Source organism: Bacillus sp. SH7-1, assembly GCF_008042405.1.
Lineage (GTDB): Bacteria > Bacillota > Bacilli > Bacillales > Bacillaceae_G > Bacillus_A > Bacillus_A thuringiensis_N.
On sequence record NZ_QNUD01000021.1, the window covers coordinates 1 to 96,853 of the forward strand.

The following is a 96,853-nucleotide window of genomic DNA, read 5'->3' on the forward strand; positions in this document are numbered from 1 at the left end:
GTTCAGTTTTCAAAGAACTAAAAGCGGGTGAAGAGAATCGAACTCTCGACCAGAGCTTGGAAGGCTCTTGTTTTACCACTAAACTACACCCGCGTGGTCGGGAAGACAGGATTCGAACCTGCGACCCCCTGGTCCCAAACCAGGTGCTCTACCAAGCTGAGCCACTTCCCGTAATTGGCGCGCCCGAGAGGAGTCGAACCCCTAACCTCTTGATCCGTAGTCAAACGCTCTATCCAATTGAGCTACGGGCGCTTATTCATGATGTTTTTTCGTCGTTGTATTTTGGCGACTCAATTATCTTACCATACTACATTTTCAAATGCAAGTACTTTTTTAAGATTTTTTTAATGCGGCCGAGAGGACTTGAACCTCCACGGGGTTTCCCCCACTAGGCCCTCAACCTAGCGCGTCTGCCATTCCGCCACGACCGCGCGGAAAAAACAAAAGTGAGCCATGAAGGATTCGAACCTTCGACCCTCTGATTAAAAGTCAGATGCTCTACCAGCTGAGCTAATGGCTCGTAAATGGCTGGGCTAGCTGGATTCGAACCAGCGCATGACGGAGTCAAAGTCCGTTGCCTTACCGCTTGGCTATAGCCCATCGAAATATTTATCTTCTTTTCAAAGACAAATGTTATTGTACCATAATGTCCAATAAAAAACAACTGCCGAATAGCAGAAGTTAAAATGGCGGTCCCGACCGGGGTCGAACCGGCGATCTCCTGCGTGACAGGCAGGCATGTTAACCACTACACCACGGGACCATTTGGTTGCGGGGACAGGATTTGAACCTGCGACCTTCGGGTTATGAGCCCGACGAGCTACCGTGCTGCTCCACCCCGCGATGATATTATTTATATAATTTATATGGTGGAGGATGACGGGATCGAACCGCCGACCCCCTGCTTGTAAGGCAGGTGCTCTCCCAGCTGAGCTAATCCTCCGAAGTGGTGACCCGTACGGGATTCGAACCCGTGTTACCGCCGTGAAAGGGCGGTGTCTTAACCACTTGACCAACGGGCCAATATATATGGCAGAGAAGAAGGGATTCGAACCCTCGCACCGCGTTCGCGATCTACTCCCTTAGCAGGGGAGCCCCTTGAGCCACTTGGGTACTTCTCTGTATGGCTCCGCAGGTAGGACTCGAACCTACGACCGATCGGTTAACAGCCGATAGCTCTACCACTGAGCTACTGCGGAATAATAAAGACAATTTGTATCTTATAAAATTTCTCATCGTAAGTCAAGAGGTTTTTTCACAACATCTTGTACAAACTTGACATGTTTATAATATACTGGATTGCGTTTTCACTGTCAAGATATTTTCTTTATCAGAATTAGTTTCCCTTTACACTTTCCGCAGACATATCTTTTTGTATTAATTTGACGTCTTCTTACATATTGAAGCAAACACTCCATACATTCATACATATAAACCTTTTTTTCTTTCTCTTCATTCATCATTCGTTTACAAAAACGGGGTGCACCAACTTCTTTTAACAGTTCACGAAAATCCCTATCTCGGTGCTTATACCCTCTTCCTGTAATATGTAAGTGATAATGACAAAGTTCATGTTTAACAATCCCGACTAATTCTTCTTCCCCATACATTTCATAATATCGATAATTCAGTTCAATATTGTGCGTATTCAATAGATAACGTCCACCAGTTGTACGCAACCTACTATTAAACATTGCCTTATGTAAAAACGGCATTCCGAAGTATTGTAGCGATACTTCTTCCACTAGCCGCTGTATTTCTTGCTCATCCATTTTCATTCCTCCTAAACAAAAAAATATTTTTACACTTTTCTTCTCTCTTATACATATATTAAATAGTACATATACCCATCCTCATTCAAGAAGCGTGGTTTCTAAAAACATAGCAGAAATAGAAATCCACTCACCAACCTCTCATTAATAGTACCTTACATTTATGAGAGTAGGATTAAACAAGGAGGGATTCCTATGCCTACGTGGCTAAAAAAACAAATGCAACGCGCATATTTTGAAAAAAACCGGTATCAAATTAAATTACTAAATGAATGCTGGTTTTATTATAGCAAAATACATCAAAGCTCATAATCCATTACACTTTCTACTCCATAAAAAAAGAGCAGTTTTATCTGCTCTCTTCTCTTATTATTCAATCGGCAACATGGATAATGCGACACGCCCTTTTTTCGTATCAATATCATCTACCCATACCTTTACAATTTGTCCGACAGATACAATATCTAACGGATGCTTCACATACTGTGTGCTTAGTTTAGAAATATGCACTAAACCATCTTGCTTTACACCAACATCAACAAAAGCACCAAAATCAACAACGTTACGAACCGTTCCTTCCAGCTCCATACCACGTTTTAAATCTTCTAATTTCAAAATCCCCTTTTTCAGAAGTGGTTTAGGCAACTCATCCCTCATGTCTCGCTCTGGACTAATAAGTGCATCTATAATATCGACTAATGTCGGTTCCCCAATCCCCGTTTCTTGGGACAACTTAGAAATCTCTACTTCTTCTAAGCTCTTTTGTAACTGTGGTTGCCCTACGTCATCCTTTGATAGTCCTAGACTCTTCAATAACAATTCAACATTTTTATATTGTTCTGGATGAATCCCCGTTCGGTCTAACGAATTTGCCCCTTCTAATATACGTAAGAAACCTACACATTGTTCATATGTCTTCGCACCTAGACGAGGTATTTTCTTTAAGTCTGTTCGTTTTGTAAATTTCCCCTCTTCTTCACGCTTTGCCACAATATTTTTCGCAACAGTTTTCGATAAACCCGAAACATATTGCAATAACGCAACTGAAGCTGTATTTACATTCACACCGACTTGGTTAACTGCCGTCTCTACTACAAATGTTAATGATTCATTCAACCTCTTTTGAGATACATCATGTTGGTATTGTCCAACCCCAACTGATTTAGGATCAATTTTCACAAGTTCAGCAAGTGGATCTTGTAGACGTCTTCCAATAGAAACAGCACTTCTTTCTTCAACCTGTAAATTCGGAAATTCCTCACGAGCTAAATCCGAAGCTGAGTATACACTCGCACCAGCCTCGTTCACAATAATATAGAAGACTTCTCGTTTCACATTTTGTAATACATCAACTATAAATTCTTCCGTTTCTCTAGAAGCTGTACCATTCCCAATTGCAATCATTTCAACTTGATATTTATCTATAATAGAAAGAACTTTCGTTTTTGCATCTTCATATTTACGAACTGGTGGATGCGGATAAATAACATCAATATATAGAACTTTCCCCGTATCATCCACTGCAGCTAACTTACAACCTGTTCTATATGCAGGGTCTACAGCTAGCACTACTTTCCCTTTCATAGGAGGTTGTAATAATAAGTTACGCAAATTCTCAGAGAAAATATGTATCGCTTGTTCCTCAGCTGTTTCTGTTAATTCTTTTCGGATTTCTCTTTCAATAGAGGATTGAATTAATCGCTTATAGCCATCTTCAATCGCTAACTGTACATGATGTGCACTTTTAGAATCGTTATCACGAATGACCTTCTTATATAAGAACGTTACTATCTCATCTACTGGCGGAACAACAGAAACTCTTAATATATCTTCTTTCTCACCACGATTCATCGCTAATACACGATGTGGCACTACTTTCTGTAAAGGCTCTTCATAGCTGTAATACATTTCATATATATTCTTTTCATCTTTCTCTTTATCTTTTACAGATGAAGACATAATTCCTTTTCGGAAAGTTGTATTGCGAATCCAACTACGATATGCCGCTTCATCCGAAACAATTTCTGCAATAATGTCTTGGGCACCTTGTAATGCTTCTTCTGCAGATTGCACTTCTTTCTCTGCATTAATAAACTCCATTGCCTTCTGATTTGGATCTTCTTTCTTATATAACAATAACCATTCAGCTAATGGCTCTAATCCCTTTTCTTTTGCAATCGTTGCTTTCGTTCTTCTTTTCTCTTTATATGGACGATATAAATCTTCTACTTCTTGCAACTTTGTAGCTTTCACAATTTGCTGACGTAATTCTCCTGTCAGTTTCCCCTTCTCATTAATAAGACGCAGAACCTCTTCTTTCCTATCTTCAAGCTGCATCATATATTGCCATCTCTCTAAAATTGTACGAATTTGCACTTCATCTAAAGAGCCTGTCCATTCTTTTCGGTAACGAGCAATAAATGGAACTGTGTTACCTTCTTCTGTTAATTGAATAACATGACGAACTTGCTTTTCGGTAAAGCCTAATTCCTTCACTAACATTTTCATTAACGCTTGTCGATTATCTACCATTTCCATATACAACCGTAACCTCCTCTATAATAAAAAAAGTTGCCCTTCAAAGAGAGCAACTTAAACTGCCGATTTAAAAATCTATTAGTCCTAAACTAATTTGTAGCGCTTCATCTACACGAATCATCATCACTTCATCTAAGTGAGTGATTTTGTCCGTTAAGCGCTGCTTATCGATTGTTCGAATCTGCTCAAGTAAAATAACAGAATCTCTCTCAAAACCGTACTTTTTCGCATCAATTTCCACATGAGTGGGTAATTTCGCTTTTTGAATCTGTGCAGTAATAGCCGCTACAATCACCGTTGGACTAAAACGATTTCCGATGTCATTTTGAATGACAAGAACCGGACGAACGCCTCCTTGCTCAGAACCAACAACTGGGGAAAGGTCTGCAAAATACACGTCGCCGCGTTTTACAATCAAAATATTACCCCCCGCTAACTAAGCGTTCTACTGTATGAGCTGCTTCATACTCTGCTAAGAAAGCTTCAGATGCAATACCAAGATTAATTTTTCCCATTTCAATGTACCCACGTCGCATTGATTCATGTTGGTAGCGTTTCTTCGTCTTATGTTGACGCAATAACAGTTGTGTTGCCTGGCAAATTAGTTCATGGCGATTCTTATTCTCTTGTTTTCCAATTCCGTCCAATTCCGTTACCATTTGCTTTGGCAACCGAACCACGATTTCAGTAGTTACACTTGATTCGGACACAAAAATACACCTCCACCGTCAACTACACACCCAAATATATATATGACACCTATTGTAATAATACCATTGTATGGAGCCTGTTGCAAAGACTTCCTTATTCCTTGCTTATGTTTTCCAATTCACAAACAAAACATTCATATTCTTTTATTTTTTATCTCATTACAAACAAGAAACGGAAGAGTTTCTTAGCAAAATTCACGTTAAATTATGTTAAAAGTAATGATAAGTAAAAAGCTTCTCGTCAAAAAATGAACTTATTCTTAACCAATGAACAGTCCTCTCAAATGACAAGAAGCAAATCATACTACCGTCTATATATTGTTCAAATAATTGATTACTTCTACAACCTTACCGTGCCGTATAAATATTCTCGGCACCCGGAAGCTTATCGTTGCAATAATTTCATAATTAATAGTCCCGGAATATTCAGCAACCTCAGTAGCACTAATATACTCATCACCTTGTCTTCCAATGAGTGTAACTTTCGTACCAAGCGGCACTTCACAAGGAAGGTGTATCATGAATTGATCCATTGTTACTCGACCTACAATCGGTACCCTTTTACCATTTACAAGCACTTCAAATCCTTGTAATCTTCTAAGCCATCCATCTGCATATCCAATTGCAACGGTTGCAATCCATTCTTCGGTTTTCGTTCGGTACGTGACGTTATAACTAATCCCATCCCCTTTAATCACCTGTTTAATATGAGCAACCTTCGTATGCAGTGATAACGCTGGTTCTAATTTAAACGGTAAAAATGGGCGTATTTCTACAGACGGAGATAACCCATACATCGCAATGCCAATTCGTACTGCATTAAATGTAATTCCTTGAAAACGTAGCGTTGCAGCACTATTAGCTGTATGGACAAACTTAGGATCTACTCCGAATTCTTTCAACCAACTTAACTGCTGCAAAAACGTGTTATATTGCTTATCAAAGTAAGAAGTCTCCACCTCATCTGCTGTTGCAAAATGCGTATAAACTCCTTCTAATTCTAAGAATGGTGCACCTTCTAAGCTCTTTAAAAATCCTTTTAATTCTTTGCGTTCGCGTATTCCAATTCTCCCCATACCACTATCGAAATTAATATGGTATTTCATCGTAGACGAACCATCCCAAAGCTTGATCGCTTCATCCACCCATTCTTTTTGATAAACAGTTAATGCTACATCATTTTCAGCAGCTACATTGACATCACGAGGCGGGGAAGGACCTAACACTAAAATTGGCACAGTAATACCAGCCCTTCGAAGCACTAAAGCTTCATCTAAAAAGGCAACCGCTAACCTTGTCGCCCCTGCTTCTAATGCCGTTTTTGCTACCGGTACATAATCGTGTCCATATGCATTAGCTTTAACTACAGCAAAAATCTCTACATCACTTGGAATGAAATTTTTAATGTGTGTAATATTGTTATAGATCGCATCTAAATCCACTTCCACCCAAGTGTCACGGTAAAATGGTGCTTCTTCCATAAATACACTTCCTTATACACGATATGCGAAGCTTATTCTTTTATATGCTTCTTTTATGAAATCCACCCTTCAAACTAAGAAAAGACGTGGTGCACATATATCACCACGTCTAAGAAGTTTACTTCACCTGCTTCTCTGTAACTGAACGAGCAACCATTAATAGCTCCTTCGGCTCTAAACCTTTAGACACGAGCATATATTCTACTCCGTTATGCGACCACGTTAAAGAGTCTTTCGTCAACGCTCCAATAGTGAATCCAAGATCAACCAATTCTCCGCTTACACTTATCGCTGACGAAGCCTCTGCAACTTTTGCCTTTTCTTGTATTAAAGTAAAGGATTTCTTACTTCCAGTGTATGTGAGTATCGCACGCTTGCCACTGTCTGTCTTCAACTCTTTTTCGTCTTTCAAAGTCATACCTTGCGGCGTATCACGTGGATACAAAATAGCAAATGGTCTGTCTTCTTTTGCCGTTGTTTGAACATCTACTTGCGCTCTAGACATATTTTGTTTCGTATCAAATGCACCTTTATCAAATTTCGCATCGAATTTAACTTTAGAGAAATCTACCTTCACAAGAACATTTTGATCATTATCCATTAACTTCACTGAAACTGGTGTTAAATCACTTTTCTTCAATGTAATCTCTTGTCTCGGCAACATGTTTTGATGCTGATAGTTTGTTTTTGTTTTAAAAATATAATACTTATCTGTTTTTTCAAAAGTAAGGTTTTTCTTATCCTGCAAAATATCTCTCACAAGGGATTCATATAAATAAGCCTGGCTACTATTTTGTGGCCAATCACTTTGGAAACGGAAACTCTTATTAAGCGCTGGCGTTAATACAAATACACCTTCTTCATTTCTTAAAATAATTTGGCTCTGATCCTTTTTCGCATTCTGCAAATTCACACGATAAAATGAAGGTTCCTTATGCCATATTTCTACCTTATACTCCTGAGGCTCATTCCCTGTTTTAATAGATAATTTTGCTTCAGCTTGATAACCTTTCATCCCTTTTACTTTCGCCTCTAAATCTCTCACAACATCATCTTGTTTCTTTTCCATACAACCGGCCAACACAAAAACGGTTAATAAACCGACAAGAACTAAAAACAGACGCCTTTTCATCACTTCAGCCCCTTTGCCCCTATAAATGAATGGAAGATGTGCCTTCCTTATCGCTACCTCAAATATATGAGACAAAGATATAAAATATGCAGACTAGCGTGACGAGCTTTCTAAAACAACTTGAGCAACAGCAAATTCCTTACTATGACTAATTGATAAATGAACAATATGCTCTGTACTTGTAATAAGAATCGGTTTACCTCTATCATCATTTTTTACCTCGATATCTAAAAAACTCACTTCTTTCCCAATGCCCGTTCCTACCGCCTTTGAATACGCCTCTTTCGCTGCAAATCTTCCAGCTACAAACTCTGTAAGGCGACTTCCCTTCAGCTCCTTAGCGACATTCCGCTCACTTTCAGTTAAAATACGTTCCATAAATTTCAGCTTTCCATCTAGCATTTTTTCAATTCGATTTAATTCAATAATATCGATTCCAATCCCTACAATCATTTCAAAATCCCCTTCTTCTATTTAGCTTTCTTTTTTCATATTGTAAGAATAACAGAGAATCTTTCTGATGCAAAAGGAGTGATACTCACCCATGCTAATACCATCCGCCCGCATTTTCTTACAACCAATTGTCATCGCTTTACTTCTTATACAATTAATCATGATTATGTTAGCCGATTTTTCCCTCTTTCCTATGGCAGCCTATAATGAATATATCGCTAAAGGAGAATGGTGGCGTCTCATAACTTCTCTGCTTGTACATGTAGACTTACAACATTTTCTTGCTAATAGTATTTGTTTATTCGTGCTTGGCTCTTCTATTGAAAAACAACTTGGGCACTTTTCTTTCATCATTATTTTTTTCCTTTCCGGTATTCTCGGAAATATTTCTACTTATCTTATTATGCCTCTTGAATATATTCATGCAGGGGCATCTGGTGGTATCTTCGGATTGCTAGGTGCACAATTATTTCTATTGTATAGTCGTTATCGTTCTTCCAATCCGAGAGACATTGCTATTTTTTCAATCATGATATGTATATTACTACTATTCACTTTCTTCAATCCCTCCGCTAATCCTATCAGCCATTTAACAGGATTGATCATTGGTGGTATTTGCACCCCTTTATTAACAAAAAAACTCGATGGTGCAGAGCTTATTTAATATAGAAGCTCGCACCATCGACAATTTCCACATCTGTTTGTTTACTTAAATCTCTCATGAGTTGAAATAAAGACTCATCCTTCTTCTTCGCCTCAATCATACAATCAATTTGCGGAACACTTCCCTTTATCTTTTTTAAAAAAGATAAAAAAGTATCTACATCAATAAAGTCTGCATGTGCTCTCGGGTCTTTTCCCTCTCTAGGACTAGAAATGTGCATTTTCACTGGTAACAAAGACGATTCCCATGTATGTACAACACGCGCCCAATCTTCATGCCAATCTTCTTGATTATTATTCATCATATGGTGATGCAAATCAAACACGACTGGAATATCTAACTTCTCACCTAAATACAATGTTTCTTCTAAAGAAAAGGTCGTGTCATCATTTTCTAATATGACCATCTCTTGAATACCCCTCGGAACACTCGACCAATTTTCTATAAAGCGTTCTAATGCAAGTTCCTTATCTTTATAACCTCCACCCACATGTAATACACACCTCTGTTTATGTTCAATCCCCATACCTTTTAATAATTTTTTATGCATCTGCAATGTCTTTACGGATTGTTTAAAAATACTCTCTTCAGGTGAATTCAGTACAACAAAATGATCTGGATGAAAATCAATTCGCATGTTCATACGGATTGCGTATTCACCTAGCACTTTTAAATTTTCTTTCAACGGACGAATGTAGTTCCACTCTACCAACTCCTCATGATTCGCTAAGGGGATAAGTTTGGAGCTTAGCCGAAAGAAAGATATATCATGCCCTTTATTATGCTTTAACAACCTTAAGCAATTTTCCAAATTCGAATTAGCAGTTCTTTCAAGCTTACGAATCGCAGCCTCTCGATCATCAATTTTTTGAAATTGCGCAAATGTCATCGTTTGAGATGGAGATGCATTCTTTAAATGTACACTCATCGCGACATAGCCAAGTCTTACAAGCATGTAACACCTCTTTTCTACACAAGTTATTATGTAGTATGTACAATTAGAGAAATAAAAAAAAGAGAATGCCGATAAAGGGCATTCTCTTTTTTATTAAGCTTGTGGACGGCTATGATGTTTTCTTTCGCCGCGTCCATTTGAAGATCCAGGGCGACCTTGACCTTCACCTTTACGACCACGGCTACCGCCATCACGATTACGATCACGGTTACCATCACGATTGCGATCACGGTTACGGCCATCGCCACCGCCGCGTCCATCGCGATTACGATCACGGTTACGGCCATCGCCACCACCGCGTCCATCACGACTACGATTACGGTTACCATCACGGTATCCGCCTCCGTTGCCGCCGCGTTTTTTAGAACCGCCACCTCTTGAAACAACTGGTGGTTCTGATGTTAAAGCGATTGGAGTTGTATCTGGTTCTTTTGTCATCATTTTTAAAGCAGCAGCTACTACTGTTACAGAATCATTCTCTTCTAGCATTTCTTCTGCAATACGTTTGTAGTATGCTAAGTTTTCATTTTGGATTGTGCTTTGAAGTTTTTCAGCGATTAAACGTTGTTGACCTTCTAATGCCTCGTCAAGTGTCGGTGCTTCCATACGGTCAACTTTACGTTTTGTTGTACGCTCGATATTTTTTAATTGTCCTGATTCACGTGGTGTTACAAATAACATTGCAATACCTTTTTTACCTGCACGGCCAGTACGACCGATACGGTGAACGTATGATTCTGGATCTTGTGGGATATCGAAGTTATATACGTGTGTTACGCCTGAAATATCAAGACCACGTGCAGCAACGTCTGTTGCAACAAGAACTTCAATAGCACCTTCTTTAAATTTACGTAATACAGACATACGTTTCGCCTGTGTTAAGTCACCATGAATACCTTCTGCTGCATAACCACGTAAATTTAATGCTTCTGATAATTCATCAACACGACGCTTTGTACGACCGAATACGATTGCAAGCTCTGGAGATTGAATATCTAGTAAGCGTGTCAACACGTCAAACTTTTTCTTTTCTTGCACTTCTAAATAGAACTGCTGAATGTTTGGCATTGTTACTTCTTTTGCTTTTACTTTAATGTGTTGAGGCTCAGTCATGAAACGCTCAGCAATACGACGGATTGGATCTGGCATTGTCGCTGAGAATAATAATGTTTGATGTGTTTCTGGCACATCTGTTAAAATCGCTTCAATATCTTCAATGAAGCCCATGTTTAACATTTCATCTGCTTCATCAAGAACAACAGTCTCAACGTTTTGTAAACGAAGTGTTTTACGGTTAATATGATCTAAAATACGACCCGGCGTACCAACAATAATGTGTGGGTGTTTTTTTAGAGCACGAATTTGGCGGTTAATATCTTGACCACCATAAATTGGTAGAATACGAACACGTTTATGTTTACCAATTTTGTATAGCTCTTCTCCAACTTGAATTGCTAATTCACGCGTTGGCGCGATAACAATACCTTGAACTGCTTCTTTATTTGTATCCACTTTATCTAATAGTGGTAATCCGAATGCTGCTGTTTTCCCTGTACCTGTTTGTGCTTGCCCAATAATATCTTTACCTTGCAATGCATGTGGAATTGTTTCAGCTTGAATCGGCGTAGCCTCTTCAAAGCCCATACTTTCAACAGATTGCAGTAAAGACTCACTTAATCCTAATTCTCGAAATGTTGTCAATGTTACTTCTCCTTTTCTATCCTATACTTATCATTTAAAAAAAGGCGTTTTCCGAATTTGCGGAAAAGCCCTTTTCCTGAATGCTCACGTATATAAACGGGCGTATATTCTTCGCGAAAATACTTCTAAACGTTATTACACTTTATCAATTATAAGTTTTGTATGTGTAAAAAGCAAACCCAACTGTTACCTTATTTTCATATTCAGAGTTTTTTTCTTCACTTTTATTTTTTTATATTTACTGTAAGCGCTTATTATAAGTTTCTTCTATTTTCGTAGCTATCATCCCTGTTTATATACACCAATTATTTCAACATCGTAATTACTTCTTCTAATTTCATACCACGAGATGCTTTTACTAATACAACATCTTTCGCATCGACTACGGCTTGCAACTCTTTTACTAACTCTTCTTTATTATCATACGCCTTTACACGTTCATTAGGGAAATTAATTTTCGCTCCTTCAGCAATTTGAGCCCCTAATTTACCATATGTGAATACGTGTGAAATCTTTGCTGGATCGATTAATTTACCTACTTCATAATGAAACTGTACTTCTTGATCTCCAAGCTCTAACATATCACCTAGCACGACAATTTTTTTAGCAAATCCATCTAAACCATTCATTAGGTGGAATGCTGCTTCCATGGCTGTCGGGCTTGCATTGTAAGCATCATTGATAATTGTTAATCCACTATCTGTTTTTACAATTTCCATACGCATGCCTGTCATTTGAAGTGTGACTAAGCCTTGTTTCATTTCTTCCCACGTTACACCAAAATGTTTCGCAATTGCCATTGAAGCAAGTGTGTTATACACATTATGTTTTCCTAACACCGGTAAGTAGAATGAAGTATTTTCGTCTCTATTCATCTTAAAATGGGTTCCCGTCGCCTGTAATGTTACAGTTGTTGGATAATAATCATTTGCTCTAGCATCACCAAACGTAACTGTTTCAGCTATTAAATTCATTTCAGGAACACGATTTGTCAATAATGGCTCATCTCCGTTATATACGAACACTCCACCTTCTTGTAATCCTGTCACAATTTCTAATTTTGCTTCAGCAATCGCCTCACGAGAGCCTAAGTCCATTAAGTGTGCCTCACCAATGTTTGTAATGATAGCTGCATTTGGACGAGCTAACTTAGATAAGAATTCAATTTCACCTCGGCTTGACATACCCATTTCTAATACAGCTACTTCTGTATTTTCTTCTAAGTTTAAAATAGTAAGAGGTAACCCGATATGGTTATTGAAGTTTCCTTCTGTTTTTTGAACTTTGAATTTAGTTGCAAGAAGACTTGTTACAATATCTTTTGTAGATGTTTTACCGTTACTACCTGTCACCCCAACAACTTTAACATCCAATTGATCGCGATAGCTTTTCGCTAACAATTGTAATGCCGATAGCGTGTCTTCTACAAGAATAACTGGAAGATTCTCAGGTGGATTGGCTACATCTTTCATCCACAATGTAGCAACAGCTCCATTTTCAACAGCTTTATCTACAAAAGCATGTCCATCGAAACGTTCACCTTGAATCGGAACATATAGGTTTCCTTTTTCAATTTTTCTCGTATCAATAGACACTCCTTGTATAGTAATTCCCTCATATTGCTCTGCTAATCCCGTACCATTTACCATCTGTTCTACTTGTTTTAACGTTCGATTTATCATAAAAACACTCCTTACATAGAGGAAGCACTATTCCTGCGAATAGTGCCTCCTCCTTTTTTGTTAGATTGTATATTTAATTTTTTGTTTTTCTTCGTGACGCTCAATTGCTAAACCGATTAGCTCTTCAATTAATTCCGGATACGGTAATCCAGTATGTTGCCATAGTAGAGGGAACATACTAAACGGCGTAAATCCTGGCATTGTATTTACTTCGTTAATATATACTTCTCCATCTTTCGTTAAGAAGAAATCAGCTCGTGTTAATCCAGCACCATCTAACGATTGGAACGCAATAATCGCATCTCGCTTAATAACATTAGACTCTTCTTCTGTCATTTCAGCTGGAATAATTAACGCTGTATCGCCATCGATATATTTCGACTTATAATCATAGAAGTCTTTTTTCGGTACGATTTCACCTACAACTGAACATTTCGGTTCATCATTACCTAGTACACCAACTTCTACTTCACGTCCAACAATATTCTCTTCTACAATAATTTTACGGTCAAATTGGAATGCCTCTTCAAATGCATTCTCAAGCTCTTCACGATTCTTACACTTATTAATACCAACACTTGAACCAAGGTTTGCTGGTTTTACGAAGCAAGGATATCCTAATACTTCTTCTACTTTTTTATATGCTGTTTCACGATTTTTTTCCCATGCGCTACGAATGAATGATGCATATTTTGCTTGTTTCAATCCAGCCTCTGCAAAGATGTTTTTCATAACAACTTTATCCATACCTGCTGCAGATGCTAGAACACCATTTCCTACATAAGGAATGTTCATTAATTCTAATAATCCTTGAACCGTTCCATCTTCACCATTCGGTCCATGTAGTAATGGGAATATAACGTCGATAGCATTTTCCTCAGAAGCTGCAGATGAAATAATTTCTGTACTTAATGATAACGGAGAAATCGCATTTTCTGCACCACTCATTTTTAGAACTTCAACATCTGTTACTTCACCTTCAATACGCTCACCGCGTACCCATTGACCTTGTTCTGTAATATAAATTGGATGAATCTCGAATTTATCTTGATTTAATGCTTTAATAGCAGCAAGAGCCGTTTGTAGCGAAACTTGATGCTCAGCTGATTTTCCACCGTATAATAAACCTAATTTAATTTTTGTCACTGAAATCACCCTAACCAATTGTTTTCATTTTTCTATTTTAGCACTTTTTATAAAAATAGGTAGTTCCTATTTGAAATAAAATGTAACTTCCACAAATAATTAAATGACACCACTTATTGGTTTTCTATACTTTTTCTACTTATCTTTTTTCATAAATATATAAAATTACAACCCAATTTAGTTATGTACCTAAAATATGTAGAAATCCCCTTTTCGTGTATATCATCTACTCATTAAGAAGATTTTTTGGTCAGTGTGCCTTTTTGCCTTTGTTCAATGAGTCGATCTAAAGAAACATATACAACACCTGCAATTACACATCCTACAGCTAAAATTGTAAATAGAACGTGGCCAAGTAATCGATCTAGTAAAAAACCTCCAAGAAGTGGACCGAATGCACTTCCTGTAATCCACTGCAAACTTGCAGCTCCCATATAAGTCCCTCTCAAATTCTCAGGGGCCAAATTCGCTACAAACGTCATCTGTACAGGAGACATAATCATCTCACCAAACGTATATATGGCATACACAAACAGTAACGTTATTAAAATAATTGTAGCATTTGTATCTAATCCTCCAAACCACTTCGGTAACCATCCTATAAAGAACAAACCAATCCCGAACAAACACGCACCATATAACATCGTCTTCCCGACTGGTTTATCTGCGGCCCATTTTGAAATTGGAAATTGGAATAGCACAACCAACAGTCCATTTAGTGCCATTAAATAGGGATACGGATTGTTAATTCCAAAAATACCCCTCATTTCATTATCGAAATGCAACGGTAACATACCTTCCATTTGCGAAAATCCCATCGAAATAATGATACCCGCTAATAAATAAGTCATTAATGCCTTATCCTGCATTACAATTTTCCAAATTGCCCCGGATTCCTTCTCTTTATTCTCTTCTTTATTCATACCCTTTGGTATTGTCTCTTGAATAAGAACGAATACAAGTAATGCATAAAATAACATCGTAGACGAGGCAATAATAAACACAAGGTTCTTCGACAACACAACTACCGAAGCGCCCATTATCGGGCCAATTGCAGCACCTATATTGTGCCCCATTCGTAATAAACCATATGCTTCAGTTCTTTTTTCTGGCGTTGTTACATCCGCAACCATTGCTGATGCAGCTGGATGAAATAAAGAATTACTTAATCCTAAAAAAATAGATAAAATCGCATATGGAATAAATCCTTCTATAAATAGAAAACCGAGCATTAATAACGCATTACTCGCCATCGAAAATATCATAATTGGCTTTCTTCCATATATATCAGCAATTCTTCCTCCTATAATCGCTCCAAAGCTTGCAGCAATTGGAGAAAGCGCCATAATCACTCCGACCTGTAATAACGAATCTACCTTATCTTTTAAATATAATGCAAAAAAAGGCATCAACATCATCATCGCAATTCCATTTAACGTCTCTCCAATAAATCGAATCCATACGTTACGGTCCATCTCCCTTAACTCACGCCACGTATTCCTCATCATTTCACCCCTTTCGTTCACCAACAATTATCTTATAACTAATTCAGAAAAATGTAAATTTTCAAACAAAAAAATCCATTCTAACAGAATTAGAACGGATTTCCCTACTTATAGATTTGCTGCATCTTCTTCGTCTTTACTATTATTTAAAGCACTATGTTTACGGCTATATAAAAAGTAAACCGCAATACCAATAACCATCCATATCCCAAAACTAATCCAAGCCGTTCCGGATAATTGAAGCATTAAGTATAAACAAAAAATTACTGTTAACGCGGGTAAAAATGGTACAAGCGGCGCCTTAAATGCCCTCGGTAAGTCCGGATGAGTTCTTCTCATTACAATTACAGCAACAGCTACGAGTGCAAATGCTGACAATGTCCCCATATTTACAAGATGTGCTAATACATTTAAATCTATTAATCCTGAAATCAGTGCCGCAATAATTCCCGTTGTCCACGTATTTAAAAACGGTGTTTTAAATTTCGGGTGAACTTTAGCAAGACGTTTCGGTAATAATCCATCTCTACTCATTGCATACGAAACACGTACTTGCCCATACATCATAACTAGCATTACAGTTGTAATTCCTGTGATTGCTCCTACTGAAATTACTCCCGCTAAACCATCTTGTCCAATAAATTGAAGTGCAAAAGCAACTGGATCTGATATATTTAGCTGTCCGTATGGAACAATTCCTGTCAAAATAAGCGAAACAACGATATAAAGAACTGTACAAATTAATAACGATGCAATAATACCAATTGGTAAATCACGTTGTGGACGCTTCACTTCTTCTGCCGCTGTTGAAACTGCATCAAACCCTATGAATGCAAAGAACACTGTAGCAGCTCCAGCCATTACACCATCTAAACCAAACGGCATAAAAGGCGTCCAGTTTTCAGGTTTCACATAATTAAAACCAGCGAAGATAAAAATAAGAACAACCGCTATTTTAATAAATACCATAATATTATTTACACGTGCACTTTCACGAACACCTCTAGATAAAAGAACAGTCATCACTAAAATAATTAGAACCGCAGGTAAATCAATTATTCCACCCTTTCCTGTACCAGGGGCCGAGGAGAGAATTGTAGGAATATGGATTCCAAATCCCTTTAATAACGATTGGAAATAAGCGGACCAACCGTTTGCCACAGCTGAGGTAGCAAGTAAATACTCAAGCATTAAGTCCCATCCAATTAAAAATGCGAATACTTCTCCCATCGTCGCATATGTGTACGTATACACACTGCCTGAGACAGGAACTGAAGAAGCGAATTCAGCATAACAAAATGCAGCAAAGGCACAGGCTAACGCGGCTATCGCAAATGATAAGATAATAGCTGGTCCAGAATGTTTCGCCGCTACCACGCCCGTTAGAACAAAAATACCCGTCCCAACAATTGCCCCGATTCCAAGCATCGTTAAATCTAGCGCGCCCAATGTTCTTGCTAACGTCTTTTGTTTACTCTCTTGCATTAACTTTGCAATAGGCTTCTTTTGAAAAATTTGCTTCATAACATGCTCCTCCAAGTTTTAAATTTTCTGAAAATTTTTAATTCGCTTTTTCATTTTACTCATAGTACTTTTCACAGTCAATACTTTTGTCGAAATAAGTAGAAATTCTTATGAATACGCGCTATATTTATCATTCTTTCTATATATCTTTCTATAGTTCTTTTTGGTATTATTATACATGTCGATTCCATAAAAGAGGCATGCTCCGTTATTGAGCATGCCTCTTTTTCCTATTTCACAGTATATGAACCCTCTTCAATCCAGCTATACATATATTTTTCATCTTCTGTTTCATGTGCTTGTTTTACAATACGAAGTGGACGGAATGTATCTATCATAACAGCTAATTCAAGCGTTTCTTTTTTCCCTATACTTGCCTCTGTTTTCCCAGGGTGTGGCCCATGAGGAATGCCGCTCGGATGAAGCGTAATAGAACCTTCTTCCACACCTTTCCGGCTCATAAAGTTTCCTTCTACGTAGTACAGTACTTCATCACTATTCACGTTACTATGATAATATGGTGCCGGAATAGATTCTGGATGATAGTCGTATAAACGTGGTACGAAAGAGCAAATAACGAAATTGTGCCCCTCGAACGTTTGATGTACTGGAGGTGGCTGATGAATACGACCTGTGATTGGTTCGAAGTCCTCCACATTAAAGACCCACGGATATAAATAGCCATCCCAACCAACAACATCTAACGGATGGTGTCCTAAGACATGTTTATGCATATACCCTCGCGACTTTGTCATTACGACAAACTCACCTTTTTCATCATACGTCTCTAATTTTTCAGGGCCACGAATATCTCTCTCACAAAACGGGCTATGCTCTAACAATTGCCCATATTCATTACGATAGCGACGCGGTGTTGTAATTTGACTATTTGCTTCTACAACAAGAAACTTAGTCTCTCCTTCATCTGGAATAACACGATAAATCGTTCCAATTGGAATCGTTACATAATCACCTTTTCGATAGTGAATCGTTCCAAACATTGTTTCAATCTTCCCTGTTCCGTAATGAACAAATAACATTTCATCGCCATCACCATTACGGTAGAAATAGTCCATTTTTTCTGTTGGAGTCACTACTCCAATTAATAAATCCTCATTCCCAAGCATAAAGTTTCTTCCGCTTACTGCATCGCCAGTTTTTTTATTTTCTTTCGTGCGAAAATGACGATGAGCAAGAGCTACATCTTCTTCATACTGCAACTGACAAGAATGAGATAATGCCACATGACCTACTTCCGTTGGCATATAATGATGGTACAAAATAGATTGCGTACCCGAAAAACCTTTCGTTCCCATTACTTGTTCGCGATAGAGCGATCCATCCTTTTTACGGAATTGTACATGTCGTTTATGAGGTAGCTCCCCCATGTGACGATAAAACATGCCCATCACCTGCTTCCATTTCTTTTTTGACCGTATTACGTAATGTACCTAAACCAGTAATCGTAAGTTCTACAACATCTCCATCTTGCAGCCACTCTTCCGTGCCCAGTTCTAAAATACAACCTGTTCCTACTGTCCCAGAACCAATCACATCGCCTGGGTATAGCGTAACGTCTTCAGAAGCACGTTCAATCATTTCAGCAAATGTATAGTAAATATCTTGAAAGTTTCCTTTTGATAATAGCTTTCCATTTACATGAGCAGTCATCTCTAATTCATAACGGTCACCGTTACGATAAACATCTAATTCCTCTTTCGTAACAAGGTGTGCTCCTAATGAAGTTGCAAAATCTTTTCCTTTTGCTGGACCGAGTCCTACCTTCATTTCTGCTGCTTGCAAGTCCCTTGCACTCCAGTCATTCATAATACAATAACCAAAAATGTATTCCTCTGCTTGCTCACGAGAAATATTTCTTCCTTCTTTCCCAATTACGCAAGCAATCTCTAACTCATAATCAAGTTTGTTAGATTTCTTCGGACCAATTACAAAATCATCCGGACCAATTACAGCACGATGGTTCGTAAAATAAAAAACCGGGAAATCGTACCATTCAGGTACAACATCTAACCCTCTTCGGCCACGAGCCGTTTTTACATGCTGTTCAAACGCGTAAAAATCCCGAATACTACTCGGATTAGGAATTGCCGCCGCTAATTGTACTTCCTCTAAGGAATATAGCCCCTTTTCCGGATTCTTAATATTACGTAATACTTCTACATACTCATCCGCTTTCTCTAAAAAGGCGAACATAGAAGAAGGTAATTTCCCATCACTAGCAAGATTCATATCAATTACTTTGTCACCTTCAAGCCATCCAGCTCGCATTTCTTTCGAAGGAAGACGAAATGTAACAAACTTCATCATGATTCCTCCCTATGAAAATGAAATTTCCACCAGCAAAGGGACTTTTGCTGGTGGATACAAATCTTATAAGTTTCCGCGACGTTCCTGTTCTCTTTCAATTGATTCAAATAATGCTTTAAAGTTCCCTTCTCCAAATCCACGAGAACCTTTACGTTGAATGATTTCAATAAATAAAGTTGGACGATCTACAATTGGTTTCGTAAAGATTTGTAGTAAGTAGCCTTCATCATCGCGATCTACTAAAATCTTTAATTCTTTTAACCTATCAATTTCCTCATCAATTTTTCCAACTCGTGCACTTAACTCATCATAATAAGTATCTGGTGTATCTAAAAATTCCACACCATTTGCACGAAGCGCTTCTACTGTTTTAACAATGTCATTCGTTAATAAGGCAAGATGTTGTACACCCGCTCCATTGTAGAACTCTAAATATTCTTGAATTTGTGACTTTCTCTTTCCATCTGCTGGCTCGTTAATAGGGAACTTAATACGACTTCCATTTGTCATAACCTTCGACATTAATGCTGAATACTCTGTACTAATGTCATCATCATCAAAATGGATCATTTGTTTAAAGCCCATAACATTCTCGTAATAACTAACCCACTCTTCCATCTTTTCAACATTACCAACTACATGATCTACAGCAATTAAACCTGACTCTTCAAAAGGAATATTAAACTCGACCTTTTGGAATCCTGGCATAAATGTTCCTTTATAATTTTTACGCTCTACAAGCGTGTGAATTGTATCACCATACGTACCAATAACTGCTTTTTTCAATGTACCGTTCTCGTCTGTTAACTCTACAGGCGGAGCAATTGCGACGGCACCACGTTTCACTGCTTCCGAGTACGCTTTATCAACATCGTCAACAAGTAATGCCACATCTTTCACGCCATCACCATGAGTCTTTACAAACTCTGCAATACGATTTTCGCTACTTAAAGCTCCGGACACAACAAAACGCATATTTTTTTGCACAAGAACATAAGATACCTTCTCACGGTTACCAGTTTCTAATCCAGAGTAGGCTACAATTTTGAATCCGAATGCTCTCGCAAGGTAATAACTTGATTGCTTTGCATTTCCTACGTAAAATTCCAAATGGTCTACATCACGTACTGGAAAAAAGTCCTCCATTTGTGCAGCTAGCGTATCCATAGATTTTTGTTTCATAAAATCCTCATCCCCCTGTAAATAGATTAAATGGTCCATACTTAAAACCAACCGAAAACGCTTCCAACGTAAGTTATTAGAAATTAGTTAGCAAGCTAACAAATTCTGACCTTTAAAATTTTCTATCTTTTCTGTCAAATTCCTCTTTTTTTCTTACATATAAAATTCGACTTTTTTCTCTTTGAAATAAAGGGAGACTTTAATCAACGAAGGGTTCATCCCCGCTAATTATTAACCTTCACCAATTGAGCGTTTACGCGATAAAGGGAAACTATTAATGTTTTGGAGAGATATATAGGAGAAAACAAAAAAGACCCCAACATATTAACTACTTACTAATATGCTAGAGTCTTTATTTTTTTTGAATGATTGTATTTATTTGTCTCATACTAATACATTTGCAAGGAATAGAATAAATGATGTTAATACTACCGCTCCACCTAACGATCCTAATAAATCTGTTTTTGTTACTTGTAACACTTGTTCACTGTTCATATTCCTCATTCTCCTTTCATTTTGTAGGATTTAAAACTTCTATTACACTAATACACTTGATAGAAATACGATTAACGCTGTTAATACTACTGCTCCACTTGCTGATCCTACGAAGTCACCTTTTGTTACTTGTAATACTTGCTCTTTCATATTTTTCATTCTCCCTTCATTTGTTTTTTGTTACAAAACTTCTATTATACTAATACGCTTGATAGAAATACGATTAACGCTGTTAATACTACTGCTCCACTTGCTGATCCTACGAAGTCACCTTTTGTTACTTGTAATACTTGCTCTTTCATATTTTTCATTCTCCCTTCATTTGTTTTTTATTACAAAACTCCTATTATACTAATACGCTTGATAGAAATACGATTAACGCTGTTAATACTACTGCTCCACTTGCTGATCCTACGAAGTCACCTTTTGTTACTTGTAATACTTGCTCTTTCATATTTTTCATTCTCCCTTCATTTGTTTTTTATTACAAAACTTCTATTATACTAATACGCTTGATAGAAATACGATTAACGCTGTTAATACTACTGCTCCACTTGCTGATCCTACGAAGTCACCTTTTGTTACTTGTAATACTTGCTCTTTCATATTTTTCATCCTCCTTTTTAATAAGTTATCTATATGTAATTTCTAAGAAATGTTTATTTCATAGTTTTTATGTTAGCGTTACATTAAATTTAATAACGTAACGTTTGTAACACTAATGTAACATAACTATTATTACGTTGCAATATAATTACATAAAATTTATTACACTTTTTTTACGTTTTTTTATAAACATCCTCAAAAACCTTGTTTTAATGCACTTTCTACTAAGTTCACGTTTGTAACATTCATGTAATATTACAGTCATATAACGAAACATACCCATACCTACCTCTACTTTTGTTACAAATTAAGATAAATCTTTCATTAAGAAGGTGGAATCTATCAAATTCTTACTGATAGTCCATACGAGATAAAATACAATCTTTCCAAGATAAGTTTATATGTTTCCTCTATATAACTATGTATAATAAAAACAAAGAGGTGGTCATTTTGAAATTAATCGCATTAGATATGGATGGTACACTACTATCATCTAATCTTGAAATCTCCAAAGAAAACCTACAAGCAATCCAAACTGCACAAAAAGCTGGTCATATTGTAATGATTTGTTCTGGTCGTGCGAAAGAGGATGCTTTAAAGCTATTGGAAGAATATAAATTATCTCTTCCAGTCGGAGCAAGCAATGGGGCTATTGTTTATGTGGATGGAAAAGTAATTAACTCGCGTTGTATACAAAACGACAAAGTGTACAAACTTGCAAAATTACTAGAATCTGAAGGTTTCCCATATAAGCTATATACAAATAGAGGAGTTTATTCTCCATATACATGGCAAGATCAAGTGATGCAAGCGTTCGAAGAAAATAAGCATGCGCTCGATGTTACATTAGAGGAACTTGAACGAATTACCGAAAAGCAAAAGAAATCGAACCTAATTACTGATTTCAAAAAAATAGAAGATGTTGTGAATAACCAAGAACTAGAAATATCTAAATTCTTCATTTTAACGTTTAATGCAGAGCATCGGGCACAGCTATTAAGTATGTTACAAGAAGACACTGATATTATGGTTACAGCATCTGCCCCTACTAATTTAGAAATTATGGATAAGAACGGGCATAAAGGGAATGGACTGAAACAAATGGCAGCCCACTTTAATATACCAATTGAAGATACAGTTGCTATCGGTGACAATTTTAACGATGTACCCATGTTAGAAGTAGCTGGTTTATCAGTTGCAATGGGCAATGCTGAAGAAGATGTAAAAAAACTATGTGATGTTGTAACATTAACAAACAATGAACATGGTGTTGCTCATGCAATCGAGCAATTTGTATTGAAACAAACTTCATCTAGTAAATGAAAAAAGGACTCTTTCAACCTCTGAAAGAGTCCTTCTCTTTTATACATGGTGACAAGCAACAAAGTGATCTCCACCAACATTACGAAATTCTGGTACTGTTTTTTTACAAACATCTGTTGCAAACGGGCATCGCGTATGAAAGCGACAACCCGAAGGTGGATTTGCTGGACTTGGAATATCCCCTTCCAATATAATTCGCTCTCGCTTTACTGTTGGATCTGGTATTGGCACAGCCGATAACAATGCTTTTGTATACGGATGAAGTGGATTCGTAAATAACTCATCACGCGGTGCTGTCTCCACAATCGTACCTAAATACATAATTCCGATTTTCGTACATAAATGTTCTACTACACTTAAATCATGTGAAATGAATAAATAAGATAATCCCTTTTTCTCCTGTAACTCACTAAATAAATTAATGATCTGTGCTTGAATAGATACATCTAGTGCTGCCACAGGTTCGTCAGCTACAATAAATTCTGGGTTTAATACCATAGCTCTTGCGATAACAATACGCTGACGTTGTCCACCAGAAAACTCATGAGGGTACCGGTCAATATGGTATGGAGCTAAGCCACATAACTCTAATACTTCTGTCACCTTTTCACGCACATTTTCTTTCGTCGCTAATCCGTGGGCTAACATTGGCTCCCCAAGCGCTTCTCCAATTCTCATTCTCGGATTTAATGAGCTAAATGGATCTTGAAATACGAGTTGCATATTAGGACGATGTTTTCTCAATTCTTCCTTGGATAAAGAGTGAACATCTTGCCCTTTAAACCTCACTTCTCCTTCCGTTTTTTGGACGAGACGTAAAATTGTTTTTCCTATCGTCGTTTTTCCGCTTCCTGATTCACCAACGAGGCCAAACACTTCACCTTTATTAATAGTAAAACTTACTCCATCAACTGCTTTTACATGTCCAACTGTTCTACTAAATATGCCGCCTTTAATTGGAAAATATGTTTTTAAGTTTTTTACTTCTAATAATGGTTCATTCATTGTTCCGCACGCTCCTCATATAACCAGCAAGCTACTTTATGATTCTCATCATGTACATTCAGATTTGGCGCTTCTTCTTTACATATTTCCATACAATGCTCACAACGACCGCTAAAGTAGCAAAACTCATCCAAACCAACTAAATTAGGAACTTGCCCTGGAATAGAATATAGTTTATCTATTCGTTTTCCCATCACTGGTTTTGATTTCAACAATCCTTTCGTGTACGGGTGTTTCGGATTTTGGAATATCTCTAGTACTGGTGCTTCTTCAATAACTTTCCCACCATACATAACGACAACGTAATCAGCCATTTCTGCTACAACGCCTAAATCATGTGTAATTAATAAAATTGATGTTTTAAATTCCTCTTTTATCTGCCTTAATAAGTCTAATATTTGGGCTTGAATCGTAACATCAAGAGCCGTTGTCGGCTCATCAGCAATTAATAACTTAGGATTACAACTAAGTGCAACAGCAATCATAATACGCTGTAACATGCCACCGCTCAGTTCGTGCGGATAAGAATGGACGATTTCATCCGCACGGGCTATGCCGACTTTACGAATTAACTCAATTGCTTTCTTATACGCTTCATTTTTACTAAGTAATTCATGCTCTCTTAACGTTTCTACAATTTGTTCACCTACAGTAAAGACCGGATTTAGCGATGTCATCGGTTCTTGGAAAATCATCGCAATATCATTTCCTCGTAAACTACGAAGCTCTTTCTCTTTCATTCCTAAAAGACTTTTTCCTTCATATAAAATGTCTCCGCCTACTACACTGCCCGACTCAGCAATAAGTCCCATAATAGATAAGGCTGTTACACTTTTCCCGCAACCCGATTCACCTACAACACAAACAGTTTCACCCTCCCGAACTGCAAAGCTAACGTGATTCACAGCCTTTACTGTCCCTTCTTCTGTCTGAAAGTGTGTTTGTAAGTCTTTCAGCTCTACTACCGCTTTACTCATATTCTCTCACCTACCGTCTCATCTTTGGATCTAACGCATCACGAAGTGCATCACCAAGTAAGTTAATTGATACAACTGTTATAAAGATTGCAAAACCAGGCGGAATCCATAACCACGGACGCTTTTGGAAATCAATTAATGAGTTAGCTGCGCTAATCATGTTCCCCCATGATGGTGTAGGTGGTACGACGCCGAGACCTAAGTAACTTAGTGCAGACTCGCTTAAAATAGATCCAGCCACACCCAAAGTCGCTACAACAATAAGCAACGGAAAGACGTTAGGAATTAGATGATGAATAATTTTTCGAGAATCCTTTAATCCTAATACATCTGCTGCTTGCATAAAGGCTTGCTCCCGCAATGTTAAAATTTGTCCTCTCACAAGACGGGCAAGTCCTGGCCATCCTACTAAACTTAAAATAATCATTACAATATATAAACGGTATTCCGATGGTAATTTCCATTCTGATAAAATCGCTCCCATTATAATAAGGAGCGGTAATCCCGGAATGGACATTAACACATCCGCAACACGCATAATTAGATGATCCACAATTCCTCGATAAAAACCAGCAATTGCTCCTAATAGAGCACCTAGTATAACCGATAGTAGCATCGACGCTAAACCAATTGTTAATGAAATACGTCCTGCTTGCATAAGTCTAGTCAAAATATCCCGTCCCAACTGGTCTGTTCCGAGCCAATGTGACAGGCTGGGTGGTTTATTAATTTGTGTTACTTGCACCTTCCCATCAGCATACGGTGAAAAGATTGGACCAATAAAACTAAATAAAAACATAAATATTAAAACGTATAAGCCACACAATGCCATCTTATTTTTCTTAATTTTTTTATACGCTTGGCGCCATGGTGATGATTCGTTTCTCTTTTTTCGTTCTTTCTCTATTAGTGGTGTAATAGTCTCCATATCTTTCCCCCCTTACTTCAATCGAATTCTTGGATCAACAAACGCATATACAATATCTGCTAAGAAATTAGCCATAATTGTTAAACACGAAAGAAACATTGTAAAAGCCATTAATACCGTATAATCACGGAAGTTTAATGCTTCTAATTGAATGCTCCCAATCCCTGGCCAGTTAAAAATCTGTTCAATAATAATAGCTCCTGAAAATAAACCTGGTAATTCAAAAGCAAGTAATGTAATTGCTGGCAAAATTGCATTTTTCAATGCATGCTTATAAATAACGGTTCTTTCTTTTAAGCCTTTTGCACGAGCGGTACGAATATAATCTTGCCTAATAACATCCAACATACCGGTTCTAAAATACCGTGTTAATGATCCTACACCAAGAAGCGTTAAAATAAATACAGGTAGAATCATATGACGTAATACTTCTAATATGTATGCTATCCCTGTTGAGTTACTCCCAATATCAATCATGCCACCAATAGGTAATAATTTTAAATCAACTGCTAATAATTTAATTAAAAATAATCCGATAAAGAATGATGGAAATGACATTGCTGCAAAGACACCAATCGTTACCAATCTATCAAACCAAGAATGCTGCTTTGTTGCAGAAATAACCCCAATAATAAGAGCAATAATCCAAGTGAAAAATAAAGCTGCAACAGCAACGATAAATGTATTCCAAATAAATTTATTAAGTAATGAAGTTACCGGTTCTTGATACTGTAAAGAAAATCCAAAATCACCATGCAAAGCATTCACTAACCAGTGAAAATACCTTTCAATAATTGGCTTGTTTAAGCCATATAATTCCCTTAACTCTTGAGCTCTCTCTGGTGTTAACTTTGGATTTGAATCAATGTAATCCCCCGGCAAAAGTGCAAATAAGAAAAAAATAATAATAGATGTACCAAACAATGTAGGGATCATTTGAAGGAACCTACGAATGATATATGTTTTCACCTTTTGTCTCCCCAATCCTATTTACTTAAAAATAGAAGAACATTTTTTCAAAACAGCTACTATTCCTTTGCTGTATGAAAAAACGTCTTCTATTATTTAGGTCAACCCTTATTGTTCAATGGATAACACTGGCAAGTTAGAGCTAATGCTATCGTACTTTTCCGGATCAATTCCTTTTATACGTGCATTATGAGCATAAAGTAGTTTACGATAGTTTAATAAAATAACTGGTGGATCATCACTTAACTCTTTATACAGTTCTTTATAAATTGCTTTACGTTTTTCAATATCTGTCGTCCCTATACCTTTTACAATCAAATCATCTACTTTCGGATTATTATAACCCGTATCACTTTTTGGATTAGTTGATAAGTACTCACTTACAACTTCACTTGGATCACTAATTCCTGGTGTTGAAACTGCCGCTAAATCGTAGTCACCTTTTCCTACTTTTGAAAGCATCGTATTAAAGTCCATCAACTCTGGATTTAATTCAACACCGATTTCTTTATAACTTTCTTTTGCGATTGGAATAAAGATATCATTTGTTTTACCTGTATTTGATGCGTAGTATGTTAATTTTAACTTTTGACCATCTTTTTCACGAACCCCGTCAGAACCTACTTTCCAACCAGCCTCATCCAATAATTTTTTAGCCTTTTCTACGTCGTGTGGATATTTATTAATACCTTCTTCCGTATATGCCCATGAAACTGGAGCAATTGGTACGTTAGCAACAGAGCCATATCCTTGTAAAGCTGTATCCACATACTTCTTACGGTCTAATCCATAAGTAAGTGCTTGGCGTACCTTTTTATCTTTCAAATACGACTTCTTATTATTTACATAGATATAAGCAATATCACTTGATGATTCAAGATTAATATTTGCAAACTCTAATCCTTTTAATTGGTCTATATTCTCAGGATTCGCTCTAAATCCACTATAGTCCAGTTCACCGGTTTGGAATAATTGGAATCCAGTATCACCTGATGTGATTTTGTAAATAAAGTTTTTGATTTTTGGTTTACCTGCATAATAATTTTCGTTAGCAACAAAGCGTACTTCTTGACCTGGAACATATTTTTCAAATTTATATGGACCCGCTGCAATTGGTTGCCCATATAATGCTTTTAAATAGTCTAAACTTGTATTTTGTTTATAATCTTTTCCATAATAAGCTTTTGATAGCACTGGTCCACCTAAATTAGTTAGCGCCTGTGAATTAACTTTTTCAGTTGTAATTTTAATTGTCTGTGGATCAACAACTTGGATTCCTTCAATAGAAGTTGCTTTTCCTTCTTTATATTCTTTCCCGCCTTTAACAGCATACTGAGCAATATCCAATCCACCTTCATACGCTTTATCATGAAGTAGTGTTAGTGTAAATGCTACGTCATCCGCGGTTAAAGGCGACCCATCACTAAATTTTAAATTTTTACGTAAGTGGAATGTATATGTTAACTGGTCAGCAGAAATATCCCATTTTTCTGCAAGGTCCGGAACAGGTTTACTTTGTTTGTCTGTTGTTACTAGTGATGCAAAGATAACAGACGTTACGTTTCCATCCCAACCATTATCTTGGAAATACGGAAGGAAAACTCCCCCTGGCTTAGAAATGGCTGTAATAAAAGTATCTTTTCGCTGATTTGCTTTCTCTGGACTTTTCTTTTTATCTGTAGCTGGAATTGATTCAATCTTAGAGTCTTTTAAATCCTGTTTTTTTACTGGTTCTGTAGAAGCCGTATCCTCCTGTCCCCCACAAGCAGATAACACAAGCGAACTACTCAGTAATACCGAAAATACACCAGCCCATTTTTTTGTTTTTTTCTTCATTGTCCCCACCCTAACTTATTAGTAATGATACCCTTTGAACTTATTAGCTTATGTATGCCTCCCACAGCACATTTATAGCCAATCGGAAAAGTCGGTTTTAATCGTAAAAAAATAGATGTTTTTGAGGGGTAACAATCCTATTCCGACCTTTCCGGTAGACTTTATGGTTATTAGCTTATATCTTCCGTTATATTTTGTCAATTCTTTCTAAATAAATATTTTGGGAATTTTTTTAAAATTATTGTTCTATCTTTAATTTAGGTAAACTTAACAAAATACCGTTATAGTTATCTTCTTGTAATCCTTGAATGCGTGCATGATGTGCAGACACAACTTTACTATTATTTAAGAAGATTACAGGCGGATTTTCACTCAACTCCTGGTACAACTTTTTATAAATTTCTTTTCGTTTTTCAATATCTAATGTTTCTAATGCCTGCTTCGCTAATTCATCTACTTTCGGATTATGGTATCCATCATAGTTTCGTTTACTTGTCGAAACAAACTCCTCAATTGTTCCACTCGGATCATCAATCATTGGCGTAGATACCATTGCTAAATCATAATCACCTTTTATCACTTTGGAAATCATCGTATTAAAGTCCATATATTCTGGGTTAAACTCTACACCAAGCTTTTTATAATCCTCTTTCATCACCGGGATCATTACATCATTTATTTTACTTGCAGAAGAAGCAAAATAACTTACCTTCAATTTTTGGCCATCTTTTTCGCGGATTCCATCTGAACCTGGTTTCCATCCAGCCTCATCCAATAATTTCTTTGCTTTCTCTAAGTTATACTCATATTTATTAATACCTTCTTCTGTATACGCCCAAGAAACTGGCGTAATCGGTACATTAACGAGTGAAGCATAACCTTGGAAATACGTATCAATAACCTTTTGACGCTCTAATCCGTAAATAAATGCTTGGCGGACACGCTTATCTTTAAAGTATGGTTTCTTATAATTCATTTTAATGTAGCCGTAAGAACTTCCTGTATACACATTAATATTAGCAAAACCTAAATCTTTTAATTGTTCAACCGTCCCCACGTTTGTTGTAAAACCATCATAATCTACTTCTCCTGCTTGAAATTGTTGTAGCTTCGTATCACCTTTTGTAATTTTATAAATAAAGTGCTCAATCTTTGGTTTTCCTTCAAAATAATTTTCATTTGCTACAAATCGAACCTCTTGACCCGGAATATATTTATCCAATTTATAAGCTCCTGCCCCTACCGGCTTGCCATACAACTCTTTTAAATACTCCAAGTGTCCTTGTTTATACTCTTTCCCGTAATAAGCTTTAGATATAACTTCTCCGCCGATTAATGATAGTGTTTGAGCATTTACCTTTTCAGTCGTAATCGTAATTGTTTTCGGATCAATGACTTGAATTCCCTCAATAGAGGTTGCCTTTCCTTCTCTATAAGCTTGCCCACCTTTTATTGCTGTTTGGCTTATATCAGTCGCACCACTATAAGTTGGATCATGTAATAACGTTAATGTAAATGCTACATCATCTGCAGTTAACGACGAACCATCACTAAACTTTAAATCATCTTTCAAATGGAATGTATATGTAAGCTGATCCTCCGAAATATCCCACTTCTTCGCTAATATTGGAATTGGCTTTCCTTCCTTATCCAGTCCGACAAGAGGAGCGAAGATAGCTTGCGTTATATTACCATCCCATCCATTCTCCATAAAATGCGGAAGAAATATCCCCCCAGGACTTGGCATGCCAACTACAAAAGTATCTTTTCTTTCTTTTGCTTTTATAGGGCTTTTTGCTTTGTCACTTGCCTTAATAAATTCATCTTTTATTTTTGGTACGTTCCCAGCTTCATTTGTACTTGCTTCCTCTTGACCACATCCAGCTAGTAATACTGACATACTAAGAAATGTAGCAATTGCTCCTTTAAAAGCATTTTTCATTTCACTCTCACCTTTACCTTCCTAATTTTTAACGATGTAGGAACATAGACCTCCTCCCTGTAACTATATTTATTTTTCCTATAAAAATAGTATGAATTAATTTCAAGATTATTCCTTTCCTCCAAACATGTCAATCTTTCTCCTTTATTTCATATTAAAAACTTAAAAAATTCACTTCTATTCGCTCAGCATGAAACATAGAATGTTAATAACACATTACCAAAAAGGGGGCGAAAACATGGACAACCTATTCCAATACGTCCTGCACTACGTATTATTAACAATTATGATAGTCGGGGCGCTATTACTATTCCCATTCTTCCCAAAGTTCGTCCTCTTTTTAGCTTTTTTTATTATGCTCGGGATCGCTATTATCATTTCAACAAGGGAAGATGCTACACAAAAAGAAAGCAGAGTTCAGCGTGTAAAGCTGTAACTCTGCTTTTTTTCAATCGTAACGTATTCTTGTTAAACCAATCACGAAAAATACTCCTGCAAATAAAATGAGTATACCAATATAGCTTCCTATATCTGCTAATGTACCCCCTCTTACAATTAACTCCGTAAAGCCGTGCATCGCCCACGTTTGCGGAACAAAGTTTGCTACCGTTTGCATCCATGCTGGTTCAATTTCAATCGGCCAATAAAGGCCACCAATCATGCATGTTGAAATCACAACGATATTACCTAATGCAGACTGTTGTTCTGTTGTTTTTACGATGCTTGCTAATAGTAAGGCTAAACCAATGACAGCTAATAATAATGCCGAAGTAAGTGCAATAACTCCTAATAGATTTCCCCACTGCACATCAAATAATGAATGCGTTAATATCATTAAAACACCGAATTGAATCCACCCTATTAAAAAGAAGGACAGGATATAACCTGCTAGTATTTGAACTTTTGAAACTGGCGCTTCTAATAAACGAGACCAAACACCAAGTTGTCTAGCTTTCAAAATAGTTCCCGTCGCACTTAACATAACAATCATAACGAATAGAATTGAAAATCCTGCCGCTCGTCCTGTAACGTTATTTAACTTTTGGTCATCATGTGAAATTGAATCTGTTTGAATTGAAACAGGTTCTACTTTGGTATAGATTTCTTTATACATTGTTTCCCACGAAGTGTTACTTTTCTTCTCAAAATCTCTTGCTGCACTTATTTCTATCTCCATCTTTTTTAATGCGCTTACCAATACTTGCTCTACAGAAGTTCCACCAGTAAAATCTGTACTAGCTTGAAACTGAATATTTTCTATCTTTCTATCTAGCATACCCTTTTGAAAGTCTTTCGGAATGATAACTATACCCGATGATTTCTTATTTTCAACCTTCCGCTTTCCTTCCTTATACGTTACCTTCTCTATAGCAATTAAGTCACTTTTCTTTATATCCTCGTAATACTTGCTAGATAATACAGAACCATCTTCATCTACTAAGCTAACATTTACTTTCGCATTCCCACTTCCACCTAAAAGTCCGCCGAAAATGAGTGTAAAAATAATAGGCATTCCAAACATGAGTATATAACTTTGTGGTTTTATTAAAATTTGTTTTAACTCTAGCCAACAAAGTGCCCAAACCTTCTTCATCATTTTCCCCTCCTATCTCGTACGTAAACGTAATGTTCCTATCATAACGGAGACAATTCCTGCACTACATAAACTAAAAATAACAGGGAGTAGTACATCCCAAGATGTTCCTGACATAATATTTAAGAAGCTTGTAAGTGCCCATTTATTCGGAGCGACATTCGCAATGGTTTGAAGTGTATCAGGGAATACGTAAATCGGTAGCATCGACCCTCCTAATATAGCCAGTATTTGAATACCGATTCCTCCCATTACATCTGCCGTTTTTTCCTCACGAATAAAAGCGGCAATTAACATAGATAAACCAGAAACACAAATTGCATAAGAAATTCCCACCGCTACTATTTGAGAAAAGTCTCCGCCCCATTCCACATGAAACATAAAGTGTGTAGCAACTATAAATATTCCAAATTGTATACAAGCAAATAATAATGTACCTAAAAACTTCCCGAATAAAATTGAAAATGAGCTCGTTGGTGTACTAAACAAACGCGCCAAAGTTTCAGTTCGTTGCTCTGTGACAACTGACTTTGCACCTACCGTTATGTTATATAGTAAGAACATGACTAACATCGCTGCTGCATAATATTGCATCGCTGCAACTGTTTTTTTACCTATCGTTCCTCTTTCAAGGTTATCCGCATTTGTAGTTGCTTTCGCCTGTAAACTTCCACTCACCTCTTTTGCAACTTGTGCTACATCACCCTGCTGAGATTTTACTAATTCTGTTACAACACTTTTTGTAGATACTGCAACTGTTTGAACACGTTCTGAAAAGGATCGGATCATTGATTCAGCGATTTTCGCTTGTATATCTTTTGATGGGTCTATAAACACCTTGGGTTCTTTTAATTTTCCATCTTGTACTTGTTCGCTCCATTTATTTGGGATGACGATTCCCGCATCAATTTTCTTTTGCTTTAACATATCTTCAAGCTCTTCCTGAGAACTAACTATCTTTACTTTCACATCATCTTTTAATTCTTTAGATTGCAATACGTCTTTTTGAAAGACATCTGCAAACTCATCAGTTCCCACTTGATAATAGCCAATCACTGTTTTCGGTAGTCCACCATTCTCAAATACATTACTTAACGCTGAACCTAAAATCGCTGTTAATAAAAGCGGCATAATTAACATCATCATAAATCCGCGTCGATCAATTAAACGTATTTTTAAATCTTTCCATGCAATAATAAAACTTTTCATCTCGCACTACCCCCCTTAATCACGAAGTGAACGTCCTGTTAATTGTAAAAAGAGTGCCTCTAAATTTGGCTCTTGCACTTCAAGCTTTAAAATTTGAGCGTTATTCTCCACAACTACTGACACAACTGTGCCAATAGCCTCACCACCATTTAGTCCAATATCAATCGTGCTATTATCTTCATCAAAAATAATTCGTTCAACGACAGGTAGTGCTTTCAACTTTTGTAACAGTTCCGTACTATAACGATTTAATTGCAATCTCACTATAAAACCATCTGCCAGACGATTACATAGCTCCCGTTTCGTTCCTAATGCAATTACCTTTCCGTGATCAACAATTGCAATTCGTTCACATAAGTACTCTACTTCTTCCATGTAATGACTCGTATAAATAACTGTCATCCCTTTTTCATTTAATTTCTTAACAGTCTCTAAAATATGATTTCTCGATTGCGGATCAATCCCAACCGTCGGTTCATCCATAATTAATAACTCTGGTTCGTGCATAAGTGCTGCACCAATATTAATACGCCTTTTCATTCCACCTGAAAATGTTTCAATTTTGTCTTTTCCACGGTCCTGCAAACCGACGTAAGCTAATACTTTCTCCGCTCGCTCTTTTGCAACTTTTCCATTTAAACCGTACATCTTTCCCCAAAAAACCAAATTGTCCTTCGCTGAAAGTGTCGGATAGAGCGCAATGTCTTGCGGAACAATACCAATTTTCTTTTTCGCCTCTAATGGATATTCTTTTACAGATTTCCCACTAACTTTTATATCACCACTGTCGTATGAAATTAACCCGCAAATCATTGATATCGTCGTTGATTTTCCCGCTCCATTTGGACCAAGCAATCCAAATGTTTCACCCTTTTTCACTTCAAAAGAAACATTCTTTATGATTTCCTTCTTACCAAATGATTTCGTAATATGATCTATGACTAACATACTGATTCAGCCCCTTTGCATTCATTTACAATTTCATTGTAGAAAAATTTCTTCTTCTCTCCATCACCCTTGAGATAGAAATACAAAATAAAAAAGCAGCAAATTCTGCTGCTTTTTCACAATTATATATGCCAAAAGTCATGTGTACATCGTGATGCCATACCTTACTGCGTATATGGCAGCTTGCGTTCTATCTCTCAGCTCTAACTTACTAATTAAATTAGAAACATGATTCTTAACAGTCCCTTCTGTAATAAATAGCTTTTCCGCAATCTCTTTATTATTTAAACCAAGTCCAATTTCTCTTAAAACATCTACTTCTCGCTCAGTTAATTGCGCTAATTGTTCTGGTGTGTTGCACTCTACCGCTACTTTTGTCTTTTTTAATTCTTTTATGATTTGCTCTGTTATATCCTGAGGAAGCACAGCCCCTCCACTATGCACTGTTAAAATTGCTTGAGCGATTGCATCTGCCTCCATATCTTTCAATAAATAACCACTCGCGCCTTGCTCCAATGCTTCAAAAATAAGCTCACTATCACTAAAAGTCGTCAGCATAAGTACCTTTATATGAGGGAACTGCTCTCTAACTAAACGTGTTCCTTCAACACCATTCATACGAGGCATCCTAATATCCATCAAAATAATTTCAGGATGTAGCTCTTTCACCTTTTGTATTACTTCGTCTCCATCCGTAGCCGTTCCCACCACATCAAGTTCCGGACGTAAATTTAATAACATCGCTAAACCATCACGAATGAGTGATTGATCATCAACAATCATAATCCGAATCATACAGTTCCCCCTATTATCCACGTTTTCTCCTGCAGTGGAAATTCAATCTGTAACCGAAAGCCTTTTTCTATCTCACTCTCAAATTGAATAGTTCCACCATGTTCCTCTACTCGTTCTCTCATATTAAGTAAACCAAAACCCGGACTTACCTCGTTAACTCCCACGCCATTATCCAAAATACATAGTTTAACTTGTTTCGCCGAACAAGTTAAACTCACTTCACATAAACTCGCTTTCCCATGCCGCTTTGCATTTGTTAAAGATTCTTGCATAACCCGGAGCAGTGTAGGTTGTAGTGATAACGGAATCACAACCGGATCTCCTTGTAATTGAAAAGATACTTGTACTTTCGTCGCTTTAGAATATCCATGTAACATTTCACGCATATTCTCTATTATGTTCCCTAGTTTTCCTTCTTCTTTTAAGGCATGTACAGAAGCTCTCACCTCTTGAAGTGATTTTCTGGCTAGCCCATGACATGTATGTAAAACCTCTTCCGTAGCGTCCGATTTTTGTTTCCACAAAGCCTCTGCCAGTTGTAATTGAACAAGTAAGGCTGTCATATTATGACCGACAGTATCATGAATTTCTCGGGCAATATCATTTCGCTCCCGAACGGCTGTCAATCCTTCTACCTCTTTGGCATATAGACGTAATTGTTCATGCGCTTCTTTTAAAGCTGTATGAGATAATGCTAATTCTCCATATTGCTCATCTACCACTTTTCGAGCAGCTGTAAGTTTTTTTATTAAACTTCCAGCTAAGGCACTAAAAACGATGAACATAAAATTAATGGCATTATTCTCTAATTCTAAACTACCTGTATGTTGATACGCATGTAGTATATTTATAAACCAACAAAGAAAGAAAAAAGAAATAAAAAAGTACGTCATACTTCTACGAAATTCATGAATAAATAGTCCTACTGCATCAATTCCAAATATAATTAAATATAAACATGTCTCGGGAAATAAAAAACCTAATAAAGCTGTAATTATCCCATTTGCTAATAGTGTATAAAAAACAAGTTTTTTACCTCCGCTTACTTTTACTAGCAAAATATGATTCACAATATAAATAAAAAGTGCTATACTCACAAAAAATTGTAAATGTGCTGTTTCACGTGAAACATGGTTTGCATAAACAAAACAAATCATGACGATTGTAGCAATCCGCGCGTATCCTAACATAACATTCTCCTCACGTTTTAATAACCTAAAGTTATTCTCTTGATTTTAACAACAAGAAAATTATACCAATTTTTATCTTTCCGTACACAAAAAGAGCAAGCCCTCCTCAAAATATGAGAAAACAACTTGCTCTTTCATTCTAATTTCTTTACTCCACGATATTCTCTAACTCATTATATAGTTCCGCTTGTAACAACTCTTTCTTCGTTTTTTCTTCATACAATTGTTCAAGCATTTCAACATCAACTACATGTTCCATCTTACACTCAAGCGTATATATATCTTCTTCTACACGCATTAACTCTGTTTCAATCTCCTCAACATTCCTAGCTTCTTTCTTTTTTGCAGGGGCTGTTTCAATACTTTTTCTTCCTTGGCGTTGCTGCTTTATTACTTGCGTCTCGAGCTTTTCCTCCCACTTTTGACGCGCCCATGCATAGTTCCCTGCAAACTCAAATAATTTACACTCATCAATCCAATACGTCTTTTCAAATAACTTATTTAAAAAATAACGGTCATGTGAAACAGCTAAAATCGTCCCATTATATTGTTCAAGAGCTTCCTCTAAAACTTCCCTTGATTCAATGTCGAGATGGTTTGTCGGCTCATCTAAAATTAAAAAATTGATATCTTGATACATAAGTTGCGCAAGTCTTAACCTCATTTTTTCTCCACCGCTCAGTTGCGTTACTTTCTTAAACACCGCTGGACCATAAAATAAAAACTTAGCTAATATATGTCTCGCTTCTCCCTCTGTTACAGCTACATATTCCCTGAAAGCCTCTAATACATTACTCTTCATATTTCCGTACGCATGCTGTGATAAATAACCGATTTTCACACTACTACCAACCCGAATTTCTCCAGCATCTGGTTCCATTTCTTCTAATAATAACTTTAGTAGCGTTGTCTTTCCTGTACCATTACGACCGACGATAGCCGCACGCTCTTGAAAACGAACATGTAAATTCGCTTCGTTAAATAAAGGATGGCCAGCAAATCCTTTACTCACTTCTTTCATTACAACAACATCTTTCCCACTTCTCTCTTGCCCTTCAAACTGAAGTCCCATTTGTTTTCGTTCTAAAATAGGTTTCTTTAATTTCTCCATACGTTCCAATGCACGTTCCATACTTCTCGCCCTCTTATGCAATCCTTCATTCGGAGGATTCGCCTGATTTGCCCATTCACGCAGTCGCTTAATTGCTTCTTTCATTTTCTTTATTTTCTTTTGCTGTTCTTGATAAGCCTGGAACTCCTGAAGCAAACGTTCTTCCTTTTCCTCAACAAACCGAGAATAGTTTGTATGATACACGTGAATCTCTCCATCTTCTAAATCAAAAATCTTCGTTACAACTTCATCAAGGAAATAGCGATCATGTGAAATGACCATAACTGTTCCATTGTATTCTTTTAAAAATTGCTCTAGCCATTCTACGGCGAATAAATCTAAATGATTGGTTGGTTCATCTAATAGAAGTAAATCAGGTTTCTGCAATAGCATGTATGCAAGGCTTACTTTTGTTTGCTCTCCACCACTTAACTCTAGAAATGATCGAAGGAATAGTTCTGTCACCTGTAGACCATTTGCTACCTTCATAATATTCGCTTCTATTTCATAACCACCAAGAAACGCAAACTTTTCTTGAATTGCTCCGTACCTCTCCATTAACCTTTGTAAAGCAGACGGTTCCAGTTCTTCTTCCATATTTTTTTCTAAAGTACGCATTTCTCTTTCTAATTCCTTTTCTGTTTTAAAAGCGGAATTCAATACATCATATACAGTCATAGCCTCATCAAATTTCGGAATTTGTGCCACATGACCAATACGTGTACCTTTCTTCATATGAATGGCTCCTGCATCTAAACTTTCCATTCCAGTTAGAAGCTGAAAGATTGTTGTCTTCCCACTACCGTTACGACCAACTAATCCAACACGTTCACCATTCTTTATTTCAAGCGATATATTTTCAAATATGATGTTTCCACCAAAAGATTTCGTTATATTATTTACACTACAAATTGTCATTTTCCGTACTCCTTTCAATATAAAAAACCATGGGAAAGAAACATTCCCCATGGTTTTCGGCATAGAAAAAGGAAGCTAAATAGCTCCCTTTTCACACGTTTATTAAAAATGGGTGAAGAGATTTCTATCGTTCGATAGCTACTATGCAATTGTTAAAAAAGGACAGACGTATCCCGTTAACAATTACATCATGAAAAATCGCACGACAAAAATAGATATAATCTAAAAATTTGGCACGTGCAGCTAACGAACGTTTCATCTCATTCACCTCTTTCGTACGGAATTTAATACTTACTTCTTTATTATACTTTCCCATTTCATGTTTGAATAGTCATTTTTCTGAAAATAATGAAGATAGACTAAACATTTCAATAAGTGACATCAAATCTTACAAAACTGTTATGTTCACGTAATGGAAAGCGATAGTACGAAAAGATGCCTCCCTATACAATAAAGATGTAAACAAGAGAGAAAACAAAAGGAGGAAACAATCATGATGAAAGAAATCGTAAAAGCAATCTTTGAGGTATTAGTGAACGGACAAGCAGTTGTAAAAGAACTAAACGAACTATAAAAAGGAGTGAAGGAACATGATGAATATGGTAAAAATGATTTTACACGCTTTAGTTGATGCAAAAGCAGTTAGCCAAGAATTAAACCAACAATAAAAAGGGGTAAAGGAATATGAAGAAAGCCATTATTATAATCGCAAGTACAGCAATTGCCTTATACAAAATAAAAAATAGAAAAAAGAAGCATAATAAAAACGATCTATATTATCCATACACATTATTAAAGAAAAAATAAAAGACAAGGTACCCTATTGTAATGAGGAGATCTTGTCTTTTATTTTTCCTATTCCCTTTAAAGGATTTCCCTCCCCCTTTCCCGAATGTATTAAGCGGGATTTTTACACATATTTTAAAGGGGCATACATACAAATGGATACACAACAACTATACTTTTTAAACGATATTGGCAAACAAAAACCAGAAAGCATTCGGAATAGAAGCGCCACATGTCCTTTTTGTGACAGAGAAAATTTAACGGATATTTTAGCAACTGAGGACTCAATTATTTGGCTAAAAAACAAATTTCCTACATTAAAAGATACATTTCAAACGGTGCTAATCGAAACAGATAATTGTGAAGAACATATTGCGACATATACAGAAGAACATATGAAATCGCTAATTCGTTTCTCCATTAAACATTGGTTAGACTTACAGAAGAATGAAGAATTCACATCTGTGATTTTATACAAAAATCATGGTCCATTCTCAGGCGGGAGTTTGCATCATGCACACATGCAGATTATCGGAATGAAATATGTAGACTATCTCGATAACGTAGAAACGGAGAACTTCCAAGGAGTCATTGTACAAAAAAACGAACACATTGAACTCAATATTTCAGATCGTCCTATTATCGGTTTCACTGAATTTAATATCATTATTGAAGATGTTAAATTCATAGATGAATTGGCAAATTATATTCAACAAACTGTACGTTACATACTGACAGATTTCCATAAAGGATGTAGTAGTTATAACTTATTTTTCTATCAATTAAACGGAAAAATCATTTGCAAAGTTGTTCCTAGGTTTGTCGTTTCACCCTTATATGTAGGATATAAAATACCACAAGTTTCTACAAAGCTAGAAGAGGTGAAAATACAACTCGCGCAGTACTTCACGAGAGAAGAAGATAAAATTATTCATAAAAAAACAGAGTAGGTATAGAAAACCTACTCTTTAATCACACCTTTATTTCGATAGTACACATTCTCTAATCCGACGTTGTACTTCATGTTATTATCCGTCCACTCTGGACCCAAATTACCCGGCCATCCAGATGTATTTGCTATATATTTTAGTAATGCAAAATCAGTCAAGCCTTTTTGCACCCCGCGCTTATATCCTTTCATTAAATGCGGCATTGCAATTTGCGCATTTATACGTGGATCTTTCAGCTCATCATCAGTTAAATGATCTGGTGCAAGCCCACCACCACGGTGCAATTGAAACAATCCGAATGAAGTTCCGTTATCTCCAACACTTCTTGGATTTAACCGACTTTCATGTTCGGCAATTGTAAGAGGTATCCATTCTGGAAGATTGACTTTCTTTGCTTCCTCTATAATAATTTGTTTCATCTGTTTTGCTTCTTCTGAGTCAACATAGCTTGTCTCATTTACTAATTTGCCCATTCCTTCAGACTTTCCTTGGAAATATAAGTACACCCCAAGAACAACTAAAAATCCTACAAAGAATTTCTTCACTACCTCTACCTCTTTCTCCGCTGAAATTTGTCCCCTTTCAGCCTTCTTCCCTTTACAATTACCCACATTCTATCATTCTCTTACCCTTTCATCATAGCAAATAACTATACATATTATCATCATGCTTTAGACCGATTTTGTGAAAAAACAGCTGGTAAATACGTGCAAAAATGTAACTTTCATAGACTGAAACGCTTTTTTTGTATATAATTGTAAATTGAATTCTAAATATAAACTAGGAGAATAATAATATGAAAAAATGGTTGCTACTCTTATTTAGTTTACTACTATTAATTCCTATCCCTATTTCCGCACAAAAAAACGAAAATCCAAAAGTCCTTATTTTATACAGTTCAATCGATGATCAAATTACAAATGATACCCAAATACTTAATACACAAGTAGGACATTTTACTAATAACATAACAATAAAAAATATAAAACAGTTAGCTGAAATAACTGATAAATCTTTATATACACATGTTATTTACTTAGGTGAAAAACAAGAAGAACTTTCTACTGAAGCAAAAGAATTTCTAGAAAGTTTCTCAGGTCCACTACTAGTTTTAGGTCAAAATATAGAACAATTATCCAATCGTTTTTCATTTATCACACTTAAAAATGAAGATATAAACTCTGATACAATTGAATATCCAACACGTAAACTAAAGAATACATTAGAGGACGAACGATCCATTAAAAATCTTGATACAAATGGAACAATTCTTGCCAATGCTTTAAAAGGAAGTACTACTTATCCATTAATTGTGCAACAAAATAATTCTTATTATGTTGCAACTTCTAACCTCTTTGATTGGATATCTTATTATATTGGCGAAAGCCTATTTTCTTACTTTGGACAAAAGCCAACGACAAATAAAGTGGAAGCTTATTTACGTCTTGAGGATGTTCATCCAGCCGCAGATATAAATCAATTAAAAGAAATTGCTGAATTACTAAAAGAGAAAAAGATGCCATACATGATCACTGTTATTCCTGTATATACGGATCCGGAGACTGGTAAAACACTACATTTAAAAGATAAACCCGAACTAGTCGATCTTTTACGCTCTATGCAAGATGATGGTGCAGCAATTATTATGCATGGTTACACCCACCAATTTTATGATAGTGAAACTGGTGAAGGTTTTGAATTTTGGGACGTAAAAACAGACCAACCAATTCGTCAACCGAAGCATGAAAAACCAAAAACAAAAGATGATTTCCCTAATATAGAGGCATATAATGCATACGTAAAAAAAGGGGAAGAATTTGAAGAAAAATATACGACTGATCATATTGAAAAAGGCATTCAAGAACTTGTAGATGCCAAACTATATCCTGTCGCATTTGAAGCACCTCATTACACCATGTCTCAAAAAGGCTATGAAATATTATCAAGATATTTTTCAACTTATGTAGGACAACTACAGTTAAGTGATACAACTTGGAAATCCATGCACTCTCCAGCATACAGAAGTACACCATCATTCTTACATGGAATGAAATTAATGCCTGAAACAGTTGGATTTATTGAAGAAGATAAACCACAAGCGATTGCTAAAATGAAAGCAAATGCTTTATCTGTTGCTAAATTATCTGACGGGGTTATTGGTGCATTCTATCATCCTTACTTAGGTGTGAAACCATTAAAAGAAGTGTTAAAGGACCTAGAAAGCATTCCAAACATAGAATGGATTGATTTACAAAAAGAAACAAATGAAGTGAAAATGAACGATATTCATATTACTACTAATAAAGACGGCATTCACGTTGAAAAACCAACAAGTGTAAGTGACGTAATGGATTATGTAAAACAATATGGGTTTTTCCTTATACTTGGTTTCTTCGTCATTGTCTTTCTTTTATTATTAAGACGTGCGAAAAAATTAGAATCCTAATACAAAACCACCAAGCAGAATGCTTGGTGGTTTTTTTAACTTAAACCAAAACGTGGCATATTATTAATAACCCATTGATTATTTTCATAAATAAATTCAACTTCTACTTTTTCTGTTACATTATCATAGTCGTTATACGTTTCTATCTGTGCTTTTATTTTCCCATCCTTTAACTCGGCAGAAATAATTTTTGTAAATTTAGTTGCTGCTTTTGACCCTGGATCTCCAATAACATAGTGCATTTTTCCATTTAACTCTTTAATATACTTACTCTTCATATACTCTGCTATAAATGATTTTGAGAAGTACGTAGATAGCGTAGTCTCTAAATTATCTTTCTTATTATAAATAGGGTTCACTAATTCCCCGTATGAAAAATCCCCTACTCGTTTTGGGTTTCCTGTTAGTGCAGCCATTTGAACATTAGTCAGTTCCTTCTGTGCATTCCATACTTTCTGTAACATAACGTCATCTACTAGCTTCTTATCTTTTACTTCATTTGATTTCTTTGTATCCAGATTCATGATAGTCCCATTATCCGTATAGAGATACATATCCCCTGCTACAAAATATAAATAGGATTTAGTTGGTTCAACCGCTTTATTATAAATTACTTTTTCATTCCCACCATTAATTTTCTTCTTATATACTCCATCCTTTTTTAAATAATAAAAAGTATCCCCTTTCACATTCATCTGCAAGGCATCCTTTACCAATAACTTTTCATTATTTTGTTGAACGTCTATCTCATATATACCGTGCTCAGCTTCATTTGTTTCAAAAGGTAACGAAAAATCAACAACAGCATATAATTTTTCATTATCATACGTAGCACTAGATATTGTTGCATAATTTTCTTTTGACCAAGTTTTATTATCTTTTGTCACTTGTGTTCCACGATTTTTATTCCAATGTAGAATACTATCATCTATCGTTCGAGACCAACCGGAGTTTTGAAATGCAGCTTCTTCTTCCTGTCCCGTCTTCAAATCCATTTTTGCGATCCCTACAATGTCAAAACCACCATGCTCAGAATATTTTTTCGGATAAAATAAAGTTTGCTCTTTAATATAAACATAATTTGTATCCTCTTTTAATATGTCTAACTTTTTGCTAGATATATCATACTTCATTAAAGAAGATAATCCCGCATTCTTCTCTTCATCCGTATGAATAAAATATAAAGCTTTGTTTTTTATATTTATGTAAGAAGCATTTACACCTTCTACTACACGTTCCGAAGTCTGAAATTGATCTTTCGTACGATAGATGCCTCCTGTATTTTTATCACCTTTTACTGAATAGTAAATCCAGCCGTTACTCTCTGCCATTTTCCCTTTGTTAGAACTGTTTCCAATCGAATTCCCGTTTTTCTCAGTTTCTTTCATCTGTTTTTCAACTACTGGATCAATTTGTTCTTCTTCTTTATTTTCTTGTATTGCATTTGGATTTATAGCCTTTTTTTCTGCTTCACACCCAAACGCTGCAAGTGAAAGTGCACCAATCATCATTGTAATAGCTATTTTTTTATATGCTTTCCCCATTTTCTCCCCTACTTCCTTCATCAAATTAAACATATCATAAATTATAGAAAATATTAGAAAAAATATCCATAAAAAAGATAAGAGTAACACTCCTATCTTTTCAAATAAAACCGAATGGTATTTCTATATAATGTTTCTGTAACCTTATCAATAGATATGTTTTTTATGATACTAATTTCATTTAATACTTCTCTAATCATTCTTGGGTGCGTCATAACGTCCTTTTGAAATTCCCACGGTCCATCTGTTTCTACCATCATATATTCAAGCGGATAATATGAAACGATTTTTCTAATTTTCTCCTTATGTAAAACATCCGGTGTAATAGAAATATGATAACCATTCGTTATCATCCGTTTCATTGTCTCCTCACTTCCTTTAAACCAATGGAAGTGTGCACGTGAAACTTTATATTCTTCAAGTAAATCACATACAATATCAGCATCTTCATAAACTGCGTGCAATACAATTGGTAAATCATACTCACTAGCTAGCCCTATAAATTTTTTCAATACAGCTATGTATGGATCTAGAGTAATCCTTTCATCTTCTTTCCTTAAATAATACGGTAAGCCTACTTCACCAATCGCTACTATATCCTCTACATGATCTTCAATTAATTTATAGATTTGCTTACATTCTTCTTTATGAATCGGTTGCTCTGGATGAAAACCTATTGCTGGATGTACAAAAGGATATCGCTTTGCTAAAGATAAAGTTTCTTTACATGATTGATAATTCATAGATACCGCAATAAGCCCCTTTATCTCTTTACTATTTTTCACATCTTTCAGTAAGCTACTTCTCTCTTCATCCTTATATTGGTCAACATGTATATGACTATCAATCCATTTCATCTTTATTCCTCCATAAAAAAAAACAAGAAAGGATCTCCCTTCTTGTTTTATCATCTATATTATTTAACAATTAAGTTTGTTATGATATCAAATAATCCAATACATACTACGGCAACAGTAAAGTAGCTACAGAAATCTTTAATTGGAAACTTCACTACTTCTTCTTTAAACATCCCATTCTTCTCCCTTCTTACTATATCCCTAATTATTTTTATCTATTTGTATCTATTATGCAAAAAATATGACAATTTTACTATCGAATTAGCTTACGTAAACCTTACAATGTTGTAAGGTTTATAAAAAGAGCCCCATCTACATACAGATGAGGGCTATTAAAAAGTAGTTGGTTTTTCATTCTTCATTAACATTACAAACAGAAAGTAATACAGTGAGACTTTCTAATTACACTATATAAAATTCACTATCTTTTAACCATCGAATTACATTACAGAAGACTTACATGTTTGTAAGCTATGTGTAATGTAATTCGATAGTTTTCCTTATCTGTATTTCGTACAATAAAGTTAGCAAGTAAGCCAAATAAGAAGAACACTCACATAACCAAATTACATTGCTAGTAGCTACTCTTCTTATCCCTTTCACTCGTGCTACTACAATGTACCCCCTTCCCCTTTATATAATAAAAAAAGCCTTAGTCCATATGGACTAAGGCTTTTTCACACACCCTAAAATACCCCTACCTAGTATTTTTATTTTCGACAAAAAATAGGCGGGGGTATAACCCGCTATCTCGTCGCTAAAAGTTTACTCTTTGCATTAATAGGAATATTTACAGCTTCAATTTCTTCAATCGCCTCACCGTAGCGTCCTTTTGCATACACCTTTAACGCTTCATCTCTCTTTAACATATGCTTAACAGTCTTCTTTATTTTTTGCTCTCTTCCACGTTCGTCAAATGCAATAAATTCATATTCATACCACTCATCACCAACATGCTGACCAATTGTATTCACAATCGTATAGTATTCTTTCGTCTTATAAAGCGGATTATATTTATCGATAACTGGTCCAAGTTTCGTAGGTAGTAACATTACTACTATCACTAGCATCGCTATTATAGTAGTGATCATTTTTTTCTTCATAATAAACATTCCTCCTCTGCAGGATATATATACATCCATTTTAAAAAGAAGGAATAAAATCTACTATTGAATCTCATTACATTACACTTACATTTTTGTAAGAATAAAAAAAGGTGAACGAATTTACTCGTTCACCTTTTAGCTCGCTTTAAAGCCACCACCAAGTACATCACGCACATCGTGAATAACAACGAAAGCATCTTCATCTACTCGACTAATAACTTGCTTTAACTTAACAAGCTCTTGTTTATTAATAACAACATATAAAACTTCTTTATTTTTACCAGTATATCCGCCGCGTCCTTCTAATACAGTGACACCGCGTGTCATGTTTTTCGTAATAGCCTCACGTATTAAGTCTGGTTGATTCGAAATAATTGTAACAGCTGTTTTTGTATCCATTCCTTCTACAATAAAATCAATTACTTTCGCTCCGATGAATACTGCAACAAGTGTGTACATCGCTTTTTCTTGCCCTATTATAAATACAGAACCAGCAATTACAACGATATCAATAATAAGTACGCCTTTACCAACACTCCACCCTAAATATTGATTTGCTAACCGTGCTAAAATTGCCGATCCTCCTGATGTACCTCCAGCTTTGAACATACAGCCTAATCCGATACCTACAAACAAACCAGCAAATAAAGCTGCTAATAGCGTATCACTATTTACATGATACTCAATATGTTCTGTAACATATAAAAACAAGGATGTTTCTACAATCCCTAAAATTGTATAAACCATCGTTTTTTTATCAAAAAACTTATAACCAATAGCTAGTAAAACTGCATTTATAGCAAAGTTCACAATCCCTGGTGACCAATCAAATAAGTAGTACGTAACAACCGTTAAACCAATAATTCCACCTTCCGATAAACGGTTTGGAATTGCAAAGTAATTAATACCAATTGCGAATAATAATGAACCAATTGTAATTAGTGTTATTTCCTTTATACGTTGATTAACCATAGTTCATACCCTCCCCCCATTTGACATTGTATCACTATCTCCTAGAGGTTTAGAAGTGGTTTTTATTCCGCATTTTCCCTCTTAAAGATCGAGATATTATGTTTAAACAAAGGGGTGATTAATTATTCACATTCGCTCTAACTGTACAAACAAATCGCTCCACATTACCTTTCTGAATATGCTTAGCTCTAACCGTTTCTTGATTACAAGTAAACTCAAAGTACGGATGAAAATCTATGCTATCTATATGCAAATATGAGTACTCTTTAAATGTTGAAGGATAGTAAGGAAATTTCCCGTAAAACAGGAGACGTCTAGTAGTGGCAACAAAAATTCCATGTTGATAACATAACGTGAAATTATCCTTCTCAAAGGTCCCTACTACAAAGGCTAAAATCTTTTCGTCATCCTCTATATACTTTTTCATACTTAATAAAAGTTCATTCATGCATATCCCTCCAAATACTATTCTTGAAAAGAATCCATGGATTGTTACAAACCGGTTTAATTCCTTTATAAAGTATGAAACGGGTTTCCTGTCAAAGGTATTTCAAAAAAATAATCCGTTATGCACTTATGCACATAACGGATTAAAACTACACTGTAGATCGCTCCACAAGTTCATATGAAATTTCCACCTTTTCTTGTTTAGAGCCCGTATCACTTATTTTCCTGTAAAACATTTCAAAAGCTGTTTTCCCTATCTCCTTCAAATTTTGATCAATAGTTGTCAACTGCAACACTTGCGAAATAGGTTGGTTATCCAAACCGATAATCGCTAAATCCCCAGGAACTCGAATACCCAATTTCCCAACTTCCGTCATAACCCCAATTGCAACTTCATCTCCTGCTACTATTAACGCTTCAGGGAGATTCTGCATCCCTTTTAACTTATGAGCCACTCTCACACCATCTTCTAATGTAAAACATTCTGTGAAAATCCATTCTTCATTAACTTCTTCATCTATAGATTGCAATTGCTGTTTATACACATCAAAACGCTTTTGACTACTCGGTCCTAGCTTTCTTCCCGTACAATAACCAATTTTTTTATAACCTTTTTTAATAAGGTGATTCATCCCTAGCTGGAAAGCTGCCGAATGATTTGTATATACACTTGAGATGTTTGCAATATCATTATCTTCACAAGCAATTATTGTGCCGTAAGAAGCATACGGTTCTATCATTTCCCAATCATTTGCACGTGAACAAATAATAAGACCATCTAATTGTTTCGTTTTTAACATATGTAGACTTTTCATTTCTTCTTTTTTATTATAATTCGTTTGGCAAAGTAGCACCCTGTAATTATGAGTTAACGCTCCCTCCATCATTCCTCCTACCATTGCATCGAAGCTCGGGTGATTAATGTAAGGTAGAATTACACCAACAATATTTGTCTTTCCTTTTGATAAATGAACAGCATTTGCATTTTGTGAGTAATTCAATTTCTCAACTATTTCTAAAACCACTTTCCTTTTTTCTTCACTTACGTACGGATGATCATTTAGCACCCTCGAAACAGTCGTAACGGAAACTCCCGCCATCTTTGCAATATCTTTAATGTTAGCCATACACTCACCTCTACTTTTAACTTAATGAATCCCATGAACATATGTCAAATCTTCTTATCATTACAACTTCATTCGTTTTTCTTACAAAAGTGTAATTTTCCTGTAAGCTAATTCGATAGTGACTCTCCGCAATATTTCATACAATTAAGTCAGAAACAGGGCAACAACTACTCGAAAAGGAGCGGATTCATATGATGAACACAATGAAAATAAACAATTTCTTCAAGACAATGGGCATGGTATTATTCACTCTTATCGATGCGAAAGCTGTTGCTTCTACATTAAACAAGTAAGGAGAATTCATTATGAATAACATCAATTTTAACAAATTAGATTTTTTAGGCCTAGCTAGTGGCTCGATTCTTCTTACTGCTTTGATTTATGCCGCTACGCTTGTATAAATTTTGTGTCCCCTTTCCCCTTTATTATAAATAGTAATAGAAAAGACGACCGTCTATGCCCGGTCGTCTTTTCTATTTTTGATTTGATTGCAAAGATTCCTTTAACTCCTCAAACTTCTCATTTAATTGATCTGTCATCATTTTCATAGCCGTTTTTCGATCTATTTGTTCTTCCGCATCTATTTGAATCGGGTCTCCAAAAATCAATTGCGCCTTTTTCCCTTTTATCAATTCCTTTACACTTGATGGGCCAATATAAGCTGCCGGTACTAACGGAACGTTAGAACGAAGCGCAATCGTAACAGCCCCAGCTTTTAAAGAAACGTCTTCTGTTGATCTCGTTCCACTCGGGAAAATCCCTACTACTTTCCCTTCTTTTAATAGGCGTGATGGAATTTTGAGTGTACTCGGTCCTGGGTTCGCACGATCTACAGGAAATGCATTTACATTTTTAAAGAACCAATTTTTGAATTTCCCTTCAAATAATTCTTTTTTGGCCATGTAATGAATTTGAGTTGGGTACATCCCTGTAGCTAACATTAATACATCCATAAAACTTGTATGTGTACACGCAACAACATATGGGCCACCTTCTGGTAAATTTTCTCTCCCTTGCACTTCTACTTTCCCAGCTGTTTTAAATATATATTTCAACAAAAATGTAATTGGTTTATACATTTGTTTCGTTCCTTTCTGAACATCCGAAGTATAATTATTTTCTTACAACAATTATAACACTAAGTTTTAGGAGTTGGTAATAAATTTAAGTATTAATTGTTAAATTTCAATCCTTACAAAAGTGTAATTTTTTTGTAAGCTAATTCGATAGTTACTTCTTACAATATTTCATACAATTAAGTCAGAAAGAAACAAGTAAGGAGAATTCATCATGCAAAACATCACTTTTAACAAATTAGATTTTATAGGATTAGCTAGCGGCTCCCTTCTTCTTACTGCTTTGATTTATGCCGCTACGCTTGTATAACTTTGTGTCCCCTTTCCCCTTTATATAGAAAAAGACGACCGTCTATGCCCGGTCGTCTTTTTAAATGTTTCTTTCTTTTAACTCTTTTAAAAGCTCTATCATTTCAGCTTGTTGTTTTATCTTCTTACGACCATTTCGATTAATTGCTGCAAGTTCACAAGCAACTCCTACAGCGAAGAAAAACAATAAACTTTCTAACATATGAAATCCTCCAATTGCCTATTAAACTGCTTGACGTAATTGCTCTTCTTGTAAAATTCGCTTGTTTATATTTTCTTCTTTTCTTTGACAAACGTTATTGCGAATAAGTGCTGCAATAACAAGTAAAGTTCCTACAATATCAAACATCGTTATTTGATATCCTTGCATCATCATAATAATTAGAGTCGTAATAGGTACAAAGTTAATAAATAAAATTCCATTAATAGATGATAAAATCTTCACACCATGGTTCCAAGCGAGTAACGCTACGATTCCCGGTAATGTCATCATAAACAATAAATCATATTTCACGATAGAAATCGTTCCCATACTCGGAACCGATACATGTCCAAGCGATGTAATGATTACAGTTATAATCCCTGTGACAGTCGTACCAAATACACACGTCAACGTAGAATAACGTAATGTTGACCAATCACTACACGTTTGACCACCCATCGTATAAATAACCCAACCTACAACCCCAACAAATATACATGCTAGTGAAAACATGTTATCTTTCAACGTTAAAAAGAAACTCATATCACCTTTTGTAATAACAAACACCGCTCCTACAAAGGCGATAATCATGCTCGTTACCATATACTTTTTCGGTTTTACATGCTTATATCCCCATAGAATACAAATAGAAATCATCGGCATAAGTGCTTCCATAATGGAGGCTACCATCACACCTGACTTTCCCATTAACATTTGCCCCCAAAATATAAGTACATTATATACAGTAAATGCCATCGTTCCGAAAAAGACGAGTAACTTTCCTCTTCCCTCTAAACGAAATGCCTGTTTTCCTTCTTTCATCAACAATAATATAATCAGTACGATCGCCACCGCTCCATAGCGAATAAGCGAAAAATAAAATGGATCTATGTATTCTAACGCATGATCAGCAACTGGAAACATTGCTCCCCATGACATACTTGCAATTAAACACGCTAAAGCACCTATTATCATTTGACCTTTTCTCACCGCAATCCCCCACTTCTTTCTATTTGCACAAAGAGAATTGTAAAAGAAAAAATATATCACGTAAAATGATTCAAAATGATGTTAACTATCATTTATAATGATAGTTAACATCAAGGAGGATCGTATTATGGAATTAAGAGATTTACAAATCTTCCAGAGCGTCGCCGACCAAGGTAGTGTAAGTAGCGCAGCAAAGGAATTAAATTACGTACAATCAAATGTAACCGCACGTATTAAACAACTAGAAAACGAGCTGAAAACACCGCTCTTTTATCGTCATAAACGAGGCATGACTTTAACAGCTGAAGGAAGAAAAATGCTCGTTTATGTTAATAAAATTTTGCAAGATGTCGATGAGCTAAAACGAGTATTTTTAGATAATGAAACACCCTCCGGTATATTAAAAATTGGTACTGTCGAAACAGTAAGTACATTACCTACCATTTTATCTTCTTACTATAAAAGCTATCCGAACGTCGATTTGTCATTACAAGCGGGTCTAACAGAAGAATTAATTAGAGAAGTACTCAATCATCAATTAGATGGTGCTTTTATATCAGGACCAATAAAACATCCACTTATTGAACAATACGATGTTAGTACAGAAAAATTAATGCTTGTAACACAAAATAAAGCTTTTCATATCGAAGAATTTACAACAACGCCTCTACTCGTTTTTAACCAAGGATGTGGATACCGTTCCAAACTAGAACGATGGCTGAAAGACGAAGGTTTGCTACCAAAAAGAATTATGGAATTTAATATATTAGAGACAATATTAAACAGTGTTGCACTCGGCCTTGGAATTACACTTGTACCACAGTCTGCTGTCCATCATCTTTCTAGAGCTGGTAAAGTGCATTGCCATGCAATCCCTGAAAAATATGGTAGTATTTCAACGGTTTTCATACGCCGCAAAGATAGCTATATGACGAATTCCATGCGTAGCTTTTTAAAAACAATCGAGGAGCATCATCATATCAATATGCTTTAAAAGACATTCTTACACGAATGTCTTTTTTTCTTACAAAAATGTAAGTCTTCCGTAAGCTAATTCGATAGTTGCAGGCGATCATATTTCCTATAATTAAGACATAGAGCAGGGCAACAACAATTCGAAAAGGAGCGGATACGCATGATGAACAAAATGAAATCAAATAAACTTTTAAATACAATGGGCATGGTGCTATCCGCACTTGTCGATGCAAAAGCTGTTGCAACTACATTAAACAAATAAGGAGAGATTATAATGAACAACATTACTTTCAACAAATCAGACTTTTTAGGACTTGCAAGTGGAGCGACTCTTCTTACAGCTTTCATTTACACACTTGCTCAAGGTCTTGTTTAACACTTTCACTTTGTTTCCCCAAACCCCTTTATATATAGAAAAAGCTGCTCGTCTTATAGACAAGCAGCTTTTTAGTTTGTTTCATATATAATTTGACCTGTTTTCGTCATATCATATCCACCAATCGCCTTTAATTCATTATGAAATTCTTCCGATTGCAGAATATCTTTCACGACTTCGATCAACTCTTCATTTTCTTTATTCTTCAAAATTACTAAATCATACTGTTCTTTCATGATTGGAATAAAGTCTACATTTACAATTTGCGAAAACTTTTCTGAACCTATTCCCACATCAGCTTTTCCATTCGCGACTTGCGTGGCAACACCAAGATGATTTGATTCTTCCCATTCATATCCACTAATACGTTCTTTATTTAACTTTTGAATTCGCAATTGTTCATCCACTAACACCCTAATGCCAGAACCTTTTTCTCGATTTACAAATCGTATAGATGACTGAGATAAATCAGCCCATGTTTTTATATTTTTTGGATTGCCCTTTTGCACATAAAACCCAACGTTCCTTGCTAATAAATTAATCATCATACATGGTTGTCCAACTAAAATACGTTTTACATACGGAACATTATATGTATCCGTTTCTCCATCAAACAAATGTAAGCTAACGATATTTCCTTCTCCTTGATATATTTTTACTAAACTCGTTAAACTACCTTGATATGCCCGTAATATATTAGAACTTGGCAGACGATTTTCTATATGCTTTGCCAACATATCTAATGTTAGTTCTTGCCCGCTAATAATACATGTATTCGAGATACTATTACTATCATTCTTTACAGGAGTAACTTGTATTTTCCCTGTTTTCATTTGCTTAATATATTGTTCTAAATCTGCTGCATCAATGCGCATCTGTCTACCAACTCTATAAGAAGGAAGTTCTCCTTTTTTAATTAAGTCGTATACAGTTAATTTTGATACTTTTAATCGCTTTGCTACTTCTTCCGTTGTGTAGGAATGATGATCCATAGACGATTCCTCACTTTCTTTCTTCATTGTAACAAAGAAAATAATATTTCTCCTATATTTTAAAAACAACTACATCGTTCAAATTATATTAAATTATAACTAGTTATATTTAATTATATTTAGTTATAATTAATTATGTCAAAACGAAAGGGGATTTTTTTATGAATAAGTTTACATCACAATCCATCGGGGCACTTATCCTTTCTTTTCTTCTTATATTTAGTGTTGCATGTACAAGCGGAGATAAGAAAGAGAAATCAACTGCTAAAGAAGGAAAAGCAGTCGAACTTACTATATCAGCAGCTGCAAGCTTACAAGATGCATTAAAAGAAATTGAAACAAAATATAAAGAAAAAGAACCTAATATTAAACTTTCTTTTAACTTCGGCGCTTCCGGGGCACTTCAACAACAAATTGAACAAGGTGCACCTGCTGATTTATTCTTCTCAGCAGCAGAAGATAAATTCCAAACCCTTGTAAAAAAAGGATTCATTAATGAAAAAGAAGGAAAAAATCTTCTTGGAAATGAACTAGTTCTAGTCATCCCTAAAGATAGTTCTCTTACAAAATTTCAAGATTTAAAAGATGAGAAAATCAAAAAAATCGCACTTGGTACACCTGAATCTGTACCTGCGGGAAAATACGCAAGGGCTTCTCTCACACATGAGAATCTATGGAATGACATTCAAAATAAAATCGTATTTACAAAAGATGTTCGCCAAGTGTTAACATATGTGGAAACAGGTAATGTCGATGCTGGTATTGTATACAAAACAGATGCTCTTATTTCAGGAAAAGTAAAGATTGGCGAGACAGCAGCAGCTACTTCTCATGAACCAATCCACTATCCTTTAGGTGTTATTAAGGAATCTAAACATAAGAAAGAGGCGACTTCATTTTATGAGTATTTGCAGTCAAAAGACGCACAATCTATCTTTAAGAAATATGGATTTACAGTCCTATCATAATTGCCATGAGCTTTGATGCTATTTTGTCACCAATCTTTCTATCTTTACGAGTAGCTGCATGTGCCACCATTATCGTTACAATTTTAGGAACGATAATCGGACGGGCATTGGCACGCTCCTCATGGAGATACAAAGTAATACTAGAAACGATTTTCTTATTACCAATGGTACTTCCACCAACTGTTATCGGCTTCTTTCTCATTATCATTTTTGGAAACAACAGCCCGATCGGAAGGTGGGTTGAATCATTATTTCAGCAGTCTATTATGTTCACATCTACCGCTGCGATCATCGCTTCTACAGTTGTTGCATTTCCGCTTATGTACCAATCAGCGAAAACGGGATTTTCTATCGCAAATGTACAAATTGAAGAAAGTGCTCGTGATCTTGGTGCAAGTGAATATCAAGTTTTTCTGCACGTTACACTTCCGCTCGCATTTCCTGCATTACTAAGCGGGATGATTTTGAGCTTTGTCCGCGCGCTCGGTGAGTTTGGTGCTACACTCATGTTTGCCGGGAACATTCCTGGTAAAACACAGACAATCCCAACTGCAATTTACATGGCCATTGACGCAAGTAATATGCAACTCGCCTGGACACTTGTGGTTATCACTATTAGTATGTCACTCCTATTTCTGCTATGTATTCAGCTTATTAACAAAAGAATTACTAACCTTTAAAGCAGCTTTTTTGGAAGCTGCTTCTTTATTTCTTAGGAAATAAAATATACCACCGGGAAATAACTGAATTTTACCTCTTATTAAAATATACATTTTATTTGAATTCACTTTCTAAAATAGGCAATTTCCTGTTATTATATGGAGGTGTTTCAAAAAATGAAGAAATGAAAACGCATTTATATCGTGAATTCTTCATCCTGTTTTAGCGATCGGTAATCTTCTACTCTATTAGTGGGGCATTACCGATCGTTAGAACGATATGTAACTATATTGGTATAGCAAACCGAAGGGAGTCTTGTAATGGACATTTTATTAGCGCTTCTTCCTGCAATTGCATGGGGAAACATCTTATTAGTAAGCGTAAAAATGGGCGGTGGTGCATATAGCCAAACGGTAGGTATGACAATCGGTGCTCTATTCTTCGCAACAATTATGTATGTATTTACTCAACCAGCTTTAACAATGACAGTCTTAATTGTTGGTTTTATTTCAGGTTTATTCTGGGCTTTAGGACAAGTAAACCAATTAAAAACAGTTGAAAAACTAGGTGTTTCAACTACCGTAACAATTTCTACTGGTATGCAACTTGTTGCAACTTCTATCTTTGGGGTTATCGCTTTCCGCGAGTGGACTACTACTACAACGATCATTCTGGGAACGATTGCAATCCTATTAATCGTAGTTGGTGTTGTATTCACATCATTAGATGATAAAGAAAATGCTCAGCCACCAGGACAATTGAAAAAAGGACTTCTTACTTTAATTGTTTCTACTTTCGGCTATCTTGTATATGTAATTATTATTCGTTGGTATAACATCGATGGTTGGTCTGCTATTTTACCACAAGCAGTTGGTATGTTTGTTGGTGCGGTTGTACTGACATCTAAACATAAACCATTTAACAAATATGCAATCCGTAATGCTTTATCTGGTTTACTATGGGGAACTGGAAACTTATTCTTACTTCTTTCACTACCACGTGTCGGAGTAGCAACAAGCTTCCCATTATCTCAAACTGGAATCGTTATCTCAACATTCGGTGCAATTGTCTTCTTAGGTGAAAAGAAAACAAAACGTCAATTGATCTTTATTGCACTAGGTAGTGTTTTAATTATCGGTGGCGCTGTATTGTTAGGTATGACAAAAGCATAAACTTATAAACTATTAATCTCTGAAGCAGTTATGCTTCAGGGATTTTTTATTACAACTGTTTTTTAAGTATAATAATTTTTATAACCTTATTTGTATTAACCCTCCTCCCTCCATTTTCATCCTTCTCACGATAAGCCTTTTCTTTTTACAAAATTCTCTTAAAAATGGTATCGTTTTTTATAACATATCTCCACTAGAAAGGAATAGAGGATATGCTAACTAAACATCGAATTCTATTTATTGGTGCTGGTCGTATGGCAGAAGCTATATTTTCCGGATTACTTAAAACAAGCAAAGAATACATCGAAGAAATTATCGTTTCTAACCGAAGAAACGTAGAAAAACTGGAACAATTACAAGCGCGATATAATGTGTCTACTACAACAGATTGGAAGCAGCATGTTACATCTGTTAATACGATTGTTTTAGCAATGCCGCCTTCTGCACATGAAGGTTTATTAGCGGAATTATCTCCGTTACTATCGAATCAACTTGTCGTAACGGTAGCTGCTGGCATTGGACCATCTTATTTAGAAGAAAGACTTCCCGTGGGAACGCCTGTTGCTTGGATTATACCAAATACAGCTGCTGAAATTGGAAAGTCTATCTCCTTATATACAATGGGACAATCAGTAAATGAGATGCATCAAGAAACCCTGCAACTGCTTTTAAAAGGCATTGGTACTTCGCAACTTTGCACTGAAGAGGAAGTTCATCAGCTTACTGCAGTTACTGGAAGTGCACCAGCTTTCCTTTATTACTTTGCTGAAAGCTTAATTGAAGCAACAAAAAGTTATGGAGTCGATGAAGCAACCGCAAAACACCTTGTCATTCAAATGATTTCTGGCTCTGCTTCTATGCTTGAACAAATGCAAGATCCAGGTAACCTCCGCGAACAAGTAACAACACCCGGTGGTTCCACAGCTGAAGGTCTCAAAGCTTTATATGAATATAATTTTTCGGAGGCAATTCAAAAAGCAGTAGAAGCAACAAACAAAAAAGCTAGGGGGAAATAATATGAATTTAACAAGTTTAAAAGACTATACAACATTACATAACGGTGTAAAAATGCCTTGGTTCGGTTTAGGTGTTTTTAAAGTAGAAGATGGTTCAGAAGTAATTGAATCTGTAAAAGCAGCAATTAAAAATGGCTATCGCAGCATCGATACTGCAGCAATTTATCAAAACGAAGATGGTGTTGGACAAGCAATCCGTGAATCAGGTGTTGCACGTGAAGAATTATTTATCACATCAAAAGTATGGAATAGCGATCAAGGATATGAAACAACACTTCAAGCATTTGAAACTACATTAGAAAAATTAGGTCTAGAATATTTAGATTTATATTTAGTACATTGGCCTGTAAAAGGGAAATATACCGAATCATGGAAAGCATTAGAAAAGCTTTATAAAGATGGCCGTGTTCGCGCTATCGGTGTGAGTAATTTCCACATTCACCACTTACAAGACGTATTTGAAATTGCTGAAATTAAGCCAATGGTCAACCAAGTGGAATACCACCCACGTTTAGCACAAGAAGAGTTACATGCATTCTGTAAAGAACATAATATCCAGCTTGAAGCTTGGTCACCATTAATGCAAGGACAACTACTAGATAATCCAGCGTTACAAGAAATTGCGACAAAATATAATAAATCAACTGCGCAAATTATTTTACGCTGGGATTTACAAAACGAAGTTGTAACAATTCCTAAATCAATTAAAGAACATCGCATTATTGAAAATGCAAACATCTTTGACTTTGAATTAAGTGCTGATGATATGAAAGCAATTCAAGCTCTAAATGAAGATCGTCGCGTTGGTCCAGATCCAGATAATTTTAACTTCTAGTAGAAAAACCACTGCCATATGCAGTGGTTTTTCCGTTTAAGAAAACTGAAAATTTAAACTATATTCCATTTGGTTGACACTTTATTATTCAAGGTGTAAGATTTTGAATTATCAAAGAAACACAAAAATTAATAAAATTTATTCGTTTACTCATTGTATCAAGAGAGGTGGAGGGACTGGCCCTTTGAAACCTCGGCAACAGGTTCATTTTGAATACTGTGCCACTTCCTGCAAGCTTTATGCTTGAAAGATAGAATGAGGGACTTCGTTTATATACGGGTGCATAACTTGTACGTAAAAATCCCTCTTTCTCAATATGAAAAGAGGGATTTTTTATTTTTCATTTCCCTCATCATCATCCAAACTTAATTATTTAGGAGGAAAATCAAATGAAAAAGAAGTTTGTACCCGGTATTGCATCAGTTGTAGGAGTAAGTATTTTATTAACTGGTTGCGGTAGTTATAAAAACGAAGCAAGCGGAGCAAATGCAAAAGACGAGGCACCTAGTAAACAGGTTTTAAACTTATCTTCACCTACTGAAATACGAACAATGGATACGGCTCGTGCTACAGATACTGATTCTGGTCAAGTAATGAGAAACGTATTTGAAGGTTTGTATAATCTTGGTGAAGGTAACAAACCTGTTCCTGGTGTTGCAAAATCTCATGAAGTAAGTGGCGATAAAACGAAATACACATTCCATTTGCGAGATTCAAAATGGTCAAACGGCACTCCTGTTACAGCGAAAGATTTTGTGTTCGCTTGGCAACGTGCCGTAGATCCAGCAACAGCATCTGAATATGCATTTTTATTCTTTGATATTAAAAACGCAACAAAAATTAACAACAAAGAACTTCCAGCCGACCAACTTGGTGTAAAAGCAGTTGATGACCATACGTTTGAGGTAGAATTAGAGCGTCCTGTTCCTTATTTTATTAGCTTAACAGCATTCCCAACATTTCTACCAATTAATGAGGAATTCTTTAAAGCACAAGGTGATAAGTACGCTTTAGAAGATAATACAATCTTGTACAATGGAGCTTTTACACTAAGCGATTGGAAGCACGAACAAAGCTTTAAATTTAAGAAGAACCCTACCTATTGGGATAAAGATACTGTCAAACTAGAAGAAATCAATTTTAACGTCGTAAAAGAAAAATCAACAGAAGTAAATTTATTCGAGTCAAAACAATTAGATCGTATAAAACTAACATCTGACTTTGTTGATAAATATAAAAAAGATGCTAACTTTAAAGAACGTCCAAACGTAGGCGTACAATTTTTACGTATGAATCAACAAAACAAAGTACTTCAAAACGTTTCTGCACGCCAAGCAATCGATCAAACAATTGATAGAAAATCCTTTGTAAATACGTTATTAAATGATGGCTCTACACCAACATTTGGTCTCGTTCCAAAAAACTTTGCAAAAGGACCTGAAGGAAAAGACTTCCGTACTGCAAACGGCGATTTAACAAAAGTTGATACAAAATCTGCACAAGAGTTATGGAAAAAAGCTAAACAAGAGCTTGGTTCTGAAAAGATAACATTAGAATTATTAACGAGTGATGCTGACCTTGATAAGAAAACTGGTGAATTCTTAAAAGGACAACTAGAAAAGAATCTAGATGGATTAACAGTAAATATAAAACCGCAACCGCGTAAGCAACAAGTTTCGCTTTTATTAAAAGGTGACTACGAAATCGGAATTGATGGCTGGAGCCCTGACTTTGCTGATCCAATTACATTCCTTGAGCTATTTACAACGAATAACCCTTATAACTTAGATCATTACTCTAATAAGGAATTCGATGAAACAATAGCAAAAGTGAAAACAACTTTAGCTGGTGATGAAAAAGCTCGCTGGGAAGCATTACTAGCATCTGAAAAAATATTATTTAAAGACTCTGTTATCGCTCCTCTTTATCAAAAAGGAGAATCTTATTTAGAACGTTCTTATGTGAAAGGAATTGTGCAAGTAGACTTTGCAGGTCAATTAAACTTCAAATGGGCAAAAATTGAAAAATAAATTGTAACTTTGACCAACGTTATTCCACCATACTAATTATTTTTTCACAAAATGCATTAAAAGTAGGTTCCTTAATACACGGGAATCTACTTTTTTAATATATTATTTCGAGAAATTAACATTCCGTTTTTATTATTGACATATAGTTCTTTCCAGTGTTAATATTCTAAATAATCAAAGAAACGAAATATTTCACCATCAAAATATAATGTCTCCTATGTTGAAACATATAACGACAGATTATAGTTCGACATGTATATACATATAGAACACCTGATTACCTATAAACAAATATTCATAATAGGTTTTATCTTCTTCTATAGCTACTTCACGACATGGACATTATGACGTTACGAACAACACATTTAGGGAGGAAAGAACAATGAAGAAAAAAGTCGTACCTGTTGTTGCATCTGTTTTAGGAGCAAGTCTACTACTAACTGCTTGCGGGGGAAATAAAGATAATGCAAGCGGAGCGAAAGCAAATGATAAAGCACCTGATAAACAGGCAATTAACTTATCATTCGCTTCAGAAATTCCGACAATGGATGTTGCAAAAGCAACGGATGGGGAATCCATGAACGTAATGCGAAATGTTTTTGAAGGTTTATATGCAATGGGAGAAGATAATACACCTATTCCTGGTGTTGCCGAGTCAGTTGACGTTAGTCCCGATAAAACAAAATACACATTCCACCTACGTGATTCAAAATGGTCAAACGGTACTCCTGTTACAGCAAAAGACTTCGTCTTCGCTTGGCAACGTGCCATAAATCCTGATACAGCAGCTGAATATGCATTCTTATTCTTCGATATAAAGAATGCTAAACAAATAAACCAAAAACAATTGCCAATTGATCAACTAGGGGTCAAAGCCGTTGATGACAAAACATTAGAAGTACAACTAGACCGTCCTATTCCCTACTTCTTAAGCTTAACGACATTCTCAACATTCTTGCCAATTAATGAAGAGTACTTAAAGTCTCAAGGCGATAAATACGGTTTAGAAACAAATCATTTAATTTACAACGGTGCTTTCACATTAGATAACTGGAAACATGAACAAAGCTTCCAATTGAAGAAGAACCCTAACTATTGGGATGCTAAAACTGTAAAATTAGAAGAAATCAACTTCAATGTCGTTAAAGATAAGTCTACAGAAGTTAACTTATATGATTCAGGACAAATTGATCGCGTTGCTTTAACTGCGGAGTTTGTTGATAAATATAAGAGCGATCCAAACTTCAAAGAACGCGCTGAAGTTGGCATTCAATTTTTACGACTCAATCAAAAAAATGAAACATTAAAAAATCAACATGCACGCCTTGCTATTAACGGAGCAATGAATAAAAAAGCTTACGTAGAAACAATCTTAAATAACGGCGCTGTTCCAGCTGAAGGAATGGTTCCTGCGAAATTTGCAAAGAGCCCAGAAGGCAATGACTTCCGTGAAGAAAATGGAAATCTAGTCAAAGATGATGTGAAAACAGCAAAAGAAAACTGGAAAAAAGCGAAGCAAGAACTTGGTACTGACAAAGTAACAATTGAACTATTAACTAGTGATAACGCTTTAGCTAAAAAGACTGGTGAATATTTAAAAGGTGAACTAGAAAAGAACTTAGATGGATTAACAGTGAATTTAAAACCACAACCACGTAAACAACAGTTAAAACTACTATTAAGTGGTGACTATGAAATCGGTATTGATGGCTGGGGCCCTGACTTTGCTGATCCAATTACATTCTTAGATTTATTTACAACAGATAGTGCTTACAACTTCGATAAATACTCTAACAAAGAGTACGATGAGCTAATTCATAAAGTAAAAACAGATTTAGCTGGTGATGAAAAAGCTCGCTGGGAAGCAATGAAGCAAGCTGAAAAAATTCTATTACAAGACGGTGCTGTCGCTCCTTTATACCAACAAGGTCGTTCTTACTTACAACGCGGATTTATTAAAGGACTTGTAACAACTGACTTCGGTGGTGAGTTTAACTACAAGCGGACAGAAGTTGCAAAATAATAAGTGCTAATAAAAAGGTATCCAATTGAGGATACCTTTTTATTTTATGCCTCTTTAACTACAGAGCTTCTTCTTCCCTTTACCATTCCTTTTATAGCTAAAGTCATCACTGCTACTGATTGTGTAACCAATACAATAACTAATAATGAAATAATATTTCTCTCTAAACTAACTCCTCCGAATATTATTGTATAATAGTCATTCGCTGCATATGTTGCAGGAAATAATCCGCCGATTGTTTGATATGTTTTAGAAAGCATTTCATGTGGTACGATTACACCCGAACTTACAAGTTGTAACGATAGTGAGATGATATTAAAAATCATACCTGCGTTTCCAAACACAGTTAGAAACATTTGTGTTAATGAAAGAAATGCGAAGAAGACTATTGTCAATATTCCTCCTCCCTTTCTTTTTGTATTGAACCAAAACTCATCATAAATATAAACACAAACATCAAATATGTTTTCCACGTCAAAGAAGGTATATGCCCTGACCAAAGATAGCTAATCAAATAGTTAATCCCCATAATACAAGACGATATTACTAAACTAATACTTATTAGTTTTACATATTTGAACATATCTTTTCTCCTTACTTTTCTAACTCTTCAAATTGTAGATTCACCGGCTCTTCTAAAAGTGTTTCATAAAAGTTCTCTGCCAAATCTGTTGAAGGAATTTTTTCATCCACTTCATCAAATCGAATACTATCTAGCCACACACAACCTTCTCCTGATAATAAAACACCAAATGCAATACCAAGTGCTTCTTCTTTTATATCTAATACAACCGAGTACGATTGCCAGTTATTCGAATTTTTAATAGGACGATTTTGCATATTATCCATAGCGAGCGGTTCTGTATCTTTTCCATCTACTCGCATCCACAATCCTGCCCAATCTCTTACATTTTCACTCTTAACAAATGCTGTAAAACGTAATCTCTTCCCTACATATTTATCCGCTCGGAACATCTGCATTAATGTTGAAAATCCTCCGTGTGTAACATTCTCTTTTGCTTTTATGTATGCAGATACTTTCCCTTGATGGACAACTTCATAATCTAAACCCATCTCATATTCAGCAGGATGACTTCCACTTAAGATCCATCCTTTCGGTATACCTTTTTGCATTGAAACACCCTCTCTTTCTATATAAAATGACTGGAAGTACTTTCGATATTTCTTTGGCGGCAATTGAAACATTCTTTTAAAAGCTCTCGTAAATGCCTCTTGTGAGGAAAAACCATATTGCATTGCAATATCAATAACAGCTCTTTCATTCGATACTAAAGCCTGTGCAGCATGAGTTAATCTTCTCTTTCGAATGTAATCCGTTACACTCATCCCAATATAACTTTGAAAAATACGATGAAAATGGTACATCGACACTGCACTGTGAGATGCCACTCTTTCTGTTGTAAGCTCTTCATGTAGGTGATTCTCTATATATTCAATTGATTTTTTTATTATCTCTTTATATTCTTCATGCATTTTAGTCCCTCCCTCACAACTTCAATTTACCATATACATACAAATTGTTTTTGATTTAAATTGCGGATTAGCCCTTGTGATTACAGAATAATAATTTATTTTCAACACATACATAATTACATGATTTTGGGAAAAACTTGTATAGAATGAATTTACATAAGGAGGAATTTATAATGAGAACTCTACTATCGGTTTTATTAGCTCTTATGCTAGTACCCGCATTAACAGGATGTAAAGCTCCTGCAAAAGAAGATACAACTTCTAATAAAAAGACTACTGAGGAAGCAAAAAACGAGGCTCCTGCAGATTTAAAACTAAACTTCAATGAATTCGATTTAAAGGCAGACTACCAAGATACAAAGAAAGACTACGAAGCAGACTATAAAAATGTAGCAGCTGATAAGAAAATGGAAGCAAAAATTGAAGATCATAAAGCAGATGTAAAATTAACAGGAGACGAGGCTATCACAAAATTAAGCCCACTTCTACAAGAATTAAAATTTGATAAAGATACTGCTGACCAAGAAGTAATCGATCAAGTAGTGAACGTGTTCAAACTTGATAAAGACTATCAAAAATTTGATTTAGAAGTTGTCTTCTCTGATGGAACGAAAAAAGAATATAAAAGAGAAATAAAATAAAGAAGTAGGCGATTGCCTACTTCTTTATTTTTGCATATCTTAAATCTGGCTTAGATCCAACATAATATTGAAGTCCAGATACCGTTTGTTTTTGTAAATAGGAATCCGAAGGGAATATAACCGGAATTAATGGTGAATCTGTAAACATAATATCTTCCGCTTTATGCAGTAAGTCAAAACGCTTATCTTCATTTTGTTCAACTTCTGCTTCCTTCACTAAAGCATCAAATTCTTTATTATGCCATTTTGCATAATTGTTTGGACCATCACCTGCATATAAATCTAATTTAGTAATTGGGTCTAATAGAGAACCGCCCCATCCCATATAAGCTAATTGGAAATCACTTTGCTTATATGTGTCGATGTAACTCTTCCACTCTTTATTTTCTAATTTAATATCTACGCCAAGATTTTTCTTAAACATTTCTTGCATTGCTTCTGCTACTTTTTTATGTTGTGTATCTGTAGTGAATTTTAATGTTACTTCAGGTAATGTAGACCAGCCTTGTTCTTTCATACCTTCTTCTAGTAATTTTTTCGCTTCTGCTGGATCAAATTTAACGTAACCACCTTTTTCTTTACGGAAATCACGGCCACTTTGTGTTTTTGCTCCTTCTGGAACGAATGCATTTGCTTCTTGTGCATTGTTTTTATACAGTTTTTCAACGATAAACTTACGATCAACTGCTAATGAGAATGCTTTACGTACTTTCGCATTTGTGAATGGCTCTTTTTCTACGTTAAACGAATAAATATAAGATGAGAATCCCGCAACACGCTTATATTCTTTATTTCCTTTTTCTTTCTCAATCATTTCTTGTGGTAAACCACTTAGTAAATCTAATTCTTTTGATTTGTATAATTGGTACGCTGTTTTAGAATCTGGAATAATACGAAACTCAATTTCTTTTAATGTTACCTTTTTATCATAGTATTCTTTATTTTTTTGTACTGTAATAGCCTGATTATGCTTCCATTCTTTTAACGTGAATGGTCCGTTCGTAATTAACTCTTTTGGATCTGTTTTTAATTTATTATTATCATCAATTGATTTTTTAGATAATGGAATGAATAATGAGCTTGCTAATTTTTGTTTAATGGAAGACACTGGGTGTTCAAGTGTTACCTTTAATGTTTGAGGATCAATGACTTGAATGCCAACTTGTCCTTCTTCACCTTTTCCGGTATTGTATGCCTCTGCCCCTTTAATAAAATACATTTCTGTCGCATTCATAGAACCCGTTTTCGGATTTAATAATCGCTTCCATGCAAATTCAAAATCATTTGCTGTAATAGCAGAACCATCTGACCATTTAATATCTTTCTTTAAATGAATTGTATACTCAGTTCCATCAGCATTTACTTCTTCCTTCTCTGCTAATTCATTTTGATATTTCCCATCACTATCTTGCGTATATAAGCTTGAGAATAAATGTCCAATTACATAACCTGAAGTACTATCTGTCGCAATAGCGGAATCAAGCGTATATGGATCGCTACCAATATTCGTTACTAATCGATCGCCTTCTCCCTTACCAGCACTCGCCTTTTGCGTTTCTTTCTTACCACAAGCAACAGAAGTAATTGCTAAAACAGTCATAATGACAAACAGTAAAAACTTCTTCATCCTACATTCTCCTTTAACCTGAAATTTTTGGTGTTGATGCTAATAATGTTTTTGTATAAGAATGTTGTGGATTACGGAATACTTCGTCCGTATTTCCAAATTCAACAAGTTCTCCTTTATATAAGACAGCCACTTTTTCACATAAATAGTGAACCATCGGTAAATCGTGCGCGATAAATAAATATGTATAGCCTTGTTCTTTTTGAATCTTTTGCAGCAAATGTACAATTTGAATTTGCAATGAAACATCTAATGCTGAAATTGGTTCATCAAGAATCAATACTTCTGGCTCACACAATAACGCCCTTGCAATAGCAATCCGTTGTCGTTGTCCTCCGCTAAATTCGTGCGGGTAGCGATCAATATATCGTCTATCTAACCCAACACGCTCTAGCGCATCACCCGCGACTTTATCTTTCAATCCTTTATCGCCAAGTCCGAATGAAATATATCCTTCTGTTACGCTATCGCGTACTTTCCAGCGCGGATTTAATGCTGCTGTGGAATCTTGAAAAATAAACTGTACTTTCTGTAAGAAATCACGCTTATGAGCTGCATTCAACTTGTGAACGACTTGACCGTTATAATCAATTTCACCAGACGTTGGGCTCTCGATCCCAGCTATGAGCTTACCAAGTGTTGTTTTTCCAGAACCACTCTCTCCAATAATGCCAAGTGTTGTTCCTTTTGGGATAGAAAGTGATATATCTTTTAACGCTGCAATTTCTTTATTTTTACTTCCATACGTTTTCGTTACTTGCTTTACGGTAATTAAATCTGTCGTCATGAGGCATTCACCTTCTCTTTTGATTTCGCTTCGTTATGCTCAAGAACATGCTGCCAGCAATGTGAGCTATGCTCCCCAGAATATTTTGTTCTCTCTGGAAAACGATGAATACATTCTTTGATTGCTACCGGGCAACGATTTACAAAAGGACAACCAAAGCTATTTAACGTCTCAATGGAAGGTGTCGTTCCTTCGATTGCACGTAATACTTTTTCGGTATCATCCATATTCGGAATTGCTTGTAATAAGCTTTTTGTGTATGGATGTTTAGGAGAACCTATTACTTCCTGTATCGTTCCTTTTTCAACGACACGCCCTCCGTACATAACAACTACTCGGTCAGCTACTTCACGTACAAGTGCCAAATCATGTGTAATTAATAAAATACTCGTATTTTGTTTTTCTTTTCTTTCTTTTAATAGCCCCATAATTTGTTTCTGAATCGTTACATCTAATGCCGTTGTAGGTTCATCTGCAATAACAAGCTTTGGATGACAAGCAAACGCAATCGCTAAACAAATACGCTGTCTCATACCGCCGCTTAATTGATGTGGGTACTGTTCAAAGCGTTTCTCTGCTTCATGTATCCCTAAATCATTTAATAAGTTAATTGCAATTTTTTTTGCCTCTTTTTTCGATTTCTTTTCGTGTTGCAAAATCACCTCTGTAATTTGCCTTCCCACCTTCATCGTCGGATTTAAAGATGAAAGTGGGTCTTGAAAGATAAAAGAAATATCTTTCCCACGAATTTGATTCCATTCTGCTTCCTTTAAATTCGTTAATTCCTTTGATTGGAAAGATACATTTCCATCATCAATGTGAATTGCTTCTTGATTTAAGCCGATAATGGATTGTGCTGTAACACTTTTTCCTGAACCACTTTCTCCTACAAGTGCAACTATTTCACCCTCGTTAATAGAAAAGGAAACATGCTTCACAATTGCTTGCTTACTGGTCTCTTTTTCAACGGCTAACGTTACGTTTTCTAAAGATAAGAGCTGTCCCATGTTTTTTCTCCTTTCGATTCCGTTTTACGATTTTCGGATCAATTGCATCTTGCAAACCATCACCAATTGCATTAAATGCGAACATGATGAGTGCAATCATGATTGCCGGGAAGAATAGCTGCCACCATTCCCCACTTAGTAATGTCCCAAGTGCATCGTTCGTCATCGTCCCCCAACTCGCTGCTGGTGATTGCACTCCAAGACCAATGAAGCTTAAAAATGATTCTGAGAAAATAGCCGCTGGAATTGTAAATGACAAATTCACGATAATAATGCCTGTTAAGTTTGGAATTAAATGTCCATATATAATTTTCATATGCGATGTACCTAATCGCTCCGCTGCAATAACAAACTCTCTTTGTTTTAAAGACAAGACTTGAGCTCGAATGAGACGAGCCATTCCAATCCACCCTGTTAATGCAAGGGCGATAATGATGGTAAAAAGACCTGGTTTCATAACGATTAATAGTAAAATAACAATTAACAAATACGGGATACCGTATAACACTTCGATTCCTCGTATAATCCACTCATCAATTAATGTCCCAAGGCGATTGCGCCCTCTCACATATCCACTAAATCCACCGATCAGTACACCTAGCCCTATATCAAGAACTGCTGCTACCAATCCAACTGTTAGCGAAATTTTCCCGCCAGCCCATGTACGTGCCCATATGTCTCTACCTAAATCATCTGTTCCGAACCAATGTTCACTACTAGGCGGTAAGTTTGTTGCCTCTTTTACTTGCTCACTCGCAGTAAATGGCGTTAAACTTTCACCAATAAGCGAGAATACAATAATGAGTAATAACGTCACTGACCCTAAAACTGCGATTGGATTCGATACAAACTTACGAAGTACTTCCTTTTTTCGGCTAATCGTTTGCTGATCTTTATTTATCGTTAATTCTTTTTTCTCTTCATTCGTTAATAACTGTTTATTAATTTCATAAGCTCCCATTTAAATATCCCCCCTCCTTACGTAATAGAACGAATACGCGGATCAACAATACGATGAATAATATCTGTAATGAAAATACAAGAAATTAATAATGCACTATAGAAAATCGTTGTTCCCATAATCACTGGATAATCTCGGTTAAAAATACTGTCTACAAAATATTTTCCCAGACCAGGAATTGAAAAAATCTTTTCAATAACGAAAGTACCTGTTAACAATCCCGCCATTAATGGTCCAACAAATGTAAGTACTGGAACAATTGCATTTCGAAGAGCGTGCCTTATAATGATTTTTTTAATTGGTATACCTTTCGCTCTTGCTAATTTAATATAATCACTCTGCAATACTTCGATCATATTAGAACGAACAAATCTTGTAATAACCGCGATTGGTCCTAATGCCAATGCGAAAGATGGTAATACTGTATGTTCAAATGTACCCCAAGAGGCTACTGGTAAGAGCTCGAATTGAATAGCGAATACTTGTATAAATAGTGGTGCTAAAATAAAACTCGGAATAGAAATACCGAGGATGGCAAGTAAACTTACACCGTAATCAATTACCTTCCCATGATAGAGAGCAGCAAATGTACCTGCAGCAATTCCGACTAGCAATGAAATAACAAGTGCTTGTAAACCAATAATTGCTGATGGACCAAAACCAGTTGTTATAATTTCTGATACACCTTGCCCGGTTGATTGAACAGATTCACCAAAATCAAAATGAACTACGCCGTCTAAATAAGCAACATATTGATTCCATAACGGTTCATCAAGGTGATACTTCGCTCTCATGTTTTGGATCACTTCTTCAGGAAAGATTTTTGCATCTGATGAAAATGGATCCCCCGGAATAATATGCATAATTAGAAATGTCACTGTCGTAATAACCCATAGCGTGAACACCATAACTGATAATTTTTTAATTACATACACTTCAATAACCCCCCTAAACACATGTATTTACTCAGTTTTATTAACGTACTTTTTCCATTACTCCCTTTTCTCTTTTTAGAATACAAAAAGCCTTGATCTTAAAAAATAAGATCAAGGCTTAATAAACAAAGCCCATCACTTATCTTTCAAGACTTGCTTGCTGGAATTAGCACGGTGTTCCTATTACAGAACCCGCTGCTGAGGTGTCATAGGGCCAGTCCCTCTACCTCTCTGGATAAGTAAATTGCTATATTATTATTTGGTTCAAATTGTATATTTCGAATTATAATTCTGAAAAAATGAAAAGTCAATCAAATTGGATATATTTAGAAAAATCAGTTTTTAATACTTTTATTTATCTATGTCGTATTTCGCCTATAATAAAAAAAGATATGAAAGGAGCTATAAGATGGACCCCCTACTTCTAGCTACTATAGGATTACCCTTAACAATCGTTATACTTGTCATCATCGGCTTCTACAAACTCTTCATCAAAAAGAAAAGCATCACCTCTTTTTACACACCCTTTGATAATATTACTGGACAAACTATTTCCGAATTTCACGAAGAACAAAAGGTATTAGTATCCGAGGATGAAGACGGCGATGGTAAGAAGAAAAAATAACCTTGCACAGGCAAGGTTATTTTTTCGTTTCTGCTTGAAAACGTTTATAGTATGTCGATGCTGTTGCAAAGTTAATTTCTATATCACGAATCAACGATGAATCTTCTTCTTTAGCTAACTTCTGTAATTTTTTCATTGCTTGTTCCGATTCATCTAAGAAACCAGCATATACCTCATGTTCTTGCTCTTTCGACTTTGGAACACGAATTTCTTTACGTATATGATCAATATCTTCTAACATGCTAGTCGTTACCTTTTGCACATCTTCTTTATATGTAGCATTCGTTATTTCCTTACCGCCCTTTTCTTTTGCCACTTCAAATAACTGCAGTGCTTTATTAATTTCTTTATTCATCTTTACATCGTATTTTTCATGTACTGCAAGATATTCTTTCATCTCTTCTGTTTGTTCAGTAGATTGCTCTACCTTTTCTTTCGGTTCTTTCGTATCTTTATTTCCATTACACCCTGCTAGAAGGAGCATACTTCCCATTACAGCAATACCCAAAACCTTCTTCATCTCTTCTTCTCCTTTTATCTACAGCTATTACTTATAGTTTCTTTTATCTCCACTTGTTATTATACCGAGAACATCCTACTTTTTACACTTAAGACGACATCGTAACATATATACCAACATGTTTGTCACAGTATCGTCACTTTATACAAATAACTTTTGCACTGCTTTACTACAGCACCTTACAAAAATGTAAGCACACATAAAGAACAAACCATGCTAGACTTACATATGCATAAAGCAAGCATATGTAAGTTTTTAAGGAGAATCATCTATGTACAACACAATGCCTTTTATGGGAGAAGATATTCGTGTCCTCATTCGCGAAAAATCACTTCATATTGAAAATACAGAGAGCCTTCGCCGCGTATTAAAAAAGAAACATGCTCCATTTAAGTTAGCCCAATATTTAAAACAACAACATACAAATCAATTTTATACTGTGCTAAATATATCGGATAAATCATTAACAATCGAAATCATCGGTCACGTCTACATTGGAAACTTTGCAGATATCTTAAAAGAAATCCCACGCATACCGAAGATTGCTCCTATTATCGTTAAAAAAGCGTATAAAATTACCGATCATACCGATATTATCGACTGCGGTGAAAAAGAAGTCGATAGTAATCGCTGGGTGTGGGATAAACTTGCTGTTTTATATGATACGATCATGAATAATATGTATGAGGTATTTCAAAGAAATGAAAAAAAGAACTGATTCAAATATTACCTTTGAATCAGTTCTTTTTTGTTAAGCCTCTAAATTTTGTCTTTGTTGCAGTTCAAACTGCTTTTCACTTCTTCTGGCCATAAATAAATAGCATAGTACCGCACCAATTTCACAAAGAGCTATTACAACACCCATCGGTAATGCGGTGTTACTTCCACCAATACCTACTAGCGGTGCAACAAGCGCTCCTGAAATGAACTGTAATAAGCCTAATAAAGCTGATGCTGTTCCTGCAGCTTGTTTTTGATTTCTCATCGCTAATGAGAACCCAGTTGTTGAGACAACCCCAACACTTGATACGACAAGGAATAACGAGCATAAAACACCAATTAACCCTATTCCTAGTAAGATTGTCAGTAGTAAAGATAAACCACCAACAGCTGCAATAATAATACCAGCAACAAATAATGTCTTCTCATTCACTTTCCCCGCTAAACGACCCGTAACCTGACTAGCAATAATAATACCAATACCGTTGATTGCAAAGAATAAACTAAATTGCTGTGGTGATGCCCCGTATATATTTTGCAATACAAATGGTGATCCCGAAATGTAAGCGAACATTGCCGCTGTTACTAATCCTTGTGACAATGCATATCCCATAAACAAACGATCTTTTAGGAGTTTTCCGTACGTCGCTAACGTCCCTGACAAACCACCTGTTTCTCTTTCTTCAGGAGGTAATGTTTCACGTAATACGAAAGTAGCTGATATTAACATGAATACACTAATTGCTCCAAGAACGATGAAAACACCGCGCCATGTTGTAAACTGCAATAATTGTCCCCCAATAATCGGTGCCAAAATAGGTGCTGCTCCGTTTACTAACATGAGCAGTGAGAAGAACTTCGTCATTTCAGAACCCGAGTACATATCACGTACCATTGCACGTGATATAACAATCCCGGCTGATCCTGAAGCTCCTTGTAGGAAGCGCAATAACACTAAGGTCCAAATAGATGGCGCAACAGCACAAAGTAAAGAAGAAGCAACATAAATAATAAGAGCAATAATAAGAGGTTTGCGTCTTCCGTAAATATCACTAATTGAGCCAACAAATAATTGTCCTACTGAAAGCCCAAGCAAACAAGCTGTTAATGTAAGCTGTGCTAGAGATGCACCTGTTTGCAAGTCATCCGTTAATTTCGGTAACGAAGGCAAATACATATCAATAGATAATGGCCCAATCGCCGTAAGTGTTCCTAACACAAGAATCATCCATAACCTGTTCATCTTTACAGGCTTATATATTTCCTGATTAACTTCATTCACTTTTTTCGTTCACCCTTTCCTATACATACTAAATCGTAACAATTATAGTTACAACATAAACATACGTCAAGTATAGCGCATTTTCCTGTTTAATTCTGTAAAAAAAAGCGATAGAATTTCTATCGCTTTACTTGTTCAAATTACTATTTGTAAATTTAGATACGGAAGACATCGCCTCTCCTGTATCTAAATATGTGATTTGAATTGGATCTCCCACTTCTGTAAACATAGCATATGGGAATTTCTTCACAGGTATCATAAATACTTTTTGTTCATTCTCTAACAGCACGTACACGATTGTATTTTCACCTGATTTTTCTTTATATACACGTTGTACAGTGCCTTCTTTTTGCGCCTCTTTCCCATTTGAAGTCGGTCTAAATGAATCTCCACTTCCACTCAGCGCATTTTTATAATTCTCAAGCGCTTCTTTTTGCGTCGAACCTGTTGCAAATATTTTCGCATTAGAAGCATAGATAACCGTATGAGCACGTACTAATCCTCCATCATCAATAACCGGTACAATCCAAGAAGGTTTGCCATACACGTTATAAATAACCGGCATTGTCCCATGCCACTTTTCTCTCTTAAAGGAATTATCCACTACTTCCGAAGCAGCCGAACCATCCATAATTCCCTTTACTTCTTTTCCGTTATAGTAATACAACTTACCTGTACGCGCATCAATGAGTGAGTAACCTAACGCAGAATCTACTCCTTCTTTCGGAGACGTGAAATCAGTAAAGTAATATAGCGTTCCATCCTTACCGAAGATTGGTGTAACTCCTTCTTTCGTTCCCCACTCAGTCGGGATCTTCATATCAGTTTGCGAGAATTTCGTATTCCAAAAACCATGGATATATTTACCGAAATACGTATTTAATGTAGATGCGGTCTCGTGATTTAATACACCATCAACAAATTTAGGTGCCTTTCCTTTATTGTATCTTTTCACTTCACCTGTTTGTGCATCTACTACTACAACGCCCTCTACTTCAAATCCAGATCTTCCTGAAATAAATTCACCGTACGTCATTGTATAATACGGTTTCCCTTTATCATCAACTTCAAATTTTGGTTTCCCTTTAAAGATTAAATTTGGTTCTGCTTTCCTTACCACACGCTCTAAATTATTTCCGAAAAACATGCTTGGCACGTATTTCATTTTATAACCGAGATGTAGTTTCGCTTCCGCATCAGGGTTTGTACCTGACATCGTTACGTATCCTGGAATTGTTTCAGCTTTACGTGCTTTAAAAAAGCCTGAAACTTCAATCGGTGCTACATATAAAGCCTCACCATTTACCATTTGCGGCGTTAATTCTCCTAGCTCAAAATAAGCTACTTTCGGAATATCCCCAAATACCTTTTTCATCTTATTCTCCGCTGTCTTTGGCGGCACTGTAAACGGCTGATCATTTTCAGTAAATGGCTCTGAAATATCTTTCTCTACCCTCACAACAGAATCATATTTCTTTTGCGAGATTACTATATCGTGCAAATAACCAAAGTAGCCATAACTTGCGAGTAAAACGAACATTAGAAGTCCTTTTAACGTACCTTCTAATTTCCCTATTTGATCTTGTGAAAATAAAACAAGCCCAATTAAAATTGCTACTGCAACAGAATAATGAGTAAGAATCGAATCTGGGCGATCATCAATTAGCCAAAAATATTCATAGATTGCAATACCTATCCAAAATAAAACAGGAATAACTAAAATGGATGATTTCTTACCCTTTACAACCTTCTCATCCCCTTTCTTATCCACTGCTCGAAGTTTACTACCGCTTCTTGTCCATGGAATCAAAAACAAAGTGAGAATAGCTAAAATTAAAAATTTCATCAAAGGCAATGTCCCCTTTTCATTTGTCTTCCCTTTTAGTATAACAAATAAAGGGTATTCAGGTAAAAATGGGAATGATTATATTTTTTTACTACTTAATACAACTCCGCTTACTACATATAAGATAGATGCAATATAAAAAATCGTACCAATCGTAAAGAAATCTACTAAATATCCCGTTACAATAATTGCTACTGCTCCTCCAATCGATGTCCACACATGATATTTTCCAATCTCATAACCAGCATTTTCTTGCACAACTTTTCGCGCTAACGATGTCTTCTCCGTATTACGCTGCACAGCACCTAAAACACCCATTAAAATTTGAAGAATGTACACATGCCAAACTTCCGTGGCAATCGGGAAACAAAGCATTAATACTGCCATGGACCAAGCATATATAATTAATAATTTCTGATCACCTACTCGATCAGACAACTTTCCTACTACCGGATATACAAGTGCTGAAGTTAAGGCAAATAAGCCATACGCCCAGCCAAACTGTGAAAAGCTATTCCCAACATTCCGAAGCAATAGAATGTAAAAAGGAAATACCATACTTCCCGCCATCATAATTATGCTTTGTGATGCTACAAATCTTCTATATGTCATTTGTTATACTCCTTATAAAATAAATTCACAAACCGTTCCTCTGGGTCTACTTCCTTCTTCTTCTGAAGGAACTCTTCTATGCGAGGATATGCTTGCTTTAGTTGCTCCTTTTCTGGATAAGAATAATACGGTAAATAATAACTTCCACTATGCTTTAAAGTAACATCAATCATCTTCTGAATGACTGCTTTTGTTTTCTTTATTTCATCCTCTGAGCGCCCTTGATTAATTAAAAGCACAAGCGCAAACATATCATCTTTCGCATAAGATAGTACCGCATTTTCATTCTTTTCTACATAGCGAATGGTAATGTTAAGAAGGTTTAATTCCTCTTCATTCAAAACACTTCGCAAGTCATCTATATACGCTGCAAAACTATCTATTGGTACGAAATATTCCTGTAAAATCTCGGTCAAGTTTGGATTATCGTATTCCATAAAGGCACTATCCGATCTCATTACATTATTTCGTGTTTCGTACTTACCATTTGTACGTTCAAAATAACTTCTTTGTATATCCCAAAATGTATCCTTTCCCCAATCACTATAGCGTGATAAACCGAGTAAAAATTTTGGCGCAGCTATAATATTTTCTTCTTTCAATTTACTGTACTCTTTCAACCTCTGCTGATCTTTCGCTAACACATAATCTGTCACATACATTTCTTTTAAAAATGAATGTGGGGCAACAGAAATACGTGCTAAATGCATACGTATATTCTCGTCCCTTCGCACTTTATTCTTAAAATATGAAGAGTACTCTTTATAATCTAGTACCTTCGTATGCGCTTCATACAATTCATCATCTGTTAACTTTAGCGTCACATCTAAAATCACGCCAAACAATCCATATCCCCCAATTACATACGGAAACAGATCCGCATTTTCTTCTCTACTTACATTACGCACCGTACCATCTGCCATTAACAACCTAAACGACTCTACTGTATCAATCAATGCTTCATGACGAATGTCACGCCCATGTACATTTACACTTAATGAACCACCAACAGTAAAAATATTTTGAGATTGCATCACTTGAACCGCAAGACCATATGGATTGATTTTCTTTTGAATGTCATTCCATGTGACACCACTTTGCACTCTAATCCTCTTCTTCTCCGCATCGAATTCTAATATTTCATTATACCCTTTCATATCAAGCATCGTACCGTTCGGATAATACGTCTGACCGCCTTGGCTATGCTGCATACCTGCAATAGAAATCTTCTCTCCAGAAACGTTTGCATCTTGCACGACCTGTTTTAATGAACTTTCATCCTCAGCATGTTCAACACGTTTAATTTTCGTTGGAAGTAACTTTCCTACATCGCTCATAATTGGATGATTTAGTTGCTCTTTATATGTATTTACAGATGTTGCAAGCAACACTGTATAAGCTACAATGACCACCGCTATCTTTCTTTTTTTCAAATGACACTCTCCTCTTCTACAGTTTTCCCTCTTCATATTGTACCTAGTTTCCTAAAAAGAAAGTATACCAAAAAGAGGGGACCTTATTTTAGGTCCCCCCTCATCAAAATTGTTACTTTGCTGCTGGCAATTGTATTGGGTCAAACTTTTCGTACGACGTATATTTTGCGTTCGTAATAATGTGTGCTTTATCCTTGCCATTACTACTCATAATCATGTCTATCTTTGCTGATTCATATTTAAAATCTTTTGTAATGATATATTCTGCATCCACTTCTTCTATCTTCGCATTTTGTGCTTGTAACATTTTCTTCTGCGTTTCATCCATGCTAGTTAACATACTTTCTGTTTCTTGCCCTTTTAATGTAAATCTCAGTTTATATTTATCTCCGCTTTTCTCCATCTTCATTTTATCTAAAACTACTTCCGGTACTTCTAACTTATCTATAATATCTTGAGTCGCTTTCATTCCACCAGCGTTTAATTGCTCCTCTGGTACGGTTATAACTTCTCCTGTATTAGGGTTTTTTACCTCACCAGCAACTTTACCATCCACAGTATACACTACAACATCTGTACCAGAAATATTCATTTCAGAACGAGAATTCTTTGTCTTTGGCTCTAATTGCATCTTAGCCTTTAATATATTCATCTCTGTTCCTTCAGCTTTTATCTCTACATCATATGTCATCGTTACATGTTCTTCATTTTTAAAAGCTTCGTTCGTTTTCTTGAAAACATCCTTCGCTGCTAATTCTTTTTCTTTCTGCATGGCTTCTTTTTTCGGTTCATCAGTTTTTGTTGTTTTCTCATTGCTACACCCTACCCCTAGACTGATTGCAAACACTAAACTTGAAATAAAAATAATTTTTTTCATAATGTCGCCCCCTTTCCCAAAATAATATCACCTCTTTTCCTATGAAATCTATACAATTTTTAATCTATATTCGCTATATAGCGACATGTTTAATGAAGAGTTTAAATATGATGTAAATAACAACAACTCATTTCAGGAGGTCATTATGAAGGCGATCATTTGCACACAGTATGGACCACCTAACGTTCTTCAGCTTCGAAATATAGAGAAACCTACGCCTAAAAAGAACGAAGTATTAGTTAAAATTCACGCAACAAGTGTATCAACTGGAGATTGTAGAATACGCGGTTTTAATAGTCCCCTCTTATTTTGGATTCCCATGCGGATCATATTAGGTTTCAGAAAACCAAGAAAACCTATACTCGGCGTAGAGTTATCCGGTGAAATCGAAGAAATAGGAACAGATGTAACTCAATTTAAAAAAGGTGATCCAATTTTTGCATTAACAGAACTAAACCTCGGTGGTTATGCCGAGTACACATGCGTACATGAAAGTGGATTAATAACATTAAAACCTACCAATGTGACGTATGAAGAAGCGGCAGTTATTCCTTTTGGCGGAACTTCAGCATTACATTTCCTAAGAAAGGGCCGTATAAAAAAAGGGAAACAAGTGCTCATATATGGTGCCTCAGGATCAGTAGGAACAGCTGCTGTACAACTTGCTAAATATTTCGGTGCGACCGTTACGGCTGTTTGTAGTAATTCAAATTTTGAACTCGTTCAATCTTTAGGAGCTGATACAATAATTGATTATACGAAAGAAGATTTTACTAAGCGGTGCGAGCGCTACGATATTATATTTGATGCAGTTGGGAAGTATAAAAAATCCCTTTGCACAAATACATTAACACCCAATGGAAAATATGTATCTGTTAATGGAATGATAGCAAAGGTAAGTAAAGAGGATATGATTCTACTAAAAGAACTAACTGAAACAGAACATTTAAAACCTGTTATTGATAGAACCTACCGATTAGAAGAAATTGCTGAAGCTCATATGTATGTGGAACAGGGACATAAGAAAGGTAATGTTTCTATTACCTTAAAATAAAATATATTCAGAAAATAACATTGACAATTCTTTTTGTAAGATTTACTATTAGTACCATATTAAAAAACTACATACACATACTCTTATCAAGAGTGGCGGAGGGACTGGCCCGATGATGCCCGGCAACCGAGCTTATAACGTATAAGCTAAGGTGCTAATTCCTGCAAAACGAGTTTTCGTTTTGGAAGATAAGAGAGGAATCTATTTTGTCTATTCGGCACCTCTCTTATTTTTGAGAGGTGCTTTTTATTTTGGAACGTATATTAAGGGGGAATTATAGATGAAGAAAGTATTATTAAGCATTGTAAGTGGGGCTGTATTATTATTAGGCGCATGTAGCGGAGGTTCAGATAAAGAAGTAAAAGCGTTAGATGAGAAAAAGATTACTGTCGGTGTAACAGGTGGACCGCATGAACAAATTTTTGAGAAGGTAAAAGAAGTGGCTGCGAAAGACGGGCTCGAAATCGATATAAAAGTATTTAATGATTATGTAGCACCGAACGTATCACTCGATGAAAAAAGCCTTGATGTAAATAGCTATCAAACGAAATCATATTTAGACGTATTTAAAGCTGAACGTAATATGAAATTAACCGAAGTATTTTCAACAGTAACATTCCCTATGGGCGTATATTCAAAAAGCTTAAAGGATGTAAAGGACTTAAAAGATGGCGATGCAATTGCTGTACCAAATGATCCAACGAATGAACTTCGAGCTTTAAAACTATTTGAAAAAGCAGGTGTTTTAAAAGTGGATCCAAAGGCTACAGAAAAAGCGACTGCAAAAGATGTAATTGAAAATCCAAAAAATTTAAAGATCGTTGAATTAGAGGCTTCTCAATTACCAACACAACTAAGTGAAGTAAAAGCAGCTGCAATTAATACAAACTTTGCATTAGGTGCAAAATTAAGCCCTGCGAAAGATTCTATCTTCCGTGAAGGAAAAGATTCACCATATGTAAACTGGGTCGTTGTTCGTACTGAAAATAAAGATGATGCTGTTGTAAATAAATTAAAGAAGGCTTATCAGTCTAAAGAAGTAAAAGAATTTATCGAGAAAAAATTTGATGGTTCTGTTTTACCGTCTTGGTAGGAGCTGACGATAATGATTGAATTAAACAATGTCTCCAAAGTATTTACAACAAAAAAAGGGAATGTGGAAGCTCTTAAGTCTACTTCCCTTCAAGTAAAAAAGGGTGAAGTATTTGGAATCATTGGATATAGCGGCGCTGGCAAAAGTACATTAATTCGATGTGTAAATTTATTAGAAAAACCAACAACAGGAAATATCATTGTAAACGAGCAAGATTTAACAACACTGTCTACAAAAGAACTAGCAAAAGCGAGACAAAAAATCGGGATGATTTTTCAAGGATTCAATTTACTTAAAACTGTTACCGTTTATGAAAATATCGCATTACCGTTACGTCTTGCTGGCATTCCAAAAGTAGAAATTGAAAAAAGAGTAGAAAAGTATTTACGTATTGTCGATCTTTTTACTCGAAAGGATGCCTATCCAAGTGAACTTTCTGGTGGCCAGAAACAACGTGTTGCCATTGCACGTGCACTATCACATGAACCAGAAGTGTTATTAAGCGACGAAGCAACGAGTGCTTTAGATCCAGAAACAACTGATTCTATTCTTGATTTGTTATTAAAAATCAACGAAGAAATCGGAATTACGATTTTACTCATTACACATGAAATGAACGTTATCCAACGTATATGCGACCAGGTTGCTGTTATGGAACAAGGGGCTGTAGTCGAAAGCGGGACTGTGAAGGATATTTTCACAAACCCACAACATGTAACAACAAAGAAATTTGTAAATAGTGCCTTTGCAGCGAAAATTCCAGAAGAGGTACAAAAAGAGCTACAAAGCACCGGGGAAATCGTAACCCTTTCATTTATTGGTACTACTTCAGGAGAACCTGCTTTAGCTGTTGCCACAAAACGTTTCCAAGTATATCCGAATATTTTATCCGGTAATATTACGCAATTAAAAAACGAGGCATACGGGAAACTTGTCGTTCATATGCAAGGTGAACAAAATGAAATTCACCGTGCTTTATCGTTTTTACAAGAGCAAGGAATCATCGTAGAAGGAGGTAGAGCTGACTATGGGAAACAAGTCCTTTTTGGATGAATGGGGTAAAGTCATATGGGAAGCAACCATTCAAACATTTCAAATGACATCTATTTCGCTGTTAATTTCTATCCTTATTGCGTTACCACTTGGCGTCACACTTGTTTTAACGAGACCTGGTGGACAGCGCGAAAATAAAATCATCTATCCTATTCTAAATACAATTATTAATATCATTCGTTCTCTTCCATTTATCATTCTATTATTCTTCATTTTACCTTTTACAAAGTTTCTAATGGGGACCTCTATTGGTGTGCAAGGTGTGATTGTACCACTTGTCGTATTTACAGCTCCTTATATTGCACGTTTAATGGAAACGGCTTTATTAGAAGTAGACCGTGGTGTTATTGAAGCATATCAAGCAATGGGAGTCTCTACTATAAAAATCATTTGGCACGTCATGGTGAAAGAAGCGCGTCCCTCCCTTGTACTTGGATTAACAATTGCAACGATTGGCTTAATTGGCGCAACAGCAATGGCTGGTCTTGTAGGTGCTGGCGGGCTAGGGGACTTAGCATATCGCTTCGGACATTTACGCTATGAACCTGAAGTAATGTATGCGACCGTGTTCATTTTAATTATCCTCGTTCAAGGACTACAGTCTTTAGGAAATGGTGTCGCACGAAGATTGAAGAAAGATTAAAAAAGAAGGTATCTCACCAAAATGAGATACCTTCTTTTTATCTTTTGAATCCACCTTCTGAATGAATAACTTGTCCCGTAATCCACTCTGCTTCTTCACTTACTAAAAACTTAATGAGTCTTGCTGCATCCTTCGGTTCACCAATTCTTCCAAAAGGAAACATTGGCTTTAATCCTTGCTTTACCTCTTCAGTCATCCAGCCTGTATCGGTTGGACCTGGGTTAATTGCATTCACTGTTATTCCTAAATGAGCTACCTCGGCTGACAACGAACTAGTAAGAGCATCAATAGCTCCCTTCGTTGTTGCATACGCCAGTTCTCCAACCATAGGTCCTTGAAATTGCCCCGAAGTCATATTTACAATTCTACTACCAGATTTCTTATCAAATCCTCGGGCAAATTGACTACTTAACAATGTAGTCGCACGAACATTGACCATGTAGTGCTTATCCAGATCTTCAGCAGTCAAATTAGAGAAATCATTATTCGTAGAGTACGCTGCATTGTTAATTAATATATGAGGGTATCCTAGTTGTTCAGTAACTTTATTTATAAGCTCTTTCGGTGCATCATTCTGAGTTAAATCTAACTCCATACTCGATACTTTCACACCGTTTTTTAGCAAAGCTTCTTTTAATTGTATTTGTTCACTTTGATCAACGACCCAAGGCATCTCTTTATCATAAGCTGTCCAATATGTAAAAAATATATCGTATCCTGCTTCAGCTAATTCTTTACAAATCGCTGCGCCTATACCATCTAAACGACTTACACCTGTAACAACTGCTACTTTATTTTTTAATTGATTCATCATATACTCCTCCAATTTTAAAGGATGCATATTTTATATAAGAGATATAAATTTCCCCTCATACGTATCTATCCTTACAAAGGGGGTGTACAAGCCAAATATGCAGTCCTTGAATGATTTACAGATAGCTAAATAACCCCTCACTGATGAGAGAAAAATGCATCTATCTAATTTCTAACCATTACAAGTTCATCCACATATTGAGTCCTTGTCTCCTTTCCATATACCTCTATTTCTATCATACCAATATGATGTAATATTTCAAATGATTTAAAAATAAAAATCACTATTCCATTCCAAACTTCTATCAATTTTATTATATTATAATATTTAAATAATGGAAATAATTAGAAAAAATGCTGGTAAATATTGACTAGCCTTCTTATAATAAAACGTGGGGCTAATGTGAGAATTTAGTTTTAAACAAATAGGGGGAAAAACACATGTCAAAAAAAATACTTTCTTTATTTTCTGCAGTAATCGTAGCAGCTTTCGTAATAACTGGATGTGGTCAAAGCGATACGGCAAATAAAGAACAAAAAGAAAATAAGACAGAAAAAACGGATACAACGAAAGAAAATAAACCTGAAGAAAAAAAATCCGAAGACAAGAAAACTGAAGATAAAAAGACGGAAAATACCGCTACTAGCTCCAGCGATTATTCTAAACTGATTTCCTACATGGAAAAAGAAACAGGCGGGAAAACAAAAGCTCTTTTTGAAAATAAGGAACCACAAGTCTATAAAGCTGAAGATGTTTCAGTATCAATGAACAGTTATACATTAGTTGAATTAAATGGATTCCATACGGACTTTAACATTCCATTTAACCGTCAAACAGAGGGCGGAGTTATTCTTGTGAACTATAGCGTAAAAAATAGTTCAGCTAAAGATATCTATTATATGCCAGCATTGGACATGTCATTTACTGGTGCTCAGAAAGTATATAGTAACTATAAAGACTTAATTCCAAAAGAAGATCAGCTACCAACTAAGCTTGCTCCAACGAATGATTACTTAGTAAAAGCAGGAGAAACTATTTCTGGTTATATCGCGTATCCATTCGGAAAAGATGATCTAGCGAAAATTTCAAGTCTCTCAACAGTCTCAGTCACAGTCCCAACTGCACAAGCTAATAAAGGAAAATTCGATGCTCCAATCGGAAGCCCTGGAAGCTTTTCATTAAGTTTAAATACGCAAGGTGCTGAAAAGGTTGCAACAGATAAAACTTTCTACCAAGATAAAGCTACAGCTAATAACATGGGCGATAAAAAAATGTTAAAAGAGAAATCAAGTATTAATAACAGCCAAGAATTAGGTGCTGTTAATGTTACATTAGACGGATACCAATTTACTCAATTCACACCAAATTCAGTTGAAGCACCACGCTTTGCAAATTTCAAAAATGGTATTGTTCTATTAACGGTGAAATTCAAGCTTGATAACAAAGATACTCAAGATGTTTCACTATCTCCTATAAGCTCTACATTAAGAGTGAATGATGGTACACAATATACGATTAATGAAGGTATGCTACTAAATTACGACTATAACGCTGCAGTTAAAACAGGAACATCTGGAGAGTTACTACAAGTATTTATTTTAGATCAAGAGCAGTATGAAAAGATTTGGAAAGACAAAAGCTTTGAGATTGAGTTAGGTCCTATGAGAAATAAAGAAGCTAAAGATATTTCACAAGGTAAAAAAGCTAAATTTACATTACCTAAATAAATTACTAAATATATAATAAAGAAGGTATATAACATATGATTGTTATATGCCTTCTTTATTTTTATAAAAACACTATTTTTGTTCACATTATATCCATTGTGAATCTTCTCACAATGGATATATAATAAACCTGTAAATACAATATTGGAGGGATTTCAATGGTTATCAATTTTTTAAGAACTGATAAACGTGCTACTTTCATATTATTACTTTTACGGCTTTACATAGGATATGCATGGCTCACTGCTGGGATAGGTAAAGTTTTCGGACAATCTTTTGACGCAAGTGGTTTTCTAAAGGGTGCTATCGCTCAGGCATCAGGTGACCACCCTGCAGTACAAAGTTGGTGGGCAGATTTTCTTCAACATTTTGTTCTTCCAAACGCAGACCTATTTAGCTTTTTAGTTCAATGGGGAGAAATTTTAGTAGGTCTAGGTTTGATTTTAGGCGGATTAACAAAAACAGCTGCATTTTTCGGAATCATAATGAACCTTTCATTTTTATTAAGCGGAACTGTTAGTGTAAATCCAAACCTGCTTATTTTAACTATGTTCATTTTAGTTGCAGGTCATAATGCCGGACGTATTGGATTAGATGGCTATGTTTTCCCTAAACTTTTCCGTAAAAACAACCATGAAACATATAAATTAAGTAAAACTGCGTAGTAACAGTTTACTTTTAAAATATAAATAAGAAAAAGAGCCTGATTATAGGCTCTTTCTTATTTACTCCAAATCTTATAATCATTTAAATCTTCCCAATAATGATTTAAACGCAGTTTACAACAATCTAACTCGGTTGCACAACGAAAATACCTATGCCGATATCCATTATATAGTACTAAAATTTTTCATACTTTCCCCAAGAATATAGTGTGAAAACCAGCTCAAATTCTGTTTCATAATAGCTACATTCATTCCCGGCTGATTAGGACTATATGCCATTCCTTTAAATATAATTAACTCTGTATCAACTTCCACATCCTTTAACCCTTGATGTAATTCATATGCATTTGTAATTGGTATTCTTGCATCCTTTTCGCCATGTTGGATTAAGGTAGGCGTACAGGCTGATTTAATATATGTCATTGGTGATGTTTTCTTATATATCTCTGGATCATTCCATGGAGTATTTCCTAAATGCATTCTAATAAAGTAAGGAATATCTGTATTTACATAATGAGTACTCCAGTTCGTAATTCCGCCCCCAACTGAAATAGCTTTAAATCTATTACTAAACGTAGAACAGAAAGCTGATATATATCCCCCGTTGCTCCATCCCATAACTCCTACTCTCTCTTTATCTACCATCCCTTTTTCAACTAGTTCATCCACTCCAGATATAATATCATCATAATCAGCAATTCCTTGTTTTCTATAAATTGCTTTTAAAAATTCATTACCATAACCAGAACTTCCTCTATAGTTTGGTTCTAAAACGATAAAGCCTTTTTCGATAAACTGTTCAATCGGATATTTCTCATTGAAACAGTCTGAAAATATCGGAAAGGATGCCCAAGCTGGACCACCATGGATTACTACTAATAAGGGATATTTTTTATTTGTTTCAAACTCTACTGGTGTTGATAGAACACCCTCTATTTCAAGACCATCACTACTTTGCCATGAGATGACTTCTCTGTTACTTTTAAGCCTTCCTTCGAAAAAGCTATTTTCATTCGTTATTTTTTTGTCGTCTAAATAAATTTCAAAGGTTTCATTTGTTATAGCCTTACTATAGGTTATATGATTTCCTTCTCTTGTTATAGAGACATCCATTATAAAGCCATCTATTTTTTCGCTTAATGTTTTCACAGTGCCCTCTTCAGCTAGTAATCCAATACGATAATTCGTTTTATCCTGCCATCTAATTAAAATCCCTTTAGCTGTCCACTGTAATGGCATAACCGTACTATCAAAATTTATTAAAGGTTGAATTACCTCTCCCGTATTCATATCATATATCTCTAATGTATTATCTTGTATATGATTTCTATAGTAATCCTTCTCTCTTATGCTTGCTGAGTAACATATTTTGCTGCCCTCAGGAGAAAAGCAAACGCTCCCGCCCAACAACTTATCTACATTCATCTTTTGCAGTTCCTCAGCTTCAACATCTAATATATATAGATCACCATTCATATGATCGTTTAGGCTTGGTGTAGCCATACATACAACCTTTGTCCCATCATTTGAAATATCAAAGTTATTTATATAAAAATCCTTTCCATCAGTTAATTGATACACACCGTTAATCTCTCGTTCTTCTATATCATTTTGTATCACTCTTTCTATTTCAATGTAGCATAAACAATTATTCTGATGTTCCTTACCTACATGTTGAAAATCTCCATATAGCTCCTTACGTTTCTTTATTTCCTCACATTCTTTTGACTGTGTAATATAATAAATCCCTTTACCAGTAGGCCCCCATTTGAATGTATTAACTCCTTCCTTCTCATCCGTAATTTGAACCTCACTACCATCGTCTATTGACTTAACAAAGATCTGATTTGTATTAGCTCCGTCACCGCCTGGGCTAAGGTATGCAATAGTCTTAGAATCTGGAGACCATAATGGATGTGTACTATCTATATCCCCATTTGTTAGTGGATAACTCTTCTCTTTATCTGTTTCATATATCCATACATGATTTCTATACGTATTATCTTTCCAGTTAACTGACTTTTTTACAAATGCTACGTTTTTTCCATCATCACTTATGTTTGCATTTGATACGGCCGGTAATGAAATAATCTCTTCTATACTTAAATATGTTTTTGCTTTCACTTTCATATAATAAGCCCCCTTGTAATGTCCATGAATCTACCGTCTCTTCTTGTCGTAATAAAGGAAATTGTTCACGGATACTTAAAATGATAATAGAAAATTCAGGTAAATCAAAGTAAATTCGATAAAGTAAACCTTTAAATCTATAGGGTTCTATCCACTTACCAATTTCAGATATTCTTTTTCCACACAAAAATACCCCTTTAGATAAAATATCTAAAGGGGTACAAATTCGTAAATTTATTTTAAAGCTACAACTATATTTATTAACCTACCAATCTCCTACTCAACAGTAACAGATTTAGCTAAATTACGTGGCTTATCAACGTCACACTCGCGGTGAAGTGCTGCGTAGTATGAGATAAGTTGGAATGGAATAACTGCTACTAGCGGTGCTAGTGCTTCGTGTACAGCTGGTAGTACGAAGCTGTCACCTTCCATTTCTAAGCCTTTCATTGAGATGATACATGGGTTAGCTCCGCGTGCTACTACTTCTTTCACGTTACCACGAATTCCAAGGTTTACGTGCTCTTGTGTAGCAAGTGCGATAACTGGTGTACCATTTTCGATTAAAGCGATTGTACCGTGTTTTAACTCTCCTCCAGCAAATCCTTCTGCTTGGATGTAAGAAATTTCTTTTAGTTTTAACGCGCCTTCTAATCCTACGTAGAAGTCTACGCTACGTCCGATGAAGAAACAGTTACGAGTTGTTGCTAAAAATTGTTTTGCTAATGCATCCATTTCTTCTTTTTGATCACAAAGTTCTATCATTGCATTTGCTACAAGTCCTAATTCGTGTGTTAAATCAAAATCAAGAACTTCACCTTTTGCTTTAGCAATGTCCGCAGCTAAAATTGAAAGTACTGCAAGTTGGGCTGTGTAAGCTTTCGTTGATGCAACTGCGATTTCTGGTCCTGCGTATAACGGAAGTGTATAATCAGCTTCACGAGAAAGCGTAGAACCAGGTACGTTTGTAATCGTTAATGCTTTATGACCCATTTCATTTGTTTGCACAAGTACTGCACGACTATCAGCTGTTTCACCACTTTGTGAAATGTAAATGAAGAATGGTCTTTCTGTTAATAGTGGCATGTTGTAAGAGAATTCGCTTGCTACGTGTACTTCAACTGGCATTTTTGCAAACTTCTCGATAAATTGTTTTCCAACAAGACCTGCATGATAACTTGTTCCACATGCAATGATGTAAATACGATCACTATCTAAAATCGCATTGCGGATGTCTTGATCTAATTCAATCTCGCCATTTTCATCTTGATACTTTTGAATTATATTACGGATTACAAGTGGTTGCTCATCGATTTCTTTAAGCATGAAATGAGGGTATGTTCCTTTTTCAATATCACTTGCGTCTAATTCCGCTGTAAACGGTGCACGTTCAATCGTTTCACCTTGTAAGTTTTTAATTGTAATACTTTCTTTCGTTACGATTACGATTTCTTTATCCATTAATTCAATAAATTGATCTGTAACTTGTAACATCGCCATAGCGTCGCTCGCCACAACATTAAAGTTGTCACCAACACCTACTAATAGCGGGCTTTTGTTTTTAGCAACATAAATCATGTTTGGATTTTCAGCATCAAGTAGTCCGATTGCATAAGAGCCATGTAAAAGAGATAGCGCATTACGGAACGCTTCTTCTACACTTAATCCTGTGCTCACTTGTTGTTCCATAAGCTGCACGATAACCTCTGTATCAGTTTCACTTACGAACGTTACATCTTGTAAATATTCCTTTTTCACTAACTCATAGTTTTCAATTACACCGTTATGAACTAGTGTAAAGCGTTTTGATGTACTTTGATGCGGATGCGCGTTTACTTTACTTGGAACACCGTGTGTAGCCCAGCGTGTGTGTCCGATACCTACGCTTGCTGCTACGTTCTCGTCTACGATTTCACGAAGTTTTGCAATACGGCCTTTTTCTTTGTATACAACAACACCGTTCTCTGCTTGTACTGCAATACCTGCTGAATCATATCCACGATATTCTAGCTTTTCTAAACCTTTTAATAAAATTTCCTTTGCATCTTGCTCTCCAATAAATCCTACGATTCCACACATGTTTAGTCGCCGTTACAAATGCTTACACTGCTCTGCGAACATGTAACGACATAGTCCGATACCATTTTTATTTATACTAAAAAACGGATTACATATTGCTAGCCCTGTAAGCTTGTAACGGCTTTCACCTTCCTCTCGATTGGGTTTAAGTCCGTATATACTTATACAGCTAGTTTTCATCCGTTCCTTTTCTCTCATCACACTTTCACCTTTGTCCACTAAGTCACCTTAATGATTTAAGTAAAAGCTTGCGGTTGTGATGAACAACCGGGAGTCATCCGCCGAAATCTCGATAAACCCCACCTCGTCAACTACACTACTTGTAGTTCTGGCGCTTCTATAATTTACAATATTTCCTTTGAGAAAAAGAACAAGACCATCTTATAACAAACATGGATAAACCGTCAATGAAATTTTTTTCATCGTCTATAAAACATATGAAAAAGGAGCACTTCTTGTGCTCCTTTTTCAATAAATTTATCAAATTATTCAGCGCCAACTTCCGCTTTCACAACTTCTACAATGCGATGTACATATGCGTCACAAACTTCTTGTGTTGGTGCTTCTGCCATTACACGAATAAGTGGCTCTGTTCCAGATGGACGAACGAGAATGCGGCCATCACCATTCATTTCTTCTTCTACAACACGAATAATTTCTTTAATTTTTTCGTTTTCTAGTGCTAGTTTTTTATCTGTTACACGAACGTTTACTAGTAATTGCGGGAATTTTGTCATTTCTCCTGCAAGCTCAGATAATGGTTTTTTCGTCATTTTCATGATGTTTACAAGTTGAAGTGCACTTAACATTCCATCACCAGTTGTAATGTAATCAAGTAAGATAATGTGACCTGATTGTTCTCCTCCCAGGTTATATCCACCACGCTTCATTTCTTCCATTACGTAGCGATCACCAACTGCTGTTTTATCACTTGTAATACCGTTAGCTTCAAGCGCTTTATAGAAACCTAAGTTACTCATAACTGTTGAAACAACTGTATTGTGCTTTAGTTGACCAGTTTCTTTCATGTACTTTGCACAAATAAACATAATTTGATCGCCATCAACGATGTTTCCTTTTTCATCTACAGCGATTAAACGGTCACCATCACCATCAAAAGCAAGACCGATATCAGCACCTTTTTCTTTTACTAATTTAGCTAATACTTCTGGATGTGTAGAGCCTACTCCATCATTAATGTTCATACCGTTTGGTGAAGTACCCATTGTTGAAATATCAGCTTCTAAATCAGCAAATAAATATGGAGCTAAAGAAGACGTAGCACCATGCGCACAATCTAAGGCGATATGTAAACCAGAGAAATCTTCCTCTACAGTTTGTTTAATGTATTGTAAATATTTTTGTCCACCTTCAAAATAATCACTCACTTGTCCAAGATTAGTACCTGTTGGACGTGGCAATTCATCAACTTCTTTGTCTAATAAAGCTTCGATTTCTGCTTCCTGCTCATCCGTTAATTTAAAACCGTCTGAACCAAAGAATTTAATTCCGTTATCCTGTACTGGATTATGAGATGCAGAAATCATAACACCCGCTTGTGCATCTAACGCTTTTGTTAAGTAAGCAACACCTGGTGTAGAAATAACACCAAGGCGCATTACTTCTGCTCCAGTTGATAATAGACCTGCTACTAAAGCTCCTTCTAGCATATGTCCTGATATACGTGTATCACGACCGATAATTACTTTTGGACGATCTGTATCTTTTGTTAATACATAACCACCGAAACGTCCAATTTTGAACGCTAATTCAGGCGTTAACTCCTGGTTCGCAACCCCACGTACTCCATCTGTACCAAAATATTTACCCATTATGATTCGCTCCTTTTTCTGGCTCTTTTTGATTATCTACTGTTGGCTCTTGACTAGTTTCTTTTTCTTTATTTTGTTCCTGTTCCTTTTCCTTTTCCTTTTCCGGATCAGGTTTAGGCTCAGGTTCAGGTTCAGGATTTTTTGGTTTTTCAGTTTGATTATCTTGATTATTATTTGAATCTGGTTTTTCACCGTTACCCTGTACTTCTTTATCTGGATTTTCTTTCTTCACAATTGTGACTTTAGCACTTTTTTGTTTTGGCTCTATTGAAATATTACCAGGACCGCTCACTTGAATAGAAACATCCTTCGTCCCTGGAGATACATTTTGCAGATTAATCGCTGCTGTTATTTGAGCTGCTGTTATTTTATCTACTATACTTGTTTCTCCTGAAATATCAACGCTTATCTTCCCATCTTGCGGCGAAAGTAGCTGGGCCGTAACATCTTTAGAAAGTCCATTTTTTTGAATTGATATACCATCAATCGTTCTTGTTTTCGTTTGTTTTGTTTTTTGCACGCCTACTGAAACCTTCACTTGATTCGGCTTTGCACTTGTTACACCCTTTGGCAATAAAACAGAGGTATCGAATGTTGTAGACTCTGTCAATTGACTAAGATCTACTTCGACCCCCTCTATCGATTGTATATTATCCAATACATCTTTTGGACCTGCTATCGTTACTTCTCTCGGCTCAACGCTAATATTTGTAACGGCCAATCCTTCTGGTAAACTCCCCTTTTTCGTATACGTTACAGGAACAGTTTTTTCAGTATTATTGGCCGTTGCTTGCGTCGTCACATTCAACGTTACATTAATTTTAGATGGACTTGTTCTTACATTTAAACGTTTTCCTTCTTTATTGTATAATGTAACTTCGGCTGTTTTCGTAACAGTTTTATTAACACCTTTTAAATCAATATACGCTTTAGCAGATGAAATACTTTCAATTTCTTCTTTCGTCCCAACTACCTCAACAGTATCAGGTTTAATGTTTGATTTTTCGAGGGTAGAACCTGCTGGCATCTGATCCTCATTTGATAATTTTAAGTCTACATGAACATATTTTCTCGCTTTTTCATGAAGAGTAATTTTAATTGTCGATGGCTGAACTGTTCCTTTCACATCATCTGGAAGCCCGTTCGTTTTCAAAGAAACTTCATAAGTTCCTGTTTCGCTATCTCTCAAATCAACTGGTATATCAAATTGTTTTTTTGCTTTTGCTGTAGCAACTGCTGCTTTTGGGCCCTCTAACTTTACCTTAACGCCCTCTGCCGGAATACCACTTACAATATATTTCTCTTCATCATACTTAAGGTTAATATCATAATTAGTTAATGTTTCTTTCGCATCATTTGCAAAAGGTAGTATCCCTGATGTCGTATTTTTTTCAGTTAAAGTCGCTGACATAAAAAGCATACACGCCAATAGTAATGAGATTCCTTTTAAAAACCAATGATTCTCCATTAACTTATCCATGACGCTTTCTCCTCCAATTCCATAAAGACGAAGAAGTCGTTTTTTCGTTCGCACTAAACTCAGCTAACAACATATCTTTCAGCTGTTCTGTCTTCAAATCACGATGCAACTTACCATTTTTCGTTAAAGAAATTTGGCCTGTTTCTTCCGACACAACTACTGTAATACTATCCGTAACTTCACTAACTCCCATTGCAGCGCGATGCCTAGTTCCTAACTCCTTAGAGATAAATGGACTTTCCGATAACGGCAGATAACATGCTGCTGCTTTAATGGTACTTCCTTGCATAATTACTGCTCCATCGTGAAGAGGTGTATTAGGAATGAAAATATTAATGAGTAATTCCGATGATACGTTTGCATTTAGCGGAATACCCGTTTCCACATAATCACCCATACCGGTCTCTTTTGACAAAGTAATTAATGCACCTATTCTACGTTTCCCCATATATTCCGTTGCTTTCGCTATCGCTGTTGCAACGATTTCAGGTTCATCATCCTCTTGATTCCCAACACGCGAAAACAGGCTCCCGCGTCCTAGCTGCTCAAGCGCTCTTCGTAATTCTGGCTGGAAAATAATAATCACGGCTAAAAATCCCCACGTTAATACTTGCTCAGTTAGCCAATATAGCGTATGCAATTCAAGGAAAATACTGATCATCCGAACGACAATAATAACTGTAATCCCTTTTAAAAGTTGAACAGCTTTCGTCCCTCGGATTATGAGAATTAGCTTATATATAATAAACCATACAACGGCAATATCTAATACCGTACTAAGATATTTCAAAATGGTCGTATCTTCAAAAGGCATGCTAACCCTTCCTCCTACTTACGAGCAATTCTATCCATATATTGAAATATTGTTTTTATGCTCTATCTGTATGTATTTCCAACAACTAGTTAATTATACCATACATGAAACAAACAACAATTACAAACAACCCCCTTTGGTCTAAATTGGTAAGATGTCAAACATTCTTATCGTACAGTACAGTATAATATAAATCATTATTATACGCCTATTTTCAAATAAAAAAAGCAACTTCTCAGTTGCTTTTCTTACATTTATTTTAGTTTTTCACCGAATAAAGAACCCATTAAAGCAACCGCTGTTGTTGCCGTTCTATTTCGCTCATCTAAAATCGTATTTACCTCAACAAACTCAGCAGATGTAACAATATCAGATTCCGCTAACATTTCCATTGCTAAATGGCTTTCACGATAAGATAGACCACCGATTACAGGCGTTCCAACTCCTGGTGCATCATGAGGATCAAGACCATCTAAATCTAATGATAAATGGACACCATCAGTATGAGATAAATACGCGATTGTTTCTTCCATAACAGCCGTCATACCCATACGATCAATCTCGTGCATTGAGAATACTTTAATACCTTCATTGCGGATAAAGTCTTTTTCTCCTTCGTCTAATGCACGTGCACCGATAATTACAACATTCTCTTTTTTCACCTTTGGATATGCCCCGTATAAATCTACAAGTGAAGAATGTCCATACCCTAAACTTGCTGCAAGTGACATACCGTGAATATTTCCAGATGGTGAAGTTTCTTCTGTATTTAAGTCACCATGTGCATCATACCAAATAACACCTAAATTTTTATAATGTTTCGCAACACCAGCTAATGTACCGATAGCGATACTATGGTCACCACCTAATACAAGTGGAAAACGACCTTCTTCTATAATATGATCCACCTTACTTGCTAATTCGTTACATACAGTTGCAACTTGTGTAAGGTTTCTTAAGCTTGTATTTACATCTACTTCTTTTTCTCTCTCTATACATATATCTCCCATATCTTTAACGTCATATCCGATTTCTTGAATTCTTTCAACTACGCCTGCATAACGGATTGCGCTCGGCCCCATATCAACTCCACGACGCATCTGTCCTAAATCCATTGGAACTCCAATAACTGAGATTTCTTTTTTCATAGATAGTATCCCCCTTTTGTGCCTTCACTAAATATTTTAAATCTTTTATATAGTCTGACTCAACTCGACATTTTTCTGTATGGATATACAAATTATTCACTTATATCCGCTTTGAAACCCAAATGTTAAGACTATTCTATGTATAAAGTTAACTTAATTAAACAACTACCATCATTATTATTAGATAATAATAAAAAAAACACTTCTACATTTAGGAGTGTTTTGCTGATGCTATTTTCCACACTGCAGCAATATTCTTTGCTGTCATTTCGATATTCTCTGCTGCTACTTTATATGCCTCTTCTAATGTCATCGGGCTCGATGTAATACTAAATACTGCATCAATCCCTTTTTCATGAACAGCGGTGTAATCCGGAGATACAGACCCTCCAATAGCAATGACAGGAATGTGAAAACGCTTTGCACGCTCCGCAATACCTACAGGAGCCTTTCCATATGCTGTTTGTTCATCTATTCTACCTTCACCAGTTATAATTAAATCTGCACCTTCTATATGCTTATCAAATTTTGTATAATCTAATACAATTTCAATTCCTCTCCGCAAGTTTCCCTTTAACACTGCCATAACAGCTGCTCCCATTCCTCCTGCAGCTCCTGCACCAGGTATTTTAGATACGTCGCAAGATAAGTATTGTTTAAGGATATACGCATAATGCTTTAAATTCTCATCCAGCTCTTTCATCATCTCTGCATCCGCACCCTTTTGCCGTCCAAATACGAGAGATGCTCCCCTTATTCCAACTAACGGATTATCTACATCACATGCTGCTTCTATCTTTATATGCGCTAAGCGTGAGTCCATTCGCGAAAAATCAATAGTGACAATCGAATGTAACGTTCCTCCAGATGGATCTATTACTTCCCCTTTTCCATTTATAAACCTAACTCCTAAAGCTGACAACATACCTGCTCCCCCATCATTTGTAGCACTTCCTCCAAGTCCTAAAATAATGTGCTCAGCTCCTTCATCTAGCGCATGTAGTATAAGTTCTCCTGTTCCTTTCGTCGTTGTAACAAGTGGATTTCGCTTTTTAACCGGAACATGTTGTAACCCTGATGCTGCTGCCATTTCAATAAACGCTGTCTTTTTATCTTTAGACATACCGTAAAAGGCTTGTACACGTTCTCTAAGCGGTCCTGTCACATGAAGTGATGTAATCCTCCCCCCTATGGCATCGACAAGTGAATCAACCGTTCCTTCACCTCCATCTCCAATTGGTATTTTTACATACTCTGCTTTAGGAAAAATTGCTCCAAAACCTCTTTCAATAGCCTCACATACTTCTATAGCTTTTAAGCTTTCTTTATATGAATCAGATGCAATAACAACTTTCACAATTATCCCCATCCTTTATTTTCACGTTTTCTCCATTTTAAATGAAAAATATGAAAGTTGTCTATTTCATTCACAAAAAAACATACTCATTTGATTTAAGCTTTTTGGTGGAGCCTAGCGGGATCGAACCGCTGACCTCCTGCGTGCAAGGCAGGCGCTCTCCCAGCTGAGCTAAGGCCCCAAGTTGTATGGTGGGCCTAAATGGACTCGAACCATCGACCTCACGCTTATCAAGGTTGTATTCTACCACTGAACTACTTCCGCAAAAATGATGAGCCATGAAGGACTCGAACCTTCGACCCTCTGATTAAAAGTCAGATGCTCTACCAACTGAGCTAATGGCTCGTAAATGGCTGGGCTAGCTGGATTCGAACCAGCGCATGACGGAGTCAAAGTCCGTTGCCTTACCGCTTGGCTATAGCCCATTAATATTTACTAGTATGGTTATCTTTTCAAAAAAATAAACCCTCTCAGGTTATTTTAAAGAAAATGGTGGAGGGGGGCAGATTCGAACTGCCGAACCCGAAGGAGCGGATTTACAGTCCGCCGCGTTTAGCCACTTCGCTACCCCTCCGACATTTAAAATATATATGGTGGAGGATGACGGGATCGAACCGCCGACCCCCTGCTTGTAAGGCAGGTGCTCTCCCAGCTGAGCTAATCCTCCAAAAGTGGTGACCCGTACGGGATTCGAACCCGTGTTACCGCCGTGAAAGGGCGGTGTCTTAACCACTTGACCAACGGGCCAAAATTTTTTAAAACTCTTCCCAAGCTTCCAACCGGGCTTGAACCGGTGACCTCTTCCTTACCATGGAAGTGCTCTACCAGCTGAGCTATGGAAGCATAATGGCTCCGCAGGTAGGACTCGAACCTACGACCGATCGGTTAACAGCCGATAGCTCTACCACTGAGCTACTGCGGAATAATATTAGCCTGGCAACGTCCTACTCTCACAGGGACAAGGTCCCAACTACCATCGGCGCTAGAGAGCTTAACTTCCGTGTTCGGTATGGGAACGGGTGTGACCTCTCTGCCATCATTACCAGACTTTTATCATTTTAAACATTTCTTTCGAAATGTCAAGAAGAAAAACATATATTCCTTCAAAACTAGATAACA

Annotated in this window: 95 protein-coding genes, 20 tRNA genes, 1 rRNA gene and 3 riboswitches; of the genes, 27 read left to right on the top strand and 89 right to left on the bottom strand. The window is 36.0% G+C overall.

What is annotated here, in order from left to right; translation table 11 throughout:
* Positions 1 to 22 precede the first annotated feature (22 nt).
* From DN390_RS18190 to DN390_RS18250, 13 genes are all read right to left on the bottom strand, one after another.
* Positions 23 to 93, bottom strand: a tRNA-Gly gene (locus tag DN390_RS18190).
* A gap of 1 nt (position 94) precedes the next feature.
* Positions 95 to 171: transfer RNA gene (locus DN390_RS18195), tRNA-Pro, on the bottom strand.
* Positions 172 to 175: 4 nt separating this feature from the next.
* A tRNA-Arg gene (locus tag DN390_RS18200) sits at positions 176 to 252 on the bottom strand.
* A gap of 96 nt (positions 253 to 348) precedes the next feature.
* Positions 349 to 431, bottom strand: a tRNA-Leu gene (locus DN390_RS18205).
* Between the two features lie 16 nt (positions 432 to 447).
* Positions 448 to 520, bottom strand: a tRNA-Lys gene (locus DN390_RS18210).
* A gap of 5 nt (positions 521 to 525) precedes the next feature.
* A tRNA-Gln gene (locus DN390_RS18215) sits at positions 526 to 600 on the bottom strand.
* A gap of 87 nt (positions 601 to 687) precedes the next feature.
* Positions 688 to 763: transfer RNA gene (locus tag DN390_RS18220), tRNA-Asp, on the bottom strand.
* Between the two features lie 3 nt (positions 764 to 766).
* Positions 767 to 843, bottom strand: a tRNA-Met gene (locus tag DN390_RS18225).
* A 24-nt stretch (positions 844 to 867) separates the two neighbouring features.
* Positions 868 to 943, bottom strand: a tRNA-Val gene (locus DN390_RS18230).
* Positions 944 to 947: 4 nt separating this feature from the next.
* Positions 948 to 1,022 (bottom strand) — tRNA-Glu (locus DN390_RS18235).
* Positions 1,023 to 1,030: 8 nt separating this feature from the next.
* Positions 1,031 to 1,121: transfer RNA gene (locus DN390_RS18240), tRNA-Ser, on the bottom strand.
* 3 nt (positions 1,122 to 1,124) lie between these two features.
* Positions 1,125 to 1,199, bottom strand: a tRNA-Asn gene (locus DN390_RS18245).
* A gap of 114 nt (positions 1,200 to 1,313) precedes the next feature.
* On the bottom strand, positions 1,314 to 1,772 hold the full coding sequence (locus DN390_RS18250) for a SprT family protein (protein ID WP_097949756.1): 459 nt from the start codon (positions 1,770 to 1,772) through the stop codon (positions 1,314 to 1,316).
* A 195-nt stretch (positions 1,773 to 1,967) separates the two neighbouring features.
* On the opposite strand from DN390_RS18250, the gene cmpA reads away from it, so the two are divergent.
* Positions 1,968 to 2,084: a cortex morphogenetic protein CmpA gene (gene cmpA, locus DN390_RS18255; protein ID WP_001143642.1), complete on the top strand. Its 117-nt coding sequence runs from the start codon at positions 1,968 to 1,970 to the stop codon at positions 2,082 to 2,084.
* 57 nt (positions 2,085 to 2,141) lie between these two features.
* Here the strand turns inward: cmpA and DN390_RS18260 are convergent, their stop codons facing one another.
* The 6 genes from DN390_RS18260 to acpS form a co-directional block, all read right to left on the bottom strand.
* Positions 2,142 to 4,310 (bottom strand): Tex family protein, encoded by a 2,169-nt coding sequence (locus tag DN390_RS18260; protein ID WP_147808042.1) that lies wholly within the window; start codon positions 4,308 to 4,310, stop codon positions 2,142 to 2,144.
* A 67-nt stretch (positions 4,311 to 4,377) separates the two neighbouring features.
* Complete coding sequence (ndoA, locus tag DN390_RS18265) at positions 4,378 to 4,728, bottom strand: type II toxin-antitoxin system endoribonuclease NdoA (protein WP_000635963.1); 351 nt, start codon at positions 4,726 to 4,728, stop codon at positions 4,378 to 4,380.
* A 4-nt stretch (positions 4,729 to 4,732) separates the two neighbouring features.
* Entirely contained in the window at positions 4,733 to 5,020 is a 288-nt protein-coding gene (locus DN390_RS18270; RefSeq protein WP_000004570.1) for an antitoxin EndoAI, read from the bottom strand.
* 311 nt (positions 5,021 to 5,331) lie between these two features.
* The gene (gene alr / locus DN390_RS18275; protein WP_097949758.1) at positions 5,332 to 6,501 is read right to left on the bottom strand and encodes an alanine racemase; all 1,170 of its coding nucleotides are present in this window, start codon (positions 6,499 to 6,501) and stop codon (positions 5,332 to 5,334) included.
* Between the two features lie 118 nt (positions 6,502 to 6,619).
* Positions 6,620 to 7,570 (bottom strand): LolA family protein, encoded by a 951-nt coding sequence (locus DN390_RS18280; RefSeq protein WP_147808087.1) that lies wholly within the window; start codon positions 7,568 to 7,570, stop codon positions 6,620 to 6,622.
* Positions 7,571 to 7,726: 156 nt separating this feature from the next.
* Positions 7,727 to 8,086 carry a holo-ACP synthase gene (gene acpS, locus DN390_RS18285; RefSeq protein WP_147808043.1) on the bottom strand — a complete coding sequence of 120 codons (360 nt, stop codon included), beginning with the start codon at positions 8,084 to 8,086 and terminating at the stop codon, positions 7,727 to 7,729.
* 91 nt (positions 8,087 to 8,177) lie between these two features.
* On the opposite strand from acpS, the gene DN390_RS18290 reads away from it, so the two are divergent.
* Entirely contained in the window at positions 8,178 to 8,750 is a 573-nt protein-coding gene (locus tag DN390_RS18290) for a rhomboid family intramembrane serine protease (protein ID WP_147808044.1), read from the top strand.
* On the opposite strand, the gene uvsE is transcribed toward DN390_RS18290, so the two are convergent.
* The 14 genes from uvsE to DN390_RS18360 all read right to left on the bottom strand — a co-directional run bounded on the left by uvsE (position 8,743) and on the right by DN390_RS18360 (position 21,883).
* A complete protein-coding gene (gene uvsE, locus DN390_RS18295; protein WP_147808045.1) occupies positions 8,743 to 9,705 on the bottom strand; it encodes a UV DNA damage repair endonuclease UvsE in 963 nt (320 codons plus the stop codon). The genes DN390_RS18290 and uvsE overlap by 8 nt on opposite strands.
* A 93-nt stretch (positions 9,706 to 9,798) precedes the next feature.
* Complete coding sequence (cshA, locus tag DN390_RS18300; RefSeq protein ID WP_097949761.1) at positions 9,799 to 11,406, bottom strand: degradosome RNA helicase CshA; 1,608 nt, start codon at positions 11,404 to 11,406, stop codon at positions 9,799 to 9,801.
* Between the two features lie 305 nt (positions 11,407 to 11,711).
* The gene (murF, locus tag DN390_RS18305; RefSeq protein WP_147808046.1) at positions 11,712 to 13,088 is read right to left on the bottom strand and encodes a UDP-N-acetylmuramoyl-tripeptide--D-alanyl-D-alanine ligase; all 1,377 of its coding nucleotides are present in this window, start codon (positions 13,086 to 13,088) and stop codon (positions 11,712 to 11,714) included.
* A gap of 60 nt (positions 13,089 to 13,148) precedes the next feature.
* Positions 13,149 to 14,234, bottom strand: coding sequence for a D-alanine--D-alanine ligase (locus tag DN390_RS18310; protein ID WP_147808047.1), 1,086 nt, complete (start codon positions 14,232 to 14,234; stop codon positions 13,149 to 13,151).
* A 233-nt stretch (positions 14,235 to 14,467) separates the two neighbouring features.
* Entirely contained in the window at positions 14,468 to 15,739 is a 1,272-nt protein-coding gene (locus DN390_RS18315; protein ID WP_147808048.1) for an MDR family MFS transporter, read from the bottom strand.
* A 108-nt stretch (positions 15,740 to 15,847) separates the two neighbouring features.
* Entirely contained in the window at positions 15,848 to 17,263 is a 1,416-nt protein-coding gene (locus tag DN390_RS18320) for a branched-chain amino acid transporter BcaP (protein WP_060629282.1), read from the bottom strand.
* Positions 17,264 to 17,493: 230 nt separating this feature from the next.
* Positions 17,494 to 18,666 (bottom strand): homogentisate 1,2-dioxygenase, encoded by a 1,173-nt coding sequence (locus tag DN390_RS18325; protein ID WP_147808049.1) that lies wholly within the window; start codon positions 18,664 to 18,666, stop codon positions 17,494 to 17,496.
* Positions 18,632 to 19,588 carry a fumarylacetoacetate hydrolase family protein gene (locus DN390_RS18330; RefSeq protein WP_147808050.1) on the bottom strand — a complete coding sequence of 319 codons (957 nt, stop codon included), beginning with the start codon at positions 19,586 to 19,588 and terminating at the stop codon, positions 18,632 to 18,634. The genes DN390_RS18325 and DN390_RS18330 overlap by 35 nt, the downstream gene beginning before the upstream one ends.
* 66 nt (positions 19,589 to 19,654) lie before the next feature.
* Complete coding sequence (gene hppD / locus DN390_RS18335) at positions 19,655 to 20,773, bottom strand: 4-hydroxyphenylpyruvate dioxygenase (protein WP_060629279.1); 1,119 nt, start codon at positions 20,771 to 20,773, stop codon at positions 19,655 to 19,657.
* A gap of 384 nt (positions 20,774 to 21,157) precedes the next feature.
* Positions 21,158 to 21,268: a DUF3948 family protein gene (locus tag DN390_RS18340; protein ID WP_001083700.1), complete on the bottom strand. Its 111-nt coding sequence runs from the start codon at positions 21,266 to 21,268 to the stop codon at positions 21,158 to 21,160.
* Between the two features lie 42 nt (positions 21,269 to 21,310).
* A complete protein-coding gene (locus tag DN390_RS18345; protein WP_001984868.1) occupies positions 21,311 to 21,427 on the bottom strand; it encodes a DUF3948 family protein in 117 nt (38 codons plus the stop codon).
* 35 nt (positions 21,428 to 21,462) lie between these two features.
* Positions 21,463 to 21,579, bottom strand: a complete 117-nt coding sequence (locus DN390_RS18350; RefSeq protein ID WP_001984868.1) for a DUF3948 family protein — start codon at positions 21,577 to 21,579, stop codon at positions 21,463 to 21,465.
* A gap of 35 nt (positions 21,580 to 21,614) precedes the next feature.
* A complete protein-coding gene (locus DN390_RS18355) occupies positions 21,615 to 21,722 on the bottom strand; it encodes a DUF3948 family protein (protein ID WP_000664237.1) in 108 nt (35 codons plus the stop codon).
* Between the two features lie 44 nt (positions 21,723 to 21,766).
* On the bottom strand, positions 21,767 to 21,883 hold the full coding sequence (locus DN390_RS18360) for a DUF3948 family protein (RefSeq protein ID WP_001984868.1): 117 nt from the start codon (positions 21,881 to 21,883) through the stop codon (positions 21,767 to 21,769).
* 441 nt (positions 21,884 to 22,324) lie between these two features.
* Between DN390_RS18360 and DN390_RS18365 the strand changes: the two genes are divergently transcribed.
* Complete coding sequence (locus tag DN390_RS18365) at positions 22,325 to 23,197, top strand: Cof-type HAD-IIB family hydrolase (protein ID WP_097952671.1); 873 nt, start codon at positions 22,325 to 22,327, stop codon at positions 23,195 to 23,197.
* A 39-nt stretch (positions 23,198 to 23,236) separates the two neighbouring features.
* On the opposite strand, the gene DN390_RS18370 is transcribed toward DN390_RS18365, so the two are convergent.
* The 6 genes from DN390_RS18370 to DN390_RS18395 form a co-directional block, all read right to left on the bottom strand.
* The gene (locus DN390_RS18370; RefSeq protein WP_147808051.1) at positions 23,237 to 24,202 is read right to left on the bottom strand and encodes an ABC transporter ATP-binding protein; all 966 of its coding nucleotides are present in this window, start codon (positions 24,200 to 24,202) and stop codon (positions 23,237 to 23,239) included.
* Positions 24,199 to 25,179 (bottom strand): ABC transporter ATP-binding protein, encoded by a 981-nt coding sequence (locus DN390_RS18375; protein WP_000030773.1) that lies wholly within the window; start codon positions 25,177 to 25,179, stop codon positions 24,199 to 24,201. The genes DN390_RS18370 and DN390_RS18375 overlap by 4 nt, the downstream gene beginning before the upstream one ends.
* Positions 25,180 to 25,189: 10 nt before the next feature.
* The gene (gene opp4C, locus DN390_RS18380; RefSeq protein WP_147808052.1) at positions 25,190 to 26,107 is read right to left on the bottom strand and encodes an oligopeptide ABC transporter permease; all 918 of its coding nucleotides are present in this window, start codon (positions 26,105 to 26,107) and stop codon (positions 25,190 to 25,192) included.
* A gap of 12 nt (positions 26,108 to 26,119) precedes the next feature.
* Positions 26,120 to 27,076: an ABC transporter permease gene (locus DN390_RS18385; RefSeq protein ID WP_000860691.1), complete on the bottom strand. Its 957-nt coding sequence runs from the start codon at positions 27,074 to 27,076 to the stop codon at positions 26,120 to 26,122.
* A gap of 108 nt (positions 27,077 to 27,184) precedes the next feature.
* Positions 27,185 to 28,912: an ABC transporter substrate-binding protein gene (locus DN390_RS18390; protein WP_000730676.1), complete on the bottom strand. Its 1,728-nt coding sequence runs from the start codon at positions 28,910 to 28,912 to the stop codon at positions 27,185 to 27,187.
* A 238-nt stretch (positions 28,913 to 29,150) separates the two neighbouring features.
* On the bottom strand, positions 29,151 to 30,854 hold the full coding sequence (locus DN390_RS18395) for an ABC transporter substrate-binding protein (protein WP_147808053.1): 1,704 nt from the start codon (positions 30,852 to 30,854) through the stop codon (positions 29,151 to 29,153).
* A gap of 238 nt (positions 30,855 to 31,092) precedes the next feature.
* Between DN390_RS18395 and DN390_RS18400 the strand changes: the two genes are divergently transcribed.
* Positions 31,093 to 31,290 carry a hypothetical protein gene (locus tag DN390_RS18400; RefSeq protein ID WP_000369254.1) on the top strand — a complete coding sequence of 66 codons (198 nt, stop codon included), beginning with the start codon at positions 31,093 to 31,095 and terminating at the stop codon, positions 31,288 to 31,290.
* 12 nt (positions 31,291 to 31,302) lie between these two features.
* Here the strand turns inward: DN390_RS18400 and DN390_RS18405 are convergent, their stop codons facing one another.
* From DN390_RS18405 to DN390_RS30700, 7 genes are all read right to left on the bottom strand, one after another.
* Positions 31,303 to 32,448 carry an ABC transporter permease gene (locus DN390_RS18405; protein ID WP_147808054.1) on the bottom strand — a complete coding sequence of 382 codons (1,146 nt, stop codon included), beginning with the start codon at positions 32,446 to 32,448 and terminating at the stop codon, positions 31,303 to 31,305.
* Positions 32,449 to 32,460: 12 nt separating this feature from the next.
* Positions 32,461 to 33,657, bottom strand: coding sequence for an ABC transporter permease (locus tag DN390_RS18410; protein ID WP_147808055.1), 1,197 nt, complete (start codon positions 33,655 to 33,657; stop codon positions 32,461 to 32,463).
* A 15-nt stretch (positions 33,658 to 33,672) separates the two neighbouring features.
* On the bottom strand, positions 33,673 to 34,605 hold the full coding sequence (locus tag DN390_RS18415; RefSeq protein ID WP_147808056.1) for an ABC transporter ATP-binding protein: 933 nt from the start codon (positions 34,603 to 34,605) through the stop codon (positions 33,673 to 33,675).
* A 138-nt stretch (positions 34,606 to 34,743) separates the two neighbouring features.
* Complete coding sequence (locus DN390_RS18420) at positions 34,744 to 35,400, bottom strand: response regulator (RefSeq protein WP_060629269.1); 657 nt, start codon at positions 35,398 to 35,400, stop codon at positions 34,744 to 34,746.
* On the bottom strand, positions 35,397 to 36,590 hold the full coding sequence (locus tag DN390_RS18425) for a sensor histidine kinase (RefSeq protein WP_147808057.1): 1,194 nt from the start codon (positions 36,588 to 36,590) through the stop codon (positions 35,397 to 35,399). Before DN390_RS18425 ends, DN390_RS18420 begins: the two co-directional genes overlap by 4 nt.
* 148 nt (positions 36,591 to 36,738) lie before the next feature.
* The gene (abc-f, locus tag DN390_RS18430) at positions 36,739 to 38,619 is read right to left on the bottom strand and encodes a ribosomal protection-like ABC-F family protein (RefSeq protein ID WP_147808058.1); all 1,881 of its coding nucleotides are present in this window, start codon (positions 38,617 to 38,619) and stop codon (positions 36,739 to 36,741) included.
* A 124-nt stretch (positions 38,620 to 38,743) separates the two neighbouring features.
* Positions 38,744 to 38,878 carry an RAxF-45 family protein gene (locus tag DN390_RS30700; protein ID WP_303660169.1) on the bottom strand — a complete coding sequence of 45 codons (135 nt, stop codon included), beginning with the start codon at positions 38,876 to 38,878 and terminating at the stop codon, positions 38,744 to 38,746.
* 425 nt (positions 38,879 to 39,303) lie between these two features.
* Between DN390_RS30700 and DN390_RS18435 the strand changes: the two genes are divergently transcribed.
* Positions 39,304 to 39,426, top strand: a complete 123-nt coding sequence (locus DN390_RS18435) for a spore coat protein B (RefSeq protein ID WP_098288488.1) — start codon at positions 39,304 to 39,306, stop codon at positions 39,424 to 39,426.
* 134 nt (positions 39,427 to 39,560) lie between these two features.
* Positions 39,561 to 40,355 (top strand): DUF4931 domain-containing protein, encoded by a 795-nt coding sequence (locus DN390_RS18440; protein ID WP_255444050.1) that lies wholly within the window; start codon positions 39,561 to 39,563, stop codon positions 40,353 to 40,355.
* A gap of 11 nt (positions 40,356 to 40,366) precedes the next feature.
* Here DN390_RS18440 and DN390_RS18445 read toward each other — a convergent pair whose 3' ends face one another.
* Positions 40,367 to 40,900: a transglycosylase SLT domain-containing protein gene (locus DN390_RS18445; RefSeq protein ID WP_060633079.1), complete on the bottom strand. Its 534-nt coding sequence runs from the start codon at positions 40,898 to 40,900 to the stop codon at positions 40,367 to 40,369.
* Between the two features lie 251 nt (positions 40,901 to 41,151).
* Between DN390_RS18445 and DN390_RS18450 the strand changes: the two genes are divergently transcribed.
* Positions 41,152 to 42,801 carry a DUF2334 domain-containing protein gene (locus tag DN390_RS18450; RefSeq protein ID WP_147808060.1) on the top strand — a complete coding sequence of 550 codons (1,650 nt, stop codon included), beginning with the start codon at positions 41,152 to 41,154 and terminating at the stop codon, positions 42,799 to 42,801.
* 35 nt (positions 42,802 to 42,836) lie between these two features.
* On the opposite strand, the gene DN390_RS18455 is transcribed toward DN390_RS18450, so the two are convergent.
* From DN390_RS18455 to DN390_RS18480, 6 genes are all read right to left on the bottom strand, one after another.
* Positions 42,837 to 44,345: a DL-endopeptidase inhibitor IseA family protein gene (locus tag DN390_RS18455; protein WP_147808061.1), complete on the bottom strand. Its 1,509-nt coding sequence runs from the start codon at positions 44,343 to 44,345 to the stop codon at positions 42,837 to 42,839.
* Between the two features lie 92 nt (positions 44,346 to 44,437).
* A complete protein-coding gene (locus tag DN390_RS18460) occupies positions 44,438 to 45,202 on the bottom strand; it encodes a TatD family hydrolase (protein WP_060629262.1) in 765 nt (254 codons plus the stop codon).
* 746 nt (positions 45,203 to 45,948) lie between these two features.
* Complete coding sequence (locus DN390_RS18465; RefSeq protein WP_060629261.1) at positions 45,949 to 46,305, bottom strand: YxeA family protein; 357 nt, start codon at positions 46,303 to 46,305, stop codon at positions 45,949 to 45,951.
* Positions 46,306 to 46,443: 138 nt separating this feature from the next.
* A complete protein-coding gene (locus DN390_RS18470; protein ID WP_029439174.1) occupies positions 46,444 to 47,280 on the bottom strand; it encodes a YitT family protein in 837 nt (278 codons plus the stop codon).
* A gap of 118 nt (positions 47,281 to 47,398) precedes the next feature.
* Positions 47,399 to 47,728 (bottom strand): PH domain-containing protein, encoded by a 330-nt coding sequence (locus tag DN390_RS18475; RefSeq protein ID WP_060629260.1) that lies wholly within the window; start codon positions 47,726 to 47,728, stop codon positions 47,399 to 47,401.
* 148 nt (positions 47,729 to 47,876) lie between these two features.
* Positions 47,877 to 48,854, bottom strand: coding sequence for a LacI family DNA-binding transcriptional regulator (locus DN390_RS18480; RefSeq protein WP_147808062.1), 978 nt, complete (start codon positions 48,852 to 48,854; stop codon positions 47,877 to 47,879).
* Between the two features lie 305 nt (positions 48,855 to 49,159).
* Between DN390_RS18480 and DN390_RS18485 the strand changes: the two genes are divergently transcribed.
* Positions 49,160 to 49,255: a DUF3948 family protein gene (locus DN390_RS18485; protein ID WP_147808063.1), complete on the top strand. Its 96-nt coding sequence runs from the start codon at positions 49,160 to 49,162 to the stop codon at positions 49,253 to 49,255.
* Between the two features lie 72 nt (positions 49,256 to 49,327).
* Here DN390_RS18485 and DN390_RS18490 read toward each other — a convergent pair whose 3' ends face one another.
* Positions 49,328 to 49,933, bottom strand: coding sequence for a lysophospholipid acyltransferase family protein (locus tag DN390_RS18490; protein WP_060629257.1), 606 nt, complete (start codon positions 49,931 to 49,933; stop codon positions 49,328 to 49,330).
* Between the two features lie 211 nt (positions 49,934 to 50,144).
* On the opposite strand from DN390_RS18490, the gene DN390_RS18495 reads away from it, so the two are divergent.
* Complete coding sequence (locus DN390_RS18495) at positions 50,145 to 50,240, top strand: DUF3948 family protein (protein ID WP_088116228.1); 96 nt, start codon at positions 50,145 to 50,147, stop codon at positions 50,238 to 50,240.
* A gap of 60 nt (positions 50,241 to 50,300) precedes the next feature.
* Here DN390_RS18495 and DN390_RS18500 read toward each other — a convergent pair whose 3' ends face one another.
* Both DN390_RS18500 and DN390_RS18505 read right to left on the bottom strand, forming a co-directional pair.
* Positions 50,301 to 50,441, bottom strand: a complete 141-nt coding sequence (locus DN390_RS18500; protein WP_000894066.1) for a YrzO family protein — start codon at positions 50,439 to 50,441, stop codon at positions 50,301 to 50,303.
* A 21-nt stretch (positions 50,442 to 50,462) separates the two neighbouring features.
* Complete coding sequence (locus DN390_RS18505; protein WP_147808064.1) at positions 50,463 to 51,431, bottom strand: DMT family transporter; 969 nt, start codon at positions 51,429 to 51,431, stop codon at positions 50,463 to 50,465.
* Between the two features lie 127 nt (positions 51,432 to 51,558).
* On the opposite strand from DN390_RS18505, the gene DN390_RS18510 reads away from it, so the two are divergent.
* Both DN390_RS18510 and DN390_RS18515 read left to right on the top strand, forming a co-directional pair.
* Complete coding sequence (locus tag DN390_RS18510) at positions 51,559 to 52,425, top strand: LysR family transcriptional regulator (RefSeq protein WP_097952715.1); 867 nt, start codon at positions 51,559 to 51,561, stop codon at positions 52,423 to 52,425.
* 255 nt (positions 52,426 to 52,680) lie between these two features.
* Positions 52,681 to 52,782: a DUF3948 family protein gene (locus DN390_RS18515; RefSeq protein ID WP_016089624.1), complete on the top strand. Its 102-nt coding sequence runs from the start codon at positions 52,681 to 52,683 to the stop codon at positions 52,780 to 52,782.
* A gap of 71 nt (positions 52,783 to 52,853) precedes the next feature.
* Here DN390_RS18515 and DN390_RS18520 read toward each other — a convergent pair whose 3' ends face one another.
* A complete protein-coding gene (locus tag DN390_RS18520) occupies positions 52,854 to 53,801 on the bottom strand; it encodes a substrate-binding domain-containing protein (protein WP_147808088.1) in 948 nt (315 codons plus the stop codon).
* Between the two features lie 134 nt (positions 53,802 to 53,935).
* On the opposite strand from DN390_RS18520, the gene modA reads away from it, so the two are divergent.
* The 7 genes from modA to DN390_RS18555 all read left to right on the top strand — a co-directional run bounded on the left by modA (position 53,936) and on the right by DN390_RS18555 (position 62,478).
* Positions 53,936 to 54,742 (top strand): molybdate ABC transporter substrate-binding protein, encoded by an 807-nt coding sequence (gene modA / locus DN390_RS18525; protein ID WP_147808065.1) that lies wholly within the window; start codon positions 53,936 to 53,938, stop codon positions 54,740 to 54,742.
* 5 nt (positions 54,743 to 54,747) lie between these two features.
* Entirely contained in the window at positions 54,748 to 55,422 is a 675-nt protein-coding gene (modB, locus tag DN390_RS18530) for a molybdate ABC transporter permease subunit (RefSeq protein ID WP_097952723.1), read from the top strand.
* A gap of 300 nt (positions 55,423 to 55,722) precedes the next feature.
* Positions 55,723 to 56,574: a GRP family sugar transporter gene (locus DN390_RS18535; RefSeq protein WP_000353546.1), complete on the top strand. Its 852-nt coding sequence runs from the start codon at positions 55,723 to 55,725 to the stop codon at positions 56,572 to 56,574.
* Between the two features lie 212 nt (positions 56,575 to 56,786).
* Positions 56,787 to 57,590 carry a pyrroline-5-carboxylate reductase gene (gene proC, locus DN390_RS18540; RefSeq protein ID WP_147808066.1) on the top strand — a complete coding sequence of 268 codons (804 nt, stop codon included), beginning with the start codon at positions 56,787 to 56,789 and terminating at the stop codon, positions 57,588 to 57,590.
* A gap of 1 nt (position 57,591) precedes the next feature.
* The gene (locus DN390_RS18545) at positions 57,592 to 58,425 is read left to right on the top strand and encodes an aldo/keto reductase (RefSeq protein ID WP_147808067.1); all 834 of its coding nucleotides are present in this window, start codon (positions 57,592 to 57,594) and stop codon (positions 58,423 to 58,425) included.
* A 152-nt stretch (positions 58,426 to 58,577) separates the two neighbouring features.
* Positions 58,578 to 58,682: riboswitch (SAM riboswitch) on the top strand.
* A 132-nt stretch (positions 58,683 to 58,814) separates the two neighbouring features.
* Entirely contained in the window at positions 58,815 to 60,455 is a 1,641-nt protein-coding gene (locus DN390_RS18550; RefSeq protein WP_000726474.1) for a peptide ABC transporter substrate-binding protein, read from the top strand.
* A 382-nt stretch (positions 60,456 to 60,837) separates the two neighbouring features.
* Positions 60,838 to 62,478, top strand: coding sequence for a peptide ABC transporter substrate-binding protein (locus tag DN390_RS18555; RefSeq protein WP_147808068.1), 1,641 nt, complete (start codon positions 60,838 to 60,840; stop codon positions 62,476 to 62,478).
* 44 nt (positions 62,479 to 62,522) lie between these two features.
* On the opposite strand, the gene DN390_RS18560 is transcribed toward DN390_RS18555, so the two are convergent.
* Genes DN390_RS18560 through DN390_RS18570 form a run of 3 tightly spaced genes read right to left on the bottom strand, consistent with a single transcriptional unit; the run spans position 62,523 to position 63,972 of the window.
* Positions 62,523 to 62,873 carry an ABC-2 transporter permease gene (locus DN390_RS18560; RefSeq protein WP_147808069.1) on the bottom strand — a complete coding sequence of 117 codons (351 nt, stop codon included), beginning with the start codon at positions 62,871 to 62,873 and terminating at the stop codon, positions 62,523 to 62,525.
* Positions 62,870 to 63,061: a hypothetical protein gene (locus DN390_RS18565; protein WP_147808070.1), complete on the bottom strand. Its 192-nt coding sequence runs from the start codon at positions 63,059 to 63,061 to the stop codon at positions 62,870 to 62,872. Before DN390_RS18565 ends, DN390_RS18560 begins: the two co-directional genes overlap by 4 nt.
* Positions 63,062 to 63,072: 11 nt before the next feature.
* Complete coding sequence (locus DN390_RS18570; protein WP_147808071.1) at positions 63,073 to 63,972, bottom strand: helix-turn-helix transcriptional regulator; 900 nt, start codon at positions 63,970 to 63,972, stop codon at positions 63,073 to 63,075.
* Between the two features lie 173 nt (positions 63,973 to 64,145).
* On the opposite strand from DN390_RS18570, the gene DN390_RS18575 reads away from it, so the two are divergent.
* Positions 64,146 to 64,613: a YusW family protein gene (locus DN390_RS18575; RefSeq protein WP_001259643.1), complete on the top strand. Its 468-nt coding sequence runs from the start codon at positions 64,146 to 64,148 to the stop codon at positions 64,611 to 64,613.
* 16 nt (positions 64,614 to 64,629) lie between these two features.
* Here DN390_RS18575 and DN390_RS18580 read toward each other — a convergent pair whose 3' ends face one another.
* The 5 genes from DN390_RS18580 to DN390_RS18600 are packed head-to-tail and all read right to left on the bottom strand — an operon-like array spanning position 64,630 to position 69,930.
* A complete protein-coding gene (locus DN390_RS18580; RefSeq protein WP_147808072.1) occupies positions 64,630 to 66,240 on the bottom strand; it encodes a peptide ABC transporter substrate-binding protein in 1,611 nt (536 codons plus the stop codon).
* Between the two features lie 13 nt (positions 66,241 to 66,253).
* Positions 66,254 to 67,027 carry an ABC transporter ATP-binding protein gene (locus tag DN390_RS18585; RefSeq protein WP_147808073.1) on the bottom strand — a complete coding sequence of 258 codons (774 nt, stop codon included), beginning with the start codon at positions 67,025 to 67,027 and terminating at the stop codon, positions 66,254 to 66,256.
* On the bottom strand, positions 67,024 to 68,034 hold the full coding sequence (locus DN390_RS18590; RefSeq protein WP_147808074.1) for an ABC transporter ATP-binding protein: 1,011 nt from the start codon (positions 68,032 to 68,034) through the stop codon (positions 67,024 to 67,026). Before DN390_RS18590 ends, DN390_RS18585 begins: the two co-directional genes overlap by 4 nt.
* Positions 67,991 to 68,995: an ABC transporter permease gene (locus DN390_RS18595; RefSeq protein ID WP_060629239.1), complete on the bottom strand. Its 1,005-nt coding sequence runs from the start codon at positions 68,993 to 68,995 to the stop codon at positions 67,991 to 67,993. The genes DN390_RS18590 and DN390_RS18595 overlap by 44 nt, the downstream gene beginning before the upstream one ends.
* A gap of 17 nt (positions 68,996 to 69,012) precedes the next feature.
* Positions 69,013 to 69,930, bottom strand: a complete 918-nt coding sequence (locus tag DN390_RS18600; RefSeq protein ID WP_147808075.1) for an ABC transporter permease — start codon at positions 69,928 to 69,930, stop codon at positions 69,013 to 69,015.
* 136 nt (positions 69,931 to 70,066) lie between these two features.
* Positions 70,067 to 70,172, bottom strand: a riboswitch (SAM riboswitch).
* 167 nt (positions 70,173 to 70,339) lie between these two features.
* Here DN390_RS18600 and DN390_RS18605 point away from each other — a divergent pair.
* Complete coding sequence (locus tag DN390_RS18605) at positions 70,340 to 70,555, top strand: DUF3951 domain-containing protein (RefSeq protein WP_000371390.1); 216 nt, start codon at positions 70,340 to 70,342, stop codon at positions 70,553 to 70,555.
* A gap of 16 nt (positions 70,556 to 70,571) precedes the next feature.
* Here the strand turns inward: DN390_RS18605 and DN390_RS18610 are convergent, their stop codons facing one another.
* Entirely contained in the window at positions 70,572 to 71,075 is a 504-nt protein-coding gene (locus DN390_RS18610) for a hypothetical protein (protein WP_060629237.1), read from the bottom strand.
* 271 nt (positions 71,076 to 71,346) lie between these two features.
* Between DN390_RS18610 and DN390_RS18615 the strand changes: the two genes are divergently transcribed.
* On the top strand, positions 71,347 to 71,793 hold the full coding sequence (locus tag DN390_RS18615) for a hypothetical protein (protein ID WP_147808076.1): 447 nt from the start codon (positions 71,347 to 71,349) through the stop codon (positions 71,791 to 71,793).
* A 33-nt stretch (positions 71,794 to 71,826) separates the two neighbouring features.
* On the opposite strand, the gene DN390_RS18620 is transcribed toward DN390_RS18615, so the two are convergent.
* The 5 genes from DN390_RS18620 to DN390_RS18640 form a co-directional block, all read right to left on the bottom strand.
* A complete protein-coding gene (locus DN390_RS18620) occupies positions 71,827 to 73,038 on the bottom strand; it encodes a multidrug effflux MFS transporter (RefSeq protein WP_147808089.1) in 1,212 nt (403 codons plus the stop codon).
* A gap of 166 nt (positions 73,039 to 73,204) precedes the next feature.
* Positions 73,205 to 74,923: a DUF3981 domain-containing protein gene (locus DN390_RS18625; RefSeq protein WP_147808090.1), complete on the bottom strand. Its 1,719-nt coding sequence runs from the start codon at positions 74,921 to 74,923 to the stop codon at positions 73,205 to 73,207.
* A gap of 78 nt (positions 74,924 to 75,001) precedes the next feature.
* Positions 75,002 to 75,535, bottom strand: a complete 534-nt coding sequence (locus DN390_RS18630; RefSeq protein WP_060629235.1) for an MFS transporter — start codon at positions 75,533 to 75,535, stop codon at positions 75,002 to 75,004.
* Entirely contained in the window at positions 75,532 to 76,968 is a 1,437-nt protein-coding gene (locus DN390_RS18635) for an FAD-binding oxidoreductase (protein WP_147808077.1), read from the bottom strand. Before DN390_RS18635 ends, DN390_RS18630 begins: the two co-directional genes overlap by 4 nt.
* A gap of 112 nt (positions 76,969 to 77,080) precedes the next feature.
* On the bottom strand, positions 77,081 to 77,845 hold the full coding sequence (locus DN390_RS18640) for a hypothetical protein (protein WP_147808078.1): 765 nt from the start codon (positions 77,843 to 77,845) through the stop codon (positions 77,081 to 77,083).
* Positions 77,846 to 77,990: 145 nt separating this feature from the next.
* Between DN390_RS18640 and DN390_RS18645 the strand changes: the two genes are divergently transcribed.
* The 4 genes from DN390_RS18645 to DN390_RS18660 all read left to right on the top strand — a co-directional run bounded on the left by DN390_RS18645 (position 77,991) and on the right by DN390_RS18660 (position 81,688).
* Positions 77,991 to 78,899 carry an NAD(P)-dependent alcohol dehydrogenase gene (locus DN390_RS18645; protein ID WP_147808079.1) on the top strand — a complete coding sequence of 303 codons (909 nt, stop codon included), beginning with the start codon at positions 77,991 to 77,993 and terminating at the stop codon, positions 78,897 to 78,899.
* A gap of 80 nt (positions 78,900 to 78,979) precedes the next feature.
* Positions 78,980 to 79,094, top strand: a riboswitch (SAM riboswitch).
* Between the two features lie 85 nt (positions 79,095 to 79,179).
* Complete coding sequence (locus tag DN390_RS18650) at positions 79,180 to 79,992, top strand: MetQ/NlpA family ABC transporter substrate-binding protein (protein WP_000756984.1); 813 nt, start codon at positions 79,180 to 79,182, stop codon at positions 79,990 to 79,992.
* 12 nt (positions 79,993 to 80,004) lie between these two features.
* On the top strand, positions 80,005 to 81,045 hold the full coding sequence (locus DN390_RS18655; protein ID WP_147808080.1) for a methionine ABC transporter ATP-binding protein: 1,041 nt from the start codon (positions 80,005 to 80,007) through the stop codon (positions 81,043 to 81,045).
* Positions 81,020 to 81,688 (top strand): methionine ABC transporter permease, encoded by a 669-nt coding sequence (locus DN390_RS18660; RefSeq protein WP_000527151.1) that lies wholly within the window; start codon positions 81,020 to 81,022, stop codon positions 81,686 to 81,688. Before DN390_RS18655 ends, DN390_RS18660 begins: the two co-directional genes overlap by 26 nt.
* Positions 81,689 to 81,725: 37 nt before the next feature.
* On the opposite strand, the gene DN390_RS18665 is transcribed toward DN390_RS18660, so the two are convergent.
* Positions 81,726 to 82,502: an SDR family oxidoreductase gene (locus tag DN390_RS18665; RefSeq protein ID WP_147808081.1), complete on the bottom strand. Its 777-nt coding sequence runs from the start codon at positions 82,500 to 82,502 to the stop codon at positions 81,726 to 81,728.
* Positions 82,503 to 82,942: 440 nt separating this feature from the next.
* On the opposite strand from DN390_RS18665, the gene DN390_RS18670 reads away from it, so the two are divergent.
* A complete protein-coding gene (locus DN390_RS18670; RefSeq protein WP_147808082.1) occupies positions 82,943 to 84,229 on the top strand; it encodes a DUF5068 domain-containing protein in 1,287 nt (428 codons plus the stop codon).
* Positions 84,230 to 84,387: 158 nt separating this feature from the next.
* A complete protein-coding gene (locus DN390_RS18675) occupies positions 84,388 to 84,894 on the top strand; it encodes a DoxX family membrane protein (protein ID WP_060629228.1) in 507 nt (168 codons plus the stop codon).
* Between the two features lie 165 nt (positions 84,895 to 85,059).
* Here DN390_RS18675 and DN390_RS18680 read toward each other — a convergent pair whose 3' ends face one another.
* The 17 genes from DN390_RS18680 to rrf all read right to left on the bottom strand — a co-directional run bounded on the left by DN390_RS18680 (position 85,060) and on the right by rrf (position 96,781).
* Positions 85,060 to 87,024, bottom strand: a complete 1,965-nt coding sequence (locus DN390_RS18680; protein WP_147808083.1) for a S9 family peptidase — start codon at positions 87,022 to 87,024, stop codon at positions 85,060 to 85,062.
* 276 nt (positions 87,025 to 87,300) lie between these two features.
* A complete protein-coding gene (gene glmS / locus DN390_RS18685) occupies positions 87,301 to 89,103 on the bottom strand; it encodes a glutamine--fructose-6-phosphate transaminase (isomerizing) (protein WP_060629226.1) in 1,803 nt (600 codons plus the stop codon).
* A 12-nt stretch (positions 89,104 to 89,115) separates the two neighbouring features.
* On the bottom strand, positions 89,116 to 89,301 hold the full coding sequence (locus DN390_RS18690; protein WP_033659100.1) for a hypothetical protein: 186 nt from the start codon (positions 89,299 to 89,301) through the stop codon (positions 89,116 to 89,118).
* 287 nt (positions 89,302 to 89,588) lie between these two features.
* A complete protein-coding gene (glmM, locus tag DN390_RS18695; RefSeq protein ID WP_060629225.1) occupies positions 89,589 to 90,935 on the bottom strand; it encodes a phosphoglucosamine mutase in 1,347 nt (448 codons plus the stop codon).
* Entirely contained in the window at positions 90,928 to 92,415 is a 1,488-nt protein-coding gene (locus tag DN390_RS18700; protein WP_147808084.1) for a CdaR family protein, read from the bottom strand. The genes glmM and DN390_RS18700 overlap by 8 nt, the downstream gene beginning before the upstream one ends.
* Positions 92,408 to 93,229, bottom strand: a complete 822-nt coding sequence (cdaA, locus tag DN390_RS18705) for a diadenylate cyclase CdaA (protein ID WP_060629223.1) — start codon at positions 93,227 to 93,229, stop codon at positions 92,408 to 92,410. Before cdaA ends, DN390_RS18700 begins: the two co-directional genes overlap by 8 nt.
* Positions 93,230 to 93,483: 254 nt before the next feature.
* A complete protein-coding gene (gene rocF, locus DN390_RS18710) occupies positions 93,484 to 94,377 on the bottom strand; it encodes an arginase (protein ID WP_147808085.1) in 894 nt (297 codons plus the stop codon).
* Between the two features lie 211 nt (positions 94,378 to 94,588).
* The gene (locus DN390_RS18715) at positions 94,589 to 95,734 is read right to left on the bottom strand and encodes a glycerate kinase (RefSeq protein ID WP_147808086.1); all 1,146 of its coding nucleotides are present in this window, start codon (positions 95,732 to 95,734) and stop codon (positions 94,589 to 94,591) included.
* Positions 95,735 to 95,839: 105 nt separating this feature from the next.
* Positions 95,840 to 95,915, bottom strand: a tRNA-Ala gene (locus DN390_RS18720).
* Between the two features lie 91 nt (positions 95,916 to 96,006).
* Positions 96,007 to 96,079: transfer RNA gene (locus DN390_RS18725), tRNA-Lys, on the bottom strand.
* Positions 96,080 to 96,084: 5 nt separating this feature from the next.
* A tRNA-Gln gene (locus DN390_RS18730) sits at positions 96,085 to 96,159 on the bottom strand.
* 65 nt (positions 96,160 to 96,224) lie between these two features.
* Positions 96,225 to 96,308: transfer RNA gene (locus DN390_RS18735), tRNA-Tyr, on the bottom strand.
* A 17-nt stretch (positions 96,309 to 96,325) separates the two neighbouring features.
* A tRNA-Val gene (locus DN390_RS18740) sits at positions 96,326 to 96,401 on the bottom strand.
* 5 nt (positions 96,402 to 96,406) lie between these two features.
* Positions 96,407 to 96,481: transfer RNA gene (locus DN390_RS18745), tRNA-Glu, on the bottom strand.
* Positions 96,482 to 96,504: 23 nt separating this feature from the next.
* A tRNA-Thr gene (locus DN390_RS18750) sits at positions 96,505 to 96,577 on the bottom strand.
* A 4-nt stretch (positions 96,578 to 96,581) separates the two neighbouring features.
* Positions 96,582 to 96,656 (bottom strand) — tRNA-Asn (locus DN390_RS18755).
* A gap of 9 nt (positions 96,657 to 96,665) precedes the next feature.
* Positions 96,666 to 96,781 (bottom strand): 5S ribosomal RNA (gene rrf, locus DN390_RS18760).
* Positions 96,782 to 96,853 lie beyond the last annotated feature (72 nt).

What these genes read in the sequence shown, in the direction of transcription:
- DN390_RS18565 (WP_147808070.1), bottom strand. Translation starts at nt 63,061, where the DNA reads ATGTTCAAATATGTAAAACTAATAAGTATTAGTTTAGTAATATCGTCT.
- DN390_RS18630 (WP_060629235.1), bottom strand. Translation starts at nt 75,535, where the DNA reads ATGACATATAGAAGATTTGTAGCATCACAAAGCATAATTATGATGGCG.
- opp4C (WP_147808052.1), bottom strand. Translation starts at nt 26,107, where the DNA reads ATGGAGACTATTACACCACTAATAGAGAAAGAACGAAAAAAGAGAAAC.
- DN390_RS18390 (WP_000730676.1), bottom strand. Translation starts at nt 28,912, where the DNA reads ATGAAGAAAAAAACAAAAAAATGGGCTGGTGTATTTTCGGTATTACTG.
- DN390_RS18395 (WP_147808053.1), bottom strand. Translation starts at nt 30,854, where the DNA reads ATGAAAAATGCTTTTAAAGGAGCAATTGCTACATTTCTTAGTATGTCA.
- DN390_RS18475 (WP_060629260.1), bottom strand. Translation starts at nt 47,728, where the DNA reads ATGAATGAACTTTTATTAAGTATGAAAAAGTATATAGAGGATGACGAA.
- DN390_RS18580 (WP_147808072.1), bottom strand. Translation starts at nt 66,240, where the DNA reads ATGAAGAAGTTTTTACTGTTTGTCATTATGACTGTTTTAGCAATTACT.
- DN390_RS18465 (WP_060629261.1), bottom strand. Translation starts at nt 46,305, where the DNA reads ATGAAGAAAAAAATGATCACTACTATAATAGCGATGCTAGTGATAGTA.
- DN390_RS18415 (WP_147808056.1), bottom strand. Translation starts at nt 34,605, where the DNA reads ATGTTAGTCATAGATCATATTACGAAATCATTTGGTAAGAAGGAAATC.
- rocF (WP_147808085.1), bottom strand. Translation starts at nt 94,377, where the DNA reads ATGAAAAAAGAAATCTCAGTTATTGGAGTTCCAATGGATTTAGGACAG.
- hppD (WP_060629279.1), bottom strand. Translation starts at nt 20,773, where the DNA reads ATGAAACAAAAATCTATGGATACGCTAGCTGCACAAATGGAGGACTTT.
- DN390_RS18470 (WP_029439174.1), bottom strand. Translation starts at nt 47,280, where the DNA reads ATGGTTAATCAACGTATAAAGGAAATAACACTAATTACAATTGGTTCA.
- alr (WP_097949758.1), bottom strand. Translation starts at nt 6,501, where the DNA reads ATGGAAGAAGCACCATTTTACCGTGACACTTGGGTGGAAGTGGATTTA.
- DN390_RS18650 (WP_000756984.1), top strand. Translation starts at nt 79,180, where the DNA reads ATGAAGAAAGTATTATTAAGCATTGTAAGTGGGGCTGTATTATTATTA.
- DN390_RS18665 (WP_147808081.1), bottom strand. Translation starts at nt 82,502, where the DNA reads ATGATGAATCAATTAAAAAATAAAGTAGCAGTTGTTACAGGTGTAAGT.
- DN390_RS18535 (WP_000353546.1), top strand. Translation starts at nt 55,723, where the DNA reads ATGGACATTTTATTAGCGCTTCTTCCTGCAATTGCATGGGGAAACATC.
- acpS (WP_147808043.1), bottom strand. Translation starts at nt 8,086, where the DNA reads ATGATTGTAGGGATTGGAATCGATATTATTGAATTAAATCGAATTGAA.
- DN390_RS18455 (WP_147808061.1), bottom strand. Translation starts at nt 44,345, where the DNA reads ATGGGGAAAGCATATAAAAAAATAGCTATTACAATGATGATTGGTGCA.
- DN390_RS18595 (WP_060629239.1), bottom strand. Translation starts at nt 68,995, where the DNA reads ATGGGAGCTTATGAAATTAATAAACAGTTATTAACGAATGAAGAGAAA.
- uvsE (WP_147808045.1), bottom strand. Translation starts at nt 9,705, where the DNA reads ATGCTTGTAAGACTTGGCTATGTCGCGATGAGTGTACATTTAAAGAAT.
- DN390_RS18315 (WP_147808048.1), bottom strand. Translation starts at nt 15,739, where the DNA reads ATGAGGAATACGTGGCGTGAGTTAAGGGAGATGGACCGTAACGTATGG.
- modA (WP_147808065.1), top strand. Translation starts at nt 53,936, where the DNA reads ATGAATAAGTTTACATCACAATCCATCGGGGCACTTATCCTTTCTTTT.
- abc-f (WP_147808058.1), bottom strand. Translation starts at nt 38,619, where the DNA reads ATGACAATTTGTAGTGTAAATAATATAACGAAATCTTTTGGTGGAAAC.
- DN390_RS18325 (WP_147808049.1), bottom strand. Translation starts at nt 18,666, where the DNA reads ATGTTTTATCGTCACATGGGGGAGCTACCTCATAAACGACATGTACAA.
- cdaA (WP_060629223.1), bottom strand. Translation starts at nt 93,229, where the DNA reads ATGCCTTTTGAAGATACGACCATTTTGAAATATCTTAGTACGGTATTA.
- cmpA (WP_001143642.1), top strand. Translation starts at nt 1,968, where the DNA reads ATGCCTACGTGGCTAAAAAAACAAATGCAACGCGCATATTTTGAAAAA.
- DN390_RS18570 (WP_147808071.1), bottom strand. Translation starts at nt 63,972, where the DNA reads ATGCATGAAGAATATAAAGAGATAATAAAAAAATCAATTGAATATATA.
- DN390_RS18680 (WP_147808083.1), bottom strand. Translation starts at nt 87,024, where the DNA reads ATGAAAGTGAAAGCAAAAACATATTTAAGTATAGAAGAGATTATTTCA.
- DN390_RS18320 (WP_060629282.1), bottom strand. Translation starts at nt 17,263, where the DNA reads ATGAAGCAAATTTTTCAAAAGAAGCCTATTGCAAAGTTAATGCAAGAG.
- murF (WP_147808046.1), bottom strand. Translation starts at nt 13,088, where the DNA reads ATGATAAATCGAACGTTAAAACAAGTAGAACAGATGGTAAATGGTACG.
- DN390_RS18435 (WP_098288488.1), top strand. Translation starts at nt 39,304, where the DNA reads ATGAAGAAAGCCATTATTATAATCGCAAGTACAGCAATTGCCTTATAC.
- DN390_RS30700 (WP_303660169.1), bottom strand. Translation starts at nt 38,878, where the DNA reads ATGAAACGTTCGTTAGCTGCACGTGCCAAATTTTTAGATTATATCTAT.
- DN390_RS18550 (WP_000726474.1), top strand. Translation starts at nt 58,815, where the DNA reads ATGAAAAAGAAGTTTGTACCCGGTATTGCATCAGTTGTAGGAGTAAGT.
- DN390_RS18555 (WP_147808068.1), top strand. Translation starts at nt 60,838, where the DNA reads ATGAAGAAAAAAGTCGTACCTGTTGTTGCATCTGTTTTAGGAGCAAGT.
- DN390_RS18490 (WP_060629257.1), bottom strand. Translation starts at nt 49,933, where the DNA reads ATGTATAAACCAATTACATTTTTGTTGAAATATATATTTAAAACAGCT.
- DN390_RS18450 (WP_147808060.1), top strand. Translation starts at nt 41,152, where the DNA reads ATGAAAAAATGGTTGCTACTCTTATTTAGTTTACTACTATTAATTCCT.
- modB (WP_097952723.1), top strand. Translation starts at nt 54,748, where the DNA reads ATGAGCTTTGATGCTATTTTGTCACCAATCTTTCTATCTTTACGAGTA.
- DN390_RS18510 (WP_097952715.1), top strand. Translation starts at nt 51,559, where the DNA reads ATGGAATTAAGAGATTTACAAATCTTCCAGAGCGTCGCCGACCAAGGT.
- DN390_RS18520 (WP_147808088.1), bottom strand. Translation starts at nt 53,801, where the DNA reads ATGAAGAAAGAAAGTGAGGAATCGTCTATGGATCATCATTCCTACACA.
- DN390_RS18425 (WP_147808057.1), bottom strand. Translation starts at nt 36,590, where the DNA reads ATGTTAGGATACGCGCGGATTGCTACAATCGTCATGATTTGTTTTGTT.
- DN390_RS18375 (WP_000030773.1), bottom strand. Translation starts at nt 25,179, where the DNA reads ATGAGTAAAGCGGTAGTAGAGCTGAAAGACTTACAAACACACTTTCAG.
- DN390_RS18515 (WP_016089624.1), top strand. Translation starts at nt 52,681, where the DNA reads ATGAACAACATTACTTTCAACAAATCAGACTTTTTAGGACTTGCAAGT.
- DN390_RS18290 (WP_147808044.1), top strand. Translation starts at nt 8,178, where the DNA reads ATGCTAATACCATCCGCCCGCATTTTCTTACAACCAATTGTCATCGCT.
- DN390_RS18405 (WP_147808054.1), bottom strand. Translation starts at nt 32,448, where the DNA reads ATGAAGAAGGTTTGGGCACTTTGTTGGCTAGAGTTAAAACAAATTTTA.
- DN390_RS18355 (WP_000664237.1), bottom strand. Translation starts at nt 21,722, where the DNA reads ATGAAAGAGCAAGTATTACAAGTAACAAAAGGTGACTTCGTAGGATCA.
- DN390_RS18280 (WP_147808087.1), bottom strand. Translation starts at nt 7,570, where the DNA reads ATGGAAAAGAAACAAGATGATGTTGTGAGAGATTTAGAGGCGAAAGTA.
- DN390_RS18410 (WP_147808055.1), bottom strand. Translation starts at nt 33,657, where the DNA reads ATGAAAAGTTTTATTATTGCATGGAAAGATTTAAAAATACGTTTAATT.
- DN390_RS18605 (WP_000371390.1), top strand. Translation starts at nt 70,340, where the DNA reads ATGGACCCCCTACTTCTAGCTACTATAGGATTACCCTTAACAATCGTT.
- DN390_RS18400 (WP_000369254.1), top strand. Translation starts at nt 31,093, where the DNA reads ATGGACAACCTATTCCAATACGTCCTGCACTACGTATTATTAACAATT.
- DN390_RS18640 (WP_147808078.1), bottom strand. Translation starts at nt 77,845, where the DNA reads ATGAAAAAAATTATTTTTATTTCAAGTTTAGTGTTTGCAATCAGTCTA.
- DN390_RS18440 (WP_255444050.1), top strand. Translation starts at nt 39,561, where the DNA reads ATGGATACACAACAACTATACTTTTTAAACGATATTGGCAAACAAAAA.
- DN390_RS18345 (WP_001984868.1), bottom strand. Translation starts at nt 21,427, where the DNA reads ATGAAAAATATGAAAGAGCAAGTATTACAAGTAACAAAAGGTGACTTC.
- DN390_RS18585 (WP_147808073.1), bottom strand. Translation starts at nt 67,027, where the DNA reads ATGACGACAGATTTAATTACCGTAAAGCAAGTAACGAAAACGTATGGA.
- DN390_RS18655 (WP_147808080.1), top strand. Translation starts at nt 80,005, where the DNA reads ATGATTGAATTAAACAATGTCTCCAAAGTATTTACAACAAAAAAAGGG.
- DN390_RS18575 (WP_001259643.1), top strand. Translation starts at nt 64,146, where the DNA reads ATGAGAACTCTACTATCGGTTTTATTAGCTCTTATGCTAGTACCCGCA.
- DN390_RS18495 (WP_088116228.1), top strand. Translation starts at nt 50,145, where the DNA reads ATGCAAAACATCACTTTTAACAAATTAGATTTTATAGGATTAGCTAGC.
- DN390_RS18460 (WP_060629262.1), bottom strand. Translation starts at nt 45,202, where the DNA reads ATGAAATGGATTGATAGTCATATACATGTTGACCAATATAAGGATGAA.
- DN390_RS18645 (WP_147808079.1), top strand. Translation starts at nt 77,991, where the DNA reads ATGAAGGCGATCATTTGCACACAGTATGGACCACCTAACGTTCTTCAG.
- DN390_RS18610 (WP_060629237.1), bottom strand. Translation starts at nt 71,075, where the DNA reads ATGAAGAAGGTTTTGGGTATTGCTGTAATGGGAAGTATGCTCCTTCTA.
- DN390_RS18615 (WP_147808076.1), top strand. Translation starts at nt 71,347, where the DNA reads ATGTACAACACAATGCCTTTTATGGGAGAAGATATTCGTGTCCTCATT.
- DN390_RS18625 (WP_147808090.1), bottom strand. Translation starts at nt 74,923, where the DNA reads ATGAAATTTTTAATTTTAGCTATTCTCACTTTGTTTTTGATTCCATGG.
- DN390_RS18690 (WP_033659100.1), bottom strand. Translation starts at nt 89,301, where the DNA reads ATGAGAGAAAAGGAACGGATGAAAACTAGCTGTATAAGTATATACGGA.
- DN390_RS18660 (WP_000527151.1), top strand. Translation starts at nt 81,020, where the DNA reads ATGGGAAACAAGTCCTTTTTGGATGAATGGGGTAAAGTCATATGGGAA.
- DN390_RS18330 (WP_147808050.1), bottom strand. Translation starts at nt 19,588, where the DNA reads ATGAAGTTTGTTACATTTCGTCTTCCTTCGAAAGAAATGCGAGCTGGA.
- DN390_RS18545 (WP_147808067.1), top strand. Translation starts at nt 57,592, where the DNA reads ATGAATTTAACAAGTTTAAAAGACTATACAACATTACATAACGGTGTA.
- DN390_RS18500 (WP_000894066.1), bottom strand. Translation starts at nt 50,441, where the DNA reads ATGTTAGAAAGTTTATTGTTTTTCTTCGCTGTAGGAGTTGCTTGTGAA.
- DN390_RS18370 (WP_147808051.1), bottom strand. Translation starts at nt 24,202, where the DNA reads ATGAATGAACCATTATTAGAAGTAAAAAACTTAAAAACATATTTTCCA.
- DN390_RS18675 (WP_060629228.1), top strand. Translation starts at nt 84,388, where the DNA reads ATGGTTATCAATTTTTTAAGAACTGATAAACGTGCTACTTTCATATTA.
- glmS (WP_060629226.1), bottom strand. Translation starts at nt 89,103, where the DNA reads ATGTGTGGAATCGTAGGATTTATTGGAGAGCAAGATGCAAAGGAAATT.
- DN390_RS18480 (WP_147808062.1), bottom strand. Translation starts at nt 48,854, where the DNA reads ATGGCTAACATTAAAGATATTGCAAAGATGGCGGGAGTTTCCGTTACG.
- DN390_RS18670 (WP_147808082.1), top strand. Translation starts at nt 82,943, where the DNA reads ATGTCAAAAAAAATACTTTCTTTATTTTCTGCAGTAATCGTAGCAGCT.
- DN390_RS18420 (WP_060629269.1), bottom strand. Translation starts at nt 35,400, where the DNA reads ATGATTCGGATTATGATTGTTGATGATCAATCACTCATTCGTGATGGT.
- DN390_RS18485 (WP_147808063.1), top strand. Translation starts at nt 49,160, where the DNA reads ATGAATAACATCAATTTTAACAAATTAGATTTTTTAGGCCTAGCTAGT.
- DN390_RS18590 (WP_147808074.1), bottom strand. Translation starts at nt 68,034, where the DNA reads ATGGGACAGCTCTTATCTTTAGAAAACGTAACGTTAGCCGTTGAAAAA.
- proC (WP_147808066.1), top strand. Translation starts at nt 56,787, where the DNA reads ATGCTAACTAAACATCGAATTCTATTTATTGGTGCTGGTCGTATGGCA.
- DN390_RS18620 (WP_147808089.1), bottom strand. Translation starts at nt 73,038, where the DNA reads ATGAACAGGTTATGGATGATTCTTGTGTTAGGAACACTTACGGCGATT.
- DN390_RS18340 (WP_001083700.1), bottom strand. Translation starts at nt 21,268, where the DNA reads ATGAACAGTGAACAAGTGTTACAAGTAACAAAAACAGATTTATTAGGA.
- DN390_RS18260 (WP_147808042.1), bottom strand. Translation starts at nt 4,310, where the DNA reads ATGGAAATGGTAGATAATCGACAAGCGTTAATGAAAATGTTAGTGAAG.
- DN390_RS18700 (WP_147808084.1), bottom strand. Translation starts at nt 92,415, where the DNA reads ATGGATAAGTTAATGGAGAATCATTGGTTTTTAAAAGGAATCTCATTA.
- glmM (WP_060629225.1), bottom strand. Translation starts at nt 90,935, where the DNA reads ATGGGTAAATATTTTGGTACAGATGGAGTACGTGGGGTTGCGAACCAG.
- DN390_RS18360 (WP_001984868.1), bottom strand. Translation starts at nt 21,883, where the DNA reads ATGAAAAATATGAAAGAGCAAGTATTACAAGTAACAAAAGGTGACTTC.
- DN390_RS18350 (WP_001984868.1), bottom strand. Translation starts at nt 21,579, where the DNA reads ATGAAAAATATGAAAGAGCAAGTATTACAAGTAACAAAAGGTGACTTC.
- DN390_RS18250 (WP_097949756.1), bottom strand. Translation starts at nt 1,772, where the DNA reads ATGGATGAGCAAGAAATACAGCGGCTAGTGGAAGAAGTATCGCTACAA.